Source organism: Actinosynnema sp. NPDC053489, from assembly GCF_044544865.1.
Classification (GTDB): domain Bacteria; phylum Actinomycetota; class Actinomycetes; order Mycobacteriales; family Pseudonocardiaceae; genus Actinosynnema.
In genome coordinates this window covers 110846-224609 of record NZ_JBITXT010000002.1, presented here as the reverse complement: position 1 = coordinate 224609, position 113764 = coordinate 110846, and the positions used below count along the sequence as shown (strand labels likewise).

General features: G+C 72.8%; 111 protein-coding genes, 1 tRNA gene and 1 pseudogene (2 of these 113 cut by a window edge). 63 read left to right on the top strand and 50 right to left on the bottom strand.

Annotated features, from left to right (window positions below):
• From ACIGNX_RS04035 to aceE, 3 genes are all read right to left on the bottom strand, one after another.
• Positions 1-132 carry the start of an ABC transporter substrate-binding protein gene (locus ACIGNX_RS04035; protein WP_396536080.1) on the bottom strand. It extends 1107 nt beyond the left edge of the window, so 132 of the gene's 1239 nt are visible here — the first part of the coding sequence; its start codon is at positions 130-132; its stop codon lies off the left edge, out of view.
• A 1-nt stretch (position 133) separates the two neighbouring features.
• On the bottom strand, positions 134-2137 hold the full coding sequence (locus ACIGNX_RS04030) for a hypothetical protein (protein ID WP_396536078.1): 2004 nt from the start codon (positions 2135-2137) through the stop codon (positions 134-136).
• Between the two features lie 159 nt (positions 2138-2296).
• Positions 2297-5047 (bottom strand): pyruvate dehydrogenase (acetyl-transferring), homodimeric type, encoded by a 2751-nt coding sequence (gene aceE, locus ACIGNX_RS04025; RefSeq protein WP_396536076.1) that lies wholly within the window; start codon positions 5045-5047, stop codon positions 2297-2299.
• 295 nt (positions 5048-5342) lie between these two features.
• Here aceE and ACIGNX_RS04020 point away from each other — a divergent pair, with 295 nt between their 5' ends.
• The 7 genes and pseudogenes from ACIGNX_RS04020 (at position 5343) to ACIGNX_RS03990 (ending at position 11688) form a co-directional block, all read left to right on the top strand.
• Entirely contained in the window at positions 5343-5774 is a 432-nt protein-coding gene (locus ACIGNX_RS04020) for a DUF3052 domain-containing protein (RefSeq protein ID WP_123748036.1), read from the top strand.
• 104 nt (positions 5775-5878) lie between these two features.
• Positions 5879-6337: a peroxiredoxin gene (locus ACIGNX_RS04015; RefSeq protein WP_396536074.1), complete on the top strand. Its 459-nt coding sequence runs from the start codon at positions 5879-5881 to the stop codon at positions 6335-6337.
• A gap of 34 nt (positions 6338-6371) precedes the next feature.
• Positions 6372-6446 (top strand) — tRNA-Val (locus tag ACIGNX_RS04010).
• 491 nt (positions 6447-6937) lie between these two features.
• Entirely contained in the window at positions 6938-8470 is a 1533-nt protein-coding gene (locus tag ACIGNX_RS04005; protein WP_396536072.1) for a toll/interleukin-1 receptor domain-containing protein, read from the top strand.
• Positions 8471-8703: 233 nt separating this feature from the next.
• Positions 8704-9596 (top strand): annotated as a pseudogene (locus ACIGNX_RS04000) (IS982 family transposase).
• Positions 9597-10096: 500 nt separating this feature from the next.
• Complete coding sequence (locus ACIGNX_RS03995; RefSeq protein ID WP_396537008.1) at positions 10097-10681, top strand: hypothetical protein; 585 nt, start codon at positions 10097-10099, stop codon at positions 10679-10681.
• Complete coding sequence (locus tag ACIGNX_RS03990) at positions 10678-11688, top strand: flavoprotein (protein WP_396536070.1); 1011 nt, start codon at positions 10678-10680, stop codon at positions 11686-11688. The genes ACIGNX_RS03995 and ACIGNX_RS03990 overlap by 4 nt, the downstream gene beginning before the upstream one ends.
• A 9-nt stretch (positions 11689-11697) precedes the next feature.
• Here the strand turns inward: ACIGNX_RS03990 and ACIGNX_RS03985 are convergent, their stop codons facing one another.
• Positions 11698-12222 carry a DUF6119 family protein gene (locus tag ACIGNX_RS03985; RefSeq protein WP_396536068.1) on the bottom strand — a complete coding sequence of 175 codons (525 nt, stop codon included), beginning with the start codon at positions 12220-12222 and terminating at the stop codon, positions 11698-11700.
• 442 nt (positions 12223-12664) lie between these two features.
• Here ACIGNX_RS03985 and ACIGNX_RS03980 point away from each other — a divergent pair, with 442 nt between their 5' ends.
• Positions 12665-12976, top strand: a complete 312-nt coding sequence (locus ACIGNX_RS03980) for a hypothetical protein (protein ID WP_396536066.1) — start codon at positions 12665-12667, stop codon at positions 12974-12976.
• A 3-nt stretch (positions 12977-12979) separates the two neighbouring features.
• A complete protein-coding gene (locus tag ACIGNX_RS03975) occupies positions 12980-14011 on the top strand; it encodes a saccharopine dehydrogenase family protein (RefSeq protein WP_396536064.1) in 1032 nt (343 codons plus the stop codon).
• On the opposite strand, the gene lipA is transcribed toward ACIGNX_RS03975, so the two are convergent.
• The 3 genes from lipA to ACIGNX_RS03960 are packed head-to-tail and all read right to left on the bottom strand — an operon-like array spanning position 13986 to position 16411.
• Positions 13986-14990, bottom strand: a complete 1005-nt coding sequence (gene lipA, locus ACIGNX_RS03970; protein ID WP_396536063.1) for a lipoyl synthase — start codon at positions 14988-14990, stop codon at positions 13986-13988. The genes ACIGNX_RS03975 and lipA overlap by 26 nt on opposite strands.
• Before the next feature lie 15 nt (positions 14991-15005).
• The gene (locus tag ACIGNX_RS03965) at positions 15006-15947 is read right to left on the bottom strand and encodes an oxidoreductase (protein ID WP_396536061.1); all 942 of its coding nucleotides are present in this window, start codon (positions 15945-15947) and stop codon (positions 15006-15008) included.
• A gap of 20 nt (positions 15948-15967) precedes the next feature.
• Positions 15968-16411 (bottom strand): hypothetical protein, encoded by a 444-nt coding sequence (locus ACIGNX_RS03960; protein WP_396536059.1) that lies wholly within the window; start codon positions 16409-16411, stop codon positions 15968-15970.
• A 131-nt stretch (positions 16412-16542) separates the two neighbouring features.
• Here ACIGNX_RS03960 and ACIGNX_RS03955 point away from each other — a divergent pair, with 131 nt between their 5' ends.
• Together ACIGNX_RS03955 and ACIGNX_RS03950 are read left to right on the top strand one after the other, a co-directional pair.
• A complete protein-coding gene (locus ACIGNX_RS03955) occupies positions 16543-17184 on the top strand; it encodes a TetR/AcrR family transcriptional regulator (RefSeq protein WP_396536976.1) in 642 nt (213 codons plus the stop codon).
• A gap of 48 nt (positions 17185-17232) precedes the next feature.
• Entirely contained in the window at positions 17233-18165 is a 933-nt protein-coding gene (locus tag ACIGNX_RS03950; RefSeq protein ID WP_396536057.1) for an LLM class F420-dependent oxidoreductase, read from the top strand.
• Here ACIGNX_RS03950 and ACIGNX_RS03945 read toward each other — a convergent pair.
• From ACIGNX_RS03945 to lpdA, 7 genes are all read right to left on the bottom strand, one after another.
• On the bottom strand, positions 18150-18614 hold the full coding sequence (locus ACIGNX_RS03945; RefSeq protein ID WP_396536055.1) for an ArsR/SmtB family transcription factor: 465 nt from the start codon (positions 18612-18614) through the stop codon (positions 18150-18152). The two genes, ACIGNX_RS03950 and ACIGNX_RS03945, sit on opposite strands and share 16 nt — an antisense overlap.
• A gap of 10 nt (positions 18615-18624) precedes the next feature.
• Complete coding sequence (locus tag ACIGNX_RS03940) at positions 18625-19530, bottom strand: twin-arginine translocation signal domain-containing protein (RefSeq protein WP_396536053.1); 906 nt, start codon at positions 19528-19530, stop codon at positions 18625-18627.
• Positions 19531-19569: 39 nt separating this feature from the next.
• Complete coding sequence (gene lipB, locus ACIGNX_RS03935) at positions 19570-20313, bottom strand: lipoyl(octanoyl) transferase LipB (RefSeq protein WP_396536051.1); 744 nt, start codon at positions 20311-20313, stop codon at positions 19570-19572.
• Positions 20300-20890 carry a phosphatase PAP2 family protein gene (locus ACIGNX_RS03930; protein WP_396536049.1) on the bottom strand — a complete coding sequence of 197 codons (591 nt, stop codon included), beginning with the start codon at positions 20888-20890 and terminating at the stop codon, positions 20300-20302. The genes lipB and ACIGNX_RS03930 overlap by 14 nt, the downstream gene beginning before the upstream one ends.
• Positions 20891-20895: 5 nt before the next feature.
• On the bottom strand, positions 20896-21783 hold the full coding sequence (locus ACIGNX_RS03925) for a TIGR01777 family oxidoreductase (RefSeq protein ID WP_396536047.1): 888 nt from the start codon (positions 21781-21783) through the stop codon (positions 20896-20898).
• A 137-nt stretch (positions 21784-21920) separates the two neighbouring features.
• Positions 21921-23705, bottom strand: coding sequence for a 2-oxoglutarate dehydrogenase, E2 component, dihydrolipoamide succinyltransferase (gene sucB / locus ACIGNX_RS03920; RefSeq protein WP_396536045.1), 1785 nt, complete (start codon positions 23703-23705; stop codon positions 21921-21923).
• Between the two features lie 54 nt (positions 23706-23759).
• On the bottom strand, positions 23760-25130 hold the full coding sequence (lpdA, locus tag ACIGNX_RS03915) for a dihydrolipoyl dehydrogenase (RefSeq protein WP_396536043.1): 1371 nt from the start codon (positions 25128-25130) through the stop codon (positions 23760-23762).
• A 176-nt stretch (positions 25131-25306) separates the two neighbouring features.
• Here lpdA and ACIGNX_RS03910 point away from each other — a divergent pair, with 176 nt between their 5' ends.
• Positions 25307-25624 (top strand): oxidoreductase, encoded by a 318-nt coding sequence (locus ACIGNX_RS03910; RefSeq protein WP_396536041.1) that lies wholly within the window; start codon positions 25307-25309, stop codon positions 25622-25624.
• Positions 25625-25646: 22 nt separating this feature from the next.
• On the opposite strand, the gene ACIGNX_RS03905 is transcribed toward ACIGNX_RS03910, so the two are convergent.
• On the bottom strand, positions 25647-26219 hold the full coding sequence (locus ACIGNX_RS03905) for a TetR/AcrR family transcriptional regulator (RefSeq protein ID WP_396536039.1): 573 nt from the start codon (positions 26217-26219) through the stop codon (positions 25647-25649).
• 48 nt (positions 26220-26267) lie between these two features.
• Here ACIGNX_RS03905 and ACIGNX_RS03900 point away from each other — a divergent pair, with 48 nt between their 5' ends.
• The gene (locus tag ACIGNX_RS03900) at positions 26268-26876 is read left to right on the top strand and encodes an NAD(P)-dependent oxidoreductase (RefSeq protein WP_396536037.1); all 609 of its coding nucleotides are present in this window, start codon (positions 26268-26270) and stop codon (positions 26874-26876) included.
• A gap of 41 nt (positions 26877-26917) precedes the next feature.
• Here the strand turns inward: ACIGNX_RS03900 and ACIGNX_RS03895 are convergent, their stop codons facing one another.
• On the bottom strand, positions 26918-28414 hold the full coding sequence (locus ACIGNX_RS03895; protein WP_396536035.1) for a leucyl aminopeptidase: 1497 nt from the start codon (positions 28412-28414) through the stop codon (positions 26918-26920).
• A 195-nt stretch (positions 28415-28609) separates the two neighbouring features.
• On the opposite strand from ACIGNX_RS03895, the gene ACIGNX_RS03890 reads away from it, so the two are divergent.
• Both ACIGNX_RS03890 and ACIGNX_RS03885 read left to right on the top strand, forming a co-directional pair.
• Positions 28610-29827 carry an amino acid permease gene (locus ACIGNX_RS03890; protein WP_396536033.1) on the top strand — a complete coding sequence of 406 codons (1218 nt, stop codon included), beginning with the start codon at positions 28610-28612 and terminating at the stop codon, positions 29825-29827.
• Between the two features lie 86 nt (positions 29828-29913).
• Complete coding sequence (locus ACIGNX_RS03885; RefSeq protein ID WP_396536031.1) at positions 29914-31014, top strand: branched-chain amino acid aminotransferase; 1101 nt, start codon at positions 29914-29916, stop codon at positions 31012-31014.
• Between the two features lie 63 nt (positions 31015-31077).
• On the opposite strand, the gene ACIGNX_RS03880 is transcribed toward ACIGNX_RS03885, so the two are convergent.
• The 3 genes from ACIGNX_RS03880 to cobU are packed head-to-tail and all read right to left on the bottom strand — an operon-like array spanning position 31078 to position 33373.
• Positions 31078-31782, bottom strand: a complete 705-nt coding sequence (locus ACIGNX_RS03880) for an adenosylcobinamide-GDP ribazoletransferase (protein ID WP_396536029.1) — start codon at positions 31780-31782, stop codon at positions 31078-31080.
• Positions 31782-32819 (bottom strand): nicotinate-nucleotide--dimethylbenzimidazole phosphoribosyltransferase, encoded by a 1038-nt coding sequence (cobT, locus tag ACIGNX_RS03875; RefSeq protein ID WP_396536028.1) that lies wholly within the window; start codon positions 32817-32819, stop codon positions 31782-31784. Before cobT ends, ACIGNX_RS03880 begins: the two co-directional genes overlap by 1 nt.
• Complete coding sequence (gene cobU / locus ACIGNX_RS03870) at positions 32816-33373, bottom strand: bifunctional adenosylcobinamide kinase/adenosylcobinamide-phosphate guanylyltransferase (protein ID WP_396536026.1); 558 nt, start codon at positions 33371-33373, stop codon at positions 32816-32818. The genes cobT and cobU overlap by 4 nt, the downstream gene beginning before the upstream one ends.
• 77 nt (positions 33374-33450) lie before the next feature.
• Between cobU and ACIGNX_RS03865 the strand changes: the two genes are divergently transcribed.
• A complete protein-coding gene (locus ACIGNX_RS03865) occupies positions 33451-33651 on the top strand; it encodes a hypothetical protein (RefSeq protein WP_396536024.1) in 201 nt (66 codons plus the stop codon).
• A gap of 25 nt (positions 33652-33676) precedes the next feature.
• On the opposite strand, the gene ACIGNX_RS03860 is transcribed toward ACIGNX_RS03865, so the two are convergent.
• Positions 33677-33886, bottom strand: coding sequence for a hypothetical protein (locus tag ACIGNX_RS03860; RefSeq protein WP_396536022.1), 210 nt, complete (start codon positions 33884-33886; stop codon positions 33677-33679).
• A 130-nt stretch (positions 33887-34016) separates the two neighbouring features.
• Here ACIGNX_RS03860 and ACIGNX_RS03855 point away from each other — a divergent pair, with 130 nt between their 5' ends.
• On the top strand, positions 34017-34769 hold the full coding sequence (locus tag ACIGNX_RS03855) for a GntR family transcriptional regulator (protein WP_396536020.1): 753 nt from the start codon (positions 34017-34019) through the stop codon (positions 34767-34769).
• Positions 34770-34814: 45 nt separating this feature from the next.
• Here ACIGNX_RS03855 and ACIGNX_RS03850 read toward each other — a convergent pair whose 3' ends face one another.
• Positions 34815-35801, bottom strand: coding sequence for an aldo/keto reductase family protein (locus ACIGNX_RS03850; RefSeq protein ID WP_396536018.1), 987 nt, complete (start codon positions 35799-35801; stop codon positions 34815-34817).
• A 189-nt stretch (positions 35802-35990) separates the two neighbouring features.
• Between ACIGNX_RS03850 and ACIGNX_RS03845 the strand changes: the two genes are divergently transcribed.
• Positions 35991-37139, top strand: a complete 1149-nt coding sequence (locus ACIGNX_RS03845; protein ID WP_396536016.1) for a hypothetical protein — start codon at positions 35991-35993, stop codon at positions 37137-37139.
• 3 nt (positions 37140-37142) lie between these two features.
• On the opposite strand, the gene ACIGNX_RS03840 is transcribed toward ACIGNX_RS03845, so the two are convergent.
• Entirely contained in the window at positions 37143-37778 is a 636-nt protein-coding gene (locus ACIGNX_RS03840) for a DUF3043 domain-containing protein (protein WP_396536014.1), read from the bottom strand.
• Positions 37779-37820: 42 nt separating this feature from the next.
• Here ACIGNX_RS03840 and ACIGNX_RS03835 point away from each other — a divergent pair, with 42 nt between their 5' ends.
• From ACIGNX_RS03835 to ACIGNX_RS03825, 3 genes are all read left to right on the top strand, one after another.
• Positions 37821-38840 (top strand): glycerate kinase, encoded by a 1020-nt coding sequence (locus tag ACIGNX_RS03835; protein WP_396536012.1) that lies wholly within the window; start codon positions 37821-37823, stop codon positions 38838-38840.
• Positions 38841-38930: 90 nt separating this feature from the next.
• Complete coding sequence (locus ACIGNX_RS03830) at positions 38931-39305, top strand: HesB/IscA family protein (protein ID WP_396536010.1); 375 nt, start codon at positions 38931-38933, stop codon at positions 39303-39305.
• Between the two features lie 83 nt (positions 39306-39388).
• Positions 39389-39625: a PASTA domain-containing protein gene (locus ACIGNX_RS03825; RefSeq protein ID WP_396536008.1), complete on the top strand. Its 237-nt coding sequence runs from the start codon at positions 39389-39391 to the stop codon at positions 39623-39625.
• Here the strand turns inward: ACIGNX_RS03825 and ACIGNX_RS03820 are convergent.
• Together ACIGNX_RS03820 and ACIGNX_RS03815 are read right to left on the bottom strand one after the other, a co-directional pair.
• On the bottom strand, positions 39616-39789 hold the full coding sequence (locus ACIGNX_RS03820) for a hypothetical protein (protein WP_396536006.1): 174 nt from the start codon (positions 39787-39789) through the stop codon (positions 39616-39618). The two genes, ACIGNX_RS03825 and ACIGNX_RS03820, sit on opposite strands and share 10 nt — an antisense overlap.
• Positions 39790-39862: 73 nt before the next feature.
• Positions 39863-41041, bottom strand: coding sequence for an MFS transporter (locus tag ACIGNX_RS03815; RefSeq protein ID WP_396536004.1), 1179 nt, complete (start codon positions 41039-41041; stop codon positions 39863-39865).
• A gap of 80 nt (positions 41042-41121) precedes the next feature.
• On the opposite strand from ACIGNX_RS03815, the gene ACIGNX_RS03810 reads away from it, so the two are divergent.
• Positions 41122-41523 carry a MerR family transcriptional regulator gene (locus ACIGNX_RS03810; RefSeq protein ID WP_396536002.1) on the top strand — a complete coding sequence of 134 codons (402 nt, stop codon included), beginning with the start codon at positions 41122-41124 and terminating at the stop codon, positions 41521-41523.
• 57 nt (positions 41524-41580) lie between these two features.
• Here the strand turns inward: ACIGNX_RS03810 and asnB are convergent, their stop codons facing one another.
• Positions 41581-43509, bottom strand: a complete 1929-nt coding sequence (asnB, locus tag ACIGNX_RS03805; RefSeq protein ID WP_396536000.1) for an asparagine synthase (glutamine-hydrolyzing) — start codon at positions 43507-43509, stop codon at positions 41581-41583.
• A 207-nt stretch (positions 43510-43716) separates the two neighbouring features.
• Here asnB and coxB point away from each other — a divergent pair, with 207 nt between their 5' ends.
• Positions 43717-44649, top strand: coding sequence for a cytochrome c oxidase subunit II (coxB, locus tag ACIGNX_RS03800; RefSeq protein ID WP_396535998.1), 933 nt, complete (start codon positions 43717-43719; stop codon positions 44647-44649).
• A 12-nt stretch (positions 44650-44661) separates the two neighbouring features.
• Positions 44662-45078, top strand: a complete 417-nt coding sequence (locus ACIGNX_RS03795) for a cytochrome c oxidase subunit 4 (RefSeq protein WP_396535996.1) — start codon at positions 44662-44664, stop codon at positions 45076-45078.
• A gap of 53 nt (positions 45079-45131) precedes the next feature.
• On the opposite strand, the gene ACIGNX_RS03790 is transcribed toward ACIGNX_RS03795, so the two are convergent.
• The 4 genes from ACIGNX_RS03790 to ACIGNX_RS03775 form a co-directional block, all read right to left on the bottom strand.
• Entirely contained in the window at positions 45132-45800 is a 669-nt protein-coding gene (locus ACIGNX_RS03790; RefSeq protein ID WP_396535994.1) for a lysophospholipid acyltransferase family protein, read from the bottom strand.
• 287 nt (positions 45801-46087) lie between these two features.
• Positions 46088-47140: an anthranilate phosphoribosyltransferase gene (gene trpD / locus ACIGNX_RS03785; protein WP_396535992.1), complete on the bottom strand. Its 1053-nt coding sequence runs from the start codon at positions 47138-47140 to the stop codon at positions 46088-46090.
• Between the two features lie 7 nt (positions 47141-47147).
• Complete coding sequence (locus ACIGNX_RS03780; RefSeq protein ID WP_396535990.1) at positions 47148-47558, bottom strand: hypothetical protein; 411 nt, start codon at positions 47556-47558, stop codon at positions 47148-47150.
• A gap of 50 nt (positions 47559-47608) precedes the next feature.
• Entirely contained in the window at positions 47609-48001 is a 393-nt protein-coding gene (locus ACIGNX_RS03775; protein ID WP_396535988.1) for a hypothetical protein, read from the bottom strand.
• 84 nt (positions 48002-48085) lie between these two features.
• Between ACIGNX_RS03775 and ACIGNX_RS03770 the strand changes: the two genes are divergently transcribed.
• From ACIGNX_RS03770 to ACIGNX_RS03755, 4 genes are read left to right on the top strand one after another with little or no spacing between them, the layout of a single operon-like run.
• A complete protein-coding gene (locus tag ACIGNX_RS03770; protein WP_396535986.1) occupies positions 48086-48694 on the top strand; it encodes a heme-copper oxidase subunit III in 609 nt (202 codons plus the stop codon).
• A 44-nt stretch (positions 48695-48738) separates the two neighbouring features.
• Positions 48739-49548, top strand: a complete 810-nt coding sequence (locus ACIGNX_RS03765) for a c-type cytochrome (protein ID WP_396535984.1) — start codon at positions 48739-48741, stop codon at positions 49546-49548.
• Positions 49545-50669: a ubiquinol-cytochrome c reductase iron-sulfur subunit gene (locus ACIGNX_RS03760; protein ID WP_396535982.1), complete on the top strand. Its 1125-nt coding sequence runs from the start codon at positions 49545-49547 to the stop codon at positions 50667-50669. Before ACIGNX_RS03765 ends, ACIGNX_RS03760 begins: the two co-directional genes overlap by 4 nt.
• Complete coding sequence (locus ACIGNX_RS03755; RefSeq protein ID WP_396535980.1) at positions 50666-52336, top strand: cytochrome bc complex cytochrome b subunit; 1671 nt, start codon at positions 50666-50668, stop codon at positions 52334-52336. Before ACIGNX_RS03760 ends, ACIGNX_RS03755 begins: the two co-directional genes overlap by 4 nt.
• Before the next feature lie 82 nt (positions 52337-52418).
• Here ACIGNX_RS03755 and ACIGNX_RS03750 read toward each other — a convergent pair whose 3' ends face one another.
• Both ACIGNX_RS03750 and ACIGNX_RS03745 read right to left on the bottom strand, forming a co-directional pair.
• On the bottom strand, positions 52419-52703 hold the full coding sequence (locus ACIGNX_RS03750) for an Lrp/AsnC family transcriptional regulator (protein ID WP_158840431.1): 285 nt from the start codon (positions 52701-52703) through the stop codon (positions 52419-52421).
• Between the two features lie 40 nt (positions 52704-52743).
• Positions 52744-54447, bottom strand: a complete 1704-nt coding sequence (locus tag ACIGNX_RS03745) for a DEDD exonuclease domain-containing protein (protein ID WP_396535978.1) — start codon at positions 54445-54447, stop codon at positions 52744-52746.
• Positions 54448-54553: 106 nt separating this feature from the next.
• Here ACIGNX_RS03745 and ACIGNX_RS03740 point away from each other — a divergent pair, with 106 nt between their 5' ends.
• From ACIGNX_RS03740 to ACIGNX_RS03725, 4 genes are all read left to right on the top strand, one after another.
• Positions 54554-55903, top strand: a complete 1350-nt coding sequence (locus tag ACIGNX_RS03740; protein WP_396535976.1) for an NYN domain-containing protein — start codon at positions 54554-54556, stop codon at positions 55901-55903.
• 294 nt (positions 55904-56197) lie between these two features.
• Entirely contained in the window at positions 56198-57241 is a 1044-nt protein-coding gene (locus ACIGNX_RS03735; RefSeq protein ID WP_396535974.1) for an NlpC/P60 family protein, read from the top strand.
• A gap of 67 nt (positions 57242-57308) precedes the next feature.
• Positions 57309-58562 carry a hypothetical protein gene (locus tag ACIGNX_RS03730; protein WP_396535972.1) on the top strand — a complete coding sequence of 418 codons (1254 nt, stop codon included), beginning with the start codon at positions 57309-57311 and terminating at the stop codon, positions 58560-58562.
• 9 nt (positions 58563-58571) lie between these two features.
• On the top strand, positions 58572-59702 hold the full coding sequence (locus ACIGNX_RS03725) for a glycosyltransferase family 4 protein (protein ID WP_396535970.1): 1131 nt from the start codon (positions 58572-58574) through the stop codon (positions 59700-59702).
• Positions 59703-59812: 110 nt separating this feature from the next.
• Here ACIGNX_RS03725 and ACIGNX_RS03720 read toward each other — a convergent pair whose 3' ends face one another.
• Positions 59813-62707, bottom strand: a complete 2895-nt coding sequence (locus ACIGNX_RS03720) for a BTAD domain-containing putative transcriptional regulator (protein WP_396535968.1) — start codon at positions 62705-62707, stop codon at positions 59813-59815.
• A 301-nt stretch (positions 62708-63008) separates the two neighbouring features.
• Positions 63009-64817 carry an AMP-dependent synthetase/ligase gene (locus tag ACIGNX_RS03715; RefSeq protein ID WP_396535966.1) on the bottom strand — a complete coding sequence of 603 codons (1809 nt, stop codon included), beginning with the start codon at positions 64815-64817 and terminating at the stop codon, positions 63009-63011.
• 111 nt (positions 64818-64928) lie between these two features.
• Between ACIGNX_RS03715 and ACIGNX_RS03710 the strand changes: the two genes are divergently transcribed.
• The 7 genes from ACIGNX_RS03710 to ACIGNX_RS03680 all read left to right on the top strand — a co-directional run bounded on the left by ACIGNX_RS03710 (position 64929) and on the right by ACIGNX_RS03680 (position 70118).
• Positions 64929-65309, top strand: coding sequence for a polyketide cyclase / dehydrase and lipid transport (locus tag ACIGNX_RS03710; RefSeq protein ID WP_396535964.1), 381 nt, complete (start codon positions 64929-64931; stop codon positions 65307-65309).
• 11 nt (positions 65310-65320) lie between these two features.
• On the top strand, positions 65321-66109 hold the full coding sequence (locus tag ACIGNX_RS03705) for a metallophosphoesterase (protein WP_396535962.1): 789 nt from the start codon (positions 65321-65323) through the stop codon (positions 66107-66109).
• A gap of 27 nt (positions 66110-66136) precedes the next feature.
• Positions 66137-66586, top strand: coding sequence for an SRPBCC family protein (locus ACIGNX_RS03700; RefSeq protein ID WP_396535961.1), 450 nt, complete (start codon positions 66137-66139; stop codon positions 66584-66586).
• A complete protein-coding gene (locus ACIGNX_RS03695; protein ID WP_396535959.1) occupies positions 66583-67776 on the top strand; it encodes an ArsA family ATPase in 1194 nt (397 codons plus the stop codon). Before ACIGNX_RS03700 ends, ACIGNX_RS03695 begins: the two co-directional genes overlap by 4 nt.
• A gap of 5 nt (positions 67777-67781) precedes the next feature.
• Positions 67782-68120, top strand: a complete 339-nt coding sequence (locus tag ACIGNX_RS03690) for a hypothetical protein (RefSeq protein WP_396535957.1) — start codon at positions 67782-67784, stop codon at positions 68118-68120.
• On the top strand, positions 68114-69085 hold the full coding sequence (locus ACIGNX_RS03685) for an ROK family protein (RefSeq protein ID WP_396535955.1): 972 nt from the start codon (positions 68114-68116) through the stop codon (positions 69083-69085). Before ACIGNX_RS03690 ends, ACIGNX_RS03685 begins: the two co-directional genes overlap by 7 nt.
• A 100-nt stretch (positions 69086-69185) precedes the next feature.
• The gene (locus tag ACIGNX_RS03680) at positions 69186-70118 is read left to right on the top strand and encodes an anti-sigma factor RsbA family regulatory protein (protein ID WP_396535953.1); all 933 of its coding nucleotides are present in this window, start codon (positions 69186-69188) and stop codon (positions 70116-70118) included.
• 234 nt (positions 70119-70352) lie between these two features.
• Here ACIGNX_RS03680 and ACIGNX_RS03675 read toward each other — a convergent pair whose 3' ends face one another.
• On the bottom strand, positions 70353-70829 hold the full coding sequence (locus tag ACIGNX_RS03675; RefSeq protein ID WP_396535951.1) for a hypothetical protein: 477 nt from the start codon (positions 70827-70829) through the stop codon (positions 70353-70355).
• Positions 70830-71028: 199 nt separating this feature from the next.
• Here ACIGNX_RS03675 and ACIGNX_RS03670 point away from each other — a divergent pair, with 199 nt between their 5' ends.
• The 3 genes from ACIGNX_RS03670 (at position 71029) to ACIGNX_RS03660 (ending at position 73402) form a co-directional block, all read left to right on the top strand.
• Entirely contained in the window at positions 71029-71760 is a 732-nt protein-coding gene (locus ACIGNX_RS03670; RefSeq protein ID WP_396535950.1) for a lysophospholipid acyltransferase family protein, read from the top strand.
• Positions 71761-71782: 22 nt separating this feature from the next.
• Positions 71783-72295, top strand: a complete 513-nt coding sequence (locus ACIGNX_RS03665) for a polyadenylate-specific 3'-exoribonuclease AS (RefSeq protein ID WP_396535949.1) — start codon at positions 71783-71785, stop codon at positions 72293-72295.
• 81 nt (positions 72296-72376) lie between these two features.
• Complete coding sequence (locus tag ACIGNX_RS03660; RefSeq protein ID WP_396535947.1) at positions 72377-73402, top strand: 6-phosphofructokinase; 1026 nt, start codon at positions 72377-72379, stop codon at positions 73400-73402.
• A 95-nt stretch (positions 73403-73497) separates the two neighbouring features.
• Here ACIGNX_RS03660 and ACIGNX_RS03655 read toward each other — a convergent pair whose 3' ends face one another.
• Entirely contained in the window at positions 73498-74517 is a 1020-nt protein-coding gene (locus ACIGNX_RS03655; RefSeq protein WP_396535945.1) for a DUF2891 domain-containing protein, read from the bottom strand.
• Between the two features lie 64 nt (positions 74518-74581).
• On the opposite strand from ACIGNX_RS03655, the gene ACIGNX_RS03650 reads away from it, so the two are divergent.
• Positions 74582-75970 carry a class II 3-deoxy-7-phosphoheptulonate synthase gene (locus ACIGNX_RS03650; RefSeq protein ID WP_396535943.1) on the top strand — a complete coding sequence of 463 codons (1389 nt, stop codon included), beginning with the start codon at positions 74582-74584 and terminating at the stop codon, positions 75968-75970.
• A 58-nt stretch (positions 75971-76028) separates the two neighbouring features.
• Here the strand turns inward: ACIGNX_RS03650 and ACIGNX_RS03645 are convergent, their stop codons facing one another.
• A complete protein-coding gene (locus ACIGNX_RS03645; protein ID WP_396535941.1) occupies positions 76029-78089 on the bottom strand; it encodes a PASTA domain-containing protein in 2061 nt (686 codons plus the stop codon).
• Between the two features lie 184 nt (positions 78090-78273).
• Between ACIGNX_RS03645 and ACIGNX_RS03640 the strand changes: the two genes are divergently transcribed.
• Positions 78274-78639, top strand: a complete 366-nt coding sequence (locus tag ACIGNX_RS03640; RefSeq protein ID WP_396535939.1) for an Rv2175c family DNA-binding protein — start codon at positions 78274-78276, stop codon at positions 78637-78639.
• 86 nt (positions 78640-78725) lie between these two features.
• On the opposite strand, the gene crtI is transcribed toward ACIGNX_RS03640, so the two are convergent.
• Positions 78726-80219: a phytoene desaturase family protein gene (gene crtI, locus ACIGNX_RS03635; protein ID WP_396535937.1), complete on the bottom strand. Its 1494-nt coding sequence runs from the start codon at positions 80217-80219 to the stop codon at positions 78726-78728.
• A 2-nt stretch (positions 80220-80221) separates the two neighbouring features.
• Positions 80222-81289 (bottom strand): polyprenyl synthetase family protein, encoded by a 1068-nt coding sequence (locus ACIGNX_RS03630; protein ID WP_396535935.1) that lies wholly within the window; start codon positions 81287-81289, stop codon positions 80222-80224.
• A gap of 105 nt (positions 81290-81394) precedes the next feature.
• Here ACIGNX_RS03630 and ACIGNX_RS03625 point away from each other — a divergent pair, with 105 nt between their 5' ends.
• Positions 81395-82279 carry a methylenetetrahydrofolate reductase gene (locus tag ACIGNX_RS03625; RefSeq protein WP_396535933.1) on the top strand — a complete coding sequence of 295 codons (885 nt, stop codon included), beginning with the start codon at positions 81395-81397 and terminating at the stop codon, positions 82277-82279.
• Here the strand turns inward: ACIGNX_RS03625 and ACIGNX_RS03620 are convergent, their stop codons facing one another.
• Positions 82280-82930 carry a DUF3153 domain-containing protein gene (locus tag ACIGNX_RS03620; protein ID WP_396535931.1) on the bottom strand — a complete coding sequence of 217 codons (651 nt, stop codon included), beginning with the start codon at positions 82928-82930 and terminating at the stop codon, positions 82280-82282.
• Positions 82931-83036: 106 nt separating this feature from the next.
• On the opposite strand from ACIGNX_RS03620, the gene ACIGNX_RS03615 reads away from it, so the two are divergent.
• The gene (locus ACIGNX_RS03615) at positions 83037-84716 is read left to right on the top strand and encodes a DUF885 domain-containing protein (RefSeq protein ID WP_396535929.1); all 1680 of its coding nucleotides are present in this window, start codon (positions 83037-83039) and stop codon (positions 84714-84716) included.
• A gap of 99 nt (positions 84717-84815) precedes the next feature.
• Positions 84816-85421 (top strand): CHAP domain-containing protein, encoded by a 606-nt coding sequence (locus ACIGNX_RS03610; RefSeq protein WP_396535927.1) that lies wholly within the window; start codon positions 84816-84818, stop codon positions 85419-85421.
• Between the two features lie 582 nt (positions 85422-86003).
• Here the strand turns inward: ACIGNX_RS03610 and ACIGNX_RS03605 are convergent.
• Both ACIGNX_RS03605 and ACIGNX_RS03600 read right to left on the bottom strand, forming a co-directional pair.
• Positions 86004-86564: a GNAT family N-acetyltransferase gene (locus tag ACIGNX_RS03605; RefSeq protein WP_396535925.1), complete on the bottom strand. Its 561-nt coding sequence runs from the start codon at positions 86562-86564 to the stop codon at positions 86004-86006.
• Positions 86561-87061 carry a YbaK/EbsC family protein gene (locus ACIGNX_RS03600; RefSeq protein ID WP_396535923.1) on the bottom strand — a complete coding sequence of 167 codons (501 nt, stop codon included), beginning with the start codon at positions 87059-87061 and terminating at the stop codon, positions 86561-86563. Before ACIGNX_RS03600 ends, ACIGNX_RS03605 begins: the two co-directional genes overlap by 4 nt.
• A gap of 182 nt (positions 87062-87243) precedes the next feature.
• Between ACIGNX_RS03600 and ACIGNX_RS03595 the strand changes: the two genes are divergently transcribed.
• Positions 87244-87657 (top strand): SAV_6107 family HEPN domain-containing protein, encoded by a 414-nt coding sequence (locus tag ACIGNX_RS03595; protein ID WP_396535921.1) that lies wholly within the window; start codon positions 87244-87246, stop codon positions 87655-87657.
• A complete protein-coding gene (locus ACIGNX_RS03590) occupies positions 87654-88418 on the top strand; it encodes a maleylpyruvate isomerase N-terminal domain-containing protein (protein ID WP_396535919.1) in 765 nt (254 codons plus the stop codon). The genes ACIGNX_RS03595 and ACIGNX_RS03590 overlap by 4 nt, the downstream gene beginning before the upstream one ends.
• A 63-nt stretch (positions 88419-88481) precedes the next feature.
• Here the strand turns inward: ACIGNX_RS03590 and ACIGNX_RS03585 are convergent, their stop codons facing one another.
• Positions 88482-90056 (bottom strand): alkaline phosphatase D family protein, encoded by a 1575-nt coding sequence (locus ACIGNX_RS03585; RefSeq protein ID WP_396535917.1) that lies wholly within the window; start codon positions 90054-90056, stop codon positions 88482-88484.
• Positions 90057-90079: 23 nt separating this feature from the next.
• Between ACIGNX_RS03585 and ACIGNX_RS03580 the strand changes: the two genes are divergently transcribed.
• From ACIGNX_RS03580 to ACIGNX_RS03570, 3 genes are all read left to right on the top strand, one after another.
• On the top strand, positions 90080-90787 hold the full coding sequence (locus tag ACIGNX_RS03580) for a VOC family protein (protein WP_396535915.1): 708 nt from the start codon (positions 90080-90082) through the stop codon (positions 90785-90787).
• A 66-nt stretch (positions 90788-90853) separates the two neighbouring features.
• Positions 90854-91498: a GntR family transcriptional regulator gene (locus ACIGNX_RS03575; protein WP_396535913.1), complete on the top strand. Its 645-nt coding sequence runs from the start codon at positions 90854-90856 to the stop codon at positions 91496-91498.
• 1 nt (position 91499) lies between these two features.
• Positions 91500-92495, top strand: coding sequence for a 1-aminocyclopropane-1-carboxylate deaminase (locus ACIGNX_RS03570; RefSeq protein ID WP_396535911.1), 996 nt, complete (start codon positions 91500-91502; stop codon positions 92493-92495).
• Positions 92496-92616: 121 nt separating this feature from the next.
• Here the strand turns inward: ACIGNX_RS03570 and ACIGNX_RS03565 are convergent, their stop codons facing one another.
• Positions 92617-97203, bottom strand: coding sequence for an ATP-dependent helicase (locus tag ACIGNX_RS03565; RefSeq protein ID WP_396535909.1), 4587 nt, complete (start codon positions 97201-97203; stop codon positions 92617-92619).
• A gap of 76 nt (positions 97204-97279) precedes the next feature.
• On the opposite strand from ACIGNX_RS03565, the gene ACIGNX_RS03560 reads away from it, so the two are divergent.
• Together ACIGNX_RS03560 and ACIGNX_RS03555 are read left to right on the top strand one after the other, a co-directional pair.
• Entirely contained in the window at positions 97280-99178 is a 1899-nt protein-coding gene (locus ACIGNX_RS03560; protein WP_396535907.1) for an Hsp70 family protein, read from the top strand.
• 51 nt (positions 99179-99229) lie between these two features.
• Entirely contained in the window at positions 99230-100447 is a 1218-nt protein-coding gene (locus ACIGNX_RS03555) for an MFS transporter (RefSeq protein ID WP_396535905.1), read from the top strand.
• On the opposite strand, the gene ACIGNX_RS03550 is transcribed toward ACIGNX_RS03555, so the two are convergent.
• Both ACIGNX_RS03550 and ACIGNX_RS03545 read right to left on the bottom strand, forming a co-directional pair.
• Complete coding sequence (locus ACIGNX_RS03550; protein WP_396535903.1) at positions 100448-100576, bottom strand: hypothetical protein; 129 nt, start codon at positions 100574-100576, stop codon at positions 100448-100450.
• 9 nt (positions 100577-100585) lie between these two features.
• Positions 100586-101425: a LysR family transcriptional regulator gene (locus ACIGNX_RS03545; RefSeq protein ID WP_396535901.1), complete on the bottom strand. Its 840-nt coding sequence runs from the start codon at positions 101423-101425 to the stop codon at positions 100586-100588.
• A 71-nt stretch (positions 101426-101496) separates the two neighbouring features.
• Between ACIGNX_RS03545 and ACIGNX_RS03540 the strand changes: the two genes are divergently transcribed.
• From ACIGNX_RS03540 to ACIGNX_RS03525, 4 genes are all read left to right on the top strand, one after another.
• A complete protein-coding gene (locus tag ACIGNX_RS03540; RefSeq protein ID WP_396535899.1) occupies positions 101497-101958 on the top strand; it encodes a cupin domain-containing protein in 462 nt (153 codons plus the stop codon).
• Between the two features lie 10 nt (positions 101959-101968).
• Entirely contained in the window at positions 101969-102163 is a 195-nt protein-coding gene (locus ACIGNX_RS03535) for a DUF3046 domain-containing protein (protein WP_396535897.1), read from the top strand.
• A 171-nt stretch (positions 102164-102334) separates the two neighbouring features.
• The gene (gene recA, locus ACIGNX_RS03530; protein ID WP_396535895.1) at positions 102335-103378 is read left to right on the top strand and encodes a recombinase RecA; all 1044 of its coding nucleotides are present in this window, start codon (positions 102335-102337) and stop codon (positions 103376-103378) included.
• 114 nt (positions 103379-103492) lie between these two features.
• Complete coding sequence (locus tag ACIGNX_RS03525) at positions 103493-103969, top strand: regulatory protein RecX (RefSeq protein WP_396536974.1); 477 nt, start codon at positions 103493-103495, stop codon at positions 103967-103969.
• Between the two features lie 163 nt (positions 103970-104132).
• Here ACIGNX_RS03525 and ACIGNX_RS03520 read toward each other — a convergent pair whose 3' ends face one another.
• On the bottom strand, positions 104133-104822 hold the full coding sequence (locus ACIGNX_RS03520) for a hypothetical protein (protein WP_396535893.1): 690 nt from the start codon (positions 104820-104822) through the stop codon (positions 104133-104135).
• Positions 104823-104876: 54 nt separating this feature from the next.
• Between ACIGNX_RS03520 and ACIGNX_RS03515 the strand changes: the two genes are divergently transcribed.
• Positions 104877-105518, top strand: coding sequence for an HAD family hydrolase (locus ACIGNX_RS03515; protein WP_396535891.1), 642 nt, complete (start codon positions 104877-104879; stop codon positions 105516-105518).
• A gap of 37 nt (positions 105519-105555) precedes the next feature.
• On the opposite strand, the gene eda is transcribed toward ACIGNX_RS03515, so the two are convergent.
• Both eda and edd read right to left on the bottom strand, forming a co-directional pair.
• Positions 105556-106194, bottom strand: a complete 639-nt coding sequence (gene eda, locus ACIGNX_RS03510) for a bifunctional 4-hydroxy-2-oxoglutarate aldolase/2-dehydro-3-deoxy-phosphogluconate aldolase (RefSeq protein ID WP_396535889.1) — start codon at positions 106192-106194, stop codon at positions 105556-105558.
• On the bottom strand, positions 106191-108056 hold the full coding sequence (gene edd, locus ACIGNX_RS03505; protein ID WP_396535887.1) for a phosphogluconate dehydratase: 1866 nt from the start codon (positions 108054-108056) through the stop codon (positions 106191-106193). Before edd ends, eda begins: the two co-directional genes overlap by 4 nt.
• Positions 108057-108281: 225 nt before the next feature.
• Here edd and ACIGNX_RS03500 point away from each other — a divergent pair, with 225 nt between their 5' ends.
• The 4 genes from ACIGNX_RS03500 to ACIGNX_RS03485 all read left to right on the top strand — a co-directional run bounded on the left by ACIGNX_RS03500 (position 108282) and on the right by ACIGNX_RS03485 (position 112099).
• A complete protein-coding gene (locus ACIGNX_RS03500; RefSeq protein WP_396535885.1) occupies positions 108282-108578 on the top strand; it encodes a hypothetical protein in 297 nt (98 codons plus the stop codon).
• A 118-nt stretch (positions 108579-108696) separates the two neighbouring features.
• Positions 108697-109458, top strand: coding sequence for a hypothetical protein (locus ACIGNX_RS03495; RefSeq protein ID WP_396535883.1), 762 nt, complete (start codon positions 108697-108699; stop codon positions 109456-109458).
• Positions 109459-109467: 9 nt separating this feature from the next.
• Positions 109468-111345, top strand: a complete 1878-nt coding sequence (locus ACIGNX_RS03490) for a fumarate reductase/succinate dehydrogenase flavoprotein subunit (RefSeq protein ID WP_396535881.1) — start codon at positions 109468-109470, stop codon at positions 111343-111345.
• 1 nt (position 111346) lies between these two features.
• Positions 111347-112099: a succinate dehydrogenase/fumarate reductase iron-sulfur subunit gene (locus tag ACIGNX_RS03485; RefSeq protein WP_396535879.1), complete on the top strand. Its 753-nt coding sequence runs from the start codon at positions 111347-111349 to the stop codon at positions 112097-112099.
• On the opposite strand, the gene ACIGNX_RS03480 is transcribed toward ACIGNX_RS03485, so the two are convergent.
• The gene (locus tag ACIGNX_RS03480; RefSeq protein ID WP_396535877.1) at positions 112048-113259 is read right to left on the bottom strand and encodes an MFS transporter; all 1212 of its coding nucleotides are present in this window, start codon (positions 113257-113259) and stop codon (positions 112048-112050) included. The two genes, ACIGNX_RS03485 and ACIGNX_RS03480, sit on opposite strands and share 52 nt — an antisense overlap.
• 72 nt (positions 113260-113331) lie before the next feature.
• Positions 113332-113764: the 3' portion of a TetR/AcrR family transcriptional regulator gene (locus tag ACIGNX_RS03475; protein WP_396535875.1), read on the bottom strand. 158 nt of this gene lie beyond the right edge of the window; 433 of the gene's 591 nt are visible here — the last part of the coding sequence; its start codon lies off the right edge, out of view — the gene reads right to left on this strand; it ends in the stop codon at positions 113332-113334.

Sequence of the window (113764 nt, the reverse complement as noted above, 5' to 3'; positions counted from 1 at the left end):
CACCTGGCGACCCGCGGTGGTGTCGCGGCCGTCCACGAACGTGATCGGCCCCTCGCCGTCCGCCGCGTCGTCCCCGGCCGGGGCGGCGCAGGCCGCCACCAGCACGAGCAGCGGCACGATCAGGCGCAGCACGTCACCCTCCCCACGCGGCGCGGGCCACGTCGTCCAAGGCGCTTTCCCGGTCCTGAGAGGGCGCGGGAGGGTTCAGGTCGAGGATCTCGCGGCAGGAACCCCCGTGGACCTGCGCGACGGCGTGGAGGGCCGTTGAGGGCGCGCACGCGCCCGCCGTGAAACCCACCGAGACCACCCGCACCGGACCGCTCGCCGACCTCGTGACGGCCGTGATGGGCGCGCGTGAGGCCAGCACCAGCACGTTCACGCCCTGCCCGGCGGCCTCCGCGACCACGCCGGCGGAGAGCCGGAGCCCGACGACCCGGTCCCGCGGCCCGGCGAGCTGCCTCACCTGGTCGAGGAACGAGTCCGCCTCGGCCGAGCCGTCGCCCGCCACGCCGATCACCTCGTCCCGGCCCGCGTTCCGCCACGCCGAGCGCACCGCGGCCGCGTCCGGTTCGACCGGCAGCACCCGGAGCCGCCCGGCGCGCACGCCCCGTCCCGGGTCCGCGCCGACGTTCCAGGACACGTCCCGGAACTTCGCCCGCCGGAACTGGTCCTGGGCCGGCGCGGAGAGCAGGTACTCCAGGAAGCGGTCCGCGGCCCGCTGCCGGCGCGGCGGGTTCGGCCTGCTCCGCCGCTCGACCTCGACGAACGGGTGGTCCAGGACCAGCACGCCGTCGGTCGGGTACAGCACCTGGCAGCCCTCGGTGTCGGCCACCGCCCTCTCGGACCTGATCAACGCCACGTCCCCGGTGCACGGCCGGTCGGTGGTCGCGGAGCGGGCGAGGTCGTGCAGCTTGCGCGGCACGTCCGGCGCGTCCAGGTACAGCCCGCCCAGCTTCCCGTGCGCGAGCGCCGCGGCGGCGAGCGCGCCGACGCCCGAGGACGTGTCGACCGCGGCGGGCCTGCCGGAGTAGCCCCACGTGAACTCGCCGTCCTGCGCGACCCGCCCGGCCAGCTCCTCCGAGGCGCCCAGCACCACCGGGGACACCGCCACGCTCCCGCGCGGCCGCAGCCGCACGTCGGTGCTGCCCAGCAGCGCGGCCTCGACGGCGCGGACCTCCGCCGTGCTGTCCGGCAACCACACGTGCGGCTCCGGGCCCACGGTGGTCAGGTCACCCGTCGTCCACCCCCGGCCCAGCGCGACGACCGCCCCCTCGTCCGACGACTGCCCGCTGAACACCAGCGCGTCCAGCTCCCGGCACCCCAGGTGGTTGTGGTCGACCGACTGGTCCTCGAACTCCAGCGCGAGCGAGCGCACGACGTCGGCCAGCTCGGCGGACACCAGCACGTTGAGCTGGACCGGCGGCGGGCAGGGCGGCACGACGGGCGGCGCGGCGCCGGCGGCGTTCGTGGCGCCGACGAACAGCAGCGGCGCCGTCAGCAGCGCGAGCGCCCGGCGCGGCCCGCGGCGGCGGACGGGCACCGGCGGTGGCGGCGGGGGTGGCGCGCCCTCCGGGACGTGCAGCCAGGCGCGCCCGCGGACCTCCTTGACGTCCACGCGGACCTGCCGGAAGGACCCGGGGTCCAGCGCCGGGTCCGGTCGCACCACGTCGGCGTGGAAGCGGTCGGAGACGATCAGCGCGAGCACCGCCGTCGACCGGGCCAGCGCGTCCCGCAGCGGCGCGGAGTCGAGCAGCCGGAACGCCAGCGTCACCTCGTCGCCGACCACGCCGTGCTCGTCGTAGCGGACCTCGCCCGCCGTGACGGCCATCCGCAGCCGGATCCGGGCGTCCTCGTTGCGGGTCGCGTTGTAGCGGCGCAGCTCGCCCAGCAGGGCGTGCGGCAGACCGCCGACCACCCGGCTCTTGGGCACCTCGGCCGGGACGAGCACCAGCACGCCGTCACCGCGGTCCTCGTGGTCGGCGCCCGACCAGTCCAGCCCGCTGTCGTCGAACGCCGCCTCCAGCGCCGCGTACACCCCGCGCCGGATCTCCTCCTGGGGCGCCCGCGACCGCCGCCCGAACGCGGACACGTCGACGACCACCACCGTGCGGTGCACCGCGTGCGGCTGCGTCCCCATCCGACCCCTCGTTGGAACGCCGGGTTTGTGCGCCAAGTCTATGGGGTGGATCACACCGCGCGGCGGACAAGCGGACGATTCCGCTGGTCGGCCGCATTAGTGCGGAAACGCCTCGGGGCGGCCCGCGCCGTGCGCGAGCCGCCCCGAGGGAGGTGGCGATCAGGCCAGGCCGGCGTCCGAGGTGGACGGGCCCGCCGCGGTCACGTCGTCGATCCGGTACTTCCGGGCCGCCTGCACGACCAGCGACTGCTGGATCTCGCCGCGCTTGGCCAGCGCCGCCAGCGTGGCCACCACGATCGACTCGGTGTCGACCAGGAAGTGCCGCCGCGCCGCCGGCCGGGTGTCGGAGAAGCCGAACCCGTCGGTGCCCAGCGTCGTCATGTCGGTCGGTACGTACGGGCGGATCAGGTCCGGCACCGCGCGCATCCAGTCCGACACCGCCACCACGGGGCCGCCCGCGTCCGCGAGCGCCTGCGTGACGTACGGCACGCGCGGCTCCTGGTCGGGGTGCAGCAGGTTGTGCCGGTCCACCTCGACCGCCTCGCGCCGCAGCTCCGAGTACGACGTCGCGGACCACACGTCGGCCTGCACGCCCCACTCCTCGGCGAGCACCTGCTGCGCCTTCACCGCCCACGGCATCGCCACGCCGGACGCGAGCAGCTGGGCCCGCGGCCCGCCCTGCGCCGGCGCCGCCTGGTACCGGTACAGGCCCTTGAGCAGGCCCTCGACGTCCAGGCCCTCCGGCTCGGCCGGCTGCTGGTACGGCTCGTTGTAGACGGTGATGTAGTAGAAGACGTTCTCGGCGTTCTCGCCGTACATCCGCCGCAGGCCGTCCCGGACGATGTGCGCCACCTCGAACGACCACGCCGGGTCGTACGCCACGACCGCCGGGTTGGTGTGCGCCAGCAGCAGCGAGTGCCCGTCCGCGTGCTGCAGGCCCTCACCGGTCAGCGTGGTGCGGCCCGCCGTGGCGCCCAGCACGAAGCCGCGCGCCATCTGGTCCGCCGCCGCCCACAGGCCGTCGCCGGTCCGCTGGAACCCGAACATCGAGTAGAAGATGTAGATCGGGATCATCGGCTCGCCGTGCGTGGCGTAGGACGTGCCCGCCGCGGTGAACGACGCCGTCGAACCGGCCTCGTTGATGCCCTCGTGCAGGATCTGGCCCTGCTCGCTCTCCTTGTAGGCCAGCATCAGCTGGGCGTCCACGGAGGTGTAGAGCTGGCCGTTCGGGTTGTAGATCTTCTGCGCCGGGAACATCGAGTCCATGCCGAACGTGCGCGCCTCGTCCGGGATGATCGGCACGATCCGGCCGCCGATCTCCGGGTCCTTGGCCAGGTCGCGGACCAGCCGGACGAACGCCATCGTGGTGGCGACCTCCTGCTTGCCCGAGCCCTTGCGCACGACGTCGTAGACCTTGTCGCCGGGCAGCACCAGCGCCTTGGACTTGGTCCGCCGCTCCGGCACGAACCCGCCGAGCTGGCGGCGGCGCTCCAGCAGGTACCGGATCTCCGGGGCGTCCTCGCCGGGGTGGTAGTACGGCGGCAGGTACGGGTCGAGGTCCTTGTCCTCGATCGGGATGCGCAGGCTGTCCCGGAAGTTCTTGAGGTCCTCGTGGGTCATCTTCTTCATCTGGTGCGTGGCGTTGCGCGCCGCGAAGTGCGGGCCCAGGCCGTAGCCCTTGATGGTCTTGGCGAGGATGACCGTCGGCTGGCCGACGTGCTCCGACGCCGCCTTGTAGGCCGCGTACACCTTGCGGTAGTCGTGCCCGCCGCGCTTGAGGTTCCACACCTCGTCGTCGGACATCGGCGCGACCAGCTCCTTCGTGCGCGGGTCGCGCCCGAAGAAGTGCTCCTTGACGTACGCGCCGTCGTTGGCCTTGTACGTCTGGTAGTCGCCGTCCGGGGTGGTGTTCATCAGGTTGACCAGCGCGCCGTCGCGGTCGGCGTGCAGCAGGGCGTCCCACTCGCGGCCCCAGATGACCTTGATGACGTTCCAGCCCGCGCCGCGGAAGAACGCCTCCAGCTCCTGGATGATCTTGCCGTTGCCGCGCACCGGCCCGTCGAGGCGCTGCAGGTTGCAGTTCACCACGAACGTCAGGTTGTCGAGCTGCTCGTTCGCCGCCACCTGGAGCAGGCCGCGCGACTCGGGCTCGTCCATCTCGCCGTCGCCGAGGAACGCCCAGACGCGCTGGTCGGACGTGTCCTTCAGGCCGCGGGCGTGCAGGTAGCGGTTGAACCGCGCCTGGTAGATGGCGTTCATCGGGCCCAGGCCCATGGACACCGTGGGGAACTCCCAGAAGTCCGGCATGAGCCGCGGGTGCGGGTACGACGGCAGGCCGCCGCCCGGACCGGCGTGCGAGTACTCCTGGCGGAAGCCGTCGAGCTGGTCGGCGGTGAGCCGGCCCTCGAGGAACGCGCGGGCGTACACGCCGGGCGAGGCGTGACCCTGGATGAACACGTGGTCACCGCCGCCGGGGTGGTCCTTGCCCCGGAAGAAGTGGTTGAAGCCGACCTCGTACAGGCTGGCCGACGACGCGTAGGTCGAGATGTGGCCGCCGACGCCGACGCCGGGGCGCTGCGCGCGGTGCACGGTCATCGCCGCGTTCCACCGGATCCAGGCCCGGTAGCGGCGCTCCACCTCCTCGTCGCCGGGGAACCACGGCTCGCGCTCGGTGGGGATGGTGTTGACGTAATCCGTGCTGGTCAGCGAAGGGACACCGACGTGGCTCTCCCTGGCCCGCTCGAGCAGCCGCAGCATCAGGTAGCGGGCGCGCTGCTGCCCGCCGCCCTTGAGCGCGGCGTCGAACGACTCCAGCCACTCCGCGGTCTCCTCCGGGTCGATGTCGGGGAGGTGGGCGGCCAGACCGTCACGGATGACGCGTACCCGCTCGGGGGTGTTCTGCGGGGCCAAGGGATCTCCTCGTTCCGGGGTCTTCTCAACTCCATCGTCGCCCGACAGTCACGGTCCCGTCACCTCTACCGGTGAGTAACTCCGGATCGTTCCCCTCGCGCGCGCGAATAGGAGGTGTGTAGAGCGTGCCTCATCCGGTCGGAGGACCGCACTCGGGGGTACCCGATGCGGCGTGTCTTGGCTCTTACGGTTGCGCGTGGCAGGGCTGACAGTGTTCGCTAGCCGCGACTGGTAGTGACATCGCGCGGCAGTCGTACCCGGCTGCCGCTCTTGTGTACTTGGAGGAGTGGAAGCCGTGGTCGCCGCGGAAGACGCCGGCAAGATCGGTGTCGCCGACAGGCTCGGGATCGAACCGGGCAGCGTGGTCCAGGAGATCGGCTGGGACGAGGACGTCGACGACGACCTGCGTGCCGCGATCGAGGAGCGGGTGGGCGGTGATCTGCTCGATGAGGACTCCGACGAGGTCATGGACGTGGTCCTGCTCTGGTGGCGCGAGGAGGACGGCGACCTCGCCGACGCCTTGATCAACGCCACCACGGCCCTCGCCGACGACGGCGTGATCTGGGTGCTGACGCCCAAGACCGGTCGAGCCGGTCACGTCGAGCCGAGCGACATCGCCGAGGCCGTGTCGACCGCGGGGCTCGCCCAGACCTCCAACATCACGGTGAGCGGTGACTGGTCCGCGACCAGGCTCGTCTCCCCGAAGTCGGCCAAGACGAAGCGCTGACCGCGGCGAGGCACGCCGACCGCCATGCCTTAGGCTCGACGGCGGGCTCCCCGATCGGGTGGAGCCCGTTCTTCGGGTTGCTCGGACGCGGTGGAGGATGTGGCATGGTCGAGGTCGGTGCGCAGGCCCCGGACTTCACGCTCAACGACTACAACAAGCAGCCCGTGACGCTGTCCTCGTTCCGCGGGGAGCGCAACGTGCTGCTGGTGTTCTACCCGTTCGCGTTCAGCGGCATCTGCACCGGTGAGCTGTGCCAGTTGCGGGACGAGCTGGCCACTTACGAGGACGAGAACGTGCAGGTCATCGGGGTGTCCGTGGACACGCCGTTCAGCCTGAAGGCGTGGGCCGCCCAGGAGGGCTACCAGTTCCCGCTGCTGTCGGACTTCTGGCCGCACGGGCAGGTGGCCCAGGAGTACGGCGTGTTCAACGAGCAGGCGGGCCTGGCCAACCGCGGCACGTTCCTCATCGACACCGCCGGCGTGGTCCGCTACGCCGAGGTGAACGCCCCCGGCGAACCCCGCGACCAGGAGGCCTGGAAGAAGGCCGTGGCCGCCCTGGCCTGACCCCTCCCACCGCCGACCACGCCCGGTCGGCCCGGGGCGCGTAGCTCAGCGGAAGAGCACTCGGTTTACACCCGAGCGGTCGCAGGTTCGAATCCTGCCGCGCCCACCACGTAGGCCTCATTCAAACCACGCACCGAGGGGAAATCACGGTGCGTGGTTTTAATATCAATGATGCCGTTGTCGGCGGCGTGATCAACCACCTCTACCGTCCAGCTACCACTGTCAATGGCTGAAGGTGACCATGCCTCCGCTTCGGAGGCGCTGCCCGGTGTAACCATGAGTGCGATCGGGAGGGCGGCTAGAAGAGCGGCGTAGATCGTCTTCATGACGGCCCCTTGCGTGTAATGCGTATGCGGACTCATACGCTTCCAAGAGCACTGCGTTACTGCCCACGGTCAGATGAGGAGGCAGTTCACCCGAACGAGCTACAAGCGTGGTTGACGTAACGTCTTCCTCAGGCGAAAGCGAATCTCGATCTTGTCGATTTGCGATCTTGAAACCTACGTCGACCTTATGGCTACGGAGAGCAAATTGTCGAGGCCACCTCACGTTTGAATGAATCGTCCCAGACGAGGTCGATCGCGCAGTACGCTGCCTGCCATGCCGAGCGACAAGGTCAAGCACGTCTTCGTGTCCTATGTGCGGGAAGATGCCGAGAAGGTCGACCAGCTGTGTCAAGCGCTGGAAGCGGCCGACATCCCGTATTGGCGAGATCGTACTTCCCTCGCGCCAGGTGACCACTGGAAGCGCGAGATCCGCGAGGCGATCCGATCCGAGTCACTTGTCTTCCTTGCGTGCTTCTCCAGGAACTCGCTTGCGAGGTTCAAGTCTTACATGAACGAGGAACTCTCACTAGCGATCGATGAGTTCAGGATGCTACCGCCTGGAGCGACGTGGATTATCCCTGTCCGCTTCGATGACATGGCCGTGCCAGGATGGGATCTGGGGTCGGGTAGAACTCTTAACGATCTCAACTACGCGGATCTGTTCGGCAGTAACTACATCGTGAATCTTGTGGGTCTGACGAATACGATTAGCAAGATCGTTGGCGCTACAAGCCCGGATCCTGCAACCGTCCGAGCGTCGGTCGAGGAAGCGAGCGATGCCGAGCGTCCGGCCATGCTGCGTCGCATGACCAAAGAGATGATTGTCGACCCGGCCAGGCGCATCGAGCTGGACAGCCTTATTTTGCAAGAGGTCCAACGCATCCTTGAGGCGATGCGTGACGAAGAGCGGTTCCCGACTCAGCGACTGGAGGGCACCACCGAGGACCAGGTGGTGCGCTGCGCCGAGGTTGCCGCAGACTACTGGCGCCTCGTCGAAGCGTTCTGTGCTTCGCTCCAGGTTGCGGTGCGCTGGACTAACGAGCCGCAAGAGCTCACTCCGTGGGCTTCTGGACTTAGGGCGCTCGCTGGGGAGGCCTTGAAGCCACGAGGTGGTAACAAGTTTCTGCTTGATCTCCGGCATGTACCAGCCTTAACCGCAACATTTACGGTCGCTCTCGCCGCGGTCGGTCAATCTCGCTGGAAGAACTTGAGAGTTCTGCTGGTCGATATCACCTTTCCGGGTAAACATCAGGAAATTCCTGACCCCCTCTTGATGGTGGAGTACCCCTGGACGCCTTTCCGTAGCATGGGTGACCGACTGCCTAAGGTGGTTGCCGGTGCGACTAAGAGCGGAAATGGTCCGCGCACCGTGCTCGAGGCTCTGATGGATGGCGGCGACTACGACTACGACACGCCTATAGCGGAGTGGCTTCATGCGATTTTAAGGCCGCACTTCATGGATCAGTACCCGGATGACGCGATGTATGACGCCTTCTTCGACAGGGCGGAGATCATGCTTGGCCTGATCTCGCAGGGCCATGAAGGACTGCGGTTTAATCGAGGGCTGAGGGAGAACGCGAAGGCTGAAGCATCGATGAGGTACACCAAGTGGCTTGGGCGTTCGGCGCGGCCCATCAATTCTAGCCGAAGAGTATTTGAAGAGGTCTTGCCTGAGATAAATTCACAGGGTGCGGCGTGGCCTCCGCTGCGCGAGTTCTTCAATGGCAATCCTGAATATGTGGCGAGCGTGCTTCGAGACTACACTGTGGCATTCAACCGATTCAGGAACTACCTAGAATTCAGATAATTGCCCAAAGCGCCTCGACGGTGCTGCGATTGTCGTCATTTTCAACTTTGATAATTTTGTCCGCCTCAGAGACAAATACGCGACCGCCCATTAAGCTCTTCGAGTAATGTGCGCGTCTATTGTTGGTCGCAGAGGACGCAAGTCGAGTCAAAGTTCAGTTTGACCCCTAGACGAGTAATGCGTAAGTCCGGGGTAGTGACCGGAGACGGGCGAAGGGTGTTCAAGATCCGTTTGTGACGACAGACCTGAACACCCTTCTGACCGCACTCTACGTCAAGATCGACGACCACATGGCGGGCAGGCCCCGCCTCGGTAGACCGCCGAAGCTGACCGACGCCGAGCTGGTCACCCTCGCCGTGGCCCAGGCCCTGCTCGGGTTCACCTCCGAGGCCCGCTGGCTGCGGTTCCTGCCCACCCGGATCCCCGGCGCGTTCCGATAACTGCCCGGCCAGTCCGGCTCAACCGTCGCCTACGTGCGGCATTGCCGCTGGTCAAGCAGGTCACACGCTGGCTGGCCGCCGACACCGACCTGTGGACCGACACCACCTGGATCGTCGACTCCACCCCGATCGAGTGCGGACGCTCCCGACCAACGGTCAAGCGTTCGGAACTGGCCGGGTGGGCCAAGTACGGCTACTGCCGCTCGCACTCCCGCTGGTTCTGGGGCCTGCGCCTGCACCTGGTCTGCACCCCCGCCGGACTGCCGATCACCTGGGCGTTGGCCGACCCGAAGATCGACGAACGGCAGGTGCTCATGGCGATCTGCGACCACGAACCCCACCTGCTCGCCGACCGGCCCGGCCTGCTGATCATCGCCGACAAGGGCTACGTCTCCCGCGAACTGGACCGCTTCCTGCACGAACGCGGGGTCCGGCTGATCCGGCCCTCCTACCGCAACCGCACCCCGCACCCCGGCGAGCCGCTGCTCAAGTCCGTCCGCCAGCTCATCGAGTCGGTCAACGACACCCTCAAAGGCCAGCTGAACCTCGAACAGCACGGCGGACGCACCATCGACGGCGTCGGAGTCCGCATCGCCCAACGACTCCTCGCCCTCACCGCCGCCATCTGGCACAACCGCACCACCGGCCAACCCGTCACCCGGTCCCCGACCGCCTACGACCACTGACCGACTTACGCATTACTCGTCTAGCTGACAAGTCCGGCCCTCTGGAGACATTGAGCCGTGATGGCGACGAGCGCAGCTGTGCGGGCCGTGTTCGCGTGGTCGTACAACCGTCTTGACAGCGACCAGGCACAGTGCTTCGGCTGCTGAGCTCGCATCCAGGTCCTGAGTTCGGCCCTCATGTCGCTGCGGCAGTTGCCAACCTCGAATTACGCGAGGCCCGCTCGCTACTTGATCAGTGGGCTACTGCTCATCTTCTTGAAGCCACGACATCGGACCGAGGCGATTCCATGACTTGTTACGTGCTTGCGCTGTGGAACTGTCCGGACGCTATGAAAATTCGGTCAGTCGAGAGCGCTCACGGCGTACTATGTTGAATCATTATGTTAACCCGGTACGCGCCTGCGAGGTGCTCGTACATCCAGCTCATCCCCGACTCTTAGATTGGCGTTACCTGTACGGGCTTTGACGGTGTCGGTCGAGGACTGGCACGCCGCGAAGAGGTGGCCGTCGCCCGGCAACGCGCGGAAGCCGTCGAGGTCCTGTTGGGCATGGCCGACCGGATGCGTCCCGAGGTCCGTCGTGACCCCGGCGGCCTACTCGCCCTCCACGGGATGCTCTACCTGGCCGCCGCCATCGCCGCAGCCGAGCAGGAGGACGCCGGGCTGGCGTCGGCGATGCACGAGGAAGTGCTCCGCGCCGCCGAACGCATGGAGCCCCACTGCGCCGTTCACCACGCGCACTTCGGTCGCGCCAACGTGGCGATCCACCGCGTGTCCGCCCTCGTCCGCCTCCACGAGACCGAGGCAGCCCTTCGCGTGGCGAACACCATTCCGCAAGGCGCTCTCAACGCCCTGCCTGCGGAGCGCCGTGCCAACCACCTGCTCGACCTGACCCGGGCCAACACCCACCGAGGCAACTACGCCGAAGCCACCCGCGCCTTGACCCGGGCCGAACACACCGCCCCGCAGGAGGCCCGCTGCCGCCCGGTTGCCCACGGCCTGTTGCGGACCCTGCTGTCCGCCACCACCGGCGAACCGGCCCGCCAGGTCCGCCGGTTGCCCCACCGAGCGGATGTGCCCGCATGACCGAGCGAGTCCTATACCTGATGGTCTGCGGTGCGGGCCCGGCCGACCACGTCCGGGTCGCCGTCGACCTCGTCCGAGGCAAGGGCTGGTCGGTCCACTGCGTGGCCACCCCCGCCGCTGCCGAGCACTTCCTCGACCTCGGCGAGCCGGAGCGCCTCACCGGCCACCCGGTCCGCACGGGTTACCAGCGCCAAGGACAGCCGGCCCTGCCGAAGGCCGACGCCGTGGTGGTCGCGCCGGCGACCTACAACACGATCAACAAGTGGACGGCCGGCATCGCCGACACCTACGTGCTGACGCAACTGGCCGAACTGGCCGGCCTCGGCGTGCCGATCGCCGTGCTGCCGTTCGTGAACACGGCTTTCGCCGCCAACCCCGTCCTGCACCGCAGCATCGACACCTTGCGGCCGTCGGGCGTGGAGGTGCTGTTCGGGGGAGAGGGCTTCCGGCCGCACGCCCCGCGGTCGGGGGGCGGCGATGGGCGGAAGTTGTGCTGGACCGACGCGGAGCGCGAGCAGGTGCAGGAGGGGGCACACCCGCTGGAGGTGGTGTTCCTGAACCCGGACGACCCGATCACGGACCCCACCAATGTGCTCGGCCAGTTCGACCGTGACATGTATCAGGTGCTCACGGCCTCCGCCGTGGTGGTGGACGCACGCGAGCGGCGCGGCTCGGGCGTTGGCGGGGAGATGGCCGCTGCGATCGCGCTGGGCACGCCGGTGATCGTGGTCGCGCCGCGCGACTCGGGGTACCGGCGGGACCGCCTCGACTACCGGGGTGCCTTCGTCCACGACTACGTGCACCCGCACGTCGCCGCGCCGGCCCTGGCGGTGGTCGACGGCTTCGCCGAGGCAGGTGAAGTGCCGAGGGCGCTTCCCGCCGCTCCAGGCATCCCTCGGGTCATTCCCGCGTGGCTGCGGGCGTCCACGGACGAGTGCCGGTCCACCGTGTTGGCGGGTGACCGGCCCATGCTCGACGCCCTCCACCGGCCCGGCGTCGACCCGTGACGGTGGGGTTCAGGGGTTTCGCGCGCCCTCGGCGCACGGCACGGAGGCCCGTCGTCTGATCAGGTGCTCGTGATCAGGGGCCGACGAGGTCCACAGGACCGTGGGGGACGACGTCGGCGGGCCCGGGTGGGGGGTTTCCCGCCAGTGGCCCTCGTGGAGGCGGTAGGTGCGGTGGCCCAGGGTGGTCTCGAAGGTGATCCAGTGGTCCAGGGGGATCGGCGGGGTCAGCAGTTCTTCGCGGGCGTGGTCGGCGCACGGGATCACGCGCGACTGTTTCAGCTCGTCCGTCCTGGCGAACTCGGGGATTCTCGCGAACCGCCTGGTGACGGTGGTGACGTCCAGGTCGCGACCCAGGGGGAGCGGGCCGTAGCCGCCGACGTCGTTCGTGCGGAACGCCACCGTGCGGGCGGCGCGGTGGGTGGCGGCGGCGGGCCAGCGCAGGGCCAGGCGGCCGAACCGGGTGCTGCCGCCCAGCGCGGCGGCCAGTCGGCGTTCCAGGGCGGTCAGCAGGGCGGGGTCGTCGACGTTCTTCACGGTGGTCGGAACTCCTCTTCGGGGACGCGGGGAGAGTTCGGCCTGGCGCATTCACCGTGACCCACGGACGGGTGGAACGGGGTGTCCCGTCGGCGAGCGGCAAGGCGGCTGAGCCCAGCGGCGGTGGGCGGTCGCGCCGGTGGTGAGGTGCGAAGACGCGCTCCGAAAGACCCGGTTGCGCATATCGGGTGTGGCGATCGGAATGCAAGTCACTCGATTAGGTGATTATCGTTTTTTCGCGTGATCGCGCCCCGGAACCTTTCCGGTATTTGTCCCGTCCGCGAATGGTCGGGCCGATCGCTCCGCCGCGAGCGGGGACCGCTCGGCGCACCGGACCGGCCGCTCGCCCCAGTAGGCCGGATGGCCCATCAGGTGCGCCCGCCGCGTCGCCGCACGTGGTCTCCCCCTGTACCGGAACCCGGCGAACGCGTAACTTCCTCGCATGTCGCCCAGGACGGTCGCCGCGGTGGTCGGTGCCGCGTTCGCGCTGGCCGGGTTGTTGATCGCGCTGCTGCCCCTGTCCGTCGACACGCCGTCGGGCGTCGCGGTCGCCTGCGGCAACAGCGCGGGCATGGGGTACGACCGCGTCGCCGTCGAGGCCGAGGGCGGCGCGTACGTCGAGATCTGCGGCCGGCTGCGCGCCGAGCGGCTGGCGTGGGCCGCTCCCGTCACCGCGGTGGGCCTGGTCTGCCTGGCGGGCAGCCTGCCGGCGCGTCGGCGGTCCTCCACTTGGCTACCTACTAGTAGGTTCTAGCGCATGGAGTGGGTGGTCTACGGCGCATACGGGTTCACCGGCACACTCGTCGCGGAACTGGCGGTGCGGCGCGGGCTGCGGCCGGTGCTGGCCGGGCGCGACGCCGCGAAGCTGCGGCCCCTGGCCGAGCGGCTGGGCCTGGAGCACCGCGCCTTCGGCCTCCACGAGGCGGCACGGCACCTCGCCGACGTCGACGCGGTCGCGCACTGCGCCGGGCCGTTCTCGGCCACCTCGCGGCCGATGGTGGACGCCTGCCTGGAGAGCCGGACCCACTACCTCGACATCACCGGCGAGATCGACGTCTTCGAAGCCGTCAGCCGGCGGGACGAGGACGCGAAGCGCGCCGGCGTGGTGCTGCTGCCCGGGGCCGGGTTCGACGTCGTGCCGACCGACTGCGTCGCCGCCATGCTGCACGACGCCCTCCCCACGGCCACGCACCTGGACCTCGCCTTCGTGGTCCAAGGCGGTGCCAGCGCCGGCACGGCCATGACCGCCGTCGAGGGGTCGGGCGGCGGCGGGCGGGCCAGGGTGGCGGGGGAGATCCGCGACGTCCCGCTGGGCCACCGCAGGCGCACGGCGCACTTCCGCGACCGGCCGCGGGAGGTCGGCGCGATCCCGTGGGGCGACGTCAGCACGGCCTACCGGTCCACCGGCATCCCGAACGTCACCACGTTCACGACGATCCCCGGCGCGCTGGGCCGCCTCCAGCCGCTCACCGCGCCGCTCCTGCGCACGGCCGCGGCACAGCGGGTGGGGCGGGCGCTGGCCAAGCGCATCGGCGGCCCGAGCGCCGCCACCAGGGCCAGGACCCGCTCCGAGGTGTTCGGCGAGGCCTGGGACGACGACGGCAACCGGGTCCGGGCCGCGCTCACCGGCCCCAACGCCTACGACCTCACCGCCGACTCGGTCGTCAAGGCCGTGCGACACCTCGCCGACGTGACCCCGGGCGCGCACACGCCGTCCAGCGCCTTCGGTGCGGACTACGTCCGGGCGCTGGACGGCGTGGTGGTCAGCGGGCCGACAGCAGCGAGGTGATCTCCTGCGCCGCGCCACCGGCCTCCAGCAAGTGGCGCAGGTTCTCCGGCAGCACGTCGCCGCGCTTCTGCACGGCCTGGGCGTACAGCCGGCCGGCGCGGTAGGACGAGCGGACCAGGGGACCGGCCATGACGCCGGAGAAGCCGATGCCCTCGGCGGTCTCCTTGTGCGTCACGAACTCCTCCGGCTTCACCCAGCGCTCCACCGGGTGGTGCCGGGGCGAGGGCCGCAGGTACTGCGTGATGGTGATGATCTCGCAGCCGGCGTCGTGCAGGTCGTGCAGCGCCTCGGTGACCTCGTCCGGCGTCTCGCCCATCCCCAGGATCAGGTTGGACTTCGTCACCAGCCCCGCCTCGCGGGCCGCGGTGATGACCTCCAGCGACCGCTCGTAGCGGAACGCCGGCCGGATGCGCTTGAAGATGCGCGGCACGGTCTCCAGGTTGTGCGCCAGCACCTCGGGCCGCGACGAGAACACCTCGGCCAGCTGCTCGGGCACCGCGTTGAAGTCGGGGATCAGCAGCTCGACGCCCGTGCCGGGGTTCATCGCGTGGATCTGCCGGACGGTCTCGGCGTACAGCCACGCGCCACCGTCGGGCAGGTCGTCGCGGGCCACGCCCGTCACGGTCGAGTAGCGCAGACCCATGGCCTGCACCGACTCCGCCACCCGACGCGGTTCATCGCGGTCGAGGTCGGCGGGCTTGCCGGTGTCGATCTGGCAGAAGTCGCAGCGGCGGGTGCACTGCTCGCCACCGATCAGGAAGGTGGCCTCCCGGTCTTCCCAGCACTCGTAGATGTTGGGACAACCGGCCTCTTCGCACACCGTGTGCAGGCCCTCGCGTTTGACCAGGCCCTTGAGCTCCCGGTACTCGGGGCCCATCTTCGCCTTGGTCTTGATCCACGAGGGCTTCTTCTCGATGGGCGTTTGGCTGTTGCGGACTTCCAGCCGCAGCAGCTTCCGACCTTCAGGTACGACGGTCACGACCTCAACCCTACGTCACGAGGGGTCCGGCGCGACGCCCGTGAGCTTGGCCGTCAAGTCCCACAACCGGCTGGCCGCGAGGTCGTCGCGGGCGGCCGTCGAGGACCTCGCCGGGGCGGGGTGGCCGCGCAGCTCGCGGAAGCCGTCCGGCCCGTAGTAGCCGCCCGGCCGCACGTCCGGCGACGTGGCCGCGTAGAGCTGCGGCAACGCACCGACCTCGACGGACTGGGAGAGGAAGTCGCTGACCCTCACGCCGAGGCCCAGCAGCGCGTTGCCCCTGGCGCGGGCCATGTTGCCGCTCAGCTCGGTGGCCGTCATGCCGGGGTGGGCCGCGACGGACGTCACGTCCACGCCCGCGGCCCGCGTCCGCCGGTCCAGCTCGCGCGTGAACAGCAGGTTCGCCAGCTTCGACTGGGCGTAGGCGTCCCACGCGCGGTACCGGCGCACCTCGTAGTTGGGGTCGGCCAGGTCGAGGCGGCCCACCTGGTGGGCCACGCTGGACACGGTCACGACCCGCGCGCCCGGCCGGTGGCGCAGCGCGGGCATCAGCAGCCACGTCAACGCGGCGTGGCCCAGGTGGTTGGTGCCGAACTGGCGCTCGAAGCCGTCGGCCGTGCGGCCGTGCGGCACCGCCATCACGCCCGCGTTGTTGACCAGCACGTCCAGCGCGTCGCCGGTGCGCTCGCGCACCGAGTCGGCGGCGGCGCGGACGGACGACAGGTCGGCCAGGTCCAGCCGCACCAGCTCGGCCTCGCCGCCGGTGGCGCGCACGCGTTCCAGCGCGCGCTCACCGCGTTCGGGTGAGCGGCAGGCCAGCAGGACGCGCGCGCCCTTGCCCGCCAGCACCTCCGCGGTGCGCAGGCCCAGGCCGGAGTTGGCCCCGGTGACCAGGGCGGTGCGCCCGCTCTGGTCCGGGATGTCCGCGATGTCCCACTTCCGGGCGATCCACTTGGGCATGCTCAATACCTACCAGGCGATCAGGCGCTCTTGGCGAGCGCCGCCCCGGCGGCGGGCCGCGTGCGGACCAGGTTCGCGAACGCCGCGCCGACCCGGGCGATCTCCGCGCGCGGCTCGGACAGCTCCGCCAGGCCCGCGGTCAGCGCCAGCATGCGCTGCTCGCGCTCGACGGCCTCGGCGGACGTGAGGTGCGCGTCGAGCACCGCGCGCAGCACCGGCTGCTCCGCGGCCAGCGCCCGCCACGTGCGGGCGACGGTGCCCACGCGGTCGTCGTCGTCCTCCAGGGCCGTGCCGAGCCGCCCGGTGAGCTGCTGCATCCAGCGGTGGTGCAGGGCGAGGAGCAGCTCGTCCTCGGTGGCGAACACGTCCCGGTCGAACGCCAGGGGAGCCGCGGGGTCCGCCGCCGCGGTCCGGAGCACGGCGTCCAGAGCGTCGCGCCGCCGGTAGAAGTCGGACCAACCCATGATCACGCCCTCCTCTCGTGGTGACCGGCGTCATACCCTAGGTCTTTCGCATACCGCCGGTATGGCCGATGCAGCGAACATACCACGGGTACGTACCGTCGGTATGTCGTACGGTTGTGAACGTGGTGACAGTGCGGTCGAGGCGGTTGGACTACTCGGAGTCGACGAGGCAGGCCCTCGTGGACAGCGCCGTGGAGCTGTTCGCCAAACGCGGGTACGCGGGCACCTCGCTGGACGAGGTGGCCAAGCGGGCGCGGCTCACCAAGGGCGCGCTCTACCACCACTTCAGCGGCAAGCAGGCGTTGTTCGAGGCCGCCTTCGACTCGGTCGAGACCAAGTTCATCGAGAAGCTCGGCGAGATCGTCAGCGCGCCCGGCGACCCGTGGGACACCGCCATCGCCGGCCTGCGCGCGTACGTGCGGTTCTGCCTGGAGCCCTCCTACCAGCGGATCGTGATCCACGAAGCGCCGGTGGTCATGGGCTGGGAGCGCTGGCGCGAGGCGGAGGAGCACTTCAGCTACGGCCTGCTGCGCTCCACGATCGAGGTGCTCGTGACCTCCGGCGAGCTGGAGCAGCTCCCCGTCGAGACCATGAGCCGGCTGCTGTTCGGCGCGCTGTCCGCGGGCGCGAGCACGATCGCCGGCGCGTCCGACCCGCGCAAGACCAGCGCCGAGGTGGAGCGCACCATCGTCCGCGTCGTGGAGGGGCTGCGGGTCCGGCCCGACCTGCCCGTCCCGCCCGACGGGAAGCGCCCGCGGTCACGCCGCCGGTGACCCCGCTCGAATCGCGGTCCGCCCACCCGCCGGACTAGCGTCGAGGCGGTGGAACTCCGCATCTTCACCGAGCCCCAGCAGGGGGCCACCTACGAGGACCTGCTGGCGGTGGCGCGCACCGCCGAGGCCGCCGGTTACGGCGCGTTCTTCCGCTCCGACCACTACCTCAAGATGGGCGACCGCGACGGCCTGCCCGGCCCGACCGACGCCTGGATCACGCTCGCGGGCCTGGCCCGCGACACGACGACGATCCGGCTGGGCACGCTGATGACCGCCGCCACCTTCCGCCACCCCGGCCCGCTGGCCATCTCGGTGGCCCAGGTGGACGTGATGTCCGGCGGCCGGGTCGAGTTCGGCTTCGGCGCGGGCTGGTACGAGGCCGAGCACACCGCCTACGGCCTGCCGTTCCCCGACACGCGCGAGCGCTTCGAGCGGTACGAGGAGCAGCTGGAGATCATCACCGGGCTGTGGGCCACGCCGGTCGGGCAGACCTACGACTTCACCGGCGAGCACTACTGCCTCGCCGGCTCGCCCGCCCTGCCCAAGCCCGCCGGGAAGATCCCGGTGCTGGTCGGCGGCACGGGCCGCAAGCGCACCCCCGCGCTCGCCGCGCGGTTCGCCGACGAGTTCAACCTGCCGTTCCAGCCGGTGGACAAGGCAGTCGAGGTGCTGGCCCGGGTCGACGCGGCGTGCGCGGACGTCGGCCGCGACCCCGCCGGGATCACCCGGTCCGCGGCCCTCGTGGTGTGCGTGGGTCGCGACGACGCCGAGGTCGCCCGCCGTGCCGCCGCCATCGGCCGCGACGTGGAGGAGCTGCGCCGCAACGGGCTCGCCGGCACGCCCGACGAGGTGGTCGACAAGCTCGGCGCGTGGCGGGACCGGACCGGCATCGGCCGCGCGTACCTCCAGGTCCTCGACCTCGCCGACCTCGACCACGTGGAGCTGATCGCGGCGGCCGTGGCGCCTCAGCTGCGCAGCTGACCGGCCACGTCCGACGCGGCGGTGAGCAGGACGAGCACGGGCACGGTCGCGGCCTGCCGCAACCGGTAGCCGCCGCGCTCGTCCTGCTCCACCACGCCGGCTGCGGTCAACGCCTTCAGGTGGTGGTAGAGCCGCCCGGTCGACCCCAGCCGGGCCGCCCGCTGCAACTCCGTCGCGGGCCGGCCGCCCCGGGTGAGCAGCGCGCGCACGATCTCCACCCGGACCGGGTGCGCCAACGCCGACAGCACCTCGACGCGCGGCCGGTCCGGCAACGACAGCGCGCGCTCCGGGGTCACGTCGATCCGCCACGAGACCCGGCCGTCGCCCACCGCGACCTGCCCGCCGTACCCCAGCTCGCCGCCCTCGCCCGACGCGACCGCCACCGGCTCGTCGCCCTCCAACGCGGCCACGCGCCGTTCCAGCTCGGCCAGTCGCTGCACCAGGTCCACCGCCGTGATCCTACGAGAGGCCGACGTGGAACCCCCGCAGGACGGCGGGCTCCGCCAGGGCCGTTCGGACCAACCCCGCCAGCTCCCGCGCCCGACCCGCCCACGCCTCGTCGACGCCCCGCGCGAGCACCGCCGCGACGCCCTCCCGGCCGTCCTCCCACCGCACGCCGACCCCGACCGCCACGACGCCCGGCAGCACCCCGACCACCGCGCCGTCGAGGCCCCGGCACGCCCGGCCGACCTCCGCCGCCGTGCCCGCCCACGTGCCGAGGGCCCACGAGCGCAGCCCCTCGTCCGTCCGGGGCACGTCGGGGAACCTCCCGAGCACCTCCAACCGGAGCCGCGGGTCGTCCACGTACCGCTCGACCCCCACCGGCCGCCCCAGCACGAGCCGCAGCACCTCGTCCCCGAACGCCGGGCCCGCCACCCCGACCCGCCGCCGCAACCAGTCGCCCGCCGCGAAGTCGCCGTGCTCCACCATCACCGACACCAGGTCGCCCACCGCCACGAACCGCCGCGGGTCGTCCGCCCGCACCCCGTTCGAGCTCGGCAACCCCAACGCCCGCAACGCCGCCTGGTGCGCGCCGCCGTCCAACCCCAGGTGGTACCGCTCCCACTCGCCGACGCACACCCGCTCGCCCGCGGCCACGGCGCTCCGCCGGTACGCGGCCAGGTGCACGACGTGCCTGACCGCCGCCAACGGCTGCCGTTCGTGCGCCCGGTGCGCGACCCGCCCGCCCCGACCGTCGTCCAGCACCACGCACGCGTCACCGGGGTGCGCGCGTAACCACCCCAACCAGTCGTCCGGAGCCGCCACCGCCCCACCGACGGGCAGCAACGCGGCGGCACCGGCCACCCCGCACGCCTGCAACAGGTTCCGCCGAGTCAGGAGCACGACGATCTCCCCTCCGGTCATCCGTAATTCCGGAATGCTAGGGAGGGGATCAGCCCGGTGTCAGCCCGTCCGCACCGCGAACGTCACGCCCGGGGCCACCGGCCGCGACCGCTCCAACGTCCGCTCCGTCACCGGCAGGTCGCCGTTCAACGCGTCGACCACGGCCCGCCGCGCCAGCGGCAGCACCTCGGCCACCGTCACGTCCCGGCCCAGCTCGTGCGACAGCGACGCCACGCCCGCGTCCCGGATGCCGCACGGGATGATGTCGCCGAACGCCGACAGGTCCGCATCGCAATTGATCTCGAAGCCGTGCATCGTCACACCCCGCTGCACGCGGATGCCGATCGCCGCGACCTTGCGCTCCACGCCCCTGTCGTCGGCCGGGACCCACACGCCGCTGCGCCCCTCGACCCGGCCCGTGACGACGCCGAGCTGGTCGCACACGTGGATCAGGGCCTGCTCCAGCCGCCGCACGTACTGCACGACGTCCATCGGCTCGGCCAGCCGCACGATCGGGTACCCCACCAGCTGCCCCGGGCCGTGCCAGGTGATCTTGCCGCCGCGGTCGACGTCGATGACCGGCACGTCGCCGCCCCGCGGCCGCTCCTCGGGCTCGGTGCGCCGCCCGCACGTGTAGACGGGCGGGTGCTCCAGCAGCAGCAACGTGTCGCCGGTCGCGCCGTCCGCGCGTGCCTCGGCGAGCTCCCGTTGCAGGTCCCACGCGGCCAGGTAGTCGATGGTGCCCAGCTCGCGCACCTCGACCGGGTCCGTCGAGGTGCGGCAGGAGAGGTCAGGACTGCTCACGCCTCGACACTACGCCCGCGGGCAGCAGCCGCAGGGCGCTGGAGACGAGCAGCCCGACCCCCACCACCCCGAGCACCGCGCCGACCGTGTCGGTGAACCAGTGCATCTCCAGCACCACGCGGCTGGCGGCCGTCAGCACCACCGCCGCGCAGGCCAGCACGACGGCCGACCGGAGGTGGCGCCGGCTCAACCACGCGCACAGCACCACCCCCGTGAACGCCACCGCCGTCACCGCCGTGACGTGCCCGCTCGGGTAGGCCCACTTCGCGAACTCGATCGGCCGCACCCGCTGGTAGAAGTACCGCGCGAACACCGTCGACCAGCACACCGCCAGCAGCACCGCACCCCGTGCCAGCAGCAGGTCCTTCGCCAGGAACGCCCGCAACGCCAACGAGGCCAGCGCGATCGTCGCCAGGCCGGGGCTGAGCACGAAGCTCACCGCGGTCGCCGCGCCCACGAACCCCGGGGCCAGCTCCACCGCGCCGTGCCGCAACCACTCGTCCACCCCGGGCGGCCGGTGGCGCACGGTGAGGCCCAGCACGACCGAGGCCAGCGCCAGCGCGACGCCGACCACCACGCGCGTCACCTCTCGACGGCGGCCGCCACGGCCCCACCGAGCGCCGGGTGCAGGAACCGGAACCCGTGCCGCTCGAGCACCCGCGGCACCGCCCGCTGACCGGCCAGCAGCCCTTCCTCGGCCATCTCGCCCAGCACCGCCTTCAACGCGAACGCCGGCGCGACCCACGGCGTGGGCCGGTGCAACGCCTGCCCGACCGTCCGGGTGAACTCCGCGTTCGTCACCGGGCTCGGGGCGGTCAGGTTGACGGCTCCGGAGACCTCGTCGTCCTCCACCAGGAACCGGATCGCCGCGACCGCGTCGTCCAACGAGATCCACGGCATGTACTGCCGCCCGTCGCCCAACCGCCCGCCGAGGAACAGCGCGAACAACGGCCGGATCTTCCCGAACAACCCGCCGGCCGGGCTGATCACCAACCCGGTGCGCATCCGCACCACCCGGGCCCGCCCCTCGGCGGCCGACGTCGCCGCCTCCCACCGCCGGCACAGCCCCGCCAGGAACCCGCTGCCCGCCGGGGCCTGTTCGTCCACCACGTCGTCACCGGTGTCGCCGTAGTAGCCGACGGCACTGGAGTTCACCAGCACGGGCACCCCGTGCTCCACGACCGCCGCCGCCAACACCTCCGTCGGCACCGTGCGGCTGTCCAACAACACCTGCTTGCGCGAATCGCTCCACCGCTTGTCCGCGACCCCCGCGCCGCAGAGGTTGACCACCGCGCCCACGCCGTCCAGCGCACCGGCGTCGATCCGCCCCGCCGGCGGGTCCCAGCCCCGCTCGTCGGGCGCGGCCGCCCGCCGCCGGACCAACCGCACGACCTCGTGCCCGGAACCGCGCAACGCGGCGACCACGCTGGTGCCGATCAACCCGGACGACCCCGCCACCACAACACGCATGGGGTGATCGTCTCGCAGCGGGGCACCGGTCGCACACCGGCGACCCGGTCCGCCGCACCCGCCGGACCCCGGACGCGCCGGAAGCCGCCCCCGATCCCGGGAGCGGCTTCCGGCGTACGGCCTCGCGGCCTAGGACCTCACAGGCCGAGGTCGGCCTCGAACGACCCCTCCTCCAACCGGTTCTTGACCGTGGTCAGGAACCGACCGGCGTCCGCGCCGTCGACCAGCCGGTGGTCGTAGGTCAGCGCGAGGTACGCCATGGAGCGGATGGCGATGGTGTCGTCGCCGTTCTCGTCCGTGATCACCACCGGGCGCTTCTTCACCACGCCGACGCCCAGGATGCCGACCTGCGGCTGCTGGATGATCGGGGTGTCGAACAGCGCGCCGTTGCTGCCCAGGTTCGTCAGCGAGAACGTGCCGCCGGTCAGCTCGTCGGGCGTGAGCTTGTTGGCCCGCGCCCGCGCCGCCAGGTCGCCGATCTTGTGCGACAGGCCGGCCAGGTTCAGGTCGCCCGCGTTCGCGATGACCGCGTTGAGCAGGCCGCGCTCGGTGTCGATCGCGATGCCCAGGTGCTCGGCACCGTGGTACACGACCTCCTTCTTCTCCTCGTCGATCGAGGCGTTGAGCACCGGGTGCTGCTTGAGCGCCTCGACCGCCGCCTTGGCGAAGAACGGCAGGAACGTCAGCTTCGTGCCCTCGCGCTGCTCGAACGCAGCCTTGGCGCGGTTGCGCAGGCGGGCGATCTTGGTGACGTCCACCTCGAACACCTGCGTGAGCTGCGCCGAGACCTGCAACGACTCGCGGGTGCGCTGGGCCACGATCTGCCGCAGCCGGGGCAGCTTCTGCACCGTGCCGCGCTTGCCGCTGGTGTCGGCCGGCGCGGACGCGACCCGCTGGGCCGGCGCGGACGCGGCGGCGGCGGGCTTCGGCGCCTCCTCCTGCTTCGGGGCCTTGGCGGCCTCGACGGCGGCGAGCACGTCCTGCTTGCGGATGCGGCCGCCGACGCCCGTGCCCTTGAGCGTGGACAGGTCGATGCCGTTCTCCGAGGCGAGCTTGCGCACCAGCGGCGTCACGTACGGCGCGCCGTTGGCGGACTCGTCGGACGGGGCCTCGTGCTTGGGCTCGGCCTTGGGGGCCTCCTGCTTCGGCTCCGGACGCGGCGCCTCCTGCTTCGGCGCCTCCTGCTCCGGCTCCTGCTGGGCCGGCTCCTGCTTGGGCTCGGGCTTCGGCGCTTCCGGGGTCGGAGCCGGCTTGGGCGCTTCCTGCGCCGCGGGCGAGCCGGAACCGATCACGGCGAGCTTCCCGCCGACCTCGACGGTCTCGTCCTCGCCGGCGGTGATCTCCAGCAGCGTGCCGGCGACCGGCGACGGGATCTCGGTGTCGACCTTGTCGGTGGACACCTCCAGCAGCGGCTCGTCCACCTCGACGGAGTCGCCGACGGCCTTGAGCCACCGGGTGACGGTGCCCTCGGTGACGCTCTCGCCCAGCGCGGGCATCGTCACCGGGGTGCCCTCGGCCGAACCCGACCCGGAGGACGACCCGGCGGACGACGGGGTGGCCTGCTCCGGCTCGGCCTCGGCCTCCGGCTCCGGCTGGGACTGCGGCTCGGGCTGCGCCTCCTCGGCCGGCGCGGTCGCGTCACCGGTGGTCGAGTCGGACGTGTCGGACGAGCCCCCGGAGTCGGAGCCGTCACCGATGACGGCGAGCTCCGCGCCGACCTCGACGGTCTCGTCCTCCTGGGCGACGATCTTCTGGAGCACGCCCGCGGCGGGCGACGGGATCTCGGTGTCGACCTTGTCGGTGGACACCTCGAGCAAGGGCTCGTCGACCTCGACGCGGTCACCCTCCTGCTTCAACCAGCGGGTGACCGTGCCCTCGGTGACGCTCTCGCCGAGTGCGGGCATTTGGACGGAGAAGGCCATCGTTCGCTGACTCCTCGTGCGTGGGTCGGGGATCGGCTGACTGGGGTGCGACGGTCAGCCGTGCACGTGCAGCGGCTTGCCGGCCAAGGCGAGGAAAGCCTCGCCGAGGGCTTCTGTCTGGGTCGGGTGGGCGTGGATCAGCGGAGCCACGTCCTCGGGGTACGCCTCCCAGCTGTAGATGAGCTGGGCCTCACCGATCAGCTCGCCGACCCGCTCGCCGACCATGGTGACACCGACCACCGGGCCGTCGGGCGCCTTCACGAGCTTGACGCCGCCGGCGGTCTTCAGGATCTGGCTCTTGCCGTTGCCCGCGAGGTCGTAGACGAACGTCTCGACCGAACCGTACTTCTCCTTGGCCGCGGCCTCGGTGAGGCCGACCGAGGCGACCTCGGGCTTGCAGTAGGTGACGCGCGGGATGCCCGCCTCGTCGATGACCTTCGGGTTCTGCCCGGCGATCTCCTCGGCGACGAAGATGCCCTGCTGGAAGCCGCGGTGCGCGAGCTGCAGGCCGCGCACGACGTCGCCGACGGCGTACACGCCGGGCAGGTTGGTGCGCAGCCGCTCGTCGGTGACGACGAAACCGCGCTCCAGCGCGACGCCGGCCTCCTCGTAGCCGTGGCCCGCGGTGTTCGGGCCGCGGCCGACGGCGACCAGCAGCAGGTCGGCCTCCAGCACGTCACCGGACTCCAGGGTGACCGACACGCCCGAGTCGCCCTGGGTGGCCCCGGTGAACTTCACGCCGGTCTTGAACTTGATGCCGCGCCGGCGGAACGCCCGCTCGAGCTGCTTGGACGCGTACTCGTCCTCGGCCGGGACCAGGCGGGGCAGCGCCTCGACGATGGTGACGTCCGCGCCGAAGGAGGCCCACACGCTGGCGAACTCGACGCCGATCACGCCGCCGCCGAGCACGACGACCTTCTCCGGGATGAAGTCGAGGTTCAGCGCCTGGTCGCTGGTGATGACCCGACCGCCGATCTCCAGGCCGGGCAGGCTGCGGGCGTACGAACCGGTCGCCAGCACGACGTTCTTGCCGGTGTAGCGCTGCCCGTCGACCTCGACGGCGTTCGGGCCGACGAACGTGCCCGCGCCCTCGACCAGGGTCACCTTGTTCGCCTTGACCAGGCCCTGGAGGCCCTTGTAGAGCCGGCCGACCACGCCGTCCTTGTAGGAGTTGACGCCCGCGATGTCGATGCCCTCCAGCGAGGACTTCACGCCGAACTGGTCACCCTCGCGGGCGTTGTCCGCGACCTCCGCCGCGTGCAGCAGCGCCTTGGTGGGGATGCAGCCGCGGTGCAGGCACGTGCCCCCCAGCTTGTCCTTCTCGACCAGGATGACGGACAGGCCGAGCTCGGCCGCGCGGAACGCGCAGGCGTAGCCGCCCGAGCCGCCACCGAGGATCACAAGGTCGGCGGAGGTGTCGGTCACGGAATCTCCCTGGAGAGCTTGATGCCTTACTCCGCGCGGGTGCGCGCGTGTGGTTGCCATCTTGTCACTACCGCGCGAACGGCCGCGACGCGGTGTCGGTCTCCGGGCGATTTGCCCCTGCCTTCACACCCGCGCCGGCACCATGGTCGGCAGAAGTCCTTGCAGGAGGTGGCCCGGTGGGGCTGTTCGACCGTTTTCGCAGGAAGAAGCGGCCTGGAGTGCTGCGACCGGCCACGTCGACGGACACCGGCCACCTGGAGCGGTGGGCCGCCGCGCGCCGGGGCGTGGAGGCGTACGTCGAGCCGAAGACGACCGTGACGGAGACCACGGTGGTGCTGGTCGCGCACGACGGCGAGTGGACCCGTCGCCGCATCGACGGCACGGAGGGCGCGAAGCGGCTGGCCAAGAAGCTGGAGATCCCGATCTACGACGCGGGGATCGTGGGCTACCCGAAGCGGATGCGCGAGTACTCGCGGCGCAAGAACCAGGGCTGAGGCGTCCCGGCGGGCTCGTCGGTCAGGTCTGCCCCAGCCCGGCCCACAACGTGCCGACCAGCGCTTCCGGGTCCGCGGGCCGGTCGGAGAAGAACCCCAGGAACACCTGGTAGTGGCACGCGCCCAGCAGCAGGTCCGCCGCCGCGCCCGGGTCCAGCCCCGCAGGCAGCCGCCCCAGCTCCCGTTCCGCCGCCAGGTACCGGGCGAGCGTCAGCGGCACGGTCGCGGGGCCGACCCCGTGCGCTCGCAGCGCCTCCCGGTGCGCGGCCAGCAACGCCGGTTCCGAGAAGATCGACGCGGCGATCGGGAACGTCTCGACGTAGAACGCGACCGCGGCCCGCGCGATGTCGGCCAACGTCTCCCGCACGTCACCGCGCCCGGCCTCCAGTGACGCCAGCAGCCCGGCGAGGTCGCTCGGCGCGCGTTCCCTGAGCACCGCCAGGAACAGCTCCGTCTTGTCCGCGAAGTGCTTGTACAGCGCCGCTTCCGAGAAGCCCGCCGCCTTGGCGATCTCCTTCGTCGTCGCCCGGGCGAGCCCCTTGGTGCGCATGACGTGGGCCGCCGCGTCGAGCATGCGGTCGCGTGTGGTCGTCATGGGGCTACCCTAGTGGTTAGTGAGCACTCACCAACCTGGGAGACCGGCATGAGGATCACCGTTCTGGGTGCCAGCGGGGGCACGGGGACGAAGATCGTGGAGCTGGCGCGCGAGGCGGGCCACGAGGTCACCGCCGTCGTGCGCACGCCGAACGGGCGCGACGCGGTGGCGGACGTGATGGACCCCGGGTCGCTCGGCCCGCACGTCGCCGGTGCGGACGCCGTCGTGTCGGCGATCGGTTCGCGGTCGATCCGGCGGCCCACGTCCGTGCAGACCGACAGCACCGACGCCCTGGTCCGGGCGATGCGGGCGCGGGGCGCGTCCCGGCTGCTCGTGGTCAGCAACAGCGGCATGGTGACCGAGGGTGACGACGCCCTCACCCGCTACCTCGTCAAGCCGGTGGTGCGGCAGGTGCTCAAGCACCCGTGGGCCGACATGGCGCGGATGGAGGGCGTGGTGCGCGCGAGCGGTCTGGAGTGGACGATCCTGCGCCCGCCGCGGCTCACGGACGGGCCGCGCACGGACGCCTACCGCACGGCGGTGGGCGTCAACGTGCGGGGCGGGGTGCGGGTGTCGCGCGCCGACCTGGCGGCGCTGGTCCTGCGCTGCCTGGCCGACCCGGGGACCGTGCGGCAGGTGATCAGCATCGCGGACTGACCGGGGCGCGGGCGGGCGCGCCCCGGTCGGTCCGCCCGGGGTCAGCCCTTCGCCGCGATGTCCGCGAGCACCGCCGCCAGGGTGCGCACCGGGACGCCGGTGCCGCCCTTGGTCGTGTACCCGTACGGCCCGCCGGTGTGGAACGACGGCCCGGCCACGTCGATGTGCGCCCAGGCCACGCCCTCGGCCACGAACTCGCGCAGGAACACGCCCGCGGCGAGCATCCCGCCGAACCGGTGCCCGGCCACGTTCGCGATGTCGGCCACCTTCGAGTCCAGGTCGCCGCGCAGCTCGTCCGGCAGCGGCATGGCCCACGCCTGCTCGCCCACCGCGCGCCCGAGCGAGGCCACCCGGTCGCGGAAGTCCTCGGTGCCCATGACGCCGGCGGTCCGCTTGCCCAGCGCCACGACCTGCGCGCCGGTCAGCGTGGACGTCTCGATCATGTAGTCGGGGGCGTCCTCGCAGGCGCGCACGATCGCATCGGACAGGATCAGCCTGCCCTCGGCGTCGGTGTTGAGCACCTCGACGGTCTTGCCGCCGTACATGGTGAGCACGTCGCCGGGCCGGTAGGCGGTGCCCGAGGGCATGTTCTCCGCCATCGGGGCCCACGCGGTGACCTCCAGCGGGAACTTCAGCTTCGCGGCCAGCACGACGGTGGCGATCACGGCCGCCGCGCCGCCCATGTCCGAGGTCATCTCGTCCATGCCCGCGGCCGGCTTGATGGAGATGCCGCCGGTGTCGAAGGTGATGCCCTTGCCCACCAGCGCGACCTTCTTGCCCGCCTTCGGGCCGCGGTAGGTGATGCGCACCAGGCGCGGGGGCCGGCTGGAGCCGCCGCCGACGCCGAGGATGCCGCCGAAGCCCTGCTTGCGCAGCGCCTTCTCGTCCAGCACCTCGACCTCCAGGCCCTCGGCCTTGGCCAGTGCGGCGGCGCGCTCGGCGAACGAGGCCGGGAACAGGTCGTTCGGCGGGGTGTTCACGAGGTCGCGGGTCGCGGTGACGGCCTCGGCGATCGCGGTGGACGCCTTCAGCGTCGCCCGGTGCGCCCGGACGTTGCCCTCGGCGGGCGCGACGAGGTCGACGCGCGCGACCGGGCCGTCGCCCTTGTTCGACTTGTAGGCGGTGAACGCGTAGGCACCCATCAGGGTGCCCTCGGCGGCCGGGCCGAGGTGCAGCGCGGACAGCGTGGTGACGGCCCGCTTGCGGCCGGACAGGGCACGGGCGGCGGCTCCGGACGCGCGGCGCACCTGCTCCTCGGTGACCGAGCCGTCGGCGGCGGGCTTGCCCAGGCCGACGGCGACCACGACGCGGGCGGCGAGCTTGCCGAGCGAGGGCACGGTGACCACCTCGTCGGCCTTGCCGCTCGCGCCGACGGCGTCGAGCACGTCCAGCAGCGCGCCGTCGAACGCGGCGTTCACGGCCTCGGACCCGGCGGCGAGGGCCAGGCCGTCCGGTCCCTGGAGTGTGCCCACCACCACGGCGTCGGCGGTGGTGCTGCTCGGGTCACTGTCGGTGATGGCCAGTTTCGGCGCGGTCACTGCGGCTCCTTGACGGGGTCCTCCCGGCGCTTCCTGGTCGTGCGGCGGGATGGGGGTGGATCGTGACGAATGCTAAAGGTCTCGTTCACACCCATGCCCGTCGCACCTTCGATAGCAATGAGTAACAATTAACACGAATGGCCGTCGACTGGGCGGGCGTTAGCGGTCACTCGGTTGATCTGGGACTGTGTACCGGTGACAATCACGCCCCGTGCCGGGGCCGTGGCGCTCGCACTCGGCGCGACGCTGGGGGCCGGTGTCTTCGCCGGCTTCGCCCCCGCCGCCGCCCTGGCGGGCCCCTGGTTCCTCCCCGGTCTGGTCTTGGCCGCGGTGGCCGCGCTGTGCAGCGCGTTCTCGACCGCGGACCAGCACCGCGCCTACCCCGACGCCCCCGGCGGGTACGCCTACATCCGCAACCAGCTCGGGCCGTGGCCCGCGCGCATCGGCGCGAGCGCCCACCTGGTCGGCAGGGCGGGCATGGCCGCCGCGCTGGCCGGGGTGTTCGGTGCGTACGTCGTCCCGGAGCACCGGGTGCTCGCCGCGGTCGGGTTGATCGCGGTGACGGCGGCGCTGGGCGCGGCCGGGGTGCGGTGGAGCGTCGGGCTCAGCGTGGCCGCGGTGGTCGTGGTGCTCGCGGTGCTCGTGCTGGTGGCGCTGGTGTGCTTCTCCGTGGCACCGCCGGAGAACCCCCCGGTGGTGGGGGAGGAGCCCGGGTTCGACGGGCTCATGGGCGCGGCGCTGCTGATGTTCGCGGCGTTCGTCGGCTTCGAGCGGGTCACCGCGCCGCGAGCCGGTGACCCGGTGTTCCCGGCGCGGGTGCTGCACTTCGCGGTGCCCGTGGTGGTCGGCGTGGTGCTGCTGGTCACCACCGCGGTGGGCGCGGGCGTGCTGCGGCAGCTCGGGGCGGCGCGGCTGGCCCTGTCGCCCGCGCCGCTGCGGGACGCGCTGGTCGTGGCCGACGGGCGGTGGCTGCTGCCGGTGCTGGCGGTCGGCGCGGCCGTGGCGGCGGTGTCGTCGCTGTTCTTCGTGCTGGCGTCGGCGCGGCGGACGCTCGTCGGGATGACGGAGACGGGTGACCTGCCGGCGATCCGGGCGGCGTGGCCGCTGGAGGTCGTCGGCGCGGCGCTGGCGGTCGGCGCGGTGGTGGTGCTGCCGCCGTCGACGGCGTTGGCGGTCGGCGCGTGCGGCACGGCGTTCTACTACGGCTTCACGAACGCCTCGGCGCGGGTGCTGTTGCAGGAGGACCGCACGTGGCCCATGCGGACGGCGTGCCTGGGGCTCGGGGTGTCGGTGCTGCTCGCGATGAGCGCGCCCGCGTCGGCGTTGGTGATCACCGGGGCGGGGCTCGCGGTCGGTACCGGGTTGCTCGCGCTGGGTCGCGTCCGGACCCGCCGGGGGGCGGGCGTGCGGTGAGCGCCGCGGCCCCCGTTCGGATGGTCGGATGTCCGAGCGTCGGGACGGCGATTTTCTGACGTCCCACCGGCGGCTATCGTGCTGCCATGACGACCGCGTTGCCTTTCACCCGGACCCCCAACCCGCAGCCGGCGACCCCGGAGCGCGTTGCGGAGGTACTCGCCAAGCCGGGCTTCGGGCAGCACTTCACCGACCACATGGTGACGATCCGCTGGAACCAGGAGCAGGGCTGGCACGACGCCGTCGTCGAGCCCTACCACTCGCTGGAGCTGGACCCGGCGGCCATGGTGCTGCACTACGGCCAGGCGATCTTCGAAGGGCTCAAGGCTTACCGCCGGCCCGACGGTTCGATCGCGTCCTTCCGCCCCGAGGCGAACGCCGAGCGCTTCCGCGCGTCGGCCCGCCGGATGGCGATGCCCGAACTGCCCGACGAGCTGTTCCTCGGTTCGATCCGGGAGCTGCTGGCGGTCGACGAGCGCTGGGTGCCGTCGATCCCCGAGGAGTCGCTGTACCTGCGGCCCTACCTCATCTCGACCGAGAAGGGGCTGGGCGTGCGGCCGGCGAAGGAGTACCTGTACGTGCTCATCGCCTCGCCCGCCGGGTCGTACTTCGCGGGCGGGTTGCGGCCGGTGACGGTGTGGCTGTCGACCGAGTACGTGCGGGCCGCGCCGGGCGGCACGGGCGCGGCCAAGTTCGCCGGCAACTACGCGGCGTCGCTGGTGGCGCAGGCGCAGGCCGCCGAGCAGGGCTGCGACCAGGTCGTCTGGCTGGACGCCGTGGAGCGGCGGTGGGTCGAGGAGATGGGCGGGATGAACCTGTTCTTCGTCCTCGGCTCGGGTGACGACGCGCGGGTCGTGACGCCGGAGCTGTCCGGTGCGCTGCTGCCCGGGATCACCCGCGACTCGCTGCTGCGGTTGGCCGCCGACTTCGGGTACGGGGTCGAGGAGCGGCGGATCTCCACCGAGGAGTGGGAGAAGAAGGCGGAGTCCGGTGAGCTGACCGAGGTGTTCGCCTGCGGCACGGCGGCGGTCATCACGCCGGTCGGGCACGTGAAGCACGCCGAAGGCGAGTTCTCGATCTCGGGTGGGCGGACCGGGGACGTGACGATGAGGTTGCGCAACCACCTGACCGGCATCCAGCAGGGGTTGGTCGAGGATTCGCACGGCTGGATGACGCGGCTCGACTGATCGTCGGGTCGGGTTCGGCCAGGACGGGTCCGGCTCGGGGTCGCGTCGAGCCGGACTGGCCGGTCACAGCGCGTTGACGGCCAGGACGGCGAGGGTCGCCGTCTCGCAGGCCGCGCCCAGGACGTCGCCGGTGATCCCGCCGAACCGCTTCGTCGTGTGGCGGATCAGCAGGAGGACCAGGGCGGCGGCGGCGACGGTGCTCGCCGGTCCCAGCCAGGGGTGGACGAAGAAGGCGGCCCCGGTGAGGGCCGCCCACCAGGCGACGGCCGTCCACAGTGGTTGGGTGCCGGCAACGAGGGCTCCCAGGCCCTCCGGGCGGGCGGCGGGGACACCCCTCAGGCAGCAGAGGACGAACGCGGCCCGGCCGGTGGTCAGGGCCAGGAGGACGGTCCGCCAGTCGACCGCCGGCAGGGCGGCGGCTTCCGCGCCCAGCACGACGATCAGCGCCACGACGGCGAAGGGGCCGGCTCCGCCGTCCTTCATGACGGCCAGGGCGCGTTCCGGCGGGCCGTAGCAGCCCAGCCCGTCGGCGGTGTCGGCGAGGCCGTCCAGGTGCATCCCCCGGGTGGCCAGGGCGAGGAAGCCGACGACCAGGAAGCCCTTGAGCAGGTCGGGCAGCGGCAGTCGGAGCAGGGCGGCGGCGGCTGCTCCGAGCAGGAGGCCGACGAACGGGGCGAAGGCGATGGCCCTCCCGGCCGCCCTGGCGTCGACTTCTGCCGAGCCGACGCGGAGGGGCAGGACGGTCAGCCAGGACAGCGCCAGGCGCATCAGGCCGGTCCGGAGACGCCCGCGCTGTCGAAGGTCGCCATCTCGGCCAGGATGCGCGTCGCCATCACCACCAGCGGGAGCGCGGCCACCGCGCCGGAGCCCTCGCCCAGGCGCATGCCGAACTCCAGCAGCGGTTCCAGGCTCAGGTGGCCCAGGGCCAGGGTGTGCGCCGGCTCGGCGGAGCGGTGGCCCGCGACCCACCAGTCCCGGGCGCCGGGTGCCAGTTCCTCGGCGACGACGGCGGCCGCGCCGACCACCACGCCGTCGAGGATGACGGGGGTCTTGCGGACCGCGGCCTGGGCCAGGAAGCCGGCCATGGCGGCGAGGTCCGCGCCCGACGCCGTGGCCAGCAGCGCGACCGGGTCGTTGATGACCGGGCGGGCGCGGCGGAGGGCGTCGCGGATGGCGGCGGTCTTGCGCATCCAGCCCTGGTCGTCCACGCCCGTCCCGCGGCCGACCACGGCGACCGGCTCGGAGCCGGTGAGGGCCGCGATCAGGACGGCGGCGGGGGTGGTGTTGCCGATGCCCATGTCGCCCGCGATGAGCAGGTCCGCGCCGCCGTCGACCTCGTCGTCCACGAGCTTGCGGCCCGTTTCGACGGCCCGTTCGGCCTCTTCGCGGGTGAGGGCGTCCTCGCGGTCGATGGAGCCCGAGCCCCGGCGGACCTTCAGGTCGCCCACGGCGGTGTCGGAGTCGACCGAGAGGTCCACCACGCGGACCGTCGCGCCGGACACGTTCGCCAGGACGTTGACGGCCGCGCCGCCGGCCAGGAAGTTCGCGACCATCTGGCCCGTCACCTCGGGCGGGTAGGCCGAGACGCCGTGCTTGGCCACGCCGTGGTCGCCCGCGAAGACCACCACGCGGGGCCGGGTGAACGGCCGGGGCGGGCACTCGCCCTGGCAGGCCGCCACCCACGCGCCGAGCTCCTCCAGCCTGCCCAGCGAGCCCACGGGCTTGGTGAGCACGGCGTGCCGGGCCAGCGCCTCGGTGCGCACGTGCTCGCTCGGCGGCTCGACGGACGGGAACTCGATGGTCACCGACTACCTCCGGGTTCGCGCAGTCGCAGTGGGATTCCGGCGACGACCAGCAGCACCTCGTCGCAGACCTCGGCCAGCCGCGCGTTGAGCGAGCCGAGGTGATCGCGGAAGAGCCTGCCAGAGTGGGTGCCGGGCACGACGCCCAGCCCGACCTCCGCAGAGACCAGGACCAACCGGGCGCGCGTGCCGGCGACCGCTCGGACCAGCGCGGCGCACTCCTCCTCCACCTGGACGATGCCGTGGCCCTCCCACGCCCCGGCGTCGTCCAGCACGCCGTTGAGCCAGGTGGCGATGTCGTCGACCAGGATCGGCGGGTCGACCTCGCTGGTGGCCGTGAGCAGGGCGATCAGGTCGCCGGGCGCGGGTGCCTCGACCGTGGTCCAGGTGGTGGGGCGGCGGGCGACGTGCCGGGCGATGCGCAGTTCCCAGTCGGCGTCGTCGGGGTAGCGGCGCGCGGTGGCGACGTAGGTGACGACGTCCTCGGCGAGCAGGCCCTCGGCGTGCGCGGACTTGCCCGAACGCGCCCCGCCCAACACCAGTGTCCGACGCGTCACACCGCACCCCAACCGTTCCGAGAGGACATAGCCTGACCGGGAACGTTACCCGTCCGGAGCGGTGCGAGGAGGTCGTCGTGGAGTACCGGTGGCGGTACCAGGACGAGCAGGGGCAGGAGGTCGACGGCCCGGCCGTGACCTTCCCCGACCAGACCGCGGCCGAGGACTGGTTCGGCGGGGCGTGGGTCGAGCTGCGGGAGGCGGGCGTCGCGCAGGTGACGTTGCTGCGCAGCGAGTCGGAGGTCTACGGCCCGATGTCCCTGGCCCCGGCCGAGTAGCCGGGGCGGGGGCGCGTCACGTCGGTCAGGCCGCGAGCCGCCGCAGTTCCGCGATCCGCGTGCCGAGCACCCGGTACAGCTCCTCGGCCGCCCCGGGCGTCAGCGCCAGGGTCGCCGCCGTGCCGAAGCTGATCTCGTAGTCACCGTCGGCGGTGACGGACTCGGTCAACCGCACCCCTTCCGTGACCCTGACGTACGACGTCTGCTCGACCGCGTCGGGCGACTGCATCACCATTCGTGACAACCTCTTCCATCCTCACGTGCCCACATGATCAGACCGACCGGTCTTGCTATCTAGATAGGTCGATGGCGCTGAACGTACACAGTGGGCGCAGAGGTGTCTAGATAGGTTCTACGATGGAGTGATGGTGCGGATGAAGCCGTGGGTGGAGATCGCCGAGGAACTCCGGCGTGAGATCGACCGGGGCGTCTACGGGCCCGGCGAGCGACTGCCCTCCGGAAGCGAGCTGATGAGCCGCTTCGGGGTGGCCCGGCAGACCGTCCAGAACGCGATCGACCAGCTGCGGGCGGAGGGGCTGGTGTTGAGCGCGGTCGGCAAGGGGTGGTTCGTGTCGGAGCGGAAGCCGATCGTCCGGCTCGCCCGCAACCGGCTGAGCAAGGCCGAGCGCACCGAGGGGCGCGGGACGTTCCTGTCCGACGCCGCGGCCGGGAGGTGGACACCCGCCGTCACGGTGAAGGTCGGGCGGGAGCGGGCGCGTGAAGAGGTCCGCTCCTACCTCGAGCTGGACCCCGCCCGGGACCCCGAGGTGGTCGTGCGCGATCGGGTGATGCGCGCCGACGGCGAAGTGGTGCAGTTGGCCGTGTCGTACCTGCCCGCCGAGATCGCCGGTGGCACACGGCTCGAAGAGGCCGACACCGGACCGGGCGGGACCTACGCGCGGCTGGAGGAGATGGGCTTCGGGCTGACGCACTTCACCGAGGTGGTGTCGGCGCGATCGCCCCGGCCGCGGGAGGCGGAGCTGCTGCAGGTCCCGTTCGGCTTCCCGGTGATCCAGGTGGTCCGGGTCGCCTTCGCGGGCGACCGCGCGGTCGAGGTCAACTTCATCACCCTGAGCAGCGAGCGCTACCAGCTCGTCTACCAGATCGACGCCGACTGACGGGCGGGGCACCGCGACGGGTACCCCGCCCGCACCGGGTCCGCGTCAGGGCGTGACGGTGAACCGGGGGTCGGTCTCCACGACGCCTTCCAGCACCTGATCGATCTTCTCCAGCAGCTCCGCCTCCAGCTTCACGCCGGCGGCCTTGACGTTCTCGTGCACCTGCTCCGGGCGGGACGCGCCGATGATCGCGCTGGCCACGTTCGGGTTCTGCAGGACCCACGCGACGGCGAGCTGGGCCAGCGTCAGGCCGGCCTCCTCGGCCAGCGGCTTGAGCTGCTGGACCTTCGTCAGCACCTCGTCGCGCAGGAAGCGCTGGATGAACTTCGAGCCCGCCTCGTCGGTGGCCCGCGAACCCTCCGGCACGGGCTGACCCGGCTGGTACTTGCCGGTCAGCACGCCCTGGGCGATGGGCGACCACACGATCTGGCTGATGCCCTCGCGCTCGGAGGTGGGGACGACCTGCGACTCGATGACGCGCCACAGCATCGAGTACTGCGGCTGGTTCGAGATGAACGGCACGTTCAGCTCGCGCGCCAGCGCCGCGCCGCGGGCGATCTGGTCGGCGTTCCACTCCGAGACGCCGATGTAGAGCACCTTGCCCTGCCGCACGAGGTCGGCGAAGGCGAGCATCGTCTCCTCCAGCGGCACGGACTTGTCGTACCGGTGGGCCTGGTAGAGGTCGACGTAGTCGGTCTGCAGGCGCTTGAGCGAGCCGTTGATCGACTCCATGATGTGCTTGCGGCCGAGGCCCTTGTCGTTGGGGCCGCCGGGACCGGTGGGCCAGAAGACCTTCGTGAAGATCTCCAGCGACTCGCGGCGCTGACCCGCCAGCGCCCGGCCCAGCACCGACTCGGCCTTGGTGTTGGCGTAGACGTCGGCGGTGTCGAACGTGGTGATGCCCGCGTCGAGCGCGGCCCGGACGCAGGCCGTCGCCTGGTCCTCCTCGACCTGGGAACCGTGGGTGAGCCAGTTGCCGTACGAGATCTCGCTGATGTTCAGGCCACTGCGGCCGAGGCGTCGGAACTCCATGCGGCAAGCCTAGTACCGGATCGTTCGGGTAGCTAATGAACTCCGCGCGGGTGGCGGACCCCGCAACGGTGCGGTCCGCCGTTGGGCCGATCAGGTGGTGGTGGCCGGCGGCGGTATCCCTCGCCGCGCCGCCCGGTCCGATGTCACCGTGGGCACCGACGGGGGCCCGGGACCGCCTTGGAGGGCTCAGTGAAGATCGTCGCGGTGCGGAGCGTGACCGACGAGCACCGGGTGCGGGTGGTGGTCGACGAGGAACTGGTGTTCGGCGCGGGCGAGACGCGTCCCGCGGCACCGGGCTTCGGCTACGACGGCTACACCTACGAGCTGGTCGCCGAGCACCCCGACGGCTCGGCGCGCTACCGCCGCACGCGCGGTGTCCGGCCCGCGCGCGACCACTCCGGCACGCCCGCGCACGTCGAGCTGACGGGGTGGCTGGCGGAGCACCCGACCGCGAACTTCGCCGAGCTGCGCGGACGGGCGGCCACCGTGGCCGGGGCCGACGACGACCTGCTCGTGCAGCTCGCGGGGGAGCACTTCGCCCCCGCCGTCCGGTTCAGCGACCCGACCCACCTCGCGCCCAAGAGCGGCACCACCTCGACCTGGGCGTACCACCGCGACGGCGGGCACTGGCCGCGCAAGACGCTGCTCGCCGCCGGTCGGCACATGAGCGAGAACTCCGACGCCTCCGACATGGTCTCGCTGGCCCTGAGCGAGGCCGCCTTCCTGCACAACGCCGACGTGGTGGCCACGTCGCTGATCTACGGGGGCGCCGACGGGCACGCCGAGGTGATCTCGTCGTTCCTGCTGCCGAAGGGGAGCTTCATCCACCCCGACGACGTCGAGGCGGTGCGCACGATGGGCATCGCCGGTCACCGCTCCCGGGGCGAGACCGAGGTGCTCTTCTACGGCGCGGGCCTGGCGCACTACGTCGTCTCGGTGCGGCCGAACCCCTACGGCCAGGCCGACCTCCAGCCGCTCCAGCACCCCGGCGAGACCGAGGACGCCGTCCCGGACGAGCCGACCCCGGTGCGCGACCGGCCGATCGACACCAAGCGCGTGGTGGGGCGGCTCGACGACTTCCGGGCGGAGGTGCGGGACCTGCTGGCGTGGCTGGCCACCTGGGAGGCCGCGGTGCCCGCGGTGGCCGGGCTGCGCGACGACCTGGCGGCGTTGACCGTCACCGGGTCGGTCGACACGCCGCTGAAGGCGGGCCAGGCGCTGCGCCGGACGGGCGCCCGGATCACCGGGCTCGACCGCGCCGGGCTGTCCGGGGACGCCGCCGGGCACGTGACCGAGCTGGTCGGGCGCTGGGAGGCGCTGCTGCTGCCCTACCGGTAGCCGTCAGACCTTGTCGCCGGGGCTCACCCGCGGCTTGGGCACGCGCAGCCTGCGGAGCTGGCTGGCGCGGATGAACGAGTACCAGCCGATCGACAGGCCGCGCGTGGTGTCGTTCGGGAACTTCAGCCGCACCCGCCGGGTCACCAGGCGGCCGAGCACGAAGCCCTCCACGATCATCGCCAGCAGCATGAACGTGGTCAGCAGGGTCGCGTACTGCTGGATCGCGGGCATCGGCACGAGCAGCGCCACGAACACCAGGATGGCCAGCGGCATGAACAGGCCCATGAGGTTGCGCCGGGAGTCGACCACGTCGCGGATGTACGCCTTCACCGGGCCGCGGTCGCGGGGCAGCAGGTACTTGTCCTCGCCCGCCATCATCCGCTGGCGGCGCTCGGTCGCCGCGGCGCGGCGCTCCTCCTTGGACACCTTGTTGCCGCGCGCCCGCTTCAACGCCTCCCGCTGCGTGCGGGGAGGCGGCGGGACGGGACCGCGCCGCTTGCCCTCGGCCTCGCGCCGCTTCGGCGTGGGCCTGCCCTTGCCGGGCGTGCGCGACGGGTCTGCCGGGGTCACCTCCGCGGGAGCGTGCTCGGCGGTGGTGGTCTCGTCGGCTTCGTCGGCGTTGCGGCGCAGGAACTTCACCGCACCAGAGTAGGAGATGCCCGGATAAGTACTGTTCGCGAGGTGCGAGTTGTTATTGCGCCGGACTGCTTCGGCGGAACGCTGACCGCGCGGGAGGCCGCCGAGGCCGTGGCCGAGGGGTGGGGCCGCACCGCCCCCGACGACGAGCTGCTGCTGCGCCCGCTGGCCGACGGCGGACCGGGGTTCGTGGACGTCCTGCACGCCGCGCTGGGCGGCACGCTGCACGTGACGACCGTCACGGGACCGCTGGGCACGCCGACCGGGGCCCGCTGGCTGGAGCACGACGGGTGGGCCTACGTCGAGTCCGCCCAGGCGTGCGGCCTGCACCTCGTGCCCGTGGACGAACGGCCGCGGGCCGCCGAGACGGCCACCACCAGGGGCGTGGGCGAGCTGGTCAACGCCGCCGTCGACGCGGGCGTGCACACCGTCGTGGTCGGGCTGGGCGGTTCCGGCACGACGGACGGCGGCGCCGGGCTGCGGGAGACCGTGCGGCCGACGACGGCCCGGCTGGTCGCCGCGGCCGACGTCGAGAACCCCCTGCTGGGCCCGCACGGCGCCGCGCGGACGTTCGGGCCGCAGAAGGGCGCGTCACCTGAAGCGGTGATCCGACTGGAGGCGCGGCTGGCCGCGATGGAGGAGCTGGCCGACGTCCGCGACCGGCCGGGCGCGGGCGCGGCCGGGGGCCTGGGAGCCGCGCTGATGGCGCTCGGCGCGACCGTGGAGTCCGGTGCGGGGCTGGTCCGCTCGCTGACCCGGCTGGACGAGGCGCTCGACCGCGCCGACCTGGCCGTGACCGGCGAGGGGAGCTTCGACTGGCAGTCGCTGCGCGGGAAGCTGGTGACCGCCGTCGCGGGCGGCGCGGCCGAGCGCGGTCTGCCCTGCGTGGTGCTCGCCGGCCAGGTCGCGGTGGGTCGGCGGGAGGCGGCGGCGGCCGGCGTGCAGGAGGCGCACGCGGTGGCCGAGCACGCCGGCTCGGTGGCGCGCAGCCTCGCCGACCCGGCGGGCACGCTGGCCGACCTCGCCGAGCACGTCGCGAGGCAGTGGTCACACCATCGGGGGTGACGTCTGTGCGACCATGGGGAGTAGGAACAAAGCGGGTGCTTCCCGTGTTGCCCGGAATAGATGCCCGCAAAGGACCTCTGAGGGAGAGCCATGACGACCGCTCAGGACGCAAGCACCTCGACTCCTGACGCCCCGCCCACCCACGGCGTGACGCTGACCGACGCGGCCGCCGTGAAGGCGAAGGCGCTGCTGGACCAGGAGGGGCGCGACGACATGCACCTGCGCATCGCCGTCCAGCCCGGTGGTTGCGCGGGGCTGCGTTACCAGCTGTTCTTCGACGAGCGCACGCTCGACGGCGACGCGCTGCGCGACTTCGGCGGCCTGAAGGTGGCCGTGGACCGCATGAGCGCCCCGTACGTCGAGGGCGCGGTGATCGACTTCGTCGACACGATCGAGAAGCAGGGTTTCACCATCGACAACCCGAACGCGGGCGGCTCGTGCGCCTGCGGCGACTCGTTCCACTGATCGACCGCTGGGACCGCAGTACTACCGAAGGGCCCTCGCCGCGTGGCGAGGGCCCTTCGGGTTCTTGCGGGGAAGCTGGGACCATGACGCACACCGCTGTGCCGCTCCTGGTGGGTCTGACGGTGCCCGACGCCCGCGCGCTCGGGCAGGAGGCGGGCGTCGTGGTGACGTCCCGCGACATCGACGGGCCGCCGCTGGGCGCCCTCACCTGGCCCGGGACCTGGGTCGTCACCGCCCAGGAGCCGGCGGCGGGCACCCCCGTGCGCCGCGGCGCGGTGGTGATGGTCGACTTCGAGCAGGTCCCCGACCCTCAGACGTAGGCGTCGAGGTCCGCGACCTGGGCGTAGGCGGCGTCGTCCACCCGCCAGGGCTCCGCGGCGGCGTGCGGGTCCGGGAAGGCCCTGCCCTCGCCGCGCAGTTCACCCGGCACCTCGGTGCAGTCCTCGATCAGCTCGGCCAACGTGTCCGCCTCGGTGTTCCTCATCCCGCCGACCGTATTCGCGCCGAGTGCTTGACAAAAGCCCTACCGGGCGGTAGCACCGCCCGGTAGGGCCATCTCACACGTGCGCGGCCAGGGGCCGCGGGCCCGCCGCCGCCGTCGAGCGGGCGGTCGCCCGGCCGACCGCCAGGGCCACCCCCACGCCGAGGACGGTCGACAGGCCGCCGACGGTCCCGACCCACCGCAGGCCCAGCCCACCGGTCAGCACCGCCCCGCCCAGCAGCGGTCCCAGCGCCGCGGCCACGTTGAAGGCGGAGATGTTCACGGAGGCGACCAGGCCGGACGCCGAACCCGCCTGGCCCATCAGGTAGGTGTGGACCAGCGGACCCGCCGTGAACGCGCTCGCGCCCAGCGCGAACAGGCCGACCACGGCCCCCGCCTTGCTGCCCAGCAGGAAGCCCTGCGCGAGCAGCGCCGCGGCGAGCACCACGAGCGGCACCGGCAGCACCCGGGCGATCCGGTCGGGCGGCACGCGCCCCGCCAGCGTGCTGCCGACCAGCGTCCCCAGGCCGTACACCAGCAGCACGCCGGTCACCCAGCCCGGCTCGAAGCCGCTCACCTCGCGCAACGCGGGCGCCACGTAGGTGAAGGCGGTGATCAGGCCGGTGAACGACAGGACCGTCGTGGCCAGCCCCAGCAGCACGGTGGACCTGCCGAACGCGAACAGGCCGGCCCGCACCCCGGGGTCGGGCTCGTGCGCGACCTTCGGCGTGCCCAGTGCGACTCCGGCCAGCCCGATCGCGGTCAGGGCCGCGACCAGCGCGAACGACGCCCGCCAGCCGTAGTTCTGGCCGATCAGCGTGCCCAGCGGGATGCCCAGGATGGTCGACAGCGCCACGCCGTTGACGACCTTGGCGATGGCGGCCGTCTGCTTCTCCGGCGGCGCGGCGGCGATGGCCACCTGGGACGCCACCGCGAAGAACAGGCCCTGGGCGAGGGCGGCCACCATGCGCGCGGTCATGAGCAGGGCGTAGTCGTGGGCCAGGGCGCTGCCCGCGGAGGCCACCAGGGCCAGCGCCATGACGGCGATCAGGAGCTTGCGGCGCGCGATGCGCCCGGTGAACGCGGTGAGCACCGGGCCGCCGACGGCCACCGAGACGGCGTACGCGGTCACCAGGAGCCCCGCGGTCGGCACGTCCACCCCGAGGTCGGCGGCGACCTCGGGCAGCACGCCGACGATGATGAACTCTGACGTCCCCACGGCGAATGCGCTGAGCATCAGGATGAAGGCGATCACGGCGACGACGCTAAAGTGTGACACTGACGTCAGGGTCAAGGTTGCGTGATCATCGGCTCTTCTCGACGGGAGTGGGAATAGTGCTGATCGGCGAACTCGCGGAGCGGACCGGCGCCACCGTGCGCATGCTGCGCTACTACGACCAGCAGGGGCTGCTGACGCCGCAGCGCACGGACTCCCGCTACCGGGTCTACGACGAGTCCGACGTGGAGCGCGTCCGCAGCGTCCGCTGCCTCATCGCCTCCGGCCTGAACGTGCGCCTGGCCAGGCTGGTGCTCGCGCACGCGTTCGACCAGGACGTCCAGCTGCCCGACGACGAGGCGGGGTGCGTGCCGCTGCTGCGCCTGCTGAACGAGGAGCTGGCCTCCGTCGACGCCCGCATCGACCAGCTCACCCGCAGCAAGGAGCACCTGACCAGGCTGGTCGCCGACGTGACCCGCATCCTGGAGGACAAGCGCCCGCCCGAGCCGCGGGCCTGCTGAGGACCACGCGCGAGGGCCCCCGGCGCGAACGCGCACCGGGGGCCCTCGCGGAACGGGCTAGAGCTTGACGGGGTAGTGCGGCTCGGGGACGACCGGGCGGATCCGGCCCTCCACGAAGATCCCGTGCCAGATCATGAACACCAGCAGCGCCCAGATGCGGCGGCTGTTGTCCGCCACGCCCGACCGGTGCTCCTCGATGACCCGCAGCACCGCGCCCTTGTCCAGGTACTGGTCGGTCTGCGACTGGCGCACGTGGTCCACCGCCCAGTCGTGCATCTCGTCCTTCAGCCAGTGCCGGATCGGCACCGGGAAGCCCAGCTTGCGGCGGTTCAGCACGTGCGCGGGCACGATGTCGCGGATCGCCCGGCGCAGCGCGTGCTTCGTCGTCTCCCGGGTCAGCTTCAGCTCCGACGGCACCTGCGAGGCGATCCGGAACACCTCCGGGTCCAGGAACGGCACCCGCAGCTCCAGCGAGTTCGCCATCGTCATCTTGTCGGCCTTGACCAGGATGTCGCCGCGCAGCCACGTGAACAGGTCCACGTGCTGCATCCGCGTCACCGGGTCCCAGCCCTCCGACTCGCGGTACGGCTGGGCGGTCACGTCCTTGTGCGACACGTTCGGGTCGTACGTGCGCAGCACCTGCCGCAGCTGGTCGTCCATGAAGATCCGGGCGTTGCCGTAGTAGCGCTCCTCCAGGGTGAGCGCGCCCCGCCGCAGCAGGTCCTTGCCGCGCACGCCCTGCGGGATCTTCGTGGACACCTTGCCCATGGCCTTGCGCAGCGCGCCCGGCACCTTCTCGAACGGCGCCAGCGACAGCGGCTCGCGGTAGATCGTGTAGCCGCCGAACAGCTCGTCCGCGCCCTCGCCCGACAGCACCACCTTCACGTGCTCGCGCGCCTCGCGGGCGATGAACCACAGCGGCACCAGCGCCGGGTCGGCCACCGGGTCGTCCAGGTACCACGTGATGAGGGGCAGGGCGTCCATCATCTCCTGCGCCGTTACCGCCCGCACGACGTGCTTGACCCCGATCGCGGCGGCCGACTCGGCGGCCACGTCGATCTCGGAGTAGCCCTGCCGCTCGAACCCGGTGGTGAACGTGATCAGGTCCGGGTTGTGCTCCTTGGCCAGCGCCGCGACCACGGTCGAGTCGATGCCGCCGGACAGGAACGAGCCGACCGTCACGTCCGCGCGCATGTGCTTGGCCACCGAGTCGCGCAGCGCCTCGGTGATCTCGTCGTAGAGCCGGTTCTCGTCCGCCTCGCCGCGCACGGTGCGCGGCCGGAACGTGGCCGGGAAGTACCGCTCGACGACCGGCGTGCCGCCCGGCTTGAGCGTGAACGACGTGCCCGACTCGATCCGGTGCACGTGGTTCTGGAGCGATTCCGGCTCCGGCACGTACTGCAGGATCAAGTAGTGCTGGAGCGCCTTGCGGTCGACCGTCGGGGTGATGCCGATGGTCGGCGCCAGCTCCAGCACCGACTTCTTCTCGCTCGAGAACGCCACGCCGCCGGGGCCCGCCGCGTAGTACAGCGGCTTGATGCCGAACGGGTCGCGCGCGCCGAACACCACCCGGCGCGCCTTGTCCCAGATCAGGAACGAGAACATGCCGCGCAGCCGGCCCACCGCCGCCGGACCCCAGTAGTGGTAGGCCGCCACGATGGTCTCGGTGTCGCCGTCGGTGGCGAACACCGCGCCGAACTGCTTCGTCAGCTCCGCCCGCAGCTCCACGTAGTTGTAGATCTCGCCGTTGAACAGGATCGCGTAGCGACCCTGCTGGTCGGGCGGACCCCAGTGCAGGGGCTGGTGGGAGTGCTCGATGTCGATGATGGACAGGCGGTTGAAGCCGAAGACGACCTCACCGCCCTGCCAGGTGCCGCTCTCGTCGGGGCCGCGGTGGCGCATGCAGCGCAGTGCCCCCGCCACCGCCGAGCGCGCCCGCTCGGCCTCGTTCTCGCCAGGGCAAACCAGTCCTACCAGGCCGCACACGCCGTTAACACCCTTCGTGTCGTGTGGAGAAGACTCCAGTATGCCGGGGGCCCGGTGTGTGACCGAAACTGCACTCCACGGGGGCAGCCCCCGACGGGTGACGTGCCAACTCCTGGGCTACGCTCCCGCATGATCCGGCAGGTGGCGAATCCACGCCCTTGCCCGCGAGCGTTGAGACGTTGAGGGCGACTGAGGAGGCGGCGAGCAGTGGGCCTGAAGGAGGGCACCAGGGCAGCCCGGCTGGCGAAGGTCGGCGGGCTGGTCGGCCTGGTCGGCGTCGGGGCCACGGGTTGCTCCACGGAAGAGGTGCTGCGCTTCGGTTGGCCGGTGGCCGTGACGCCGCAGGCCGAGGCGATGCGCGAGCTGTGGACCTGGTCGGTCGTCGCGGCTCTCGCGGTCGGCGTGATCGTGTGGGGCCTGATCCTCTGGTCGGTCGCGTTCCACCGCAAGAAGAGCGAGGAACTGCCCCGCCAGGTCGCCTACAACCTGCCGCTGGAACTCGTGCTGCTGGTCGTGCCGACGATCATCGTCGCGGTGCTGTTCTACTTCACCGCGGTGACGCAGAACTACGTCACGGACAAGTCCGAGAACCCGGACGTCACGGTCGACGTGATCGCGTTCCAGTGGAACTGGGAGTTCCAGTACCCCCAGCACAAGACCGAGAGCGGCAACCTGCCGGTCAGCACGGTCGGCTCGTCCGGCGAGATCCCGCTGCTGGTGGTGCCGCAGGGCAAGTCGATCCGCTTCAACCTGCGCTCGACCGACGTCATCCACTCGTTCTTCGTGCCGGAGTTCCACTTCAAGCGCGACGTCTTCCCCGAGCCGGAGAAGAACAACCAGGACAACTCGTTCCAGATCGACCGGATCGACCGCACCGGGTCGTTCGTCGGTCGCTGCGCCGAGCTGTGCGGCGTCTACCACGCGGTGATGAACTTCGAGGTCAGGGCGCTGCCGCCGGCCGACTTCGACCGCTACATGGACCTGCGGACGCAGACCAACTCCGCCACCGGGCAGCCGTACACGGCCGCCGAGGCGCTGACCGAGATGAACTGCGGCGAGCTGTGCGCGCCGCAGGCCGTGACGACCAAGCCCTTCGACACCGACCGGACTGTCCGCGAGGCGTCCGACGGTGGGAAGTAGGAGGACGCTGCGATGAAGGTCGAAGCGCGCATTTTTGACCTGGTGATGGCGTTCTCGTTCCTGATGGCCGTCGTCTACGGCTACTGGACCTGGGCGGCCACCGACCACGTCGAGCCCGTCGGCGTGGTGGCGCTGGCGCTGACCGGCGGGTTGGCGCTGATCGTGGGCACCTACTTCCGGTTCGTCGCCCGGCGGATCGAGGTGCGGCCCGAGGACAACGCGGACGCCGAGATCAGCGACGGCGCCGGTGAGCTGGGCTTCTTCAGCCCCGGCAGCTACTGGCCGATCGGCCTGGCGGCGGCGGCCGCCACGGCGGGCGTGGCGCTGGCGTTCTGGCACGTCTGGCTGCTGGTGATCGCCGTGGTGCTGGTCCTGATCGCGGTGGGCGGCCTGGTGTTCGAGTACCACACGGGTCCGAGCCACGACTGAGCGCGACTGCGTGCGAGGGGGTCACCCACCGGGGTGGCCCCCTTTCGCGTTGTTCAGGCCGCAGTGGCCGAGTTCTGGTAGCTGTCCACGTACTCCTGCCCCGACAGCTCCAGGATGCGGTACACGATCTCGTCGGTGACCGAGCGCAGCACCGGCAGCGACTCGTGCAGGCCCGCGTAGCGGTCGAACCTCAGCGGCTCGCCGAACCGGACGGTGATGGGCCGCACGCGCGGCAGCCTGCGGTCCACCGGCTGCACCTCGTCGGTGCCGACCAGTCCGACCGGGACGACCGGCGCGCCGGACTCCAGCGCCATCCGCGCCACGCCGGTGCGCCCGCGGTGCAGCCGGCCGTCCAGCGAGCGCGTGCCCTCGGGGTAGATGGCGAACGCGCCACCCGCGTCCAGGATCTCCTTGGCGGTGTCCAGCGACGCCCTGGCGGCCCGGCCGAGCCCCCGGCGCACGGGCACGTGGCCCAGCGAGCCGAAGAAGTACCGGGACAGGGTGCCCTTGACACCCGTGCCCTCGAAGTACTCCGCCTTGGCGAGGAACGAGACGCGGCGCGGCACCACCATCGGGATGACGATGCTGTCGATGAAGGACAGGTGGTTCGGCGCGAGGATCACCGGACCGTCGGCGGGCACGTTCTCCAGCCCCTCGACCGTCGGCCGGTAGACCAGCCGCGCCGTGGGCGCCACGACTCGTTTCATCACCGTGTAGAGCATGTGGACAGCATGACCCGTGCCGGTTGCGCGGCGGTGAAAAGGTGGCCGTCGTCTCGACACGTCACCCGATGGGTCCGGCGCGCAGGCGGCCGACGCCACCGGCGACTCCACTCGCGACCCGTCGGCGACGGCCGTTTCGCCCATCGCCGAACCGCTGCGCGCCCACGCTCCGGTCCCGTGCTTGCCGGAGGGGCGCATGACCGTGCCCAGGTGGACCTGTGGCCTGGCCGGAGGGCGACCCGGGTCCGCCGGTCCGGCCGGGCCGCCGCGATCGCCACCGGGCGGGCTCAGGCGTCCGCCAGGGCCGCCTTCAGCTCCGACGACCGCGCCGCCCAGCGCCGCAGCAGCTCCGCCGCCGCGCCCGAGTCGACCGCCTCCGCCGCCCGGCCCATCGCGCTCGCCAGGTCCGCGTGCAGGTCGCCCGACAACCCCGCGTGGGCCGCCATCGCGCCCGCCGCGTTCAGCAGCACCGCGTCCCGCACCGGGCCCGGCTTGCCGGCCACCAGCTCGCGCACGACCTCGGCGTTCACCGCGGCGTCGCCGCCCCTGAGGTCGTCGGCCAGCGCCGGGGCGACGCCCAGCGCCGACGGGTCGATCCGGTCCGCGCGCACCTCGCCGCCGTCGGCCACCCACACCGACGTCGTGGTGGTCGTGGTGATCTCGTCCATGCCGTCGTCACCGCGCACGACCAGCGTGGTGTTGCCCCGCCGGGCGAACACGCCCGCGACCAGCGGCGCGAGCGCCACCCGGGCGCAGCCCACCAGGCCGACCTTCGGCTGCGCCGGGTTGGTCAGCGGCCCGAGCACGTTGAACGAGGTGGGGATGCCGATCTCCCGGCGCGGCGCGCCCGCGTGCCGGAACCCCGGGTGGAACACCGGGGCGAAGCAGAACCCGATGCCCAGCTCCTCGACGGTCTGCTGCACGCCCAGCGGCGGGAGGTCGATGGCCACGCCCAGCGCCTCCAGCACGTCCGCCGTGCCGCACTTGGACGAGGCCGCCCGGTTGCCGTGCTTGACCACCGGCACGCCGGCGGAGGCCGTGACGATCGCGGCCATGGTGGAGATGTTCACCGAGCCGGAGCTGTCGCCGCCCGTGCCGACGATGTCGGCCGCGCGCACGTCCACGGTGAACCGGCGGGCGTGCCGCAGCATCATCGTCGCGATGCCGTCGACCTCCTCGGGCGTCTCGCCCTTGGCCCGCAGCGCCACCACGAACGCGGCGATCTGCGCGGGGGTGGCCGCACCGGACATCACCTGGTCCATCGCCCAGGCCGTGTCGTCCTGGGACAGGTCGACCCGGTCGACCAGCTGGTTCAGCAGTAACGGCCAGGTGCGCTCCACGGCGACCTCAGCCCCGCACCACGGGCAGCGCCGTCGAGCGCAGCACCTCGGCCACGGTCTCGGCGGCGGCCAGCGGGTCGAGCGGGTGCACCAGCACCGCGTCCGCCTGCGACCAGGTCGCCAGCCACCGGTCGTCCTTGCGGCGCACCGCGACCACGATCGGGGGGCAGTCGGTGATCTCGTTCTTGAGCTGCCGGGACAGGCCCATGCCACCGGTCGGCTGCGCCTCGCCGTCGAGGATGGCCAGGTCGACGCCGCCGTTGTCCATCTCGTAGAGGACGTCGGCGACCGTCCCGACCTCGACGTACTCGACGCGGCCCAGGTCCGGCGCGGGACGGCGACCCACCGCAGTGATGATCGTCTCACGCACCTCGGGGCGGTGGCTGAACACCAGGATCCTGGTCGTCTGCGTGCTCATCTGCGCGTCCTCCGGCGGGTCGGCTTGCCAGGTGCCCAGATGCTATCCGGCTAACCGTGCGTGACCTGAAGTGCGTCCCACCCGATCCAGTCGCCGCCCAGCCGCTGCGCCAGGCCCGCCATCCTGGCCCGCTCCTGCGCGCAGTGCAGCGCGTCGAGCCGCTGGACCCGCATCGCGTGCCAGCGACCGTCGTGGCGCAGCTCCCACCCGTCCGGCGCGAGCAGCTCCCGGGCCCGTTCGACCTGGTCAGGCGGCAGTTCGAGGTGGTGCCGCAGCACGGCGGGCTCCTCGGGCCGCCACCGCGGCGAGCGGGCCAGCGCCGCCGAGTCCGCCTCCGCCGCGTCGAACGCCTCGACCACCACCGACAGACCGGGTGAATCGATCCCCAGTGGGGGTACACCCCTGCGCGCGCGCCGATCACGCCACCGGCTCAACAACCCCATGACCGTCCTCACCGTGCGTGTGACCCAGATGACCTGCGTACGTGCCCCGGACCCGATGGGCGGGACGAAAACCTGCAAGCAATAATGCGTCGTGTGACAACGGCAGCGCCCTCAATCGGCCAGCGCGTGCACTCGCTGAACCGCCCGAACATGGTCAGCGTCGGCACGATCGTCTGGCTGTCCAGTGAGCTCATGTTCTTCGCGGGGCTCTTCGCCATGTTTTTCACGGTGAAGGCCCAGAACGAGGGGCACTGGCCACCAGAGCCGACCGAGCTGAACGTGCCCTACGCACTGTTCTTCACGATCATCCTGGTGGCGTCCTCGTTCACCTGCCAGTGGGGCGTGTTCGCCGCCGAGCGGGGTGACGTCTTCGGCCTGCGCCGCTGGTACATCGTGACGCTGGTGATGGGCGCGATCTTCGTGGCCGGTCAGGCCGGTGAGTACCTCAACCTCGTGCACGAGGGCACCACGATCCCGGGCTCCGCCTACGGCACCGTCTTCTACCTGACGACCGGCTTCCACGGGCTGCACGTCATCGGTGGCCTGATCGCGTTCGGCTACCTGCTGGTCCGCACGAAGCTGAGCAAGTTCACGCCCGCGCAGGCGACCTCCGCGATCGTCGTGTCGTACTACTGGCACTTCGTCGACGTCGTCTGGATCGGCTTGTTCGCCGTCATCTACATCGTGCCCTGACCAGCTCGAACCCCGAACTCACACCAGCAAGGGTTGCCGCACACATGACCACCAACACCACACGGGCCCGGAAGCGCAGCACCAAGCTGCGCAGGCGGATCTCGGGCCTGCTCGCGCTGGGCTTCGCGCTGCTGGCCGCGGGCTTCCTGTTCAGCGCCCTCGCGCCGCAGCCGCAGACCGCGCAGGCGCAGGACGACCCGGCGCAGGTGCGACTGGGCGAGCAGCTCTACAACAACACCTGCATCAGCTGCCACGGCAAGAACCTCGACGGCGTCGAGGACCGCGGCCCCAGCCTCATCGGCGTGGGCGACGCGGCCGTGTACTTCCAGGTGTCCTCCGGCCGCATGCCCATGGCCCGCCAGGAGGCCCAGGCGCAGCGCAAGCCCGCCAAGTTCACGCCGGAGGAGGTGGACGCCATCGGCGCGTTCATCCAGTCCCGCGGCGGCGGCCCCGAGCGCCCCGAGGAGCGCGGCGAGGCCCTGCGCGGCGACGACCCGGCCCGCGGCGGCGAGCTGTTCCGCCTCAACTGCGCGGCGTGCCACAACTTCACCGGCCGCGGCGGGGCGCTGTCGTCCGGCAAGTTCGCGCCCGAGCTCGACGGGGTCACCGAGGACCAGATCTACACCGCGATGCTCACGGGCCCGCAGAACATGCCGAAGTTCTCCGACCGGCAGCTCACGTCGGAGGAGAAGAAGGACATCATCGCTTACATCAAGTCGGTGACCGACGGGAACAACAACCCCGGCGGCGCCCCCCTCGGCGGCCTCGGGCCGGTATCGGAGGGTCTGATCGCGTTCATCGTGGGTATCGCCGCCCTGATCGGCGTGACCCTCTGGATCGGAGCCAAGGCATGAGCGGCGTGAAGCCGAACGAGCTGCCCGACGAGGCGGAACTCGCCGGGATGAGCCGGGACGAGCTGGTCAAGCTCGGCACCAACCTGGACGGCGTCGAGCTGGTCCACTACGAGGACCGCTGGCCGGTCAAGGGCACCCGCGCCGAGAAGCGCGCCGAGCGCCTGGTGGCCCTGTGGTTCACCATCGCCGCGCTGGCCGGCCTCGCGTTCCTCGCCGCGTTCCTGTGGTGGCCGTGGAAGTACGAGGCCCCCAACACCGAGCACCACTTCCTGTACAGCCTGTACACGCCGGTCATCGGCCTCACGCTCGGCCTGTCGGTCCTCGGCCTGGGCGTCGGCGCGCTGCTCTACACGAAGAAGTTCATCCCCGAGGAGCTGGCCGTCCAGCAGCGCCACGACGGCGGGTCGGCCGAGGTGGACAAGGCCACGATCCTCGCGCAGCTCGGCGACGCGGGCGAGCGGTCCACGATCGGCCGCCGGTCGCTCATCAAGCGCACCGCGGGCCTGGGCGCCGGCCTGTTCGGCCTCGGCGTGCTCGCCGTGCCGCTGGGCGGGTTGATCCGCAACCCGTGGGCCGACAGCGAGTCCAAGGACTCGCTGTGGCACACCGGCTGGAAGTCGGAGAACGGCGAGAAGGTCTACCTGCGCAACTACACGGGCGACCCGCACGACGTCCAGCTCGTCCGGCCGGAGGACCTGGACGCGGGCGGCTACCTGACCGTCTTCCCGTTCCGCGAGTCCGAGCGGGACGACGAGCACGCCCTGATCGCCGCGGTGAAGCGGGTCGACAACCCGGTCCTGCTGCTCAAGTTCCGCCCCGGCCAGCAGATCGTCAAGCGGGCCGGCCAGGAGGACTTCAACTACGGCGACATCTACGCCTACTCGAAGATCTGCACGCACCTCGGGTGCCCGGCCTCGCTGTACGAGCAGCAGACCGGTCTGCTGCTGTGCCCGTGCCACCAGTCCCAGTTCGACGTCTTCCACTACGCGAAGCCGCGGTTCGGCCCGGCGACCCGTGCGCTGCCGCAGCTTCCCATCACGGTTGACGAGGACGGATACTTGATTGCCCGCGGCGACTTCATCGAGGCCGTGGGTCCGGCGTTCTGGGAGCGTAAGTCATGAGCGGCATCACCACGCCGACCAAACGGCAGGGCGCGGGCGCCCGCGTGGCGGGTGGCGCCGCCAAGTGGGCCGACGACCGGTTCCACATGGCCGGTGGCCTGCGCAAGCAGCTGAACAAGGTCTTCCCGACGCACTGGTCGTTCCTGCTCGGCGAGATCGCGCTGTACAGCTTCATCGTCCTGCTGCTGTCGGGCACCTACCTGGCGTTGTTCTTCGACCCCTCCATGGAAGAGGTCATCTACAACGGCACGTTCCACAACCTGCAGGGCATCCCGATGTCCCGCGCGTTCGAGTCGACGCTGCAGATCAGCTTCGACGTGCGCGGCGGCCTCTTCGTCCGCCAGGTGCACCACTGGGCCGCGCTGCTGTTCATGGGCGCGATCGTCGTGCACATGTTCCGGATCTTCTTCACGGGCGCGTTCCGCCGCCCGCGTGAGATCAACTGGGTCATCGGCATCGTGCTGTTCATGCTCGGCGCGATCGAGGGCTTCCTCGGCTACTCGCTGCCCGACGACCTGCTGTCCGGCACCGGCCTGCGGGTGATGGCCGGCCTGCTGATCTCGATCCCGGTGATCGGCACCTGGCTGAACTGGCTGGCCTTCGGCGGCGAGTTCCCGGGCACCGAGATCATCCCGCGGCTCTACACGCTGCACATCCTGGTCATCCCGGGCATCATCCTGGCGCTGATCGCGGTGCACCTGGGCGTCGTCTGGTACCAGAAGCACACGCAGTTCCCGGGCGTCGGCCGCAAGGAGACCAACGTCGTCGGCGTGCGCATCATGCCGGTGTTCGCGGCCAAGGGCGGCGGCTTCTTCGCCCTCGTCGTGGGCCTCACGGCGATCATGGGCGGCGTGTTCCAGATCAACCCGGTGTGGAACTTCGGCCCGTACAACGCGGGCCAGGTGTCGGCGGGCGTGCAGCCCGACTGGTACATGGGCTGGACCGACGGCCTGATCCGCCTGTGGCCCGCGTGGGAGCTGTACCTGGGCAACTACACGGTGCCCGAGCCGTTCCTGCCGTTCATGCTCGGCCTGCCGCTGCTGACCGGCCTCGCCGCGGTGTACCCGTGGATCGAGCGGAAGCTGACCAAGGACTACGCGCACCACAACCTGCTCCAGCGCCCGCGCGACGTGCCGGTCCGCACGTCGCTGGGCATGATGGCGATCGCGTACTTCATGGTGCTGCTGCTCTCGGGCGGCAACGACATCATCGCGATGAAGTTCGACATCTCGCTGAACGCGATGACGTGGATCGGCCGCATCGGCATGCTGGTCATCCCGCCGCTGACGTACTTCATCACCTACCGGATCTGCATCGGGCTGCAGCGCGGTGACCGCGAGGTGCTGGAGCACGGCGTCGAGACGGGCATCATCAAGCGCCTGCCGCACGGCGAGTTCATCGAGGTCCACCAGCCGCTGGGCCCGGTGGACGACCACGGCCACCCGCTGCCCCTGGCCTACCAGGCCGCGCCGGTGCCGAAGAAGATGAACAAGCTGGGTTCGGCGGGCCACCCGGTGCCGGGCAGCTTCCTGAGCCCGGACCCGGCCGAGGAGACCGCCGCCCTGTCCCGGGCCCGGGCCGAGCGCGGCGTCGCGGGCGACTCCCTGAGCGCCGAGAACAAGCCGGCGGGCGAGTTGGCGGGCAAGCCGGCCCAGCCGGACGCCTGACCCCGTTCACGGGAAGGGCCCGCACCTCGACCGAGGTGCGGGCCCTTCCCGTTGTCGTGGTCGTGCCGGCCCGACGCGCCGATCAGGCGTCTTCGAGGCCGATGGCGAACGCCGCGTCCGTGTCGCGCTTGGAGTACGACCGGAACGAGATGTGGGTGTCCGTGTTGAGCACGCCGGGCACCTTCGAGATGTGGCCGGGCACCAGATCGGCCAGGTCCTCGTGCCGGGCGACCTTGACCAGGGCGATGAGGTCGACGTCGCCGGCGCACGAGTAGACCTCGGTGACGCCCTCGATGTCGGCGATCGCCTGCGCCGCGTCCGGGATGCTCTCGGCGGCGGCCTGGATCAGCACGATCGCGGTGATCACAGCGGTCCTCCACGGGTCGGGGGTAACGACCCGGCACATGCTAGTGGCCCGCGTCCCGGTACTGGTCCCGACCGGCCTCCGCGCGCGCCACCCACTCCCGCCACGCCCCGGCGGCGGACGCGGGCGAGGTCCACGGGCGGTCGCAGCGCACCAGCCGGGTGCCCGGCCGGTCGATCCACCGCAGCACCACGCCGACCTCCTCGGCGGGCGCGCCGAACAGCGGGCCCTCGCCGGGGACCACGGTCTCCGCGGACGCCACCAGCGCGTCGACCACCGGCATGGGCCGCGTGCCGCGCCGCGCCACGCCCGCCGACGCCAGCCGGCCGTGCCGCACCACGGCGAACTCCCACCCGCCGGAACCGTCCGGGCGGGCGGCCACCAGCTCGGGCAGCGCCGCCAGGCCCGCGAGCCGCTGCGCCCGGTCCAACGCCCGCACCAGCGACGACATCCGGTCGCGCCGGGTGGCGGCGTCCTCGAACCGGTGGGCGGCGGCGAGCGCGTCGATCTGCGCGGTCAGGTCGTGCAGCGGGGCCACGTCCGCGCCGGCGACCAGGTCGCGGAACGCGGTGGCGGCGGGGGAGTAGTCGGCCGCCGACTGCCGTCCCGCGCACGGCGCCTTGCACCGGCCGAGCTCGAACAGCGCGCACGGCGTGCCGGACGGGTTGCGCGCCGGGATGCGGATGGCGCACGCCCGCAGCGGCACGGCCTCCAGCACCGCCTCCAGGGCCGTCTCGGCGAGCCTGCGGGACCGGAACGGGCCGAACGCCCCTCCGCGCGGCGTGCGGACCACGGAGAGGCGCGGGAACGCCTCCTCCGTGAGCACGAGCCACCACGCCTGGCCCTGGTTCTTCGACCGCCGGTTGTAGGCGGGCTTGTGCGCGGTCAGCAGCCGCAGCTCCCGCACCTCCGCCTCCAGGGAGTGGGCGCACTCCACCGCGTCCACCCGCACCGCGAGCGACACCATCTCCCGCAGCCGCCGCCTGCCCTCGCTCGCGGTGAAGTACTGCCGCACCCGGCGGCGCAGGTCGGACGCCGTGCCGACGTAGAGGACCTCCTCCGACGGGCCGCGGAACAGGTAGACGCCGGGTGCGGACGGCAGGTGCGCGGCGAGGGTGCGCTTGCGCCGCTGCGCGGGCGTCACCTCGGGCAGGTAGGCGACCAGCTCCTCCAGCGAGTGCACGCCGACCGAGCCGACCCGCTCCAGCAGGTGGTGCAGCACCTCCACGGTGGCCCGCGCGTCGATCAGCGCCCGGTGGTTGGGCTGCACGGACACGCCGAACAGCTCGGCCAGCGCCGACAGCCGGCAGCTGGGCGCCTCGTCGCGGCTCAGGACTCGGCGGGCCAGCTTCACCGTGCACACGACCGTCGGCTTGGGCCAGGTGTAGCCGAGCCGGGCGCACGCGGCCTTGATGAAGCCCACGTCGAAGCCGGAGTTGTGCGCGACCAGCACGCAGCCCGCGGCGAACTCCAGGAACGCGGGCAGCACCGTGCCGAGCCGGGGCGCGCCCGTGACCATCAGCTGGGTGATCCCGGTGAGCGCGACGACCTGCGGCGGGATGCCCCGCTCGGGGTCGACGAGGGTGCCGAACTCGCCGATCACCCGCCCGCCGCGCACCTTCACCGCGCCGATCTCGGTGATGGCGTCCGCGTCCGCCCGACCGCCGGTGGTCTCCAGGTCGAACACGACGAACGTGGTCTCGCGCAGCGGTGTGCCCAGTTCGTCGAACGTGAGCTGAGTAGTCATCGGCCGGCACGGTACCGACCCACCCCGACAATCCCGGTGCGGCGGCACCCGCACGGCGGCGGTGAGCGAGCACGGCGGCGTTACCCGGCACAGCTAGCCTGTACGGGTGCAAGACCCGATCGAGCCCGCTGATGGCGCCGACGACCTGGAGCCCGCCCAGGCCGTCGAGTCCACTGTGGATTGGTCCGCCCTGCCGGAGCCGCTGCGCGCCCGGCTCGCGGAGCTGAGCGCGGACGCGTTGGGTGACTTGGCCAAGGTCGACATCCCGCAGTCGCTGCGGGCGGTGGCGCGGTTCGCGCCGACCAAGCGGGCCCGGCTGGGGGCGACGGCGCTGATCGGCGGGTTGAAGGCGTCGCCGAACTTCCGGGCCGCGGTCGTGGAGTGGCTGCGGCGCAACCGGCCGGCCGTGCTGGAGGTGACCGCGCCCGACCCGGTGGCGGCGGGCGCGGCGGCGGTGCTGCAGGGCGAGGAGGTCGCGGCCCACTTCGTCGAACTGGTGGGCAGGCGCGCGGCCGACGCGGCGCTGCGCTCCGAGCGCGACCTGGCCGTGCAGCGGGCCGAGCGGCTCGAGGTGGAGCTGGAGCGGCTGAAGGCGGAGCGGGCCGAGGCGGGCGGCGCGGTGGACAAGATCCGCGAGGCGTCCGAGGCCGAGCTGGAACGGCTGCGCAAGCGGTTGCGGGAGCAGGGCGTGCGGCTGCGGGAGGCCAAGGACCGGGCCGAGGCGGCGGCGGCGGAGGCGAACCGGGTGCGCGCCGAGGCGGAGGCCGAGCTGCGCCGGTTGACCGCCGAGCGGGACCGCGAGCGGGAGCGCGCCGAGCACGAGCGCGCGAAGGCGCAGCGGGCCGAGGCCGACGCCGAGGTGGCCCGCCAGTCCGCCAAGGAGGCCCGCCAGGCCGACGAGGTGCGGTTGGCGCTGCTGGTGGAGACGTTGGACGGCGCGGTGAACGGGTTGCGGCGCGAGCTGGCGCTGGGCGGCGCGGGCCCGCGGCCCGCGGACCTGGTGCGCGGGGCGAGCGCGGCGCAGGGCGCGGTCGGCCGGGTCGAGGACCCGGCGGCGTTGGACCGGCTGCTGGCGCTGCCCGCGGTGCACCTGATCGTGGACGGCTACAACGTCACCAAGACCGGGTACCCGGAGCTGTCGCTGTCGGACCAGCGGGACCGGTTGGTGCACCAGCTGGCGGTGCTGGCGGCGCGCACCGGCGCGGAGGTGACGCTGGTGTTCGACGGCGCGGGCGTGGTGGCCGTGCCGACGTCCGCGCCGCGCGGGGTGCGGGTGCTGTTCAGCGACCCGGGCGTGCTGGCCGACGACGTGATCCGGGCGCTGGTGACCGCCGAGCCCGAGGGCCGTCCGGTGGTCGTGGTGACCTCCGACCGGGCGGTGGCCGATTCCGTCCGTCGGCGGGGCGCGCACCCGGTGCCGTCGGCGGTGCTGCTGGCCCGCTTGGGCCGGGTGTGATGCAGATCGTGTTTTTAACACCACCGGCCGTCACACGAGCAGGTCACAGCTAGGCCGTTCGAGACTTTCGGTGAACTGACGGTGATTTCCGTGCCCCGCTAGTGGACGCCGGGACTCACTTTTCGTAACCTAGCCGAGATCTCGCGGCGAGCAGTGGTCCATCCTGGGCCGCGACGCGGGTTCACCGCCGAATCGGCCTGTCGGGGAGCCGAGCCGGAACTCTCGCACCGAGGTGCCGGGCGCGTCACGCGCCCGACCGGCAGGCGGGTTCAGACGAAGGAGACACACGCGACTGTGGCGTCGCAACGACTCAAGCGCGGCCTGCGCGGGGCGATGGCGGCCACGGCGGTGGCCGCTGCCGCGGTGGGCGCACTGCCCGTACCCGCCGGAGCCCAGCCGAACACCCCCGCGAACGCCTCCGAGGCGCTGAAGAAGTACAACGAGCTGGCCGAGCAGGCGACGAAGCTCAACGAGGAGCTGCTGCGCGCCGAGGAGCAGCGCACCGCCAACCAGACCGAGCTGGACAAGGCCAACGCCGACCTGGCGCAGGCGACCCAGGCGGGCGACCAGGCCAAGGCCGACGAGGAGACCTTCCGCGTCCAGGTCGACAAGCTGACCGAGGCGTCGTTCGAGGGCGCGCGGTTCAACCAGCTGTCGGCCCTGCTGGTGTCGGACTCCCAGCAGGACTTCCTCAACCGCATGTCCGCGCTCGGCGTGCTCGCGTCGGACAACAACGAGTCGCTCGAACGGCTCTCCGGCGCGGTCGACGCCGCCGAGGACGCCCGGCAGAAGGCGGCCGACGCCCAGGGCCGCGCCCAGGCCGCGACCGACGAGGCGACCCGCATCACCGAGGACATCAAGAAGCGGCAGACCGACCTGCAGAACCAGATCACCGAGGTCAAGGACCAGCTCAACCGGCTGACCGCGCAGGAGCGCACCTCGCTGTCGAGCGTCGGCCAGAAGGTGACCGCCACCGACGTGCCCGCGAACGCGGCGGGCGTCGCGCTGCAGTTCGCCCTCGACCAGCAGGGTGACATGTACCTGTACGGCGCCACCGGCCCGGACCGCTGGGACTGCTCCGGCCTGACGTCGAAGGCGTACGCGTACGCCGGCGTCACCATCCCGCGCACCTCCGGCGGCCAGGCGGGCGCCGGTCGTCCCGTCAGCCGCGGCGAGGTCCGCGCCGGCGACCTGATCATCTACAACGGCGGCAACCACGTGGCCATGGCCGTGGACAACGCCCGGGTCGTGCACGCGTCCACCGACGGCGTGCCGGTCAAGGTCGTGTCGCTGGAGAGCCCCGGCAGCATCTACGCCATGCGCCGCATCGCGGGCTGACAACTCCCGTCCGGCAGGGCCATCCTCTTCGTGTGGGGGGTGGCCCTGCCGACGACTTTGGAGGCCCGTGAGCCGCTTCAGGCCGCTGCTGGCCGCGCTGGTGGCCGTGACGTTCCTCGCCGGGCTGGTCACGGCCGTGGTGCCGACGGCGCCGGCGGCGGCGCCCGCGCCCGCCGACACCCGTGCCGACGCCGTCCGCTCGCTGCTCGAACGGCGGGCGCGGGCCGTGCTGGAGCGCGACGGGGCGGCGTTCGCCGCGGACCTCGACCCGCGCGCCGACGCCGGGTTCCGGCAGCGGCAGCTCGACCTGTTCCGCAACCTCGCCGACGTGCCGCTGGCGGAGTGGGGCTACGCGCTCGGCGACGAGGTCGACGTCTCCGCGCTCGCGCGGCCCGACGCCGACGAGGTGTGGGCGCCGGACGTCCGGCTGTCCTACCGGCTCGCCGGCGTCGACGCGGAACCCGGCACCCAGGGCATGGCCTACCTGTTCACCCGCCGCGACGGCCGCTGGTACCTCGCCTCCGACACCGCCCTGGAACCGCTGGGCAGGCGCACCTGGCGCGGGCCGTGGGACTTCGGGCCGTGCCGCGTGCTCGCGGGCGCCGGCGGGTTCGTGCTCGCCCACCCCGGCGGCGAGGACCTGGCCGCACGGGCGCTGGCGGAACTGGACGGCGCCGTCACGGCGGTGACCGAGGTGTGGGGCCGGGCGTGGGCGCGCCAGGTGGCCGTGCTGGTGCCGGCGAGCCGGGAGGAGATGACCGCGCTGGTCGGGCCCGGGTTCGCCACGGGCGCCATCGCGGGCGTCGCGGTGGCCGACCGGGTGGACCCCGGCACGCGCACGGCCCGCGGCCAGCGGGTGGTGCTGAACGCCGACAGCGCGGGCGCGTTGTCGCCCTCGGCGCTGCGCGTGCTGCTGCGGCACGAGATCACGCACATCGCCACCCGCGGCGACACCGCGGACGGCGCGCCGATGTGGGCGCTGGAGGGCTTCGCGGACTACGTCGGCTACCGGCGCAGCGACGTGCCGCTGTCGGGGGCCGCGCCGCTGCTGGCCGCGCAGGTGCGCCGGGGCGTGCCCGCCGCGCTGCCCTCGGACGCCGACTTCCGCGGCGCGGCGATGGAGCTGGCCTACCAGCAGGCGTGGTCGGTGAACCTGTACCTGGCCTCGGTGCTGGGCGAGCCGGGGCTGGTGGCGCTGCACCGGCGGCTGGCCCGGGCCCGGCCGTCCGAAGTGGACGGGGTGCTCCTGGAGGCCACCGGTGGGGGCACCGCGGAGCTGGTGCGCGGGTGGCAGGACTTCCTGCGGCGGGCGTTCCCGTAACGTGGTCGCGTGCGTCGGACCCTGCTCGTGACCAACGATTTCCCGCCTCGGCCCGGTGGCATCCAGTCCTACCTGCACGCGCTGGCCGTGCGGCTGCCCGACCTGGTGGTGTACGCGCCGTCGTGGGAGTCGCCGTCGGGCTCGCACCCCGAGTTCGACGCCGTGCAGCCGTTCGAGGTGGTGCGGCACCCCGGGACGTTGATGCTGCCCACACCCGACGTCCTGCGTCGGGCGTCGGACATCCTGCGCGGTGCGCGCTGCGACGCCGTGTGGTTCGGGGCGGCGGCTCCGTTGGCGCTGATGACGTCGCGGTTGCGCGCGGCGGGCGCGTCGCGGGTGATCGCGTCGACGCACGGGCACGAGGTCGGGTGGTCGATGCTGCCGGGCGCGCGGCAGGCGTTGCGGCGGATCGGGGACGACGCGGACGTGGTGACGTTCGTCAGCCGGTACACGCGGTCGCGGTTCGCGGCGGCGTTCGGCCCGCTGGCGGCGCTGGAGCACCTGCCGTCCGGGGTCGACACGTCGGTGTACGCGCCGGACGCGGCGGCGCGGGAGGACGTGCGCGCCCGGTACGGGCTGGGTGACCGCCCGGTGGTGGTGTGCGTGTCGCGGCTCGTGCCGCGCAAGGGGCAGGACGTGCTGGTGCGGGCGCTGCCGGAGATCCGGCGGCGGGTGCCCGGTGCGGCGTTGCTGCTGGTCGGCGGTGGGCCGTACCGGGGGAGGCTGGAGCGGCTGGCGGCGTCGGTCGGCGTGTCCGAGCACGTGGTGATGACCGGGTCCGTGCCGTGGGAGGAGCTGGCCGTGCACTACAACGCGGGCGACGTGTTCGCCATGCCGTGCCGGACGCGGGGGCGAGGGCTGGACGTCGAGGGCCTGGGGATCGTGTACCTGGAGGCGTCGGCCACCGGCCTGCCCGTCGTGGCGGGGCGTTCGGGCGGCGCGCCGGAGACCGTGCGCGACGGCGTGACGGGGCGGGTGGTGGACGGGCGCGAGGTGGCGGAGGTGGCCGACGCCGTCGCCGGCCTGCTGGCCGACCCGGGCACGGCCGCCAAGATGGGCGCGGCGGGCCGCGAGTGGGTGACCTCGCACTGGCGCTGGGACGACCTGGCCGACCGGCTGACGTCCCTGATCGACGCCTGAGCGTTGAACTCGGGGGTCGCGAACGTACGACACACCGGACCTGAACGTAGGACTCTCGCGAGAGTCCTACGTTCAGAGCCCGAGAGTCGTACGTTCGCGACCCGTGAGTTCTACGTTCGGGACGGGTCGTCGAGGGCCTCGCGGACGGCGGCCAGCTCGGCGCGGGCCGACCGCTCGGTGACGCGCAGGCCCAGGTCGGACGTCAGCGTCACGGCCTGGGTGGCCAGCACCTCGGCCTCCGCCACCTGGCCCAGCAGCCGCCGCACGCCCGCCAGGCCCACCAGGGCACGCGCCTCGCCCGGCAGGTAGCCGATCCGCCGCGCCTTGGTCAGGGCCTGCTGGAACTGCTCGTCGGCGGTGCGCAGCGAGCCGAGGCCGCGGTTCGCCGAGGCCATCACCACCAGCACGTTCGTGGTGATCCGCTGGTCGCCGTCCTCCCGCAGCTCCGCCAGCGCCCGGTCGGCCAGCTCCAGCGCCTCGGCGTGCTCGCCTAGGTCCAGCCGCACGGACGCGGTGCTCTCCAACACCCGTGCGGCGGCCTCGCGGAACCCCGCCTCCGCCGACAGCCGCAACGCCTCGGACAGGTGCGTCAACGCGCGCTGCGGCTCGCCCATGAGCTGCGACGCCACCCCGAGCAGCGTCAACGCGGTGATCTCGCCCGCCCGCAGGCCGTGCGCCACGCTGATCGCCAACGCCTCGCCGAGCAGGTCCACCGCCTCGGCCAGCTCACCGGTCTCGATCGCCAGCACGCCCAACCCCGTCAGCACGCCGGTCTCGCCCGCCCGCGACCCGCCCGCCTCCCGCTTCAGCGCCAGGCACGTCTCCAGGTCGTTGCGCGCCGACGCCAGGTCGCCCGCCTCCAGCCGCACGACGCCGAGGTTGCCGCGCACCTCCGCCTCCGACGCCAGGTCACCGGACCTGCGGTGCAGCTCCACGGCCCGCGTGTAGTGCGCGACCGACGTGTCGAAGTCGCCCAGCCGCCAGTGCAGCGTGCCCAGGCTCTGGTGCATCGCCGCCTCACCGGCCACGTCCCGCTGCTCGTGCGCCGCGTCCAACCCGTACCGCGCGGTCGACAGCCACTCGGTGACGTGCTTGCCGATCCACAGGTAGCCGCGCAGCGCGTCGGCCAGCCGCCACGACAGCGCGGCCGGACCCCGTTCGGCGGCCGAGCGGATCGCCGCGGTGAGGTTAGCCCGCTCCGCGTCCAGCCACGCCCGCGCCTGCGCCGCCGTCCCGATCCGCGGCAGCCGCACCGCCCGCCCGGCGGGCGCCGGCAGCCGCATCAGGTCCGGGTACAGCAGCTCGGCGCAGTGGTCGACCGCCCGCACGTAGAACTCCAGCAGCCGCACCCGCGCCGCGGCCACGTCCTCGTCGCCCGACTCGGCCACCTCGACGGCGAACCGCGCCAGCTCGTCGTGGAACGCGTACCGCCCGCCGGCGACGTCCACCAGCCGCGCGGCGGTCAGCTCACCGAGCAGCGCGGCGGCCTCCGGCACGGCCAGGTCGGCCGCGTGCGCCGCCGCCTCCGCGGTGAAGTCCGGCCCCGGCACGACGCTGAGCAGCGCGAACAGCCGCCGTGCGCCGGGGGACAACGCGGCGTGCGCGAGGTCGCGCGGCCGGCGGTCGCCGAGCTGTTCCAGGTACCGCGAGACCGAACCGCCACCCACCGCCGCGGCCGCGATGCGCAGCGACAGCGGCAGGTGCCCGCACCGCCGCGCCAGCTCCAGCGCGGCCTCGTCCGACCGGCGCAGCACCGCCAGCGACTCGTGCGGCTCGAGCACGTCCAACCCGACCCGCCGGGCGCCGTCGACGGCGATCAGCCCCCGCAGGTCGTCCCGGCTGGTCACCAGCACCGGGCAGCTCGCCGCACCGGGCAGCAGCGGCCGCACCTGGTCCGGCGCGGCGGCGTTGTCGAGCACCAGCAGCATCCGCCGGCCGGTCAGCAGCGACCGGAACAGGGTGCTCTGCTCGTCGGAGTCCACCGGGATCTGCTCCGGCGGCACGCCCAGCGCCCGCAGGAACCGGGTCAGCACCTCCACCACCGGCGTGGCCGGACCGGACGCGTACCCCCGCAGGTCCACGTACAGCCGGCCGTCCGGGAACCGGTCGCGCAGCCGGTGCGCCACGTGCACCGCCAGCGCCGTCTTGCCCACCCCGGGCACGCCGGTCAGCGCCACGATCGGCACCGCGGTGCGCGGGCCGTCCGGCGCGATCAGCCGCGAGATCCGCTCGACCGGCTCCTCCCGCCCCACGAACCCCGGCACGTCCGGCGGCAGCTGGTCCGGCACGTCCGGGTCGGCCCGCTCCGCCGGCGCGGCCAGGCTCGGGTCGCCGACCAGGATCGCCTGGTGCAGCTCGCGCAGCGCCGCACCGGGCTCGATGCCGAGCTGCTCGCCCAGCAGCCGGTCCACCCGCCGGAACGCCGCCAGCGCCTCCGCCTGCCTGCTGCCCCGGTACAACGCCACCATCAGCTGCGCCCAGAACCGCTCGCGCAGCGGGTGGTCCGTGGTCAACGACCGCAGCACGGGCACCAGCCGCTCGTGGTTGCCCAGCGCCAGCTCGACGTCGTTGCGCTCCTCGTGCACGACCAGCAGCCGCTCGGCCAGCCGCGGCACCTCGTCGTCGCGCAGCGCCGCCGACGGCACGTCCGACAGGGCCGGGCCCCGCCACAGGCCCAGCGCCCGGGAGTACAGCTCGGCGGCGTCGGCCAGGTGCCCGGACTGGGCCGCCTGCCGCGCGAGGCCCGCCGTCGTGGCGAACCGGTGCGCGTCCACCTGCTCCGGCGGCACGACCAGCCGGTACCCGTCCGAAGTGGTCCGGATCAGCGACGGGTCGCCCAGCAGCTGCCGCAGCCGCATGACGTAGGTCTGCAACGTGCCGCGGGTGCGCGCCGGCGGATCGCCTCCCCACAGCACCGAGACCAGCTCGTTGATCGGGACGACCCGGCCCGCGCGCAGCGCCAGGGCAGCCAGCAGCGCCCGGTGCTTGCCCGCCCGGACGGGCACCGGTCGACCCTGGATGCGCACTTCGAGCGGGCCGAGAAGGCCGAACCACGGCCCAGCTCCCATCCGTTCGCGTCCCCTCGTTCCGCCTCCCCGTGGCACAGCCTAAGACGGGCGCTGACGGCAGGAGTCATCGCCGCGTCAGCGATACGACAGCGCGCTGCGGCACTCTGTGAAGCGTCCCGGTTGGGGGACCGGGACAACAGAACTCCTCGGGTCCGCGTCAGCGGATACGCGATCACTGGGGGTCGGGTGGCCCGCACTTCGGTGCGGGCCACCCGTCTGTTTCCGGCCCGGGCCGCGGTCAGCCCGCGTAGATCGCCTCGATGTCCCGCTTGTAGGTCGAGGCGACCACGGCGCGGCGCAGCTTCAGGCTCGGCGTCATCTCGCCGCCCGCCTCGGTGAAGTCCACCGGCAGGATGCGGAACTTCTTGATCGCCTCGGCCTTCGACACGGCCTGGTTGGCCTCGTCCACCGCGGCCTGGATCTCGGCGCGCAGCGTCTCGTCCTCCACCAGGTCGGCCACGGTCGCGGACGCCGGCTTGTCGTTGCGCTCCTTCCAGGCGGGGAAGAACTCCGGGTCGATGGTGATCAGCGCGCCGATGAACGGCTGCGCGTCGCCGACGACCATGCACTGGCTGATCAGCGGGTGGGCGCGCAGGCGGTCCTCCAGGACGGCCGGGGAGACGTTCTTGCCGCCCGCCGTGACGATGATCTCCTTCTTGCGGCCGGTGATCCTGAGGAAGCCGTCGGAGTCCAGCTCGCCGAGGTCGCCGGTGTGGAACCAGCCGTCCTCCAGCGCCTCCGCCGTGGCCTTCTCGTTGTTCCAGTAGCTGCGGAACACCACGTCGCCCTTGATCAGGATCTCGCCGTCCTCCGCGATGCGGACCGACGTGCCGATCACCGGGCGACCCACCGTGCCGACCCGGAACGCCGCCGCGGTGTTCACGCACGCCGCCGCGCTGGTCTCGGTCAGGCCGTAGCCCTCCAGCACCGGCACGCCGATGCCGCGGAAGAAGTGGGCCAGCCGCTCGCCCAGCGGCGCGCCGCCCGACACCGCGTTGGAGCACCGGCCGCCGAGCGCCGCCTGGAGCTTGCTGTAGACGAGCTTGCCGAACAGCGCGTGCTTGAGCTTGAGGCCGAGCGGGACGTTGCCGGTGTCCAGCGCCTGGCTGTAGGCCACCGCGGTCGCCTCGGCGGCGTCGAAGATCTTGCCCTTGCCCGCCGCGTGCGCCTTCTGCTTCGCGCCGTTGTAGACCTTCTCGAACACCCGCGGCACGGCGACGACGAACGTGGGCCGGAACGACTGCAGGTCGTCCACCAGGTTCTTCACGTCGGCGGTGTGGCCCATGGTGACCCGCGTGTAGACGCCGCACACCGCCAGGGCGCGGGCCAGGATGTGCGCCAGCGGCAGGAACACCAGCAGGGAGTTGCCGGCCTGCATGAGCTGCGGGAACGCGGTGATCCCGCCCCGCACCTCGGACAGCAGGTTGCGATGGGTCAGCTCGCAGCCCTTGGGGCGGCCGGTCGTGCCGGAGGTGTAGACGATCGTGGCGGTGTCGTCCGCGCCGACGACCTTGCGCCGGGCCCGCGCGTCCTGGTCGGACACCGACGCGCCGAGCGCGGTCAGCTCGTCGATCGCGCCGGCCGCGTCGCCGGACGGGCCGTCGACCTGCCACACGTGCCGCACCTCGGGCAGGCCCGCCACGACCGAGTCGACCGCGGCGCGGTGCCCGGCCGTCTCCACGAACACGGCCTTGGCCGAGGAGTCGGACAGGATCCACTCCACCTGCTCGGCCGACGAGGTCTCGTAGATCGGGACCACGACCCCGCCCGCGTGCCAGATCGCGAAGTCGAGCAGCGTCCACTCGTAGCGGGTCTTGGACATCAGGCCCACCCGCTCGCCCGGTTCCAGCCCGGCCGCGATCAGCCCCTTGGCGACGGCGAGGACCTGCGCGGCGAAGTCGCGGGCGGTCACGTCGACCCACGTCCCGTCGACGCGGCGGCGGAAGCTGACGGCGTTGCCGAAGCGCTCCGCGTTCGCCCACACCATGTCGGTGAGGTTCTCCTCGGGAGCCACAGTGGCGGTGGCGGGGACGCTGAACTCGCGCACGTCGACCTCCGGACGTTGTTTGTTACCGGTGGGGAAACTTAGCCTGTGATTCCGGCGATACACCAGGCCGGGCGGTGTTTCCGTAACCGTGTCGTGGCACTCTTCGGACCCGTGCCCAGTGTCGACGTCGTGGACGAGACGTTCCTCGCGGTGCCGCCCGACGTGGTCGCCGCCGCCTTCGCCCCGCCCGCCGCGTGGGCGCGCTTCTGGCCCGACCTTACCCTCGACGTCTACGCCGATCGGGGGACCGAGGGGTTGCGCTGGACGGTCGCCGGCGCGCTGGTCGGAACGATGGAGGTGTGGCTGGAGCCGGTCCTGGACGGCACCCTGCTGCATTACTTCCTGCGTGCCGACTTTCCCGGCGGTGCGTCCGACAAGCGGATACGCCGCGAGGTGCGCCGCCGCCAGTTGGCCGCCAAGCACGTGTCACTCGGCCTCAAATCGATCTTGGAGGGCGGCAGGCCCCCTGGTGTGGCGCCCGCGCTGCCGTAGATTTGGGTCTCGTGCGGGTTCACGTCGTCTCGGATGTCCACGGCAACGCGGAGGCCCTCGCCCGAGCCGGCGACGGGGCCGACGCGCTGGTCGTGCTCGGCGACCTGGTCGACTTCGTCGACTACTACGACCACGGCAAGGGCATCCTCGGCCGGGTGTTCGGCGCGGAGAAGGTCGAGGTGTTCGCGCGCCTGCGGCGTGGCCGGTTCGGCGCCGAGACCGTCCGCTACATGCGGTCGCTGTGGGACGGCCTGGACAACGCGGCGGCCGTCGTCCAAGAGGCGGTCATGGAGCAGTACACCGCGCTGTTCTCGGTGATGAGCGCGCCGACCTACGCCACACCCGGCAACGTGGACAGCCCCGAGCTGTGGCCGCTGTTCGCCCGCGACGGCGTGCACGTGCTGGACGGGCAGGTGGCCGAGATCGGCGGGCTGCGGTTCGGGTTCGCGGGCGGCGCGGTGCTGCACCCCGGCTTCGTGCCCAACCGGCGCGGCCCGTGGCGGCCCTACCTGCGCACGGAGGAGGAGTTCGGCGCGGCCCTGGCCGGGCTGGGCGAGGTCGACGTGCTGTGCACGCACGTGCCGCCGGCGGTGGCCGAGCTGACCTACGACGTCGTGGCGCGCCGGCCCGAGCTGGGCTCGACGTCGTTGCTGAAGGTGATCGAGCGCGACCGGCCCCGGTGGTCGGTGTTCGGGCACGTGCACCAGCCGATGGCGCGGCGGGTGCGGGTCGGCTGGACCGAGTGCGTCAACGTCGGCCACTTCCAGCGCACCGGCACGCCCCACGTGCTGCGTTGGTGAACCGAACCACCGGGTAGCCTGCCGGGCATGGCCGACGAGTCCACCCAGTCCATCGTCATCGACGCGACGCCCGAGGAGATCGCGGCCGTCATCGCCGACTTCGACGCCTACCCCGAGTGGGCCAACGGGGTGAAGCGCGCCGAGGTGCTGGAGACCGGGGCGGACGGCCGCGCGGCCCAGGTCAGGTTCAACATCGACCAGGGCCCGATCAAGGACGAGTACGTGCTCGCCTACGACGAGTGGTCGCCGAGCCGCATCTCGTGGCACCTGGTCAAGGGGCAGATGCAGAAGTCGCAGGAGGGCAGCTACGCGCTGGCGCCCAAGGGCGGCTCGACCGAGGTCACCTACACCCTGTCGGTGCAGCTGGTCGTGCCGATGATCGGCCTGTTCCGGCGCAAGGCCGAGAAGATGATCATGGACACCGCGCTCAAGGAGCTCAAGCGCCGGGTGGAAAACCGGGTGGACGACGCGGGATGAGCGCCCGCCTGCTGCTGTTCACCGGGAAGGGCGGGGTCGGCAAGACGACCCTGGCCGCCGCCACGGCCACCGCGCTCGCCGCGGGGGGCCGCAAGGCGCTGGTCGTGTCCACCGACCCCGCGCACTCGCTGGGCGACGCGCTCGGCGTGCCGCTGTCCGCGCACGTCACCGAGGTCGACGGCGTGCTGCACGCGGCCCAGATCGACCCCCGCGCGCTGGTCGACCACGCGTGGCGCGACCTGCGCGGGCACCTGCGGACCGTGCTCGCGGGCGCGGGCGTGGACGAGCTGGCCGCCGAGGAGCTGACCGTCCTGCCCGGCGTCGAGGAGCTGCTCGCGCTGTCGGAGGTCCAGCGGCTGGCCCGCACCGGGCCGTGGGACGTCGTGGTCGTCGACTGCGGACCGACCGCCGAGACGCTGCGCCTGCTGGCGCTGCCCGAGGCGTTCGCGTCCTACCTGGAGCGGCTCTTCCCCACCCACCGCCGCGTCGTGCGCGGCCTGCTGGCCGGCGTCGCGGGCAGCTCGTCGGTGGAGAGGTGGGACGCCACCGCCGACGCCCTGGGCCGGCTGGCCGAAGACCTGGAGCAGCTGCGCTCCCTGCTGACCTCGCCCGCGACCGGCGTCCGGCTCGTGCTGACCCCCGAACGGGTGGTCGCGGCGGAGACCCGGCGGACCGTGACGGCGCTGGCGCTGCAGGGCATCCGCGTCGACGGCGTGGTGGCCAACCGGGTGGTGCCGCACCCCGGCGACAGCCGCGGCCCGGCCGCCGAGTGGCTGCGCACCCGCCGCGCCGAGCAGGACGCGGTGCTCGCCGAGCTGGCCGACCTCGGGCCGGTGTCCACCGTGGAGCACCGCGCCGCCGAACCGGTCGGCGCCGCCGCGCTGCTCGACGTGGCCGAGGGCCTCTACCGGGGACGCGACCCGCTCGACGGCGCCACCGCCGACGAGCCGCTGCTCTCGGTCGAGCGGACCGGCGAGCAGGAGTACACGCTGCGCATCGCGCTGCCCCTGGGCGACTCCTCGCTCGACCTCGCCCGCGTGGGTGACGACCTGGCCGTCACCGTGGACGGCAGGCGGCGGCTCGTCGCGCTGCCGTCGCTGCTCAAGCGCTGCCTGGTGACCGGCGCGGAGCTGGACGACACCGGGTTGGCCGTGCGGTTCGCACCCGACCCCGACCTGTGGATGCGGTGAGGCACGTGGACGCCAAGCTCGCCGAAGAACTGCGCCTGCTGCTCGACGTCGCCGCCGAGCGCGCGCAGCCGTGGCTGCACCGGGTGGCCGCCGAGGGCGAGCACGACACCCGGACGTGCGGCTGGTGCCCGTTGTGCAACGCGGTGGCGCTGGCCCGCGGCGACCGGTCCGAGCTGGCCGCCAAGGCCGCCGAGCACCTGACCGGGCTGATCGCCGTGCTGCGGGCGGCGCTGGCCGAGCCCGCGCGGCCCGAGCCCGCCGCGCCGGAGGAGTCGCCGGAGGCCGGGAAGCCGCGCGTCCAGCACATCCCGGTGGTGCGGCGCGGCCAGGGATCGCAGTGCTGACCGTCGGCGTCGACGTCGGCGGGACGAGCGTGCGCGCGGGTGTGGTCGACGGCGACGGCGCGGTGCTCGACACCGCCCGCGCGGCCACGCCCAGCGGTGAGGAGGCGCTGGAGGAGGCCATCGGCACGGCCGTCGCGGAGCTGGCGGCCCGGCACCCGGTCGCGGGCGTCGGCCTCGCCGTGGCCGGGTTCGTGGCCTCCGACCGGCGCACCGTGCGGTTCGCGCCGCACCTGGCGTGGCGTCGGGCGCCGGTGGCCGACCGGATCTCGCGGCGCGTCGGCATGCCCGTGGTGCTGGAGCACGACGCCAACGCCGCCGCCCTCGCCGAGCACCGGTTCGGCGCGGCCCGCGGAGCGCGGGTCGCCGCGCTGGTCGCGCTCGGCACCGGCATCGGCGGCGCGCTGCTGGTCGACGGGCACGTGTTCCGCGGCGCGCACGGCGTCGCGCCGGAACTGGGCCACCTGCGCCTCGTGCCCGACGGGCGGCCGTGCCCGTGCGGCAAGAACGGCTGCTGGGAGCGGTACTGCAGCGGCACGGCGTTGAGCACGACGGCGGTCGAGCTGCTGGCCCGCCACCCCGGCGAGTCGACCGTGCTGGCCCGGGAGGCGGTGGGTGACGCTCGCGCGGTCACGGGCCGTCGGGTGGCCGGCGCGGCGCGTGACGGCGACCCGTTGGCGCAGCGCGCGATGGCGGACCTGGCCCGGTGGCTGGGGGACGGGTTGGCGCTGGTCGCCGACGTGTACGACCCCGAGGTCGTGGTGATCGGCGGAGGCGTGTCGGAGTCCGCGCCGCTGTTCCTGGACGACGCCCGGGAGCGGTACGCGGCCGTCGTGACCGGCGCGGGGCACCGGCCGCTGGCCCGCATCCGGACCGCTCAGCTCGGCGACGACGCCGGGATCGTCGGGGTCGCCACGCTCGCGCGGGAGGTGGCGGCCGGCGCAGCGCGCAACGGCCGGCACCGGTGACCGCGCGGGCCGCGTAGCATCGCGGGATGCGGACCACCGGCGACCGGGGACCGCGCGACCACCACGTCCGCGAGCCCCGCACCTCACCCGCGGTGGGCCGATGAGGTCGGGTGCGGCGCGCGGGCACGTCGGCTACTTCCACGAGGTCGCGTTCTGCGGCGGCGACGAGGACTACCGGCGCGTGGTGGTCCCGTTCGTGGACGAGGGCGTGGCGGCGTGCGAGCCGGTGGTGGTGGCGTGCCGCCCGGCCAACGAGCGGCTGGTCCGGGAGGCGATCGCCGACCCGCGCGGGGTGGTGTTCCTGCCCGGGGCGGGGCAGTACGACCGGCCGACCGAGGCGATCGTGGCGTACCGCAAGCTGTTCGCCGGGTACGCGGGCGCGCCGCAGGTCCGGGTGGTGGGGGACGTGCCGCACCCCGGCGTCGGCGCGTCGTGGGACTGGTGGTCGCGGTACGAGGCGGCCGTGAACCAGGTGTTCGACGAGTTCCCGGTGTGGGGGCTGTGCCCGTACGACCTGCGGGTGACGCCGGCGCGCGTGCTGGCGGACGTGGTGCGGACCCACCCGCGCGTGGCCGGTGCGGACGGGTCGCACCTGCCGAACCCGCGGTACCGGTCGACGTGGGCGTTGCCGAGCGCCGGGCCGACGGCGTTCGAGGCGGGGCGGCCGGTGGTGGAGCTGACCGACCCGACGCCCGCCGAGGCCAGGCGCGCGGTGGCCGGTGCGTGCGCCGGCGTGCCGCTGAGCCGTGACGAGGTGGACGACATCGTGTACGCGGCGAGCGAGGCCGTGACCAACGCGCAGGCGCACGGGGTGCCGCCCGTTCGGCTGCGGGCGTGGGCGGGGCCGTCGCGCGTGCTGGTGGCCGTGACGGACCGGGGGGAGGGCCCGACCTCGCCGACTGCGGGCCTGGTCCCGACCGACCGCACCGCGACCGCCGGCGTGGGCCTGTGGCTGACCCACCGCACGTGCCGCGACGTGACCATGACCCGCGACCCCGAGGGCTACACCATCCGCATCACCACGGGCCGCTGACCCGAGAGTCCAACGCTCAGCCCGCGAGAGTCCAACGTCCAAGTCGCGTGAGTCGTACGTTCAAGTCGCGAGAGTCCTACGTCCAGAGCACCCGAGTTCAACACTCGACATACCGGCCGGTCGGCCCGAGCGTTGAACTCGGGGGTCCCGAACGTAGGACTCTCGCCGCCTGAACGTAGGACTCACGCGGGCTGGAGGTACGACTCACGAGACCTGAACGTAGGACTCTCGCGGTCAGAGGACGGCGCCGTCGTCCCAGCCCGAGTCGGGGGGTGGGGTGTTGCGCATGCGCAGGATCAGCCAGCCCGCGCCCGAGCACATCACGACCAGGGCCAACGGGGTGCCGATCGCGCCCGTCAGGCCGAACAGGCCCGGGAACAGCAGCAGCACGACCCCCAGCAGGATCACCACCAGCGCCGCGATGGTCCCCGGCCGCAACGCGGGCAGCGGCGGCGGCTCCGGCGGCACGTAGTGGTCGTCCGGGTCGTCCGGGTCCGGGTACGCGTCGGGGTCGTCGTCCGCCGTCGCCACGGCCGGCTGGCCCTCCGGGCGCCCGGGGCGCGCGGGCTCCGCCTCGTCGCCCTCGTCCGGCTCCACGTCGTCGGACAGGGCCTGCCTGCCCACGCCCTCGCGTTCCAGGCCCGCCACGATCTCGGCGAAGGCCGCGTCCACGTCCTCCGGGCCGTCGGTCGAGTCGCGTCGGGAGTTCATGGGCGTGCTCCAGCCCTCCGGGTCGTGAAGGCGATCTCCTGCCGGGTCCATCGTCCCACGGGGCCGCTGTGTTGCGGATTACGGCAGCCGGTGGACCTTGGGACCGTACCGCGTCCCGCCGGGTCTTCGTTGTGTGTTGCGCCATCCGCTCCGTAGGCTGGCGTCGGGGATCAAGCACGTCGAGGAGGCGCTCCCAGCGGTGCTCTACTGGTTGATGAAACACATCTTTCTCGGGCCGCTCCTGAAGCTGTTCTTCCGACCCCGGATCATCGAGGGCGCGGAGAACATCCCCAAGGAGGGCGGCGCCATCCTGGCGAGCAACCACCTCGCGGTCTCCGACTCCTTCTTCCTCCCGCTGAAGCTGTCACGCCGGGTCACGTTCCCGGCGAAGATCGAGTACTTCACCGGCAAGGGCCTCAAGGGCGCGTTCCAGCGCTGGTTCTTCTCCGGCGTCGGCCAGGTCCCGATCGACCGGTCCAGCGCGTCGGCCGCCCAGGGCGCGCTCGACACCGGCGTGCGGATCGTGCGCGAGGGCAAGCTGCTCGGCATCTACCCCGAGGGCACCCGGTCGCCCGACGGCCGCCTCTACAAGGGCAAGGTCGGCGTGGCGTGGATCGCGCTGGAGTCCGGCGCGCCGGTCATCCCGGTCGCGATGTTCGGCACCGACAAGGCCAACCCCATCGGCTCGAAGATGTGGCGGCCGTACCCGATCCGGATCAAGATCGGCAAGCCGCTGGACTTCTCCCGCTACGAGGGCCTGTCCGGCGACCGGTTCGTGCTGCGGTCCATCACGGACGAGATCATGTACGCCCTGATGGAGCTGTCCGGCCAGGAGTACGTCGACGTGTACGCGGCCAAGGCCAAGGAGGGCCAGGACGAGCGCAAGCGGGCCGACGGCGTCGATCGGCTGCCCGAGGCGAAGGCCGGCTGATCGGCACCCCTAGGCTGGTGGGGTGCGGTTCTTCTACGACTGTGAGTTCATCGAGGACGGGGACACGATCGACCTCGTCTCCATCGGCGTGGTCGACGAGGAAGGCCGCGAGTTCTACGCCGTGTCCACCGAGTTCGACCCGGCCAAGGCGGGCCCCTGGGTGCGCGCGAACGTGCTGAACCAGCTGCCGCCGCCCGCCGACCGGGCCTGGCGCAGCCGGGAGCGCATCCGCGCCGACCTGCTCGACTTCCTCGGCGGCCCCAAGGCCAACCGGGACGACATCGAGCTGTGGGCGTGGTTCGCCGCCTACGACCACGTGGCGCTCGCGCAGCTGTGGGGTCCGATGCCCGCGCTGCCGCGCTGCCTGCCCCGGTTCACCCGCGACCTGCGGCAACGCTGGGAGGACGTGGGCAAGCCGCGCCTGCCGCAGGCGCCCGCGGACGCCCACGACGCGCTGGCCGACGCACGGCACAACCTCGCGCGCTGGAAGGTGATCGAGGACGAGCGGCAGCGGAGGGGATTCGCGGTCCGATAAGTGGGACCCTCGCTTGCTGCACCGATCCAGCGCGTGTCAGGCTTGGGTGACCAACGCCACGAGAAGAGATTGGCTAAGCAAATGCGCATTGGTGTGCTCACCGGCGGTGGCGACTGCCCCGGCCTCAACGCGGTCATCCGCGGTGTGGTCCGCAAGGGCATCGAGGCACACGGCTGGGAGATCGTGGGCTTCCGGAACGGGTGGCAGGGGCCGGTCGAGAACCTGACCAAGCCGATCGGGCTCGATGACGTCGAGGACATCCTCACCAGGGGCGGCACCATCCTCGGCTCGTCGCGCACCAACCCGTACAAGATCGACGGCGGGGTCGACCGCATCCGCGAGACCCTCGCGGCGAACAAGGTCGACGCGCTGATCGCCATCGGTGGCGAGGACACGCTGGGCGTCGCCAAGCGGCTGACCGACGACGGCATCGGCGTCGTGGGCGTGCCGAAGACCATCGACAACGACCTGGGCGCGACCGACTACACGTTCGGCTTCGACACCGCCGTGCACATCGCCACCGAGGCGATCGACCGGCTGCGCACGACGGCCGAGTCGCACCACCGGGCGCTCGTGGTCGAGGTCATGGGCCGCCACGCGGGCTGGATCGCGCTGCACTCGGGCCTGGCCGGCGGCGCGAACGTGATCCTGGTGCCCGAGCGCCAGTTCAGCGTCGACAAGGTGGTCGAGTGGGTCGAGCGGCGCTTCGAGCGCCAGTTCGCGCCGATCATCGTGGTCGCCGAGGGCGCGATGCCCGAGGGCGGCGCCGAGGTGCTGCACTCCGGTGAGAAGGACGCGTTCGGCCACGTCCGGCTGGGCGGCATCGGCACCTGGCTGGCCGAGGAGATCGCCGAGCGGACCGGCAAGGAGTCCCGCGCGGTCGTGCTGGGCCACGTCCAGCGCGGCGGCATCCCCACCGCCTACGACCGCGTGCTCGCCACCCGGTTCGGCCTGCACGCCGTGGACGCGGTCGCCGAGGGCGACTTCGGCGTCATGGTCGCGCTGCGCGGCACGGACATCGTCCGGGTGAAGCTGTCCGAGGCGACGGCGGAGCTGAAGACGGTCCCGCTGGAGCGCTACCAGGAGGCCGAGGTCTTCTTCGGCTGATCGACTCCCGGTCGGCGCACCCGACCGACCCGACGGGCCCCCGGCGCCCCCGTGACGCCGGGGGCTCGTCGTCCGAACGGCCCCCGACGGGTCCGTCAGCGGTCGGTGAAGGCGTCGAGGTGCAGGTAGGCGGCGAACGTGCCCAGCCAGTGCTCGGCGTAGTAGCCGTGCCCGAACACGTACCGCAGCCCCGCCTCGCGGTGCTCCTCGGCCGCCGCGCGGGCCAGGTCGGCGTACCGGTGGCCCGCGGGCAGCGCGTCGGCGACCGAGCGCCACTGCCACGCCCGCGACAGCGCCAGGCCGATCAGGTGGGAGCCGTGGGCGTCGGCCGGGTCGTCCACGGGCACGGGCTCGCGCAGCACCTTCCAGCGCGCGTCCTCCAGGTGCGGCAGGAACGCCTCGAACCACTCGGTGAACCGGTCGGCCGGCAGCACCCGCCGCACCAGGTCGGCCTCGGTCAGGGCCGGTGAGAGGAAGTCGGCCGCGTCCGGCTCGAACCCGCCGTACCCGGCGTCCTCCCGGTGCCACCGCAGCGCCGCTTCGACGCACGCCGACGCCAGCTCCTCGTCGCCGACCGCGCGTGCCGCGTCGAGCACCAGCCCGGTGGCGAACGCCGTGTTGCCGTGCGTGCCGGTGCGCACCGGCAGCCGTGCCGCCGTCACCCTGGTGAGGTACCTGTCACGCAGGGCCGCGCTCAACGGCCGCAGCGCCTCCGCCCACGGCGAGCCCCACGTGCGCAGCTCCGCGTCGAGCACCAGCAGCCACGCCCAGCCGTACGGGCGCTCCCAGAACCCGCCGCCGGGCCCGTCGAAGAACGCCGCCTCGGTGCGGGCGTTCTCCTCGGTGATCAGCGAGTCGAGCACCCGGTGGGCCTCGTCCGCGCCCGCCACCCCGGGCCGCACGCGCAGCAGCCGGACCGCCAGCCACGTCTGGTGCACGCACGAGTGCCAGTCGAACGACCCGGCGAAGATCGGGTGCAGCACGCGCAGCGGCACGAGGTCGGCGTCACCGGTGACGACGTGCGACCAGTGCGCGGGGTAGTCCCGCCGCACGTTCCCCACCGCGGTCGACAGCAGCCTGGCCGTCGTGTCGTCATCCAATCGGGTGTCGGGCATGGTCCACATAATGCACAGGTCGGACCCGCGTCCGTCTTGCAGTGTGGACGGCTATCTTTAACGTGTGAACTGGACCGTGGACGTGCCCGTGGACACGCTTCCCGAGCTTCCGCCCCTCCCACCCGAGCTGCGCGACCGGTTGGACGCCGCGCTCGGCAGGCCCGCTGCCCAGCAGCCGGAGTGGCCGGACGCCGAGCAGGTGCGCCGCGTGCGCGCCGTGCTGGAGAGCGTGCCGCCGATCACCGTGCCGGCCGAGATCGACCGGCTGCGCGACAACCTGGCCGAGGTCGCCCGCGGCGAGGCGTTCCTGCTGCAGGGCGGCGACTGCGCGGAGACCTTCGCGGACAACACCGAGCCGCACATCCGCGCGAACGTCCGGACCCTGCTCCAGATGGCCGTCGTGCTCACCTACGGCGCGAGCCTGCCGGTCGTGAAGATCGGCCGCATCGCCGGCCAGTACGCCAAGCCGCGCTCGTCGGGCATCGACGCGCTCGGCCTGCCGTCCTACCGCGGCGACATCGTGAACTCGCTGGTCGCCACGCCCGAGGCGCGCGTGCCGGACCCGTCGCGGATGATCCGCGCCTACGCCAACGCGGGCGCGGCGATGAACCTGCTGCGCGCGATGACCACCGCGGGCATGGCCGACCTGCACCGGCTGCACGACTGGAACAAGGACTTCGTCCGCCAGTCGCCCGCCGGCGAGCGGTACGAGGCGCTGGCCGGCGAGATCGACCGGGGCCTGCGGTTCATGTCGGCGTGCGGCGTGAACGACGCCTCGCTGCACAGCACCGAGATCTTCGCCTCGCACGAGGCGCTGCTGCTGGACTACGAGCGGGCGCTGCTGCGGCTGGACACGAACGGCGAGCAGCCCCGGCTGTACGACCTGTCGTCGCACTTCCTGTGGATCGGCGAGCGGACCAGGCAGCTCGACGGCGCCCACATCGCGTTCGCCGAGCTGCTGGCCAACCCGATCGGGTTGAAGATCGGCCCGTCGACCACGCCGGAGATGGCCGTCGAGTACGTCGAGCGGCTCGACCCGCACAACCAGCCCGGCCGGTTGACGCTGATCAGCCGCATGGGCAACGGCAAGGTGCGCGACGTGCTGCCGTCGATCGTGGAGAAGGTCACCGCCTCCGGCCACCAGGTCATCTGGCAGTGCGACCCGATGCACGGCAACACGCACGAGTCGTCCACCGGCTACAAGACCCGGCACTTCGACCGGATCGTGGACGAGGTGCAGGGCTTCTTCGAGGTGCACCGGCGGCTGGGCACCCACCCGGGCGGCATCCACATCGAGCTGACCGGCGAGGACGTCACCGAGTGCCTGGGCGGCGCCCAGGAGATCTCCGACCTCGACCTCGCGGGCCGCTACGAGACCGCCTGCGACCCGCGGCTGAACACCCAGCAGTCGCTGGAGCTGGCGTTCCTGGTCGCGGAGATGCTGCGCAGCTAGACCCCTCGGGTTCGGCGGTGGCCCCCGACCCCGACCGGGGTCGGGGGCCACCGCCGTCTCACACCCCGATGATCGTGATCTTGGTGTTCTTCGGCACGCGCTCACCGGCCCGCACGGACTGGTTCACCACGCGGGCGCGGTCGCGGCCGTTGAACTGGACGTCGACCTTGAGGCCCGCGTCCTCCAGGATCTTCTTCGCTTCCTTGACCGTCTTGCCCTCGACCTGCGGCACGACCACCGAGTCGGCCGACACGATGACGGTCACCTGGCGGTTCGTGGGCGGCATGTTCGTGCCCGCCGGCGGGTCGGTGCGGACGACCTTGCCACCCGGGACCTTGTCGTTGAACTCGGTCGGCCCCTCGACCGGGTCGAACCCGGCCGCGCTCAGCTCGGCGAACGCCTCGTCCTTCGACTTGCCCGTGACGCTGGGCACCGGCTTGGGCTGCGAGCCCTTGCTGAGCACGACCGTCACCGCCGAGCCGATCGGCACCGGCGTGCCCGGCGCGGGCTTCAGCGTCACCACCTTGCCCTTGGGCACGCGGTCGCTGAACGCGTCTTCGGCGGGGTTGAGCTGCGGCTTCAGCCCCACCGACGTGATCTCGCGCTCGGCGTCGGCGACCTCGACACCGGCGTTGACCTGCGGCACGACCGGCTTGCCCGCGGACACCACGAGCCGCACCAGGTCGCCCTGGTTGGCCTTCGTCCCGGCGGGCGGGTCGGTGCTGATCACCTGGCCGCTGGGCGCGGTGTCGCTGTTCTCCCGCCGCACCGTCTTCTTCAGCGACGCGTCGTCCAGCATCGCGGTCGCCGCGGTCTCGTCCTGGCCGACGATGTCCGGCACGGTGGTGACCCGGCCGACGACCAGCCACCAGCTGACCGCGCCGACGATGAGCGCGACCACGCCCACGACGCTGATCCACGTGATGAACTGCCGCTTGCTGCGCGCCCGCATCTCCTCGTACAGCTGCTCGGGCGTCTTCTTCTTCGGCGGTCGCTTGGGGCGCGCGCGGACCGGCTGCGCCTGCGGGCCGACCGGCTTCGGCTCCGGCGGCGCGAGCAGCTCGGCGCGCGGGATCGCCCTCGTGCCCTGCGGGCCGCTCACCGGGGGCACCAGCGGGTTCGGCCGGTGCACCGGCACGGTCGGCTCGGCGAACGGCGCTCCCGCGCCCACCCGCACCGGCTCGACGCGCACGGTCTGCTCGGCCGGGCCCACCGGCGCCGGCACGTGCTCCGTGGCCTCCTCGGCGGGGGCCGCCGGGGCGGGCACCGGCACGTCCACGGTGGCGATGCCGAGCTTCGCCCTCGCCGTCTCCACCTCGGACAGGAACGACTCGGCGTCCGCGGGCCGCAGGAACGGCTCCTTGCGGGTGGCCCGGCGCACCAGCTCGGCGACCTCGGCGGGCACGCCCGGCACCGGCGGCACGTCGTCGTTCACGTGCCGGTAGGCCACCGAGATCGCGTTGTCGCCCACGTAGGGCGGCGCGCCGGTCAGCATCTCGTACAGCAGCACGCCCGCCGAGTAGACGTCGCTGCGCGCGTCCGTCGTGCCCGTCGTCACCTGCTCGGGCGACAGGTAGGCCACCGTGCCCAGGATCACGCTGTCGCTGGTCACCCCGGCCGTGGAGACCGCGCGGACCAGGCCGAAGTCGGCGACCTTCACCGCGCCGCCGCGCCCGATGAGCACGTTCTCCGGCTTCACGTCCCGGTGCACGAGGTCGGCGCGGTGCGCGGCGGCCAGCGGGGACAGGACCTTCTCCAGGACCGTCAGCGCCAGCGGCACGTCCAGCTTGCCGCGCGCGTTGAGCAGGTCGCGCAGCGTGCCGCCCTCGACCAGCTCCATGACCAGGTAGACGCGGTCCTCGTCCACGCCCTGGTCGTGCACCTGGACCACGCCCGGGTGGTGCAGCTTCGCCGCCGAGCGCGCCTCCCGCTCGAACCGCGCGACGAACTGCGGGTCGGCGGAGAACCGGGGGTCCATGACCTTGATGGCGACGGTCCGCTCCAGGCGGGTGTCCACACCGCGGTACACGGTGGACATGCCGCCGCGCGCGACCAGGGCGCCTACCCGGTAGCGTTGTTCGAGCAGCCCGCCGATCACGTTCGTCGCCGACCTTTCCACAGCCGTGGATCGTACGGTGGGTGGTGCCGACCGATGCTGTGCGCTGGAGCATCCCACGCGCGCGTGTGGGATCCGCGTCAAAGTCGGTGGGAACAGGGGGTGTCCGCAAGCCGACCCGCGGGTGTACCGCCACCACCCGGTTGGCGCAGGGCATCGTCCACGTCGTTGTGGCATCGTGACGCACGTGAGTGCGATTCCTGCCGCTGCGGATGTGCTGGCTCCCGACCTGGAGGTCCTGTCCCTCCCCGAGGTCGCCGAGCGTCTCGACCTGCCGATCAACCGAGTCCACCAGTTGCTGCGCGACGGTCAGCTGCTCGCCGAGCGCCGTGACGGTGTCCTCGTCGTCCCCGCCCAGTTCCTCGCCGCCGGAGGCGTGGTGAAGGGGCTGCCCGGCACCATCACGGTGCTGCGCGACTCCGGCTTCTCGACCGAAGAGATCCTCCGGTGGCTGTTCACCGAGGACGAGACCCTGCCCGGCACGCCCATCGAGGCGCTGCGCGGCGACCGCGGCCGCGAGGTGAAGCGCCGGGCGCAGGCCCTGGGGTTCTGACGCACCCACCCCGAGACGACCGACACGTCCGGGCGGCTCCCAGCCGGGGGTCGTCCGGACGTCGTGCTCCCGCGGCGGGTGCCGCGTCAGCGGGGGAGGTGCTCCCGCCGGGCGGTCACCGGTCGTCGTGACCGGGCGCCCGCCTGGCCGGTGATCCGCTGCGCGGCCAGCCTGCCCGAGATCAGCACCGGCGGCACGCCGACGCCCGGCGTGGTGCCGCAGCCCGCCAGCACCGCGTTGTCCAGCACCAGGTTGCGCGGCCGGAACGGACCGGTCTGCGCGATCGTGTGCGCGGCCGAGAACGGGGTGCCCGCGGCCAGGCCCATCGCGGCCCAGTCCCGCGGCGTCACCAGCCGCTCCACCTCGATCGCCGCGCCGAAGCCGGTCAGCCCCCGCTCCTCCAGCACGCCGACCAGCTCGTCCCGGTAGGCAGGGCCCACGCGGTCCCAGTCGATCGGGCCGACGCGCAGGTTCGGCGCGGGCGCCAGGACGAACGCCCCCTGCCCCGGAGGGGCGCTGACCAGCAGCGACGGATCGCTCATCAGGGTGCCGCGCCGGGTCAGCTCGTCGAACGTCCGGTCCCACTCGCGGCCGAAGAACAGCGTGTGGTGCGCCAGCTCCGGCCAGGTCCGGTCCACGCCCGCGTGCAGCACGACCGCCGACGGCGACCACGTGATCGGCAGCGGCCGGCGCGGGCGGTGGCCCAGCAGGCGGTACGACACCGGCAGGTCCGGGGTCAGCACGACCGCGTCGCACGCGATGCGCTCGCCGTGCGCGGTCCGCACCGCCGTGACCCGGCCGCCGATGCGCTCCAGCCACGCCACCGGCGTCCGGAACCGCAGGTCCGCCCCGGCGTCCCGGGCGGCTGCCGCCAGCGCGTCCGGCAGCGCCCGCATCCCGCCCTCCGGGTGGTGGACGCCCGCGACCGTGTCCATGTAGGCGATGACGGCGTACGCGGCGAGCGCCTTGCGCGGCGGCACGCCCGCGTACAGCGACTGGAAGGAGAACACCCGCTGCAACCGCTCGTCGCGCAGGAACCGGGCCACCGACGGCCCGAGCCTGCCGAAGCCGCGCAGCGCGGCCAGCTTCGCCAGGTGCGGGGTGAGCAGGGAGAACGGCGAGTCGAAGTTCGCCCCGATGAACCGGTCGCGCTCCACCCGGTACAGCTCGGTCAGCCAGCGGCGCAGCGCCCGGTACCCGGCGGCCTCCCGCGGACCGGCGAACCGGCGCACCTCGGCCTCCATCGCGTCGGCGTCGGCGTGCACGTCCAGCGTGCCGCCGTCGGCGAAGCGGGCCCGGTAGGCGGGCCGCACGGGCCGCAGGTCCAGCCGGTCCGCCAGCGACTCGCCGACCGCGTTGAACGCCTCGTCCACCAGCTCCGGCATGGTCAGCACGGTCGGGCCCGTGTCGAACCGGTAGCCGCCCAGGTCCAGCCTGCCCGCCCGGCCGCCGGGCACGGCGTCGCGCTCCACCACCGTGACCCGCCTGCCCGCGCCCAGCAGGTGCAGCGCGGCCGAGAGCCCCGCCAGCCCCGCCCCGACCACGACCACGTGGTCCGTCCGGCCGGTGACCGCGCGCATCGTCAGGAGGTCCGCTTCGTGGCGCTGATCGCCAGCTCCGCCAGCCGCTCCCCGGCGGGTTCGGCGACCGGCGCGCGTTCCAGGGCGCGCAGCGCGGACCCGGTCAGCTCGGCGATCCGCTCCTCGACCGCGTCCACCGCGCCGACCTCGCGCAGCCGGGCGCGCACCTCGTCCACCAGGGCCACGTCGAGGTCGGGCTTGCCCAGCGCCTCGTGCAGCACGTCCGCGCCGAACCGCATCCCCAGCGCGACCAGCAGCGTCCGCTTGCCCTCGCGCAGGTCGTCACCGGCGGGCTTGCCGGTCACCGCCGGGTCGCCGAACACGCCCAGCAGGTCGTCGCGCAGCTGGAACGCCACCCCGATGTCCTGGCCGAACGACCGCAGGCCGGCCACCAGTTCCGGCGACCCCCCGCCGATCGCCGCGCCCATGTGCAGCGGCCGTTCGACGGTGTACGCGGCGGTCTTGAGCCGGTCGATGCGCAGCGCCGCGTCCGGCGAGCTGTCGCCGCGCGCCTGCGTGAGCACGTCGAGGTACTGGCCCGCGAGCATCTCGGTGCGCATGTCCCGCCACGGCAGGCTGAGCCGCTGGAGGGCGTCGGTGGGCAGGCCGGCGGCGAACAGCATGTCGTCGGCCCAGGCCAGCGCCACGTCGCCGATCAGCACGGACGCGGCCAGGCCGAACCGCTCCGGCTCGCCCAGCCAGCCCTCGTCGCGGTGCCTGCGGGCGAACCGGACGTGCACGGTCGGCATGCCCCGACGGGTCTCGGAGGCGTCCATCAGGTCGTCGTGCACCAGCGCGCACGCCTGGATCAGCTCCAGCGAGCTGACCGCGGTGAGCACGGCACCGGCCAGCTCGCCCTCCGGGTCGCCGCCCGCGGCGCGCCAGCCCCACCACGCGAAGGTGGGCCGGACGCGCTTGCCGCCGCCGAGGACGAAGTCGGCCAGCGCGTCGACGGCGCCGGTGAAGTTCTCCTCCATGCGCTCACCCAGGGCCCGGCGGTCGGCGAGGTAGGCGGCCAGCGCCGCGTCGACGTGCTTGGGCAGTTCGAGGTCCAACGGGTGGGGCGGCACCCGTCTATCGTCACCTCTGGCCCTTCCGGCCGCCCAACCGGGGGGCTGGTCCCATCCGGTGACGGCGGTCTCCCACGCCTCGGACGTACCTCTAGGCTGTGTGGCATGACGTCGGTGGTCGAACGCCTGCACGGGAAGTCCCCCGTGTTCTCCGTCGAGTTCTTCCCCCCGCGCGACGAGGCCGAGGAGATCGTGCTGTGGCGCGCGATCCGCGAGCTCGAGGCCTTCGACCCGGCGTTCGTGTCCATCACCTACGGCGCGGGCGGCTCCTCGCGCGACCGGACCATCCGCACCACCGGGCGCGTGGCGCAGGAGACCACCCTGCTGCCCATGGCGCACCTCACCCTCGTCAACCACTCGGTGGCCGAGCTGCGCAACGTGATCGGCTGGTACGCGGCGGTCGGCGTGCGCAACATCCTGGCCGTGCGCGGCGACCCGCCCGGCGACCCCAACGGCGAGTGGGTGGCCCACCCGGAGGGCCTGACCTACGCCGAGGAGCTGGTCCGGCTGTGCCGCGAGCTGGGCGACTTCTGCGTCGGCGTGGCGGCCTCGCCGTACGGCCACCCGCGGTCGGCGGACCTGGACTCCGACACCGAGTACCTGGTGCGCAAGCTGCGGGCCGGGGCGGACTTCGCGATCGCCCAGCTGTTCTTCCAGCCGGAGGACTTCCTGCGGCTGCGCGACCGGGTGGCCGCGCGCGGCTGCGACACCGTGCTGATCCCCGGCCTCATGCCGTTGACGACGCCGCGGACGCTCGCCAAGACGGTCGAGCTGTCGGGCTCGGCGGTGCCGGACGCGGTGGCGCGCCGCCTCGACCCGTACGCCGACGACCCGGCGGGCTTCCGCGAGGCGGGCATCGACCTGGTGACGGAGACGGGGCAGCGGCTGCTCGCCGAGGGCGTGCCGTGCCTGCACTTCTACACGTTCAACCGGTCGAAGGCGACGCGCGAGATCGTCGGCCGGCTCGGGTTGGTGCCGGCCCGCGCCTAGCTAGGCGACCTGGTGGCGGCGGTGGGCGACCAGCGCCAGCACCACCACGATCAGCGCGGCCACGCCGACCAGCACGGCGACCAGCATGGTCCAGCCGAAGTAGGACACCGCGTTCGCGCCCTCGTAGCGGACGGTCGCCGACAGCATCGACGCCTGACCGGGCTTCGGGTTCCACGCGATCGTCGCGTTGTCCTCTTCTCGCCCGTTCGTGTCAACGACATCACCCGGGAAGCTGATCTTCACCTGGATGTCCGCACGCTCCGCAGGCACCTGCGTCAGGTCGACCGAGCCGGAGAGCGTCACCAGGTCGCCGGACCGCCGGAACGTCAGCTGGTACCGGCTGGACGAGGCGCTCGTCGCCGTCGACAGCTCCCGCACCTCGTCGAACGTCAACCCCGAGAACGACATCTGCGTGCCCACGTAGTCGTCCGCCTTGTAGGGCTTGGTGGTGACCCGACCGGCCAGGTTGTCCGGCACCTTGAGCTGCGGACCGGGGTCGTTGTCCTTGGTCGGCGGCATGGCGGCGACGATCTCGCCGGCCACGCGGTCGTCGGTGGACAACGCCATTGCGGCGTGCAGCCGGACGCACCCCGTCAGCGACAGCAGCGCGAGGAGGAGAACCGGCAGGAGCAGCGCGGAGGCCCTGGACACGCGGCCATCCTGCCGGCCGCGGTCGCGGGTCGACCGGAGGTACACGATCGTGAGCGTGGCTAATTACCTGTTTGGCGGGACGCGACCCGGAGGTAACGTGCGGCGCATGTCAACCTCCTCCGCCGGCGTGCACGGCATCAGCAACCAGTTCGTAGCCGACTACGCGGCCGCGGACCCGTTGGCCGCGACGTTCATCGGCAAGCCCGGCCACGACGACCGGATCACGGACTACTCGCCGGAGGGCCACGCCGCCCGCGCGCAGCTCGCCCGCGACGCCCTCGCCGCGATCACCGCCGCCGAGCCCGCGGACGAGTCGGAGGCCGACGCGAAGGCCGTGTTCCTGGAGCGGATCGGGCTGGAGGTCGAGCTGCACGAGGCCGGCCTCATGGAGGGCAGCCTCAACGTCATCGCCAGCCCCGTGCAGTCCATGCGCGAGGTGTTCGACCAGATGCCCACCGACACCGCCGACGACTGGGCCGTGATCGCCAAGCGGCTCACCGCCGTGCCGGACGCGGTGGCGAACCTGCGCGCGGGCCTCGCCCACGCCGCCGACCAGGGCCACGTGGCCGCGTTGCGGCAGGTCACCAAGGTCGCCGAGCAGTGCGACACGTGGTCGGGCCGCTCCGGTGGCAGGTCGTTCTTCGCCGCGCTGATCGCCGACGCGCCGGCCGACGGCGCGCTGCGCACCGAGCTGGAGACGGGCGCGAAGGCCGCCGCCGAGGCCTACGGCGACCTGGCCGCGTTCCTGCGCGACGACCTCGCGGCCAAGGCGCCGAAGAAGGACGCCGTCGGCGAGGACGTGTACCGGTTGCAGTCCCGCTACTTCACCGGCTCCCGGCTCGACCTCGCCGAGGCCTACGAGTGGGGCTGGGAGGAGTTCACCCGCGTCGAGACCGAGATGAAGCAGGTCGCGAACCGGATCAAGCCGGGCGCGACGCTCGCCGAGGCCGCCGCCGCGCTCGACGCCGACCCGCGCTACCTGGTGCGGGGCAAGGACGGCCTGCGGTCGTGGATGCAGGAGCTGTCGGACAGGGCGTTGCAGGACGTGCGCGGGGTGCACTTCGAGCTGCCCGACGAGCTGATGAAGCTGGAGTGCCGCATCGCGCCGCCCGGCGGTGGCGTGGGCGCGTACTACAGCGGCCCCACCCCGGACTTCTCCCGGCCCGGCCGCATGTGGTGGTCCGTGCCGGACGACAAGGAGGAGTTCCCGACCTGGCGCGAGGTCACGACCGTCTACCACGAGGGCGTGCCCGGCCACCACCTCCAGGTCGCCACCGCCGTCTACCAGGCGGACAAGCTCAACGAGTTCCAGCGCCTGATGTGCTGGGTGTCCGGCCACGGTGAGGGCTGGGCGCTGTACGCCGAGCGGCTGATGCGCGAGCTGGGTTACCTGGAGGACGACGGCGACCTGCTCGGCATGCTGGACGCGCACCTGTTCCGCGCGGCCCGCGTGATCATCGACATCGGCATGCACCTGGAGCTGGAGATCCCCCGGGGCACCGGCTTCCACGAGGGCGAGCGGTGGACCCCGGACCTGGGCCTGGAGTTCATGCTGACCCGGACCATCACCGACCCGGCGCACGTGCGCGACGAGATCGACCGCTACCTCGGCTGGCCGGGGCAGGCCCCGTCGTACAAGCTGGGCGAGCGGCTGTGGTTGGCGGCCCGCGACGACGCCCGTGCCCGGCACGGCGACGCGTTCGACCTGAAGACGTTCCACCGGCAGGCCCTGGAGATGGGCGCGATGGGGCTGGACACCCTTCGGGAGCGGCTCGCGCAGCTCTGATCGCGGCCCGGTGACCTCGGTTTCACGCCGAGGTCACCGGATCCGGTGTTGGATGGACGCGCGAACGAGGGTAGGGGGAGCTCGATGACCGGACGTGCGATGAGAGCCGCTGTCGGCGCGGCGCTGACCGGCGCGCTGCTGGTCGCGGGCTCGCCCGCGCAGGCGCAACCGCTCGGGGACCAGGCCGAGTGGCGCGTCCGGCAGGAGATCGTGGACAGCGCCCTGCACCAGGTCGGTCAGCGCGAGGGCACCGGCAACTACTACCCGACGCAGTACCAGATCCCCGGACAGGGAATCCTGCGACCGGCGGAGTGGTGCGGCGTGTTCGTCAACTGGGCGTGGACGACCGCCGGCGTGCCGGACCGGCCGTCGATGCGCCCCGCGCCGGGCGGGTCGGTGCTGGACCAGGGCCACTGGGCTACGTACTGGCAGAAGTGGAGCAAGGCCAACGGCCGGTGGAAGGACATCGCGGAGCGCGACGTCGAACCCGGTGACGCCGTCGTCTACGGCAACTACCCGGACATGCACGCGCACGTGGGCCTGGTCGTGGAGGTCAAGTACGACCGGACGGGTCGCAAGGCGACCCACGTGCGGACGGTGGAGGGCAACTTCGGGGACCGGGTCGTGTACTCGAAGCTGCGCAGCATCGAGGGCCTGAACGCCGGCAAGTACCTCCAGGCGTCGGGTTTCGTCTCCCCGTTCTGAGGCTTGAAGACCGCTCGAAAGAGCGAAGGGCATGTCCTCGCCGGACGGGCAGATCAGCAGGATGACGGCCCTTCGTGGGAACCCCCTGATCCAGCGTGGTCCGGCCTCCGTGCCATCCCGCCGACCTCCACGAGGGCAACCACACGTGTCAAGGGGGCGGACAGCAGTCGCCGATCGGGCAGAGGTTCACAGCCCCCTTGACACGCGTGGTTGGGCAGAGCCAGGTCGGCGGGATGACACGAAGCCCTCTTCTTCAAAGCCATGTCGGTGACCTGGGAGGGCGGCCGTGGTCGGCAGCCGCTGCCAGGTCACCGCGGTCTTCCCCTCAAAAGGAGGGGTTCGTGTCATCCCGCCGACCTGGCAACGCCCTACCGCGCGTGTCAAGGGGGGCTGGTTCACCGATACCCGATCGGCGACTGATGTGCGCCCCCCCCTTGACGCGTGCGGTAGCCCTCCGGGAGGTCGGCGGGATGACACGGACACCGGACCACGCCGGGTCAGGGGATGCCGACAGAGCTTGGGGTCATCCTGCTGATCTGCCCGTCCGGCGAGGACGTGCTTTTCAGCTCTGGAAAGCCTCGATCAATCGAGCGGCAGCGCGCGACCCAGCACCGCGAACGGCCTGGGGTCGCCGGTGAACTGGTAGTGCCGCAGCACGTCCACGAACCCCACCCGCCGGTACAGCCGCCACGCCCTGCTCGGACCCTCCGGAGTGGACAGCAGCACCCGCGAGCTGGACACGCCCGCCAGCAGGTTCCGCAGCACCTGCTCCCCGACACCGCGCCCCTGCGCGCCCGGCAGGACGTGCAGCTCGGTCAGCTCGAAGTAGTCCCGCATCCACTCCTCGACGGCACGCGGACCGGACACCATCGTCAGCCCGTGCCGCACCTGCTCGTGCCACCACTGGCCGACCTGACCGCGGTAGCCGTAGCCGATGCCGATCAGCTCGTCCTGCTCGCCGAGCGCGACGACGCACCGCCAGCCGTCGCGCAGCATGTGCGCCAACCACATGGGCGCGCGCTGCTCGGCGGTGCCGGGCGGGTACTCCATGGCGCTGACGTAGAGCGCGAGGGCCTCGTCGAGCCGCGCGTTCAACTCCCGCGCGGACAGCGTGACGATCCGCTGGGACGGCGCGGCGGTCATCGGGCGACCTCGGCGGGCGTGCCACCGGTCAGGTCGAGCAGACCCGCGTAGGTCGTGGGGTAGACGGCGTGCGGGTGGCCGGCGGCGGCCCACACCACCTCGTACCGCTCCAGCGCGACGTCCACGAACGTCCTGATCGGCGCGGGGTGGCCCACCGGGGACACGCCGCCGATGACCTGGCCGGTGTGCTCGCGCACGAACGCGGGCGTGGCCCGTTCGATCGAGTCCGCGCCCGCCAGCTCGGCCAGCTTGTCGGTGTCCGCGCGGTGCGCGCCGGAGGTGAGCACGAGCAGCGGTGCGGGGACGCCGTCGCGGACGGCGGCGAACACCAGGCTGTTGGCGATGGCCCCCACCGGGACGCCCACCGCCTCGGCCGCCGCCGCGGCGGTGCGGACGGCGTCGGCCAACACGCGGATCCCGTTCGCGGCTTCGTGGTGGCCCGCCTCGGACAGGGCGGCCGCCACCTTGCGGATGCCGGGGTGGTCGAGTGCGCTCACCTGTTCATGAGACCACGGACCTCCGGGTTGAGGAGTTCCGGGCCGGCAGGATAGGCTGGTCTGGCTCGAACGTATGTTCGAGCAATGCCTTGGTGGTGGGGCGGGGGAAGCGCCCCACCACCAAGTGCCGCCGTCTCCCCGCGGCGGTCGTCGCTGTCCCGACGCCGCGAGGAGGCCGCGAGATGACTCAGACCTTCCCCCGCCGCATCCCCCTCCCGCTACCACCGACGTCGGCGGTGACCCTGCTGGGCCGGGCCCGCGAGTGCCTGGCCGAGGCCGAGCGGGACCCGACCCCGCCCACCCGCTTCGCCACGGCCTACCTGGCCGCGATGCGGGCCGCGGCGGCCGTGCTGGCGGCCAGGGGCCGACCCCACCGGGGCCGCGCCAAGCCGACCAGCGTGTGGGTCCTGCTGCCCTCCCTCGCGCCGGAGCTGCGCGAGTGGGCCGCGTTCTTCGCCGAGTGCTCGGCGACCCGCGCGGCCGTGCTGGCGGGCATCACCAGGCAGGTCACCGAGCGCGCAGCCGACGACCTCGTGCGCCAAGCGGCGCAGTTCACCGAGCTGGTCGACGAGATCATCTACAGGGACGGACCGTGAGCAGGGGACTGGTCGCCTACGACCGCCTGATCGACGTGGTGGAGGCCGAAGCCGAGCGCCTGGCGGCGGCGGCCGAGGGACAGCGCCCGGAACGCCAGGTGCCCGCCTGCCCGGGGCTCAACCTCGGGGAGACGGCACGGCACGTGGGCAGCACGTACCGGATGGTGTCGACGTGGCTGAGGGAAGGCAGCCAACCCCTGGTGTGGCAGCAGGACCCGGAGCCGGGGCAGGCGTTGCCGGAGTACGTCCGCTCGGGCGTGCCGGCGCTGGTGCGGGCGTTGCGGGCGCACGGCCCGGACGACCCGTGCGAGACGTGGTGGCCCGCCGAGCGCAACCACAACTTCTGGGCGCGGCGGTTGGCGCACGAGTCCACCGTGCACCGGATGGACGTGCAGGCGGCGGCCGGGCTGCCGGTCGACCCGGTGGACGACGACGTGGCCCAGGACGGCGTGGACGAGATCCTCACGCTGTGGCTCGGCCACCGGCTGGACGTCCTCGGCGTGCGCGGCACGCGCGAGGGGACGGTGGCGATCCGCGCGGGCGGAAAGGTGTGGCTGGCCACGACCGGCCCGGAGCCGGCGGTCGCCCGCCCGGTCGCGGAGGACGAGGCCGCGTCGGCCACCGGCGGCGTGTCGGGCACGCCGATGCAGGTCTACCGCTGGCTGTGGGGCCGCATCCCCGACCGCGACCTGCCGCCCACCACCGGTGACCACGACGCGATCGCCCAGCTGTGGGCGTTGCTGAGGCTGGCCACCAAGTAGACGTGCGCCCGCCGGCGGTCCCGACGACCCCCCTCCGCCGGCGGGCGCACCCCTGCGCCCGGGTCACAGCGCCAGCGCGGCGACCTCCGTCAACCCGTCGCCGGTCGCGGTCTCCAGCCGGAAGCGGGCCTCGCGGCCGTCGATCTCCAGCATCGCCACCGAGTTGCCGAAGTGCGGTCCGCTGAGCTTGTGCCACGCCACCGGGTCCGGCGAGATGCCGCGCCGGTCGGCCCACCGCCGCAGCAGGCGCGCGATCGGCTTGGACCACGACAGCCGGAACGCGGGCCGGAACACCCACGGCGGGTCGTTGTGCACCGGCGAGCACACGAGCTGGTACACCTTCGCGTCCACCGACGTGGCGAACGTCGCCCGCGCCGCGTAGCTGTGGTGCACGTCGCCGGACAGCACGCACACCGTGCCCGGCGCGTCGTCGGCCTTCGAGATCCGCTCCAGCAGCCGGGCCAGGCGCTCGAACGACGCCCGGAACGCGGGCCAGTGCTCCAGGTCCGCGACCTGCCGCACCTTCTCGCCGACCTTGCCGCGCCACCCCGGCAGCCCCGCCATCCGCTCGTTGAGCGACTGGAAGTGGCTCAGCCCGTGCGGCATCAGCCACGGCAGCGACGAGCCGATCAGCAGGTGGTCGAAGTCGCCGACGGCGTTGTCCTCGATCCAGTCGAACTCGCCGTCGCCGACCATCAGCCGCTCCGGCCCGGACAGGATGCGCCCGCTGCGCGTGTCGATCACCAGCAGCCGCACCCGGCCGAAGTCGCGCCGGTAGCTCCACCGCGTCGACTTGCCGCCGTCGACCTCCTGGTCGGCCCGCTCGGCGAAGTCCTCCAGCAGCGGCTGCACGTCACCGCCCGCGGACCGGACCTTCGCGTACAGGTCGTCGGCGGCCAGCTCCTCGGGGCTGAGGTTGCCCAGGTGCTGGTAGACCCAGTACGACGCGAGGCCCGCCCGGATGCGCTCGGGCCACCACGGCTTGGCCGCCATCTGCTCGCGCCACGTGCGCGAGGTGTTCCAGTCGTCGCGGATGTCGTGGTCGTCGAAGATCATCGACGTCGGCACGACCGACATCAGCCAGCGGATCTCCGGGTCGGCCCACGACTCGTGGTACAGCTCGGCGTACTCGCGGAACGACACCACCTCGCCGGCCGGCTCGGGTCGCCGCTCGGCCAACCACTTGGTGATCTTGGGGGTCGGCTCGTCGGCGTAGACCTGGTCGCCGAGCAGCACGAGCGCCTCCGGCCACCGCTCCCGCGGCTCGTCCTTCATCCGCAGCGCGTACGTGTCCAGCGCGTCCGGCCCGAGCTTGTCCGGCGTGCCCTCGCCCTTGGCGGCGCGGCACGACCCGAACAGCAGCCGCCGCACCGGCGTCGTCCGGATGCACGGCGACGGGAACGAGTAGCCCGGCGGCGGCCACACCACGTCACCGTCCAGTCGCACGTCGTACGGCGTGGTCGTGCCGGGTGTGAGCCCCTCGACCACCACGATGGCGAAGTGCTGCTCGCCTACCTGGAACGTCTCCGCGCGGTGGCCCGCGACGGCGACCTCGCACGCGTCGTCCGTCTCGACCCACACCGTCGCCGAGGTGGGGTCGACGTGCCGCAGCACAGGACCGAGAACCAGCTGAGCCATTGGGCAGACGTTACCTTCGCACCATGACGAGGTGGCACAACGTCGTGGTCGACTCCGCGGACCCGGCAGCGCTGGGCCGGTTCTACGCGGCGCTGCTGGGGCAGCCGATCACGGGCGAGGACGCGAACGAGGTCGACGTGGCGCTCGCCGACGGCCAGGAGCTGGTGTTCGTGCCCGTCGCGGACCCGAAGGTGGGCAAGAACCGGATCCACCTCGACCTGGCGTCGACCTCGCCGCGGGACCAGGAGGCGATCGTCACACGGGCCGTCGACCTGGGCGCGCGGCCGGTCGACATCGGTCAGGGCGACGTGCCGTGGGTGGTGCTCGCCGACCCGGAGGGCAACGAGTTCTGCGTGCTGGAGCAGCGCGACGAGTACGCCGACAACGGTCCCGTGGCGGCGGTCGTGGTGGACGCGCTGGATCCGCGGGCGCAGGCCGCGTTCTGGGCCGGGCCGACCGGGCTGCCGGTGACCCGCGAGCACGCCGACTTCGCGTCGTTGACGCAGCGGGCCGGGCCGGCGCTGGAGTTCGTGCGGGTGGCCGAGCCGAAGGCGGTGAAGAACCGGCTGCACCTGGACGTCGTGCCGCCGGCCGACGGCGACCTGGCGATCGAGGTGGCCCGGCTGGAGGCGTGGGGCGCGGTGCGGGCCGACGTGGGGCAGGGCGACGTGCCGTGGGTGGTGCTGGCCGACCCGGAGGGCAACGAGTTCTGCGTGCTGACGCCCCGCTGACCGCCCGCTCCGCCCGGTTCCCCAGGCCGTTGTGATCACCTCGCCCACCGGCTACCGTGCTCCGGTATGCAATATATTAGTCGGGCGTTGCTCCGTGACCAGGCGCTCACCGCGATCCGCGAGGCGATCCTGGGCGGCGACCTGGCGCCCGGCGTGCCGATCAAGGACGTGGAGCTGGCCGAACGGCTCGGGCTGTCCCGCACACCCGTGCGGGAGGCGTTGGCCCGGCTCGCCGACGAGGGCCTGGTCGAGAGCAAGCCGCACAGCTACACGCGGGTCACGCCGTTGGACACGGCGGCGGTCCGTGACGCGCACGTCGTCGTCCAGGCCATGCACGCCCTCGCCGCCCGGTTGGCCGTGCCGCGCGTCGCCGAGGCGGACCTGGCGGCGATGCGCGCGGCGAACACCGCGTTCGCGCGCGCCATGGCCACCGGTGACGTGCCCGCGGCCCTCGCCGCCGACGACGAGTTCCACGCCGTGGCCGTGCGACGGGCCGGGAACTTCGCCGTGGCGGCCACCATCGAGCGCCACACCCCGCTCGTGCGCCGCCTCGAACGGCTGCGGTTCGCCGCGCCCACCGGCCGCCACTCGGTGGCGATGCACGACGAGATCGTCACCGCCTTCGCCGCGGCCGACGCCGACCTCGCGGCCCGGCTGGTCGAGCGGAACTGGGCGACGTTGGCCGACCTGCTGCGAGCTGAGGAGAACTGACATGGCGTTGCGCGACTTCGAGCGGTTCCCGCTGACCTTCGGCCCGTCCCCGGTACACGAGCTGGAACGGCTGACCCGGCACCTGGGCGGCGCGCGGGTGTGGGTCAAGCGGGAGGACTGCAACTCCGGGCTCGCCTACGGCGGCAACAAGACCCGCAAGTTGGAGTACCTCGTGGCCGACGCGCTGGCCACGGGGTGCGACACGCTGGTGTCCATCGGCGGCGTGCAGTCCAACCACACCCGCCAGGTGGCCGCGGCGGCGGCGCGGGCCGGGCTGAAGTGCGTGCTGGTGCAGGAGAGCTGGGTCGACTGGCCGGACGCGGTGTACGACCGGGTGGGCAACATCCTGCTCAGCCGGTTGATGGGCGCCGACGTGCGGTTGGTGGAGGCCGGTTTCGGCATCGGCGTGAAGCCCGCCTGGGAGCGGGCGATCGAGGACGTGCGCGCGGCGGGCGGCAAGCCGTACCCGATCCCGGCGGGCGCCTCGGACCACCCGCTGGGCGGGCTCGGGTTCGCCGGCTGGGCGGCCGAGGTCGAGCGGCAGGAGGCGGAGCTGGGCGTGCGGTTCGACACCGTGGTGGTGTGCTCGGTGACCGGCAGCACGCAGGCGGGCATGGTCGCCGGGTTCGCCGGCAGCGGTCGCCGGGTGATCGGCATCGACGCCTCCGCCGAACCGGCCGACACCCGCGCCCAGGTCACGCGCATCGCCAAGCACACGGCCGGCCTGCTCGGCGTCGAGGTGACCGACGAGGACGTCGTGCTGGACGACCGGTTCCACGAGGGCACCTACGGCGTGCCGGGGGAGTCCACTGTGGACGCGATGCGGCTCGGCGCCCGCCTGGAGGGCATGATCACCGACCCGGTGTACGAGGGGAAGTCGTTGGCGGGCCTGGTGGAACTGGTCACGACCGGCGAGATCCCCCGCGACTCGACGGTGCTCTACGCCCACCTGGGCGGCCAACCGGCGCTCAACGCCTACAGCGCCCTGTTCCGCTGACGACAGGCACCTTCACGCGGGCAGCCGCCGGTCGGTCCACGTGGTCGGCCGGCGGGCGTCACGCCGCGGGCCGGCTTCGCGTGGCCACCGGCGGCTCGGGCGCAGCGGTGGCGGACCCCGGTCAGGCGCGCAGCCGCAAACCCTTCGGGGTGGCGCGGAAGCCCGCCTCCTGCAGGATGCCCGACAGCCGGGAGCCCAGCGCCACCTCCCCGTCCGCCCGCTGCACGGCGAGCTGGCCCAGCCAGCCGTCGCGCACGGCCCGACCCAGGGCCTGCGCCGCCGCCCGCAACGGCTCCTCCTCCTCGGTGAACGACAGCAGCGACCGCCCACCCCGCTCCACGTACAGCGTCGCCAGCCCGTCCACCAGCACGACCAGCGCACCGGACTTGCGGCCCGGCCGGTGCCTGCCCTCGCCCGACGGCTCCGGCCAGGCCAGCGCCGCGCCGTAGGGCTGCGCCGGGTCCGCCGCCGCCAGCACCACGGCCTCCGGCGTGCCCGAGTGCTCCTGCCCGGGCGGCCGGGACGACGCCCGCAGCCGGTCCACCGCGCCCCGGGCCGCGAACTGCGCCGCGCCGAGCCCTTCGACCACGTACCCGCGCACGACCTGCCCGGACTCCTCCATCGCCCGCAGCACCCGGTACACGGCGCTGAACCCGCCGGTCACCCGCTCGGTGTCCAGCGCGCCGCGCGTCAGCACGCCGTGCCGCTCCAGGAACGCCTCGGCCCGCGCGTGCGCCCGCCGCGTGGCGTCCGACGCGGGCACCACGGCCAGGGACCACCGGCCCGCGACCGTCGGCGGCCCGGTGCGGCCGGGCAGGTCCGGTCTGCCCGCCCGCATCCGCGCGTACCGGCCGCGCGGTGCCGCCCGGCGCGGCTTGTGGGCCGTGCCGCCGCCCGCGACCAGCGCACGCAGCGGTGCCAGCGTGTCGTTGGTGACCACGCCCGCCCACACCAGGTCCCACAGCGCGCCGACGACCTCGCCGTCCGTCGTCGGGCCCTGCAACGACACCCGGTCCACCAGTTGCCGGAAGAACAGCGCGCCACCGCCCAGCGCCTCGACCACGGCCGTGTGCAGCGACGACTCCGGCATCGCCTCGGGCACCAGGTCCGGCAGCAGCAGGTCGGCCACGTCCGTCGGGGCCAGCGCGACCCACCCGTCGCCGCCCGCCAGCGAGCCGCACCCCGTCCAGGTCACCTCGCCGGACGCGGTCAGCTCGTCCAGCAGCCCCGGCCGGTACCCGGGCAGCCGCGCGGGCAGCACCAGCGACTCCACCGCGCTCGCGGGCAGCGGCGCGCCCGCCAGCTGCTCGACCACCGAGTACACGTCGTCCACCGTCGGCGCGGACCGCAGCCGCCTGCCGATGCCGTGCCAGCCCGGCAGGAACCGGCCCAGCGCGGCGGGCTCCACCGGCTCGACCTCGGCCCGCAGCCGCGCCAGCGACGCCCGCCGCAGCCGCCGCAGCACCTCGGCGTCGCAGTACTCGGTGCCCGCGCCGGGCCGCGGGTGCGCCGCGTCGAGCGGCCTCAGCTCGCCGCGCACCAGCCGCCCGGCCGCCGCCATCCGCTCCAGCACCCCGGTCACCACGGCCACGCCCAACCCGAACCGCTCCGCCACCTCCACCGCCGGGAACGGCCCGCGCGTGCGCGCGTACCGCGAGAGCAGGTCGCCCAGCGGGTCGGCCACCGGCTCGGTGAACACCTCCGGCACGCCCACCGGCAGCGCCACGCCCAGCGCGTCGCGCACCCGGCCCGCGTCCTCGATCGCGATCACCCGGTCCTCGCCGGCGATGCGCACCCGGATCGCCCGCCGCTGCGCCACCAGGTCCGCCAGCCACTCCGGCCGCACGCCCCGCTCCAGCGCCTCGGCCTCCGACAGGTCGCCGAGGAACCGCAGCAGGTCCGCCGCGCCCTCCGCGTCCCGCGCGTGCCGGTCCGGCGCCAGGCGCTGCAGGTTCCGCTCGACCTCGGCGACCACCTCCGGGTCGAGCAGCTCCCGGATCGCCTCCGAGCCCAGCAGCTCCGCCAGCAGCGCCGAGTCCAGCGACAGCGCCGCCGCCCGCCGCTCGGCCAGCGGTGCGTCCGCCTCGTACAGGAACATCCCCACGTACCCGAACAGCAGGCTGCGCGCGAACGGCGACGGCGACGGCGTCTCCACCTCCACCACGCGCACCCGCCGGGCCCGGACGTCGGCCATCAGCTCGCGCAGGCCGGGCACGTCGTAGACGTCCTGCAGGACCTCCCGCATCGCCTCCAGCACGACCGGGAAGCTCTCGTACTTCGCCGCGACCGACAGCAGCTGCGCCGCCCGCTGCCGCTGCTGCCACAGCGGCGAGCGCTTGCGCGGGTCGCGCCGGGGCAGCAGCAGCGACCGCGCCGCGCACTCCCGGAACCGGGCCGCGAACAGCGCCGACCCGCCCACCTCGGCCACCACGACCTGCTCGACCTCCTCCGGGTCGAGCAGCACGTCCTCCGCGCCGGCCACGACCTGCGCGCCGTCCAGGTCGACCGCGTCCGGCAGCCGGACCACGATCCCGTCGTCGGAGTGCGCCGCCTGCACCTCGATGCCGCGGCGCTCCCGCAGCCGGGCCGCGATCGCCAGCGCCCACGGCGCGTTGACCTGCGCCCCGAACGGCGAGTGCACCACCAGCCGCCAGTCGCCCAGCTCGTCGCGGAACCGCTCCACCAGCACGACCCGGTCGTTGGGCACGTGCCTGGTCGCCTCGCGCTGCTCGCCCAGGTACGCCAGCAGGTTCGAGGTCGCCCACGCGTCCAGCCCCGCCGCCGCCGTCCGCTCCGCCGCCCGCGCGTCGTCCATGGTGGACACCTCGCGCAGGAACCGGCCCAGCGCCCGGCCGAGTTCGAGCGGGCGGCCCGGCGCGTCGCCCTTCCAGAACGGCATCCGCGCGGGCTGGCCCGGCGCGGGCACCACGATCACCCGGTCGTGGGTGATGTCCTCGACCCGCCACGACGACGTGCCCAGCAGGAACGTGTCGCCGACCCGCGACTCGTAGACCATCTCCTCGTCCAGCTCGCCGACCCGCGAGCCGGGACCGCGCTCGGACGGCGGGGTCATCACCGCGAACAGGCCCCGGTCGGGGATCGTGCCGCCCGAGGTGACCGCCAAGCGCTGCGCGCCCGGCCTGCCGCGCAGCTCGCCGGTGATCCGGTCCCACGTGATGCGGGGCCGCAGCTCGCCGAACTCCTCGCTCGGGTACCGGCCCGCGAGCATGTCCAGCACCGACTGCAGCGCCGACTCGGGCAGCGCGGCGAACGGCGCGGCCCGGCGCACCAGCCCGGCCAGCGACTCCACCGTCCACGTCTCCAGCGCCACCATCGCCACGACGTGCTGCGCCAGCACGTCCAGCGGGTTGCGCGGGTACCGCACGGCCTCGATCGCGCCGTCCCGCATCCGCTCCGCCACCACCGCGCACGACACCAGGTCGCCCCGGAACTTGGGGAACACCACCCCGCGCGACACCGCGCCCACCTGGTGCCCGGCCCGGCCGACGCGCTGCAACCCCGACGCGACCGTCGGCGGCGCCTCCACCTGCACCACGAGGTCGACCGCGCCCATGTCGATGCCCAGCTCCAGCGACGACGTGGCGACCACGCACGGCAACCGGCCGGACTTCAGCTCCTCCTCCACCACGACCCGCTGCTCGCGCGACATCGACCCGTGGTGCGCCCGGGCGATCGTCGGCGAGCGCTGCGCGGTGACGCCGGACTGCCCGACCGCCTCGGCCGGGAACCGCTCCGCCCCGCCCCCCGGCCCGCCCTGCTCCTCGGCCTCCTCGGCCAGCTCGTTGAGCCGCGCGGTCAGCCGCTCGGCCAGCCTGCGCGAGTTGGCGAACACGATCGTGGACCGGTGCTGCCGGACCAGCTCCAGCACCCGCTGCTCCACCGACGGCCAGATCGACGCCCGCTGCTCCGCGCCCGCCGCCGAGCCCGACACCTCCCCGGTCGGCTCGCCGAGCACCGACATGTCCTCCACCGGGACCTCGACGCGCACCTCGATCGTCTTGGCCGTCTTCGGCTGCACGACCCGCACCGGCCGCCCGCCGGCCAGGAACGCGCCCACCTCCTCGACCGGCCGGACCGTCGCCGACAGCCCGATCCGCTGCGCGGGCCGCTCCAGCAGCGCGTCCAGCCGCTCCAGCGACAGCGCCAGGTGCGCGCCCCGCTTCGTGCCCGCCACCGCGTGCACCTCGTCGACGATGACCGTCTCCACCCCGCGCAACGACTCCCGCGCGGCCGAGGTGAGCACCAGGAACAGCGACTCGGGCGTGGTGACCAGCACGTCCGGCGGCGTCCGCGCGAACGCCCGCCGCGCGTCCGCCGGCGTGTCACCGGTGCGCATGCCCACCGTGATGTCCGGCTCGGGCAGCGACAGCCGGTGCGACGCCTGCCGGATGCCCGCCAGCGGTGCCCTCAGGTTGCGCTCCACGTCCACCGCCAGCGCCTTCAGCGGTGAGACGTACAGCACGCGGCACCGCCGCTTCGGCTCGGCGGGCTTCGGCGTGGCCGCCAGCCGGTCCAGCGCCCACAGGAACGCCGCCAACGTCTTGCCCGACCCCGTCGGCGCGATGACCAGCGCGTGCTCACCGGCCGCGGCCGCCTGCCAAGCGCCCTCCTGCGCCGCCGTGGGCGCGGCGAAGGCCCCGGCGAACCACTGCCGGGTCGCGGGGGAGAAGGCGGCGAGGACGTCCACCCCGACATCTTGAACCAGGGGTCCGACATTTTCCGGTTGTGGCACGATCACCCCGGTTCGAACCGAAGGGGTGACCGTGCGCGTCCTGTCCGTCGACCTGGGCACTTCCAACACCGTCGCGGTGCTCGCCGCGCACGGCAGGCCGCCCAGGGTCGTGGAGGTGGACGGCTCGGCGACCATGCCGTCGGCCGTCTACTGCGAGGAGGACGGCACCCTGGTCGTCGGCCGCGACGCCGAGCGCCGCGCCCGCCTCGACCCGGCCCGCTTCGAGCCCAACCCGAAGCGGCGCGTGGACGACGGCGTGCTGCTGCTGGGCGACAACGTGGTGCCGGTCAGCGACGCCCTGGCCGCCGTGCTGCGCCGCGTGCTGGACGAGACCACCCGCCAGCTGGGCGGCGAGCCGCTGGACGAGGTGCGCCTCACGCACCCCGCGCAGTGGGGCGCCACGCGCCGCAACGTGCTGCTGTCCGCCGCGCGCCTCGCGGGCGTGGCCGCCGAGGTCGTGCTGGTGCCCGAGCCGGTCGCCGCCGCCTCCCACTACGCCTCGCTGGCCGTCGGCCAGGCGCTCGCGGTCTACGACCTGGGCGCGGGCACGTTCGACGTGGCCATCGTCGGCGCCACCCAGAACGGCTTCACCGTGCTCGCCGAGGACGGCCTGCCGGACCTGGGCGGCCTGGACGTCGACCAGGCGCTGCTGGAGCACGTCGGCAGGCAGGTGTCGCACCGCGACCCGGCGGCCTGGCAGCGGCTGCTGCGCCCGGAGTCCACGGCGGACCGGAGGGCCCGCCGCACGCTCCAGGAGGACGTGCGGGCGGCCAAGGAGTCGCTGTCGCGGCACGCGCACACCGAGGTGCCGATGCCGGAGCCGTTCGAGGACGTGCTGGTCAACCGCTCGGACCTGGAGGCGCTGGTCCGGCCGAGCATGATGCGCAGCGTGGAGCTGCTGGAGTCCACGATCCGCTCGACGGGCATGGCGCCCAACCAGCTCGCGGGCATCTACCTGGTCGGCGGCGCCAGCCGCATCCCGCTGGTGGCGAACATGATCGCCGAGCGGGTGCGGATCGTGCCGACGAGCCTGGACCAGCCGGAGACCGCGGTCGCCCTGGGCGCGCACCACGTGCCGCGCCACGGCGTGACGCCCCGGTCCCGGGAATCGGCCGGGCGCCGGGAGGTCGACACGGTCGTCACCAAGCCGGTGACCCCGCCCGGTGGGGCGTACCAGGCCAACCCGGCCGTCAGCGGCGCCCACCAGGTCGCCCCGAACGCCGGCGGCGCGCACCAGGCCAACCCCGGCGTGAGCGGGCCGTACCAGGTCAACCCGCACGCGAGCGGGCCGTACCAGGTGTACCCGCAGACCGGGCCGCAGCAGTTCAACTTCCCGACCGTCACGCCCCGCGCGCAGGCCGGGCCGAAGAAGCGGTTCGACCGCCGCACGGTGCTCATCGCCGCGGGGGCGGTCGTGGTGCTCGCGCTGGGCGTGGTCGGCGGGATCTTCGCGTTGAGCGGGACGCACGTGCCCAGCGCGCAGGAGTGCAAGAACGACACCCGGCAGGACGACAAGGGCTTCACCGAGTGCCTGCGCCTGCTCGCGGGCGCGGTCCCGGACACCGGCACGTGCAAGGCGGGCGGCACGCCGGGCGTGGGCGGCGTGGACGGCATCAAGGGCTCCGTCGTCAGCTGCGCGGTGAAGGACGACTACTCCGTGCAGTACGTCCTCACCGAGACGGTCGTCGGGGCGCAGCACGGCGCGGAGGCCGTCGTGCGGTCGCTCAAGAGCGACATGGTCGAGGCGAAGTGGGCGGGCAACGGCCTCACCGGCAAGTACCGGGCCGCCGCGGACGGCGGGCTGGGGCTGCTCGTGTTCACCGCCGACGACCTCCCGCTGCTGGGCATCGTGACCAAGAGCGGTGGTGAGGAGCTGACCGCCGACCAGGTCGCGGACTTCTTCGAGAGTGCGGTCCAACCCGGCACCTGAGACCCGGACGGTGGCTGTTCGGGCCCGACCCGGCCTGGCAGGGTCAAGATCGTGGCAGTGGTCGGCGCCGTGCAGCGCAGGGTCCTGCGGGTGCTGGCGGTGACCCAGGTCCTGGGCGCGGCCGGCGTCGCCACGGGCTTGGCGGTGAGCACGCTCATCGCGGCCGTGCTCGCCGACTCCGACGCGGTCGGCGGGGCGGCGCAGACGGCCGCGGTGCTCGGCGCGGGGCTGTTCGCGCTGCCCGTGGCCCGGCTGGCGACCCGGGGCGGACGTCGCCCGGCGCTCGTGCTCGGCTACGGCGCGGGTGCGGCGGGCGCCGCGGTGGCGGCGTGCGCGGTGGTGCTCGGCTCGTGGCACGTGCTGCTGGTGGCGCTCGTCCTGTTCGGCGCCGCGTCCAGCGCGAACCTGGCGGCCCGGTACGCCGGCGCGGACCTCGCCCACCCGCACCGCAGGGCGCGCTCGCTGGCGTTCGTGGTGTGGGCGGCGACGGTGGGCGCGGTGGCCGGGCCGAACCTGGCCGACCCGGCGGGCCGCGCGGCCGTGCGGCTGGGCCTGCCGGTGGGCGCGGGGCCGTACCTGCTGGCGGCCGCGCTGTTCGCCGGGGCCGCGCTCGTGGTGCTCCGGTTCCTGCGGCCGGACCCGCTGGCACTGGCGAGGTCCGCCGCCGCGCCGGCCGCGGGCGCCAAGCGGCCGGTCGAGGTGTGGCGGTCGCTGCCGGCGGCCGGGAAGCTCGCCCTGGGCGGGGTGGCGCTGTGCCACACCGCGATGGTGGGCCTGATGTCGATGACGCCCGTGCACATGGACCACGGCGGGTCGTCGCTGCGCGTGGTGGGCGTGGTGATCAGCCTGCACGTCGCCGCGATGTACGCGGCCAGCCCGCTGTTCGGGTGGATGGCGGACCGGCTCGGCCGGGTGCCGGTGCTGGCGATCGGCTCGGCGCTCGTGGTCGCCGCGTCCGGCATCGCGGGCATGGCGCCCTCGCACGACGCGCCCCAGCTGGCCGCCGGGCTGTCGCTGCTGGCGTTCGGCTGGTCGGCGGGGATGGTGGCGGGCTCGGCGCTGCTCACCGAGTCGGTCGGGGTGCCGGACCGGCCGGCCGCGCAGGGCCTGTCCGACCTGTGCATGAACGTCGGCGGCGCGCTCGGCGGCGTGGTGGCGGGCGTGGTGGTGACCGCCTGGTCCTACGCGGCCCTGGGGCTGGTCGTCGGGCTCACCGCGCTGCCGCTGCTGGTGACGTGCCTGTTCGCGTCGTTGCAGCGGGTGCGGTGATCAACGCCTGCGGTTGTGCCAGAGCGCGCGCAGGCCCACCACGATCGCCGCGACCAGACCGGCGACCACCGCGACCGTGCCGATCGGCGACGACAGGCCCGTGGGGTCTTCCTGCAACAACAGCAGCACGGGTCGAGGTTAGCGCGCCGCCGCGGCGAACTCCCGGACGCGGGCCGTTTCCCCGCCCGTGCGCCACACCACGCCCCACCGCAACCGCGGTGCGCCCACCAGCGGCAGGAACGCGATCCTGGGACGGGCGAAGTAGCCGGCGGCGTGCGCGCCCAGCGGGCAGACGCCCTCGCCGTCGGCGACCGCGGTGAGCAGCTCCTGGAAGGTCGTCACGTCCCGTCCGCGCTTGACGGGCGCGCCCGAGGGGGTCCTGTCGCACCAGTACGCGGCGCGGAAGACCGTGTCGCGGGCCAGGTCCTCCAGGGTCACGGACGCCTGCCGGGTGAACGGGTGCGTGTCGGACACCGCGAGCACCAACGGCTCCTCGTGGATGACGGGTCCGGGCGTCAGGTCCGGTTCGGCGACCGGGAACAGCGTCACGAGCACGTCCACCTCGTCGGTCCTGAGCAGCGAGAACGGGTCGGTGAACGGCGCTTCGCGCACCCGGACCCCGCTGTCGGGGTGGCGGGCGCGGAACGTGTCGAGGACGTGCGCGACCAGGTCGGCGACGGCGGGCGCCTCGAACCCGACGCGCAGCAGGGACGTGCCGCGCGCGGCCTCCACGGCGCGCGCCACGCCGGCCACGATCTGCCGGTAGGCCGGTGCCAGGTCGTCACGCAGCCGGCGGCCGATGGGCGTGAGCGCGACCCGGCGGCTGGTCCGCTCGAACAGCGGCGCGCCGATGCGGCGTTCGAGCTGCTTGACCGACTGGCTGACGCGGGCCTGGGAGACGCGCAGCCGCTCGGCGGTGCGGCTGAAGTGCAGCTCCTCCGCGAGCGTGAGGAAGACCTCCAGGTCCCGTCGTTCCATAACCGGGAGGTTATCGTTCGATGCGTTCTCCGCCGTTGTTCGGGCCGGCGCCGGCGGCGAGTCTCGACGTCATGGAGAACACCCTGCTCGTCCGCGCCGACCAGGCCGAGGCGCTCACCGCCGACCCCGCCGCCGTCGTCACCCTCCTCGCCGACCTCGACGGGCTGACCGCCAACCGCTCCACCTTCCGCGACGGCTCCGACGGCGCGCCGCCGCACTTCCACACCCGCGCCTCGGAGCTGTTCTTCGTGCTCGGCGGCACGCTCCAGGTGCTGCTGGACCGGGACGTGGTGACCCTGGGGCGCGGCGACCTCCTCGTCGTGCCGCCACGCGTGCCGCACGCGTTCGGCGCGCTCAAGGGCGCCGACGCGGACGTCCTGTGCGTGTTCACGCCCGGCATGGGGCGGTTCGACTACTACCGGCTGCTCGACCGCGTCCATCGCGGCCGGGCCGACCCGCGGGAGATCCGCGACTCGCAGGACCGGTTCGACAACCACTACGTCGACAGCCCGGCCTGGGAGGCGGCGCGCTAGCCTGGGCCCGATGCGCATCACGATGTTCCGCAAGCTGATGGCGGACGAGTTCGGCCAGGTCAGGGCTGAGATGGTGGCCAGCGACCACGTGCTGTCCGCCCTGGGCGGCCGGACGCCCGACCAGGCGTTGGAGGCGGGCCTGCCCGCCAAGGAGATCTGGCTGGCGGTCTGCGACGCGTTCGACGTGCCGGAACAGCGGCGGTGACGCGGCGTGTCGCCCCGCTGGTCGAACACCTGTTCGGCTACACTCCCCGACACGACCGGGTGACAACACCCCGCGGGTGACCTGGTCCCCGCCGAAAAATGTCGGACCCCACCCGTAACGTCGGCCCCGACATCGCACCGCGACCCCAAGACACCCCGAGGTGGACTCCAGATGGCACCCCAGGCACCCGACCGGGACAAGGCCCTCGAGCTGGCCCTGGCCCAGATCGACAAGCAGTTCGGCAAGGGCTCGGTCATGCGGCTCGGCGAGGAGGGCCGCGCCCCGATCGAGGTGATCCCCACCGGCGCGATCGCGCTCGACGTGGCGCTCGGCATCGGCGGCCTGCCCCGCGGCCGCGTGATCGAGATCTACGGCCCGGAGTCCTCCGGCAAGACCACGGTGGCGCTGCACTCCGTGGCCAACGCGCAGCGCAACGGCGGCATCGCCGCGTTCATCGACGCGGAGCACGCGCTCGACCCGGACTACGCGCGCAAGCTGGGCGTCGACACCGACGCGCTGCTGGTCTCGCAGCCCGACACGGGCGAGCAGGCGCTGGAGATCGCGGACATGCTGGTCCGCTCCGGCGCGCTCGACATCCTGGTCATCGACTCGGTGGCGGCCCTGGTGCCCCGCGCCGAGATCGAGGGCGAGATGGGCGACAACCACGTGGGTCTGCAGGCCCGCCTGATGAGCCAGGCGCTGCGCAAGATCACCGGTGCGCTCAGCTCGTCCAACACGACCGCGATCTTCATCAACCAGCTGCGCGAGAAGATCGGCGTGATGTTCGGCTCGCCCGAGACCACGACCGGTGGCAAGGCGCTGAAGTTCTACGCGTCGGTGCGGCTGGACGTGCGGCGCATCGAGACCCTGAAGGACGGCGGCGAGCCGGTCGGCAACCGCACCAGGGTCAAGGTCGTGAAGAACAAGGTGGCCCCGCCGTTCAAGCAGGCCGAGTTCGACATCCTCTACGGCGTGGGCATCAGCCGGGAGGGCTCGCTGATCGACATGGGTGTCGACCAGGGCATCCTGCGCAAGTCGGGCGCCTGGTACACCTACGAGGGCGACCAGCTGGGCCAGGGCAAGGAGAACGCGCGGAAGTTCCTGCGCGAGAACCCGGACGTGGCCAACGAGATCGAGAAGCGGATCAAGGACAAGCTGGGCATCGGCGCCACCCTCGACGCGGACGAGACCGCCCCGGCTCCGGTCGAGTTCTAAGCGGGCGTGGCAGGACGAGGTGGCCGTGGTCGCGGGCCGTCCCGCGACCTCTCGGCCGACGACACCGAGCCGCGCCCGGTCGACCCGGCGAAGGAGCAGCGCAAGGCGGCGGACATCTGCTACGCGCTGCTCACCGCACGGGCCCGCACGCGCGTGGAGCTGAAGGACGCCCTGCTGCGCAAGGGCATCGGCGAGCAGACGGCCGAGGTGGTGCTGGCCAAGTTCGACCGGGCGGGGCTGATCGACGACGCCGCTTTCGCCGAGGTCTGGGTCCGTTCGCGGCACACCTACCAGGGCCTCGGCCGGCGTGCCCTGGCGATGGAGCTGCGCCGCAAGGGCGTGGCGGACGAGGTGGCGGCCGAGGCGGTCGCGGCCGTGGACGACGAAGCCGAGGAGGACCGGGCGCGGGACCTGGTGCGCAAGAAGCTGCGCACCATGGCGACCTTGGACGACACGACCAGGATTCGTCGCCTGGTCGCGGCCCTGGCCCGGAAGGGCTACGCGGAGGGCCTGGCCTACCGCGTCGTCCGCGAGGAGCTGCGCCGAGCGGGCGAGGACTCCGATGCCCTGGACGACCTGCCCCAGGACTGACCCCGGCCCTGCTCGTCTCGCGGGACGAGGGAGCCAGCGGTCCAGGACCTCCGCCCCGCGCCACCCCCGGCGAACGCCTGTCACGGCGTGCCCGCGTCGAGTGCCTGGCCGCCACGAGGCCGGGCCGCTCACCGGGTCGCGTTACCCCGGGTCGCGCCCACCCTCAGGCCGGCGGTCGGACCAGGCGCCAGTACTGGCGCTTCTTCTCCTCCCGCACGACGACCCCGAGCCGGGCCAGCTCCTCCCGCAGCTCGTCCGCGTCGCCCGCGTCACCCTTGCGCAACGCCTCCGCCCGCACCTTGAGCAGCGCGTTCGCCCCGGGCGGGAGGGCGGGTGCGCCGTCGACCCACCGCCGGTAGTCGTCGCGGTACGGGTCGCCGTCCAGCCACTGGTAGCCGTGCGTCTGGAACGCCTCGGCCAGCACCTCCGGCTTCAGGTCGTGCGTCTCCCGCGCCAGCTCGCCGGTGTCCACGCCGAGCAGCACGAGCTTCTTGCCGTCCAGGAACACCCCGGACACGAGCGTCCGGTCGAAGCTGCGGTGCCTCCCGCCGCGCAGCAGCTCCACGCCCTCGTTGAACACCTCGACCACCAGCCGCTCGTGCGCGGCGATCCCGGCCACCACGAGCCCGAGCACGGCGCCCACGGCCACGGACCCGATCGTCGCCCACGGCTCCGGGATCGACGCCACCAACCGGAACGGCCCCTGCAGCGGTGCCCAGGACAGGTCGGCCACCCACCCGGCGATCGACTTCAGGCCCCACACCACGAGTGCGCCCAGCACCGGGAACCCCACCGACACCAGCGCCACCTGCCCGCGCGGTTCGGCGACCACCGTGTTCCGTCGCGCGTCCATCCCCCACTACCTCCCCAGAAGTGAGCACCCAACCTATCGCCGTAGCCTGACCGAGTGAGGATCAGGGCCGATCACGTCGTCTGGGACTGGAACGGCACGCTGTTCGCCGACAACGACGCCGTCCTCGCCGCCGTGAACCGGGTCTGCGCCGACTTCGGCCACGCGGCCGTCACGCTGGAGCAGTGGCGCGAGACGTTCCGACGCCCGGTCAAGGACTGCTACGAGGGCGTGTTCGGCCGCCCGCTGACCGCGGCGGACTGGGACCGCATCGACCTCGTCTACCACGCCGAGTACCGGGTGGCGATGGACCGGTGCGGGCTGGCCCCGGGCGTGCCCGACCACCTGGCCGCCCTGCGCCACACCCAGTCGCTGCTGTCGATGTGGTGGCACGACGAGCTGGTGGCGCTGGTCGCCCGGTTCGGCCTGGCCGGGTTGTTCCGCCGGGTCGACGGCCTGCGGGCGGCGACCGGTGGCGGGTCCAAGGCGAAGCACCTCGCCGAGCACCTGGACGCCCTGCGGCTGCGACCGGAGCACGTCGTGGTCGTCGGCGACGTGGCCGACGACGCCGACGCGGCCCGGCACGTGGGCGCGCAGGTCGTCCTGGTCGCCACGGGCACCAGTTCCCGCCGGGTCCTCGAACGCACCGGGGCGCCGGTCGCCGACTCCATCCCGGAAGCGCTCGCGCACCTGGCCTGACGGAGGTGCCCGGGAGGCACCTCCGGACCAACGGCCCCTACAGCGCCGACGCGGCCCGCGCCAGCTCCTCGACCCGCGCCCAGTCGCCGGACGCGAGCGCGTCCTTGGGCGCGAGCCACGACCCGCCGACGCACCCGACGTTCGGCAGCGCGAGGTAGTGGGGCGCGGTCGCGGGCGTGATGCCGCCGGTGGGGCAGAACCGCAGGCCGGGCAGCGGGCCGCCGATCGACTTGAGGTAGTCCACCCCGCCCGCGGCCTCGGCGGGGAAGAACTTCAGCGACGTCAGGCCGCGCTCGGCCAGCCGCATCGCCTCCGACACGGTCGCCGCGCCCGGCAGGAACGGCAGGCCGGTGTCCTCCGCGGCGTCCAGCACCCGGTCGGTCGACCCGGGCGTGACGAGGAACGCCGCACCCGCCTTGGCGGCCTGCTCGGCGTGCTCCGGCGCGGTCACGGTGCCCGCGCCGATCACGATGCCCGGCACCTCCGCCGCCACCCGCTCGATGGCGGCCAGCGCGGCGGGCGTGCGCAGCGTCAGCTCGATCACGCGGACGCCGCCGCGCAGCAACGCCTCGGCCAGCGGCACGGCGTGCTCGGCGTCGTCCACGACGACGACCGGGATGACGGGGGACAGCGCCAGCAGATCCGCCGCCGTCGCATGAGCCGGCGTGGTGGTCACCGGGACACCTCCTGGTTGAACTGGCCCTCGAAGTGCGAGGCCGCGATCGGTCCGAACACGCTCGCGCCGCGGTCGGCGGGCCCGACCGCCCGGCGCAGCGCGGCGAACAGCTCCCGACCCGTGCCGGTCCACGCCTGCGCGTCCGGCGGGAAGTCCACCAGATCGCGGGCGGCCAGCTCCGCCGGGTCCACGAAGACCTCCAGCGTGCCGGTCTCGGCGTCCAGCCGGAGCACGTCGCCGTCGCGCACGCGGGCCAGCGGACCGCCCACGGCGGCCTCGGGGGTGACCTGGATGGCGGCCGGGATCTTGCCCGACGCGCCGGACATGCGGCCGTCGGTGACCAGCGCGACCCGGTGGCCCCGGTCCATCAGCACGCCCAGCGCGGGCGTCAGCTTGTGCAGCTCGGGCATGCCGTTGGCCTGCGGGCCCTGCTGCCGCACGACCACGACCACGTCCCGCTCCAGCTCACCGGCCTGGAACGCGGCGCTGAACGCCTCCTGCGAGGTGAACACCCGCGCGGGTGCCTCGACGACCCGGTGCTCCGGCTTGACCGCCGACACCTTGATCACCGCGCGGCCGAGGTTGCCCGACAGCATCCGCAGGCCGCCGTCGGCCGCGAACGGGTCCGACGCGGGCCGCAGCACGTCGGTGTCCAGCGAGTGCGGCGGGCCGGGCCGCCACTGCAGCACGCCCTCGACCAGCACCGGCTCCCGGCGGTAGCGGTCCAGCCCGTCGCCCGCCACGGTCTTCACGTCGGCGTGCAGCAGGCCCGCGTCCAGCAGCGTCGAGACGAGGAACTGCACGCCGCCGGCGGCCTGGAAGTGGTTGATGTCGGCCGAGCCGTTCGGGTAGACGCGGGCCAGCAGCGGCACCACCGACGACAGCTCGGAGAAGTCGTCCCAGCTCAGCTCGATGCCGGCGGCCGAGGCGATGGCGACCAGGTGCATGGTGTGGTTGGTCGACCCGCCCGTCGCCAGCAGCGCGATCACGCCGTTGACCACGGACTTCACGTCGACCACGTGCCCGATCGGGGTGTACTCGTCGCCGCGGCTGATCTCCACCGCCCGCCGCGCGGCCTCCTCGGTCAGCGCCTTGCGCAGCCGGGTGCCCGGCGGCACGAAGCTCGCGCCGGGCAGGTGCAGGCCCATGACCTCGACCACGAGCTGGTTGGAGTTCGCCGTGCCGTAGAACGTGCAGGTCCCGGGGCTGTGGTAGGACTGCGCCTCGGCTTCGAGCAGGTCCTCGCGGGTCGCCTTGTCCTCCGCGAACAGCTGCCGCACCCGCGCCTTCTCCGAGTTCGGCAGGCCGGAGTGCATCGGGCCCGCGGGCACCAGGATCGCGGGCAGGTGCCCGAACGACAGCGCGCCGATCAGCAGGCCGGGCACGATCTTGTCGCACACGCCCAGCAGCAGCGCCGCGTCGAACATCTCGTGCGAGAGGGCGATGCCGGTGGCCATCGCGATGACCTCGCGGCTGAACAGCGACAGCTCCATGCCCGCGCGGCCCTGCGTGATGCCGTCGCACATGGCGGGCACGCCGCCGGCGAACTGCGCCACGCCGCCGACCCCGCGCGCCGCGTCCTTGATCCACGCCGGGTACTCGTGCATCGGCTGGTGGGCCGACAGCATGTCGTTGTAGGCGGACACGATGGCCACGTTCGGGCGACGCAGCGCCCGGAGGAGGTCCTTGTCACCGCCCGTGATGCCGGCGAAGCCGTGCGCCAGGTTGCTGCACGCCATGTCGCGGCGGGCCGGGCCCTCGCGGTGGGCCTGGGCGACCCGTTCCAGGTAGGCGGTCCGGCCGGCGGCGCTCCGGGCGGCGATTCGGGCCGTCACTTCGGCGACGACGGGATGCACGCTCATGGTTCGCTGTCTCCCGGTGTGGATCACGGGCCGTGGTGGGCCCGGTGGGACGGCAGCGCTGGCGTCGCACGGACGGACGTGACAGCAAGCACACTATGTCACGACACATGATCGTGACAAAAACGATTCAGATCCTGGGACGCAACTCGGGCACTTGTGGTGCTTGTCACAGCGGCTTCCACTTGGCAGAGTCGGCACACGGACCGACCCGAGGGAGGTGCTGACATGACGTCCTCCGAGATCGTGGAGCTGCGCCGGGCGCTCAACCAGTTGCGCCACTGCATCGGTGGCCTGCGCGCGAGGTACGGCGACGTGGCCGCGGTGCAGAGGCTCGCCAACGACATCGAGCGCTTGGACATCGACGCGACCGAGCTGGTGGACCTGGACGGACCACCCCGGCAGCGCCGGGCGCCCCGGGTCGAGCGGGAAGTCGTCGTCGTCCCGGACACGCCGTACGACCCGCAGCTGTGGCACGACGCCGACGACGAAGGGCTCGGCGGCTACCGCAGCCACCGGACCTGACCCGAGGAGCAGACCGGCCCCCGCGTGCGAACGCGGGGGCCGCTCCCGTTTCAGGGCCGATGATGTGTCCCAGACCACAATGTGTCCCGCACCACAACGACGTGGAACGAGGTGAGGTATGAGGGCGCAGATCGCCCAGCGCACGTTGCGCACGGACCGGTGGTGGCTGCCGCCGTTGGTGACGTTCGCGGGCCTGCTCCTGATTTCGATCTACGCGGCCGTGCGGACCTTCATGGGCGACTACTACTGGGTGGACGACTACCGCTACCTGACGCCCATGTACTCGCCGTGCCTGAGCCAGGAGTGCCTGCCCGCCGCGGCGCACCTCGGCCGCCCGCTGCCGGAGCTGCCCGGGTTCCTCACGCCGCCGGTGGTGATCATCCCGTTCCTGCTCGGCTTCCGGGTGACCTGCTACTACTACCGCAAGGCGTACTACCGGGCGGCGTGGATGTCCCCGCCCGCGTGCGCCGTGGCCGAGCCGCACGCCAAGTACACCGGCGAGACCCGCTTCCCGCTGATCGCGCAGAACCTGCACCGCTACTTCTTCTACGCGGCCTCGATCCTGCTGCTGATCAACGCCTACGACGCGTTCTACGCGTTCACCACCGGCATCGGCCTGGGCAACATCGTGCTGCTGGTCAACGTCGCGCTCCTCGGCGCCTACACGCTGTCGTGCCACTCGTGCCGCCACATCGCGGGCGGGCGGTTGAAGCACTTCTCCAAGCACCCGGTCCGGTACTGGGCGTGGACGCGGATCTCCAAGCTCAACGCCCGGCACATGCAGCTCGCCTGGGCCTCGCTCATCTTCGTCTGCGTCACGGACCTCTACGTCGCGCTGGTCGCCTCCGGGACGATCGCCGACCTCCGATTCGTCAACTGAGGAGTGGTTTTGCCCGAGCTGGAACGGCATTCGTTCGACGTGCTCGTGATCGGTGCCGGCGGTGCGGGGTTGCGCGCCGCGATCGAGGCCCGCGAGCACGGGATGCGCACGGCGGTGCTGTGCAAGTCGTTGTTCGGCAAGGCGCACACGGTGATGGCCGAGGGCGGCATCGCCGCGGCCATGGGGAACGTCAACTCGAACGACAACTGGCAGGTGCACTTCCGCGACACGATGCGCGGCGGGAAGTTCCTGAACAACTGGCGGATGGCCGAGCTGCACGCCAAGGAGGCGCCCGACCGGGTGTGGGAGCTGGAGACCTACGGCGCGCTGTTCGACCGGACGAAGGACGGCCGGATCAGCCAGCGCAACTTCGGCGGGCACGAGTACCCGAGGTTGGCGCACGTCGGCGACCGCACCGGGCTGGAGCTGATCCGCAGCCTCCAGCAGAAGGTGGTCTCGCTCCAGCAGGACGACCTCGCCGAGACCGGCGACTACGAGTCGCGGCTGCGGGTCTTCCAGGAGTTCACCGTCACCGACCTGGTGCTCGACGGCGACAGGGTGGCCGGCGCGTTCGGCTACTGGCGCGAGTCGGGCCGGTTCGTGCTGTTCGAGGCGCCCGCCGTGGTCCTCGCGACCGGCGGCATCGGCAAGTCGTTCAAGGTGACGTCGAACTCGTGGGAGTACACCGGCGACGGGCACGCGCTGGCGCTGCGGGCGGGCGCGTCCCTGATCAACATGGAGTTCGTCCAGTTCCACCCCACCGGCATGGTCTGGCCGCCGTCGGTGAAGGGCATCCTGGTCACCGAGTCGGTCCGCGGCGACGGCGGCGTGCTGCGCAACTCCGACGGCAAGCGGTTCATGTTCGACTACATCCCCGAGGTGTTCAAGGACAAGTACGCCGACAACGAGGCCGAGGCCGACCGCTGGTACACCGACCCGGGCGACAACCGGAGGCCACCGGAGCTGCTGCCGCGCGACGAGGTCGCCCGCGCCATCAACTCCGAGGTCAAGGCCGGTCGGGGCTCCGAGCACGGCGGCGTGTTCCTGGACGTGTCGACCCGGCTGCCCGCCGAGGAGATCATGCGGCGGCTGCCGTCGATGCACCACCAGTTCAAGGAGCTGGCCGACGTCGACATCACCGCGCAGCCGATGGAGGTCGGCCCGACCTGCCACTACGTGATGGGCGGCGTGCAGGTCGACCCGGACACGGGCGCGGCCTCGGTGCCGGGCCTGTTCGCGGCGGGCGAGGTGTCCGGCGGCATGCACGGCTCCAACCGGCTGGGCGGCAACTCGCTGTCCGACCTGCTGGTGTTCGGGCGACGGGCGGGCGCGGGCGCGTCGGACTACGTGGCCGGGCTGGCCGCGCGGCCGGTGTGCTCGGACGAGGCCGTGGCCGAGGCGGAGCGGACGGCCGTCGCGCCGTTCTCCGGGGCCGGGGGCGGCGGCGAGAACCCGTACACGCTGCACATGGAGCTGCAGCAGGTGATGAACGACCTGGTCGGCATCATCCGGCGGGCCGAGGAGATGGACCAGGCGGTGGCGCGGCTGGAGGAGCTGAAGCGCCGGGCCGCGACCGTGGTGGTCGAGGGGCACCGGCAGTTCAACCCCGGCTGGCACCTGGCGCTCGACCTGCGCAACATGCTGCTGGTCAGCGAGTGCGTGGCGCGGGCCGCGCGGCTGCGCACCGAGAGCCGCGGCGGTCACACCCGTGACGACTACCCGAGCATGGACGCCGAGTGGCGGCGCAAGCTGCTGGTGTGCCGGTCGGCCGGGTCGTCGGTCGAGGTGGTGGAGGAGCCGCAGGTCCCGATCCGGTCGGACCTGCTGGCGCTGTTCGAGCACGGCGAGTTGCAGAAGTACCTGACCGCCGACGAGCTGGAGGGCTGACATGGGGTACCAGGGGCACTTCCGGGTGTGGCGCGGTTCGGACGAGGGCGGCGGGCTGGAGGACTTCACCGTCGAGGTGAACGAAGGCGAGGTCGTGCTCGACGTCATCCACCGGTTGCAGGCCACGCAGACCCCCGACCTGGCCGTGCGGTGGAACTGCAAGGCGGGCAAGTGCGGGTCGTGCTCGGCGGAGATCAACGGCAAGCCCCGGTTGCTGTGCATGACGCGGATGTCGGTGTTCGCGGAGGACGAGACGGTCACCGTGACGCCGATGCGCACGTTCCCGGTGATCCGCGACCTCGTCACCGACGTGTCGTACAACTACGAGAAGGCCCGGGAGATCCCGGCGTTCAAGCCCCCGGCGGGCGTGGCGCCGGGGGAGTACCGGATGCAGCAGGTCGACGTGGAGCGCTCGCAGGAGTTCCGCAAGTGCATCGAGTGCTTCCTGTGCAACAACACCTGCCACGTGATCCGCGACCACGAGGAGAACAAGGAGTCGTTCGCCGGGCCGCGGTTCCTGATGCGCGTGGCCGAGCTGGAGATGCACCCGCTCGACGAGGCCGACCGGGTGCCGCAGGCGCAGTCGTCGCACGGCCTGGGGCTGTGCAACATCACCAAGTGCTGCACCGAGGTGTGCCCGGAGCACATCAAGATCACCGACAACGCGCTGATCCCGATGAAGGAGCGCGTGGCCGACCGGCGCTACGACCCGTTGGTCTGGCTGGGCAACAAGCTGTTCCGCAACAAGTCCTGATCGCGCTCGCGCGGCACGTCACCGCGAGGTGGCGTGCCGCGCAGGTCGGGTACCAGGCTGACCAGCCCGAGCACCGCCAGCGCCGCGCCCAGCCACAGCGGCGCGCGCAGGCCGTGGTCGGTGATCAGCAGGCCGCCCAGCCACGAGCCGACGATGATGCCGAGCGTGATGAACGACCCGTGCACGGTGTTGACGAGCGCGCCCGCGTCACCGGTGCGCTGGACGCGGGCGACCAGGGCGGGGTTGAGGGTGACGCCGACCAGGCCGATGCCCAGCAGGCTGATCACGGCCGGGGTCTTGCGGTCGGCGAGCAGGGCGAACGCGGTGAGGAAGCCCGCGTTGAGCAGCAGGCCCACGACCAGGGTCGGCAGCGTGCGCCGGTCGGCGAGCCGGCCGACCACGTGGTTGCCGACCACCGTGGCCGCGCCGTAGGCGATGAGCAGCAGCGGGACCGTGCTCGTGGCGAAGCCGGTGACCTCGGTGAGGACGGGGTTGGCGTAGCTGAACGCCGAGAACGTCGCGCCGATGGCGAACGTGCTGGTGGACAGCACGACCCACAGCCTGGGCCGCACCACCGACCGCAACTCGGTTCGCACGCTGGTGCCGCTCGCGCGGACCGACCGGGGCACGCCCACGACCGTGCCCGCGGCGGCCACCACCGCCAGCACGGCGATGCCCCAGAACGCCGCGCGCCAGCCGAGGTGCTCACCGGCGAACGTGGCCGACGGCAGGCCGAGCAGCGTGCCGAGCATCAGGCCGTTCAGGACGGTCGCGGTGGCCCGGCCGCGCTGGTCCGCCGCGACCAGGGCCGAGGTCACCGAGAGGGCCACGCCGAAGAACGCCTGCGCCGCCGCGCCCGTGACGAGGCGCGCGGTGAGCATCACGCCGTAGGCGGTGGCGGTGGCGGCGAGGACGTTGCCCGCGAGGAAGACGCCGAACAGGGCGAGGAGCGCGGGCTTGGGGTTCAGGCGGAGCACCAGCACGGTCAGCAGCGGCCCGCCGACGGCCATCGCGGCGGCGAACGCGGTGATCAGGTAGCCGATCTCGGGGACGGTGACGTGCAGGCCGGCGGCCAGTTGGGGCATGAGTCCGGCGACGACGAACTCGCTGGTGACCATGGTGAAGATGCCGAAGGCGAGCAGGTGGACAACTCGGGGCATTCCGGGCGCTCCTGTTGTGTATTGATCTGTCCAAAACTGTGGCGCGCGGCGGCGCGCTCGTGGCGGGGGTGGTTAGAGGGCGTCCAGGGCGGTGTCGGCGATGGCCCTCAGGGTGGCGACGTCCGCGCCGCCCTGCCCGGCGACCCGGATGCCCGCGATGACCGCGTTGAGGAACCGCGCCAGCTCGGCGGGCGTGCGGCCCGGTGCGATCTCGCCGCCCGGCCGACCGGCCGCGATGACCTCTTCGAGCGCGTCCAACCGACGGCGCTGGTCGCGTTCGACCAACCGGGCCGCGTCCGGATCCCGCCCGGCCAGCTCCACGGTCGTGTTGACGGTCAGGCACCCGATCCCGCGGTCACCGCGCCGGTTCTCCACCTCGCCCGCGATGATCGCGTCGAACAGCTCCCGCAGGCGTTGCGCGGGCGACCGGCGCTCGTCGCGGAGGAGGGCGAGCTGGTTGTCGGTCATCAGCTCGGTGTAGCGGACGAGGGCGCGCTTGAAGAGC

Coding starts and splice junctions, on each gene's coding strand:
- ACIGNX_RS03580 (WP_396535915.1), top strand. CDS start 90,080: ATGACGAGGTGGCACAACGTCGTGGTCGACTCCGCGGACCCGGCAGCG.
- ACIGNX_RS03500 (WP_396535885.1), top strand. CDS start 108,282: ATGACGTCCTCCGAGATCGTGGAGCTGCGCCGGGCGCTCAACCAGTTG.
- ACIGNX_RS03775 (WP_396535988.1), bottom strand. CDS start 48,001: ATGGGGTTGTTGAGCCGGTGGCGTGATCGGCGCGCGCGCAGGGGTGTA.
- ACIGNX_RS03535 (WP_396535897.1), top strand. CDS start 101,969: ATGCGCATCACGATGTTCCGCAAGCTGATGGCGGACGAGTTCGGCCAG.
- ACIGNX_RS03940 (WP_396536053.1), bottom strand. CDS start 19,530: ATGACCGGAGGGGAGATCGTCGTGCTCCTGACTCGGCGGAACCTGTTG.
- ACIGNX_RS03885 (WP_396536031.1), top strand. CDS start 29,914: ATGACGACCGCGTTGCCTTTCACCCGGACCCCCAACCCGCAGCCGGCG.
- ACIGNX_RS03850 (WP_396536018.1), bottom strand. CDS start 35,801: ATGGAGTTCCGACGCCTCGGCCGCAGTGGCCTGAACATCAGCGAGATC.
- ACIGNX_RS03585 (WP_396535917.1), bottom strand. CDS start 90,056: ATGGCTCAGCTGGTTCTCGGTCCTGTGCTGCGGCACGTCGACCCCACC.
- ACIGNX_RS03975 (WP_396536064.1), top strand. CDS start 12,980: ATGGAGTGGGTGGTCTACGGCGCATACGGGTTCACCGGCACACTCGTC.
- ACIGNX_RS03820 (WP_396536006.1), bottom strand. CDS start 39,789: ATGAGGAACACCGAGGCGGACACGTTGGCCGAGCTGATCGAGGACTGC.
- ACIGNX_RS03615 (WP_396535929.1), top strand. CDS start 83,037: ATGTCAACCTCCTCCGCCGGCGTGCACGGCATCAGCAACCAGTTCGTA.
- ACIGNX_RS03980 (WP_396536066.1), top strand. CDS start 12,665: ATGTCGCCCAGGACGGTCGCCGCGGTGGTCGGTGCCGCGTTCGCGCTG.
- ACIGNX_RS03480 (WP_396535877.1), bottom strand. CDS start 113,259: ATGCCCCGAGTTGTCCACCTGCTCGCCTTCGGCATCTTCACCATGGTC.
- ACIGNX_RS03610 (WP_396535927.1), top strand. CDS start 84,816: ATGAGAGCCGCTGTCGGCGCGGCGCTGACCGGCGCGCTGCTGGTCGCG.
- ACIGNX_RS03755 (WP_396535980.1), top strand. CDS start 50,666: ATGAGCGGCATCACCACGCCGACCAAACGGCAGGGCGCGGGCGCCCGC.
- recA (WP_396535895.1), top strand. CDS start 102,335: ATGGCACCCCAGGCACCCGACCGGGACAAGGCCCTCGAGCTGGCCCTG.
- ACIGNX_RS03795 (WP_396535996.1), top strand. CDS start 44,662: ATGAAGGTCGAAGCGCGCATTTTTGACCTGGTGATGGCGTTCTCGTTC.
- ACIGNX_RS03575 (WP_396535913.1), top strand. CDS start 90,854: ATGCAATATATTAGTCGGGCGTTGCTCCGTGACCAGGCGCTCACCGCG.
- ACIGNX_RS03540 (WP_396535899.1), top strand. CDS start 101,497: ATGGAGAACACCCTGCTCGTCCGCGCCGACCAGGCCGAGGCGCTCACC.
- ACIGNX_RS03595 (WP_396535921.1), top strand. CDS start 87,244: ATGACTCAGACCTTCCCCCGCCGCATCCCCCTCCCGCTACCACCGACG.
- ACIGNX_RS03680 (WP_396535953.1), top strand. CDS start 69,186: ATGAGGTCGGGTGCGGCGCGCGGGCACGTCGGCTACTTCCACGAGGTC.
- ACIGNX_RS03675 (WP_396535951.1), bottom strand. CDS start 70,829: ATGAACTCCCGACGCGACTCGACCGACGGCCCGGAGGACGTGGACGCG.
- ACIGNX_RS03745 (WP_396535978.1), bottom strand. CDS start 54,447: ATGACTACTCAGCTCACGTTCGACGAACTGGGCACACCGCTGCGCGAG.
- ACIGNX_RS03770 (WP_396535986.1), top strand. CDS start 48,086: ATGCGTCGTGTGACAACGGCAGCGCCCTCAATCGGCCAGCGCGTGCAC.
- ACIGNX_RS03760 (WP_396535982.1), top strand. CDS start 49,545: ATGAGCGGCGTGAAGCCGAACGAGCTGCCCGACGAGGCGGAACTCGCC.
- ACIGNX_RS03625 (WP_396535933.1), top strand. CDS start 81,395: ATGACGTCGGTGGTCGAACGCCTGCACGGGAAGTCCCCCGTGTTCTCC.
- sucB (WP_396536045.1), bottom strand. CDS start 23,705: ATGGCCTTCTCCGTCCAAATGCCCGCACTCGGCGAGAGCGTCACCGAG.
- ACIGNX_RS03855 (WP_396536020.1), top strand. CDS start 34,017: ATGGTGCGGATGAAGCCGTGGGTGGAGATCGCCGAGGAACTCCGGCGT.
- ACIGNX_RS03990 (WP_396536070.1), top strand. CDS start 10,678: ATGACCGAGCGAGTCCTATACCTGATGGTCTGCGGTGCGGGCCCGGCC.
- ACIGNX_RS03905 (WP_396536039.1), bottom strand. CDS start 26,219: ATGACGACCACACGCGACCGCATGCTCGACGCGGCGGCCCACGTCATG.
- ACIGNX_RS03485 (WP_396535879.1), top strand. CDS start 111,347: ATGGGGTACCAGGGGCACTTCCGGGTGTGGCGCGGTTCGGACGAGGGC.
- ACIGNX_RS03790 (WP_396535994.1), bottom strand. CDS start 45,800: ATGCTCTACACGGTGATGAAACGAGTCGTGGCGCCCACGGCGCGGCTG.
- ACIGNX_RS03860 (WP_396536022.1), bottom strand. CDS start 33,886: ATGGTGATGCAGTCGCCCGACGCGGTCGAGCAGACGTCGTACGTCAGG.
- ACIGNX_RS03655 (WP_396535945.1), bottom strand. CDS start 74,517: ATGCCCGACACCCGATTGGATGACGACACGACGGCCAGGCTGCTGTCG.
- ACIGNX_RS03780 (WP_396535990.1), bottom strand. CDS start 47,558: ATGAGCACGCAGACGACCAGGATCCTGGTGTTCAGCCACCGCCCCGAG.
- ACIGNX_RS03765 (WP_396535984.1), top strand. CDS start 48,739: ATGACCACCAACACCACACGGGCCCGGAAGCGCAGCACCAAGCTGCGC.
- ACIGNX_RS03605 (WP_396535925.1), bottom strand. CDS start 86,564: ATGACCGCCGCGCCGTCCCAGCGGATCGTCACGCTGTCCGCGCGGGAG.
- ACIGNX_RS03570 (WP_396535911.1), top strand. CDS start 91,500: ATGGCGTTGCGCGACTTCGAGCGGTTCCCGCTGACCTTCGGCCCGTCC.
- ACIGNX_RS03830 (WP_396536010.1), top strand. CDS start 38,931: ATGACGACCGCTCAGGACGCAAGCACCTCGACTCCTGACGCCCCGCCC.
- ACIGNX_RS03520 (WP_396535893.1), bottom strand. CDS start 104,822: ATGGACGCGCGACGGAACACGGTGGTCGCCGAACCGCGCGGGCAGGTG.
- ACIGNX_RS03925 (WP_396536047.1), bottom strand. CDS start 21,783: ATGCGTGTTGTGGTGGCGGGGTCGTCCGGGTTGATCGGCACCAGCGTG.
- ACIGNX_RS03545 (WP_396535901.1), bottom strand. CDS start 101,425: ATGGAACGACGGGACCTGGAGGTCTTCCTCACGCTCGCGGAGGAGCTG.
- ACIGNX_RS03825 (WP_396536008.1), top strand. CDS start 39,389: ATGACGCACACCGCTGTGCCGCTCCTGGTGGGTCTGACGGTGCCCGAC.
- ACIGNX_RS04030 (WP_396536078.1), bottom strand. CDS start 2,137: ATGGGGACGCAGCCGCACGCGGTGCACCGCACGGTGGTGGTCGTCGAC.
- ACIGNX_RS03660 (WP_396535947.1), top strand. CDS start 72,377: ATGCGCATTGGTGTGCTCACCGGCGGTGGCGACTGCCCCGGCCTCAAC.
- edd (WP_396535887.1), bottom strand. CDS start 108,056: ATGAGCGTGCATCCCGTCGTCGCCGAAGTGACGGCCCGAATCGCCGCC.
- ACIGNX_RS04005 (WP_396536072.1), top strand. CDS start 6,938: ATGCCGAGCGACAAGGTCAAGCACGTCTTCGTGTCCTATGTGCGGGAA.
- ACIGNX_RS03700 (WP_396535961.1), top strand. CDS start 66,137: ATGGCCGACGAGTCCACCCAGTCCATCGTCATCGACGCGACGCCCGAG.
- ACIGNX_RS03960 (WP_396536059.1), bottom strand. CDS start 16,411: ATGGGTTGGTCCGACTTCTACCGGCGGCGCGACGCTCTGGACGCCGTG.
- ACIGNX_RS03880 (WP_396536029.1), bottom strand. CDS start 31,782: ATGCGCCTGGCGCTGTCCTGGCTGACCGTCCTGCCCCTCCGCGTCGGC.
- ACIGNX_RS03695 (WP_396535959.1), top strand. CDS start 66,583: ATGAGCGCCCGCCTGCTGCTGTTCACCGGGAAGGGCGGGGTCGGCAAG.
- ACIGNX_RS03900 (WP_396536037.1), top strand. CDS start 26,268: ATGAGGATCACCGTTCTGGGTGCCAGCGGGGGCACGGGGACGAAGATC.
- crtI (WP_396535937.1), bottom strand. CDS start 80,219: ATGCGCGCGGTCACCGGCCGGACGGACCACGTGGTCGTGGTCGGGGCG.
- ACIGNX_RS03495 (WP_396535883.1), top strand. CDS start 108,697: ATGAGGGCGCAGATCGCCCAGCGCACGTTGCGCACGGACCGGTGGTGG.
- ACIGNX_RS04015 (WP_396536074.1), top strand. CDS start 5,879: ATGGTCGAGGTCGGTGCGCAGGCCCCGGACTTCACGCTCAACGACTAC.
- ACIGNX_RS03965 (WP_396536061.1), bottom strand. CDS start 15,947: ATGCCCAAGTGGATCGCCCGGAAGTGGGACATCGCGGACATCCCGGAC.